The sequence below is a fragment of the Streptomyces sp. NPDC002640 genome (assembly GCF_053592575.1).
On record NZ_JBSFVZ010000017.1, the window covers coordinates 1 to 114,817 of the forward strand.

The 114,817-nt window shown below is 73.0% G+C and carries 97 protein-coding genes and 2 pseudogenes (1 of these 99 cut by a window edge); 42 read left to right on the forward strand and 57 right to left on the reverse strand.

Going from position 1 to position 114,817, the window contains the following annotated elements:
• The first annotated feature begins 462 nt into the window (after positions 1-462).
• Complete coding sequence (locus ACWD3O_RS21750; protein ID WP_451409505.1) at positions 463-1,596, forward strand: amidinotransferase; 1,134 nt, start codon at positions 463-465, stop codon at positions 1,594-1,596.
• On the opposite strand, the gene ACWD3O_RS21755 is transcribed toward ACWD3O_RS21750, so the two are convergent.
• Positions 1,587-2,603 (reverse strand): aldo/keto reductase, encoded by a 1,017-nt coding sequence (locus ACWD3O_RS21755; RefSeq protein WP_451417011.1) that lies wholly within the window; start codon positions 2,601-2,603, stop codon positions 1,587-1,589. The genes ACWD3O_RS21750 and ACWD3O_RS21755 overlap by 10 nt on opposite strands.
• A gap of 329 nt (positions 2,604-2,932) precedes the next feature.
• Between ACWD3O_RS21755 and ACWD3O_RS21760 the strand changes: the two genes are divergently transcribed.
• Both ACWD3O_RS21760 and ACWD3O_RS21765 read left to right on the forward strand, forming a co-directional pair.
• A complete protein-coding gene (locus ACWD3O_RS21760) occupies positions 2,933-3,904 on the forward strand; it encodes an AurF N-oxygenase family protein (RefSeq protein ID WP_451409503.1) in 972 nt (323 codons plus the stop codon).
• A gap of 187 nt (positions 3,905-4,091) precedes the next feature.
• A complete protein-coding gene (locus tag ACWD3O_RS21765) occupies positions 4,092-5,702 on the forward strand; it encodes an FAD-dependent oxidoreductase (RefSeq protein WP_451409502.1) in 1,611 nt (536 codons plus the stop codon).
• Between the two features lie 127 nt (positions 5,703-5,829).
• Here ACWD3O_RS21765 and ACWD3O_RS21770 read toward each other — a convergent pair whose 3' ends face one another.
• The 4 genes from ACWD3O_RS21770 to ACWD3O_RS21785 form a co-directional block, all read right to left on the reverse strand.
• The gene (locus ACWD3O_RS21770) at positions 5,830-6,519 is read right to left on the reverse strand and encodes a TetR/AcrR family transcriptional regulator (protein WP_451409501.1); all 690 of its coding nucleotides are present in this window, start codon (positions 6,517-6,519) and stop codon (positions 5,830-5,832) included.
• 77 nt (positions 6,520-6,596) lie between these two features.
• Positions 6,597-7,148, reverse strand: a complete 552-nt coding sequence (locus ACWD3O_RS21775) for a DinB family protein (RefSeq protein WP_451417012.1) — start codon at positions 7,146-7,148, stop codon at positions 6,597-6,599.
• Between the two features lie 160 nt (positions 7,149-7,308).
• Positions 7,309-7,989, reverse strand: coding sequence for a DUF429 domain-containing protein (locus ACWD3O_RS21780; protein WP_451417013.1), 681 nt, complete (start codon positions 7,987-7,989; stop codon positions 7,309-7,311).
• 311 nt (positions 7,990-8,300) lie between these two features.
• Complete coding sequence (locus tag ACWD3O_RS21785) at positions 8,301-8,738, reverse strand: DUF6892 domain-containing protein (RefSeq protein WP_451409498.1); 438 nt, start codon at positions 8,736-8,738, stop codon at positions 8,301-8,303.
• 286 nt (positions 8,739-9,024) lie between these two features.
• Here ACWD3O_RS21785 and ACWD3O_RS21790 point away from each other — a divergent pair, with 286 nt between their 5' ends.
• Positions 9,025-10,587 (forward strand): sodium:solute symporter family protein, encoded by a 1,563-nt coding sequence (locus ACWD3O_RS21790; RefSeq protein WP_451409497.1) that lies wholly within the window; start codon positions 9,025-9,027, stop codon positions 10,585-10,587.
• 361 nt (positions 10,588-10,948) lie between these two features.
• Here ACWD3O_RS21790 and ACWD3O_RS21795 read toward each other — a convergent pair whose 3' ends face one another.
• The gene (locus ACWD3O_RS21795; protein ID WP_451417014.1) at positions 10,949-12,556 is read right to left on the reverse strand and encodes an aldehyde dehydrogenase (NADP(+)); all 1,608 of its coding nucleotides are present in this window, start codon (positions 12,554-12,556) and stop codon (positions 10,949-10,951) included.
• A 143-nt stretch (positions 12,557-12,699) separates the two neighbouring features.
• Between ACWD3O_RS21795 and ACWD3O_RS21800 the strand changes: the two genes are divergently transcribed.
• On the forward strand, positions 12,700-13,470 hold the full coding sequence (locus ACWD3O_RS21800; RefSeq protein WP_451417015.1) for an IclR family transcriptional regulator: 771 nt from the start codon (positions 12,700-12,702) through the stop codon (positions 13,468-13,470).
• Positions 13,471-13,480: 10 nt separating this feature from the next.
• Here ACWD3O_RS21800 and ACWD3O_RS21805 read toward each other — a convergent pair whose 3' ends face one another.
• The 14 genes from ACWD3O_RS21805 to ACWD3O_RS21870 all read right to left on the reverse strand — a co-directional run bounded on the left by ACWD3O_RS21805 (position 13,481) and on the right by ACWD3O_RS21870 (position 30,889).
• Entirely contained in the window at positions 13,481-14,632 is a 1,152-nt protein-coding gene (locus ACWD3O_RS21805) for a pectinesterase family protein (RefSeq protein WP_451417016.1), read from the reverse strand.
• A gap of 472 nt (positions 14,633-15,104) precedes the next feature.
• Positions 15,105-16,481, reverse strand: a complete 1,377-nt coding sequence (locus tag ACWD3O_RS21810; RefSeq protein ID WP_451417017.1) for a pectate lyase family protein — start codon at positions 16,479-16,481, stop codon at positions 15,105-15,107.
• 47 nt (positions 16,482-16,528) lie between these two features.
• A complete protein-coding gene (locus ACWD3O_RS21815) occupies positions 16,529-17,359 on the reverse strand; it encodes a rhamnogalacturonan acetylesterase (RefSeq protein ID WP_451417018.1) in 831 nt (276 codons plus the stop codon).
• A gap of 200 nt (positions 17,360-17,559) precedes the next feature.
• Positions 17,560-18,894 (reverse strand): ABC transporter substrate-binding protein, encoded by a 1,335-nt coding sequence (locus ACWD3O_RS21820; RefSeq protein ID WP_451417019.1) that lies wholly within the window; start codon positions 18,892-18,894, stop codon positions 17,560-17,562.
• Between the two features lie 89 nt (positions 18,895-18,983).
• The gene (locus ACWD3O_RS21825; RefSeq protein WP_451417020.1) at positions 18,984-20,531 is read right to left on the reverse strand and encodes a family 43 glycosylhydrolase; all 1,548 of its coding nucleotides are present in this window, start codon (positions 20,529-20,531) and stop codon (positions 18,984-18,986) included.
• On the reverse strand, positions 20,528-21,481 hold the full coding sequence (locus ACWD3O_RS21830) for a DUF6807 domain-containing protein (protein WP_451417021.1): 954 nt from the start codon (positions 21,479-21,481) through the stop codon (positions 20,528-20,530). Before ACWD3O_RS21830 ends, ACWD3O_RS21825 begins: the two co-directional genes overlap by 4 nt.
• Positions 21,478-22,677, reverse strand: a complete 1,200-nt coding sequence (locus ACWD3O_RS21835) for a Gfo/Idh/MocA family protein (RefSeq protein ID WP_451417022.1) — start codon at positions 22,675-22,677, stop codon at positions 21,478-21,480. The genes ACWD3O_RS21830 and ACWD3O_RS21835 overlap by 4 nt, the downstream gene beginning before the upstream one ends.
• Positions 22,678-22,738: 61 nt before the next feature.
• The gene (locus ACWD3O_RS21840; RefSeq protein WP_451417023.1) at positions 22,739-23,650 is read right to left on the reverse strand and encodes a carbohydrate ABC transporter permease; all 912 of its coding nucleotides are present in this window, start codon (positions 23,648-23,650) and stop codon (positions 22,739-22,741) included.
• The gene (locus ACWD3O_RS21845) at positions 23,647-24,594 is read right to left on the reverse strand and encodes a carbohydrate ABC transporter permease (protein ID WP_451409486.1); all 948 of its coding nucleotides are present in this window, start codon (positions 24,592-24,594) and stop codon (positions 23,647-23,649) included. Before ACWD3O_RS21845 ends, ACWD3O_RS21840 begins: the two co-directional genes overlap by 4 nt.
• A gap of 210 nt (positions 24,595-24,804) precedes the next feature.
• Positions 24,805-26,673 (reverse strand): L-arabinonate dehydratase, encoded by a 1,869-nt coding sequence (araD, locus tag ACWD3O_RS21850; RefSeq protein ID WP_451417024.1) that lies wholly within the window; start codon positions 26,671-26,673, stop codon positions 24,805-24,807.
• Entirely contained in the window at positions 26,670-27,581 is a 912-nt protein-coding gene (locus tag ACWD3O_RS21855; RefSeq protein WP_451417025.1) for a dihydrodipicolinate synthase family protein, read from the reverse strand. Before ACWD3O_RS21855 ends, araD begins: the two co-directional genes overlap by 4 nt.
• 62 nt (positions 27,582-27,643) lie before the next feature.
• Positions 27,644-28,300 (reverse strand): GntR family transcriptional regulator, encoded by a 657-nt coding sequence (locus tag ACWD3O_RS21860; RefSeq protein ID WP_451409483.1) that lies wholly within the window; start codon positions 28,298-28,300, stop codon positions 27,644-27,646.
• 442 nt (positions 28,301-28,742) lie between these two features.
• Positions 28,743-29,933, reverse strand: a complete 1,191-nt coding sequence (locus ACWD3O_RS21865; protein WP_451417026.1) for a hypothetical protein — start codon at positions 29,931-29,933, stop codon at positions 28,743-28,745.
• The gene (locus tag ACWD3O_RS21870) at positions 29,930-30,889 is read right to left on the reverse strand and encodes a 5-dehydro-4-deoxyglucarate dehydratase (RefSeq protein WP_451409481.1); all 960 of its coding nucleotides are present in this window, start codon (positions 30,887-30,889) and stop codon (positions 29,930-29,932) included. Before ACWD3O_RS21870 ends, ACWD3O_RS21865 begins: the two co-directional genes overlap by 4 nt.
• Positions 30,890-31,135: 246 nt before the next feature.
• Here ACWD3O_RS21870 and ACWD3O_RS21875 point away from each other — a divergent pair, with 246 nt between their 5' ends.
• Positions 31,136-31,954 carry an NAD-dependent epimerase/dehydratase family protein gene (locus tag ACWD3O_RS21875; protein WP_451409480.1) on the forward strand — a complete coding sequence of 273 codons (819 nt, stop codon included), beginning with the start codon at positions 31,136-31,138 and terminating at the stop codon, positions 31,952-31,954.
• 180 nt (positions 31,955-32,134) lie between these two features.
• Here the strand turns inward: ACWD3O_RS21875 and ACWD3O_RS21880 are convergent, their stop codons facing one another.
• Complete coding sequence (locus ACWD3O_RS21880) at positions 32,135-33,220, reverse strand: LacI family DNA-binding transcriptional regulator (RefSeq protein ID WP_451417027.1); 1,086 nt, start codon at positions 33,218-33,220, stop codon at positions 32,135-32,137.
• A 331-nt stretch (positions 33,221-33,551) separates the two neighbouring features.
• Here ACWD3O_RS21880 and ACWD3O_RS21885 point away from each other — a divergent pair, with 331 nt between their 5' ends.
• The 6 genes from ACWD3O_RS21885 to ACWD3O_RS21910 all read left to right on the forward strand — a co-directional run bounded on the left by ACWD3O_RS21885 (position 33,552) and on the right by ACWD3O_RS21910 (position 40,684).
• Positions 33,552-34,715, forward strand: a complete 1,164-nt coding sequence (locus ACWD3O_RS21885; protein WP_451417028.1) for a Gfo/Idh/MocA family protein — start codon at positions 33,552-33,554, stop codon at positions 34,713-34,715.
• Positions 34,712-35,872 (forward strand): dihydrodipicolinate synthase family protein, encoded by a 1,161-nt coding sequence (locus ACWD3O_RS21890; protein ID WP_451417029.1) that lies wholly within the window; start codon positions 34,712-34,714, stop codon positions 35,870-35,872. Before ACWD3O_RS21885 ends, ACWD3O_RS21890 begins: the two co-directional genes overlap by 4 nt.
• Positions 35,869-36,723 carry a sugar phosphate isomerase/epimerase family protein gene (locus tag ACWD3O_RS21895; RefSeq protein WP_451409476.1) on the forward strand — a complete coding sequence of 285 codons (855 nt, stop codon included), beginning with the start codon at positions 35,869-35,871 and terminating at the stop codon, positions 36,721-36,723. The genes ACWD3O_RS21890 and ACWD3O_RS21895 overlap by 4 nt, the downstream gene beginning before the upstream one ends.
• A 524-nt stretch (positions 36,724-37,247) precedes the next feature.
• Positions 37,248-38,303: a glycoside hydrolase family 11 protein gene (locus ACWD3O_RS21900; protein WP_451417030.1), complete on the forward strand. Its 1,056-nt coding sequence runs from the start codon at positions 37,248-37,250 to the stop codon at positions 38,301-38,303.
• 213 nt (positions 38,304-38,516) lie between these two features.
• Complete coding sequence (locus ACWD3O_RS21905; RefSeq protein WP_451417031.1) at positions 38,517-39,728, forward strand: NAD(P)/FAD-dependent oxidoreductase; 1,212 nt, start codon at positions 38,517-38,519, stop codon at positions 39,726-39,728.
• Between the two features lie 5 nt (positions 39,729-39,733).
• Positions 39,734-40,684 carry a sigma-70 family RNA polymerase sigma factor gene (locus ACWD3O_RS21910; RefSeq protein WP_451417032.1) on the forward strand — a complete coding sequence of 317 codons (951 nt, stop codon included), beginning with the start codon at positions 39,734-39,736 and terminating at the stop codon, positions 40,682-40,684.
• A 59-nt stretch (positions 40,685-40,743) separates the two neighbouring features.
• Here ACWD3O_RS21910 and ACWD3O_RS21915 read toward each other — a convergent pair whose 3' ends face one another.
• From ACWD3O_RS21915 to ACWD3O_RS21955, 9 genes are all read right to left on the reverse strand, one after another.
• Positions 40,744-41,391 (reverse strand): response regulator, encoded by a 648-nt coding sequence (locus ACWD3O_RS21915; RefSeq protein WP_451409472.1) that lies wholly within the window; start codon positions 41,389-41,391, stop codon positions 40,744-40,746.
• Entirely contained in the window at positions 41,388-42,578 is a 1,191-nt protein-coding gene (locus ACWD3O_RS21920) for a histidine kinase (RefSeq protein ID WP_451417033.1), read from the reverse strand. The genes ACWD3O_RS21915 and ACWD3O_RS21920 overlap by 4 nt, the downstream gene beginning before the upstream one ends.
• A 56-nt stretch (positions 42,579-42,634) precedes the next feature.
• Complete coding sequence (locus ACWD3O_RS21925) at positions 42,635-44,857, reverse strand: MMPL family transporter (protein WP_451417034.1); 2,223 nt, start codon at positions 44,855-44,857, stop codon at positions 42,635-42,637.
• Between the two features lie 108 nt (positions 44,858-44,965).
• Entirely contained in the window at positions 44,966-45,418 is a 453-nt protein-coding gene (locus ACWD3O_RS21930) for a hypothetical protein (RefSeq protein ID WP_451409469.1), read from the reverse strand.
• A 29-nt stretch (positions 45,419-45,447) separates the two neighbouring features.
• Entirely contained in the window at positions 45,448-45,774 is a 327-nt protein-coding gene (locus ACWD3O_RS21935) for a hypothetical protein (RefSeq protein ID WP_451409468.1), read from the reverse strand.
• 119 nt (positions 45,775-45,893) lie between these two features.
• On the reverse strand, positions 45,894-46,301 hold the full coding sequence (msrB, locus tag ACWD3O_RS21940; RefSeq protein ID WP_451417118.1) for a peptide-methionine (R)-S-oxide reductase MsrB: 408 nt from the start codon (positions 46,299-46,301) through the stop codon (positions 45,894-45,896).
• Positions 46,302-46,330: 29 nt separating this feature from the next.
• Entirely contained in the window at positions 46,331-47,731 is a 1,401-nt protein-coding gene (gene murC, locus ACWD3O_RS21945; RefSeq protein WP_451417035.1) for a UDP-N-acetylmuramate--L-alanine ligase, read from the reverse strand.
• A gap of 117 nt (positions 47,732-47,848) precedes the next feature.
• Complete coding sequence (locus ACWD3O_RS21950) at positions 47,849-48,340, reverse strand: indole-3-glycerol phosphate synthase (protein WP_451409466.1); 492 nt, start codon at positions 48,338-48,340, stop codon at positions 47,849-47,851.
• Between the two features lie 236 nt (positions 48,341-48,576).
• Positions 48,577-49,380 carry a pyrimidine reductase family protein gene (locus tag ACWD3O_RS21955; protein WP_451417036.1) on the reverse strand — a complete coding sequence of 268 codons (804 nt, stop codon included), beginning with the start codon at positions 49,378-49,380 and terminating at the stop codon, positions 48,577-48,579.
• A gap of 37 nt (positions 49,381-49,417) precedes the next feature.
• On the opposite strand from ACWD3O_RS21955, the gene zapE reads away from it, so the two are divergent.
• Entirely contained in the window at positions 49,418-50,530 is a 1,113-nt protein-coding gene (gene zapE / locus ACWD3O_RS21960) for a cell division protein ZapE (protein WP_451417037.1), read from the forward strand.
• Between the two features lie 56 nt (positions 50,531-50,586).
• Here zapE and ACWD3O_RS21965 read toward each other — a convergent pair whose 3' ends face one another.
• Together ACWD3O_RS21965 and ACWD3O_RS21970 are read right to left on the reverse strand one after the other, a co-directional pair.
• On the reverse strand, positions 50,587-51,156 hold the full coding sequence (locus ACWD3O_RS21965; RefSeq protein ID WP_451409463.1) for a dihydrofolate reductase family protein: 570 nt from the start codon (positions 51,154-51,156) through the stop codon (positions 50,587-50,589).
• A gap of 107 nt (positions 51,157-51,263) precedes the next feature.
• Positions 51,264-52,187 (reverse strand): helix-turn-helix domain-containing protein, encoded by a 924-nt coding sequence (locus ACWD3O_RS21970; protein WP_451417038.1) that lies wholly within the window; start codon positions 52,185-52,187, stop codon positions 51,264-51,266.
• 137 nt (positions 52,188-52,324) lie between these two features.
• Here ACWD3O_RS21970 and ACWD3O_RS21975 point away from each other — a divergent pair, with 137 nt between their 5' ends.
• Together ACWD3O_RS21975 and ACWD3O_RS21980 are read left to right on the forward strand one after the other, a co-directional pair.
• A complete protein-coding gene (locus ACWD3O_RS21975; RefSeq protein ID WP_451417039.1) occupies positions 52,325-53,890 on the forward strand; it encodes an FAD-dependent oxidoreductase in 1,566 nt (521 codons plus the stop codon).
• A 74-nt stretch (positions 53,891-53,964) separates the two neighbouring features.
• On the forward strand, positions 53,965-54,660 hold the full coding sequence (locus ACWD3O_RS21980; RefSeq protein ID WP_451417040.1) for an aminoacyl-tRNA hydrolase: 696 nt from the start codon (positions 53,965-53,967) through the stop codon (positions 54,658-54,660).
• A gap of 35 nt (positions 54,661-54,695) precedes the next feature.
• On the opposite strand, the gene ACWD3O_RS21985 is transcribed toward ACWD3O_RS21980, so the two are convergent.
• The gene (locus tag ACWD3O_RS21985; RefSeq protein ID WP_451417041.1) at positions 54,696-55,337 is read right to left on the reverse strand and encodes a hypothetical protein; all 642 of its coding nucleotides are present in this window, start codon (positions 55,335-55,337) and stop codon (positions 54,696-54,698) included.
• Between the two features lie 179 nt (positions 55,338-55,516).
• Here ACWD3O_RS21985 and ACWD3O_RS21990 point away from each other — a divergent pair, with 179 nt between their 5' ends.
• The 3 genes from ACWD3O_RS21990 (at position 55,517) to ACWD3O_RS22000 (ending at position 58,700) form a co-directional block, all read left to right on the forward strand.
• A complete protein-coding gene (locus tag ACWD3O_RS21990) occupies positions 55,517-56,257 on the forward strand; it encodes an SDR family NAD(P)-dependent oxidoreductase (RefSeq protein ID WP_451417042.1) in 741 nt (246 codons plus the stop codon).
• A 182-nt stretch (positions 56,258-56,439) separates the two neighbouring features.
• Positions 56,440-57,843 carry a DUF692 domain-containing protein gene (locus ACWD3O_RS21995; RefSeq protein WP_451417043.1) on the forward strand — a complete coding sequence of 468 codons (1,404 nt, stop codon included), beginning with the start codon at positions 56,440-56,442 and terminating at the stop codon, positions 57,841-57,843.
• Between the two features lie 77 nt (positions 57,844-57,920).
• Positions 57,921-58,700, forward strand: coding sequence for a TIGR04222 domain-containing membrane protein (locus ACWD3O_RS22000; protein WP_451417044.1), 780 nt, complete (start codon positions 57,921-57,923; stop codon positions 58,698-58,700).
• 49 nt (positions 58,701-58,749) lie between these two features.
• Here ACWD3O_RS22000 and ACWD3O_RS22005 read toward each other — a convergent pair whose 3' ends face one another.
• Positions 58,750-59,334 (reverse strand): YdeI/OmpD-associated family protein, encoded by a 585-nt coding sequence (locus ACWD3O_RS22005; RefSeq protein WP_451417045.1) that lies wholly within the window; start codon positions 59,332-59,334, stop codon positions 58,750-58,752.
• Positions 59,335-59,484: 150 nt separating this feature from the next.
• On the opposite strand from ACWD3O_RS22005, the gene ACWD3O_RS22010 reads away from it, so the two are divergent.
• Positions 59,485-61,149, forward strand: coding sequence for an alpha/beta hydrolase (locus ACWD3O_RS22010; protein WP_451417046.1), 1,665 nt, complete (start codon positions 59,485-59,487; stop codon positions 61,147-61,149).
• Positions 61,150-61,258: 109 nt separating this feature from the next.
• Here ACWD3O_RS22010 and ACWD3O_RS22015 read toward each other — a convergent pair whose 3' ends face one another.
• From ACWD3O_RS22015 to hemG, 3 genes are all read right to left on the reverse strand, one after another.
• The gene (locus ACWD3O_RS22015) at positions 61,259-62,041 is read right to left on the reverse strand and encodes a maleylpyruvate isomerase N-terminal domain-containing protein (RefSeq protein ID WP_451417047.1); all 783 of its coding nucleotides are present in this window, start codon (positions 62,039-62,041) and stop codon (positions 61,259-61,261) included.
• A gap of 201 nt (positions 62,042-62,242) precedes the next feature.
• Complete coding sequence (gene hemQ / locus ACWD3O_RS22020) at positions 62,243-62,962, reverse strand: hydrogen peroxide-dependent heme synthase (RefSeq protein ID WP_451417048.1); 720 nt, start codon at positions 62,960-62,962, stop codon at positions 62,243-62,245.
• 10 nt (positions 62,963-62,972) lie between these two features.
• Positions 62,973-64,406, reverse strand: coding sequence for a protoporphyrinogen oxidase (gene hemG / locus ACWD3O_RS22025; protein WP_451417049.1), 1,434 nt, complete (start codon positions 64,404-64,406; stop codon positions 62,973-62,975).
• Positions 64,407-64,630: 224 nt separating this feature from the next.
• On the opposite strand from hemG, the gene ACWD3O_RS22030 reads away from it, so the two are divergent.
• The 3 genes from ACWD3O_RS22030 to ACWD3O_RS22040 all read left to right on the forward strand — a co-directional run bounded on the left by ACWD3O_RS22030 (position 64,631) and on the right by ACWD3O_RS22040 (position 73,459).
• The gene (locus ACWD3O_RS22030) at positions 64,631-65,644 is read left to right on the forward strand and encodes a DUF4349 domain-containing protein (RefSeq protein WP_451417050.1); all 1,014 of its coding nucleotides are present in this window, start codon (positions 64,631-64,633) and stop codon (positions 65,642-65,644) included.
• Between the two features lie 755 nt (positions 65,645-66,399).
• On the forward strand, positions 66,400-73,167 hold the full coding sequence (locus ACWD3O_RS22035; RefSeq protein ID WP_451417051.1) for an HYD1 signature containing ADP-ribosyltransferase family protein: 6,768 nt from the start codon (positions 66,400-66,402) through the stop codon (positions 73,165-73,167).
• 1 nt (position 73,168) lies between these two features.
• Entirely contained in the window at positions 73,169-73,459 is a 291-nt protein-coding gene (locus ACWD3O_RS22040) for a DUF6881 domain-containing protein (protein WP_451417052.1), read from the forward strand.
• Positions 73,460-73,618: 159 nt separating this feature from the next.
• Here ACWD3O_RS22040 and ACWD3O_RS22045 read toward each other — a convergent pair.
• The 9 genes and pseudogenes from ACWD3O_RS22045 to ACWD3O_RS22085 all read right to left on the reverse strand — a co-directional run.
• Positions 73,619-73,813: pseudogene (locus ACWD3O_RS22045) on the reverse strand (site-specific integrase); the annotation flags it as partial.
• 281 nt (positions 73,814-74,094) lie between these two features.
• Positions 74,095-74,256, reverse strand: coding sequence for a hypothetical protein (locus ACWD3O_RS22050; protein ID WP_451417053.1), 162 nt, complete (start codon positions 74,254-74,256; stop codon positions 74,095-74,097).
• An 877-nt stretch (positions 74,257-75,133) separates the two neighbouring features.
• Positions 75,134-75,606 (reverse strand): annotated as a pseudogene (locus ACWD3O_RS22055) (winged helix-turn-helix domain-containing protein); the annotation flags it as partial.
• Positions 75,607-75,685: 79 nt separating this feature from the next.
• Entirely contained in the window at positions 75,686-76,222 is a 537-nt protein-coding gene (locus ACWD3O_RS22060; RefSeq protein ID WP_451417054.1) for a hypothetical protein, read from the reverse strand.
• Between the two features lie 857 nt (positions 76,223-77,079).
• The gene (locus tag ACWD3O_RS22065) at positions 77,080-78,084 is read right to left on the reverse strand and encodes a dimethylarginine dimethylaminohydrolase family protein (RefSeq protein ID WP_451417055.1); all 1,005 of its coding nucleotides are present in this window, start codon (positions 78,082-78,084) and stop codon (positions 77,080-77,082) included.
• Positions 78,085-78,143: 59 nt separating this feature from the next.
• The gene (locus ACWD3O_RS22070) at positions 78,144-78,917 is read right to left on the reverse strand and encodes a maleate cis-trans isomerase family protein (protein ID WP_451417056.1); all 774 of its coding nucleotides are present in this window, start codon (positions 78,915-78,917) and stop codon (positions 78,144-78,146) included.
• 81 nt (positions 78,918-78,998) lie between these two features.
• A complete protein-coding gene (locus ACWD3O_RS22075) occupies positions 78,999-79,409 on the reverse strand; it encodes a hypothetical protein (RefSeq protein WP_451417057.1) in 411 nt (136 codons plus the stop codon).
• A 412-nt stretch (positions 79,410-79,821) separates the two neighbouring features.
• The gene (locus tag ACWD3O_RS22080) at positions 79,822-80,085 is read right to left on the reverse strand and encodes a hypothetical protein (protein ID WP_451417058.1); all 264 of its coding nucleotides are present in this window, start codon (positions 80,083-80,085) and stop codon (positions 79,822-79,824) included.
• A gap of 27 nt (positions 80,086-80,112) precedes the next feature.
• Positions 80,113-80,301, reverse strand: a complete 189-nt coding sequence (locus ACWD3O_RS22085; RefSeq protein ID WP_451409435.1) for a hypothetical protein — start codon at positions 80,299-80,301, stop codon at positions 80,113-80,115.
• A 336-nt stretch (positions 80,302-80,637) separates the two neighbouring features.
• Between ACWD3O_RS22085 and ACWD3O_RS22090 the strand changes: the two genes are divergently transcribed.
• From ACWD3O_RS22090 to ACWD3O_RS22100, 3 genes are all read left to right on the forward strand, one after another.
• Positions 80,638-81,183, forward strand: coding sequence for a hypothetical protein (locus ACWD3O_RS22090; protein ID WP_451417059.1), 546 nt, complete (start codon positions 80,638-80,640; stop codon positions 81,181-81,183).
• Positions 81,184-81,346: 163 nt separating this feature from the next.
• Positions 81,347-82,747 carry an FAD-dependent oxidoreductase gene (locus tag ACWD3O_RS22095; RefSeq protein WP_451417060.1) on the forward strand — a complete coding sequence of 467 codons (1,401 nt, stop codon included), beginning with the start codon at positions 81,347-81,349 and terminating at the stop codon, positions 82,745-82,747.
• 89 nt (positions 82,748-82,836) lie between these two features.
• A complete protein-coding gene (locus tag ACWD3O_RS22100; RefSeq protein WP_451409432.1) occupies positions 82,837-83,673 on the forward strand; it encodes a rhomboid family intramembrane serine protease in 837 nt (278 codons plus the stop codon).
• A gap of 24 nt (positions 83,674-83,697) precedes the next feature.
• Here ACWD3O_RS22100 and ACWD3O_RS22105 read toward each other — a convergent pair whose 3' ends face one another.
• Positions 83,698-84,780, reverse strand: coding sequence for an LLM class flavin-dependent oxidoreductase (locus ACWD3O_RS22105; RefSeq protein WP_451417061.1), 1,083 nt, complete (start codon positions 84,778-84,780; stop codon positions 83,698-83,700).
• Positions 84,777-85,748 (reverse strand): LLM class flavin-dependent oxidoreductase, encoded by a 972-nt coding sequence (locus tag ACWD3O_RS22110; protein WP_451417062.1) that lies wholly within the window; start codon positions 85,746-85,748, stop codon positions 84,777-84,779. Before ACWD3O_RS22110 ends, ACWD3O_RS22105 begins: the two co-directional genes overlap by 4 nt.
• 543 nt (positions 85,749-86,291) lie before the next feature.
• Here ACWD3O_RS22110 and ACWD3O_RS22115 point away from each other — a divergent pair.
• The 3 genes from ACWD3O_RS22115 to ACWD3O_RS22125 all read left to right on the forward strand — a co-directional run bounded on the left by ACWD3O_RS22115 (position 86,292) and on the right by ACWD3O_RS22125 (position 89,257).
• On the forward strand, positions 86,292-86,393 hold the full coding sequence (locus ACWD3O_RS22115) for a putative leader peptide (protein ID WP_451409429.1): 102 nt from the start codon (positions 86,292-86,294) through the stop codon (positions 86,391-86,393).
• A 208-nt stretch (positions 86,394-86,601) separates the two neighbouring features.
• Complete coding sequence (locus ACWD3O_RS22120) at positions 86,602-87,708, forward strand: ABC transporter substrate-binding protein (RefSeq protein ID WP_451417063.1); 1,107 nt, start codon at positions 86,602-86,604, stop codon at positions 87,706-87,708.
• A 115-nt stretch (positions 87,709-87,823) separates the two neighbouring features.
• Entirely contained in the window at positions 87,824-89,257 is a 1,434-nt protein-coding gene (locus tag ACWD3O_RS22125; protein ID WP_451417064.1) for an SMI1/KNR4 family protein, read from the forward strand.
• Positions 89,258-89,320: 63 nt separating this feature from the next.
• Here the strand turns inward: ACWD3O_RS22125 and ACWD3O_RS22130 are convergent, their stop codons facing one another.
• Positions 89,321-90,313 carry an Acg family FMN-binding oxidoreductase gene (locus ACWD3O_RS22130; RefSeq protein ID WP_451417065.1) on the reverse strand — a complete coding sequence of 331 codons (993 nt, stop codon included), beginning with the start codon at positions 90,311-90,313 and terminating at the stop codon, positions 89,321-89,323.
• 365 nt (positions 90,314-90,678) lie between these two features.
• Between ACWD3O_RS22130 and ACWD3O_RS22135 the strand changes: the two genes are divergently transcribed.
• The gene (locus ACWD3O_RS22135; protein WP_451417066.1) at positions 90,679-91,515 is read left to right on the forward strand and encodes a ribonuclease BN; all 837 of its coding nucleotides are present in this window, start codon (positions 90,679-90,681) and stop codon (positions 91,513-91,515) included.
• Positions 91,516-91,553: 38 nt separating this feature from the next.
• Complete coding sequence (locus ACWD3O_RS22140) at positions 91,554-92,018, forward strand: DUF6924 domain-containing protein (RefSeq protein ID WP_451417067.1); 465 nt, start codon at positions 91,554-91,556, stop codon at positions 92,016-92,018.
• A gap of 13 nt (positions 92,019-92,031) precedes the next feature.
• Here ACWD3O_RS22140 and ACWD3O_RS22145 read toward each other — a convergent pair whose 3' ends face one another.
• Both ACWD3O_RS22145 and ACWD3O_RS22150 read right to left on the reverse strand, forming a co-directional pair.
• Positions 92,032-92,238 (reverse strand): DUF397 domain-containing protein, encoded by a 207-nt coding sequence (locus ACWD3O_RS22145; RefSeq protein ID WP_451417068.1) that lies wholly within the window; start codon positions 92,236-92,238, stop codon positions 92,032-92,034.
• On the reverse strand, positions 92,235-93,077 hold the full coding sequence (locus ACWD3O_RS22150; protein WP_451409422.1) for a helix-turn-helix domain-containing protein: 843 nt from the start codon (positions 93,075-93,077) through the stop codon (positions 92,235-92,237). Before ACWD3O_RS22150 ends, ACWD3O_RS22145 begins: the two co-directional genes overlap by 4 nt.
• Positions 93,078-93,209: 132 nt before the next feature.
• On the opposite strand from ACWD3O_RS22150, the gene ACWD3O_RS22155 reads away from it, so the two are divergent.
• The 11 genes from ACWD3O_RS22155 (at position 93,210) to ACWD3O_RS22205 (ending at position 105,149) form a co-directional block, all read left to right on the forward strand.
• Positions 93,210-93,644, forward strand: a complete 435-nt coding sequence (locus ACWD3O_RS22155; protein WP_451409421.1) for an ATP-binding protein — start codon at positions 93,210-93,212, stop codon at positions 93,642-93,644.
• 73 nt (positions 93,645-93,717) lie between these two features.
• Positions 93,718-94,215 (forward strand): DUF2165 domain-containing protein, encoded by a 498-nt coding sequence (locus ACWD3O_RS22160; RefSeq protein ID WP_451417069.1) that lies wholly within the window; start codon positions 93,718-93,720, stop codon positions 94,213-94,215.
• Positions 94,216-94,560: 345 nt separating this feature from the next.
• Positions 94,561-95,088: a hypothetical protein gene (locus ACWD3O_RS22165; RefSeq protein WP_451409419.1), complete on the forward strand. Its 528-nt coding sequence runs from the start codon at positions 94,561-94,563 to the stop codon at positions 95,086-95,088.
• 271 nt (positions 95,089-95,359) lie between these two features.
• Positions 95,360-97,501, forward strand: a complete 2,142-nt coding sequence (locus ACWD3O_RS22170; RefSeq protein WP_451409418.1) for a hypothetical protein — start codon at positions 95,360-95,362, stop codon at positions 97,499-97,501.
• 80 nt (positions 97,502-97,581) lie between these two features.
• Positions 97,582-99,093, forward strand: a complete 1,512-nt coding sequence (pelF, locus tag ACWD3O_RS22175; protein WP_451417070.1) for a GT4 family glycosyltransferase PelF — start codon at positions 97,582-97,584, stop codon at positions 99,091-99,093.
• Positions 99,090-100,673 (forward strand): hypothetical protein, encoded by a 1,584-nt coding sequence (locus tag ACWD3O_RS22180; protein WP_451417071.1) that lies wholly within the window; start codon positions 99,090-99,092, stop codon positions 100,671-100,673. Before pelF ends, ACWD3O_RS22180 begins: the two co-directional genes overlap by 4 nt.
• A gap of 85 nt (positions 100,674-100,758) precedes the next feature.
• Positions 100,759-101,775: a GDP-mannose 4,6-dehydratase gene (locus tag ACWD3O_RS22185; RefSeq protein ID WP_451409415.1), complete on the forward strand. Its 1,017-nt coding sequence runs from the start codon at positions 100,759-100,761 to the stop codon at positions 101,773-101,775.
• Between the two features lie 36 nt (positions 101,776-101,811).
• Positions 101,812-102,525, forward strand: a complete 714-nt coding sequence (locus tag ACWD3O_RS22190) for a nucleotidyltransferase family protein (protein ID WP_451409414.1) — start codon at positions 101,812-101,814, stop codon at positions 102,523-102,525.
• Positions 102,526-102,532: 7 nt separating this feature from the next.
• On the forward strand, positions 102,533-103,552 hold the full coding sequence (locus ACWD3O_RS22195; protein WP_451417072.1) for an NAD-dependent epimerase/dehydratase family protein: 1,020 nt from the start codon (positions 102,533-102,535) through the stop codon (positions 103,550-103,552).
• On the forward strand, positions 103,549-104,211 hold the full coding sequence (locus tag ACWD3O_RS22200; protein WP_451417073.1) for a spherulation-specific family 4 protein: 663 nt from the start codon (positions 103,549-103,551) through the stop codon (positions 104,209-104,211). The genes ACWD3O_RS22195 and ACWD3O_RS22200 overlap by 4 nt, the downstream gene beginning before the upstream one ends.
• Positions 104,211-105,149 (forward strand): endo alpha-1,4 polygalactosaminidase, encoded by a 939-nt coding sequence (locus ACWD3O_RS22205; protein ID WP_451409547.1) that lies wholly within the window; start codon positions 104,211-104,213, stop codon positions 105,147-105,149. Before ACWD3O_RS22200 ends, ACWD3O_RS22205 begins: the two co-directional genes overlap by 1 nt.
• A gap of 95 nt (positions 105,150-105,244) precedes the next feature.
• Here ACWD3O_RS22205 and ACWD3O_RS22210 read toward each other — a convergent pair whose 3' ends face one another.
• Genes ACWD3O_RS22210 through ACWD3O_RS22225 form a run of 4 tightly spaced genes read right to left on the reverse strand, consistent with a single transcriptional unit; the run spans position 105,245 to position 109,849 of the window.
• Positions 105,245-106,600 carry a GH1 family beta-glucosidase gene (locus ACWD3O_RS22210; RefSeq protein ID WP_451409411.1) on the reverse strand — a complete coding sequence of 452 codons (1,356 nt, stop codon included), beginning with the start codon at positions 106,598-106,600 and terminating at the stop codon, positions 105,245-105,247.
• A gap of 57 nt (positions 106,601-106,657) precedes the next feature.
• On the reverse strand, positions 106,658-107,497 hold the full coding sequence (locus ACWD3O_RS22215) for a carbohydrate ABC transporter permease (protein WP_451409546.1): 840 nt from the start codon (positions 107,495-107,497) through the stop codon (positions 106,658-106,660).
• Between the two features lie 28 nt (positions 107,498-107,525).
• Positions 107,526-108,518 carry a carbohydrate ABC transporter permease gene (locus ACWD3O_RS22220; RefSeq protein WP_451417074.1) on the reverse strand — a complete coding sequence of 331 codons (993 nt, stop codon included), beginning with the start codon at positions 108,516-108,518 and terminating at the stop codon, positions 107,526-107,528.
• A 14-nt stretch (positions 108,519-108,532) separates the two neighbouring features.
• Positions 108,533-109,849: an ABC transporter substrate-binding protein gene (locus ACWD3O_RS22225; protein ID WP_451417075.1), complete on the reverse strand. Its 1,317-nt coding sequence runs from the start codon at positions 109,847-109,849 to the stop codon at positions 108,533-108,535.
• A gap of 193 nt (positions 109,850-110,042) precedes the next feature.
• On the opposite strand from ACWD3O_RS22225, the gene ACWD3O_RS22230 reads away from it, so the two are divergent.
• Positions 110,043-111,365 carry an ROK family protein gene (locus ACWD3O_RS22230; protein WP_356129323.1) on the forward strand — a complete coding sequence of 441 codons (1,323 nt, stop codon included), beginning with the start codon at positions 110,043-110,045 and terminating at the stop codon, positions 111,363-111,365.
• A 12-nt stretch (positions 111,366-111,377) separates the two neighbouring features.
• Here ACWD3O_RS22230 and ACWD3O_RS22235 read toward each other — a convergent pair whose 3' ends face one another.
• Together ACWD3O_RS22235 and ACWD3O_RS22240 are read right to left on the reverse strand one after the other, a co-directional pair.
• Positions 111,378-113,819 carry a glycoside hydrolase family 3 C-terminal domain-containing protein gene (locus ACWD3O_RS22235; RefSeq protein ID WP_451417076.1) on the reverse strand — a complete coding sequence of 814 codons (2,442 nt, stop codon included), beginning with the start codon at positions 113,817-113,819 and terminating at the stop codon, positions 111,378-111,380.
• 118 nt (positions 113,820-113,937) lie between these two features.
• Positions 113,938-114,817 carry the 3' portion of a DUF1996 domain-containing protein gene (locus tag ACWD3O_RS22240; protein ID WP_451417077.1) on the reverse strand. It continues 203 nt past the right edge of the window, so only the last 880 of its 1,083 coding nucleotides appear in the window; the start codon falls outside the window, past its right edge — the gene reads right to left on this strand; its stop codon occupies positions 113,938-113,940.

Genomic DNA, 114,817 nt, shown 5'->3' on the forward strand with positions numbered 1-114,817 from the left:
GCGCCCGGCACTACGAAGCCATGGTCACCATCGCCTGCCTACGACTCTGGCTCCCCTGACTTTGCGGACACGACCTAGGGCCTGTCCGGCGGATCATGCACGTGGGGCGCGGGGTCTGGCACGCACTCCCCCAAGCTCTCGGCTTCGCTCGAGCAGGGCGGTGCCCCCTTCGGCGTTGTCGTCACTCGACGACTCCCCCACGCTCGGCTGCGCTCGCGCGGGGGGACCCCCATCGCGTCGCCTCTCTCCTCCGCCTTGCAGCCGCACGCTCCCCCAAGCTCTCGGCTTCGCTCGAGCAGGGCGGGGCCCCCATGACCCCGCTCAAGCAGCGTACGAAGCGAACCCGGCGGCGAGAACGGCATGATCCGCCGGACAGGCCCTGGGCGCACGAGGGTGGCCCGGCACCGTGTGGACAAATCGGATATATTGACCGTCGACCTCCGTCCGGCGAAAGCGGTTGAGATGACGTCACTGGAGAAGACCGACACCCTGACGGCCCCCGCCGACGAGCCCGCCCCACTCCTCTCCCCCGTCAACTCGCACAACGAGTGGGATCCGCTGGAGGAGATCGTCGTCGGCCGCCTGGACGGTGCGACCATCCCCTCCCGCCACCCGGTGGTGGCGTGCAACATCCCCCCGTGGGCGGCCCGCCTCCAGGGCCTGGCCGCCGGCGTCCGCTACCCGCGGGTGCTGCTGGAGCGGGCGCAGGAGGAGCTCGACGGCTTCGTCACCCTTCTGGAGTCGCTGGGCGTCACCGTCCGCCGCCCCGAGGCGGCGGAGCACCGCAAGCGCTTCTCCACACCGGACTGGTCCTCGCGCGGCTTCTGCAACACCTGTCCACGGGACAGCATGCTCGTCATCGGTGACGAGATCATCGAGACGCCGATGGCATGGCCCAGCCGGTACTTCGAGACGCACACCTACCGGCCGATCCTCAAGGACTACTTCCGGCGCGGCGCCCGCTGGACGGCGGCCCCGCGCCCGCAGCTCACCGACGAGCTGTACGACCGGTCGTTCCGCGTCCCGCGGGCGGGCGAGCCGATGCGGTACATCCTCACCGAGTTCGAGCCGGTCTTCGACGCCGCCGACTTCGTCCGGGCCGGGCGGGACCTGTTCGTCACCCGCAGCAACGTCACCAACCTGAGCGGCATCGAGTGGCTGCGCCGCCACCTCGGCCCGCGCTACCGGATCCACGAGATCGAGAGCCGCTGCCGGACGCCCATGCACATCGACACCACCTTCATGGTGCTCGCTCCGGGCAAGGCGCTGGTCAACCCCGAGTACGTCGACGTCGACCGGCTGCCGGACGTGCTGCGCTCCTGGGACATCCTGGTCGCCCCGGAGCCCGACCCGATCCGCGACCCCCTGCTCAAGCTCACCTCGCTGTGCGGCAAGTGGCTCAGCGTGAACGTCCTGATGGTCGACGAGAAGCGCGTGATCGCCGAACGCCACCACACGGGCATGCTCCGGGCCCTGGAGCGCTGGGGCTTCGAGCCGATCCCCTGCGACCTGCTGCACTACGCCCCGTTCGGCGGCTCCTTCCACTGCGCCACCCTCGACACCCGGCGACGGGGAACGCTGGAGTCCTACTTCTGACCTCCGGCTCCCGACTCCGCCTCCGGCCCCGGGGGGACGGCGTCGCTCAGGTGTCCTTCGGCGCGCAGGTCGTCCCAGAACCGCTCCGGGATCCGCGTGCTGAACGCGGCCATGTCGGCGTGGACCTCGTCGGCGGACCGCATACCGACCACCACACCCGCGACGGCGGGGTGACGGAGCGGGAAGGCCATCGCCGCCGCCGGGAGCGTCACACCGTGCGCCTCGCAGATCTCGGCGATGCGACGCGCGCGCTCCAGCGTCCGCGCTTCGGCGGGCGCGTAGTCGAAGGTGGCCCCGTCGGCGGGCGGGTGCGCGGCGAGCACCCCGGAGTTGAACACCGAGGCCGCGAGGACGGACACGCCGCGCTCCGCACAGGCCGGCAGCAGGTCGTCGAGAGCGCTCTGGTCGAGGAGCGTGTAACGGCCGGACAGCATCACCACGTCGACGTCCGTCTCCCTGACCAGCCGGGTCAGCTTGGCGGGGTCGTGCATGCCCGCGCCGACCGCGTCGACCACGCCCGCGGCGCGGAGTTCGGCGAGGGCCGGGTACCCCTCGTGCAGGGCCTGCTCGAACCGGTCCTCCGCGTCGTGGAGGAAGAGCACGTCGACCCGGTCGACGCCCATGCGCTCCAGTGACTCCTCCACGCTCCGGCGGACGCCGTCGCGGGTGAAGTCCCACACCCGGCGGTGCGTGGCCGGCACCGCGAAGCTCTGGTCGTCCGTGCGCCCTTCGGGGTCCTGCGGGACCAGCAGTCTGCCGACCTTGGTCGACAGCGTCGCCTCTCCCCGGGGCCTGTCCCGCAGCAGGGCTCCGGTGCGGCGCTCGGAGTGTCCGATGCCGTAGTGCGGCGCGGTGTCGAAGTAGCGGATCCCACTGTCCCAGGCCGCTTCGAGGGCCGCCGCGGCGGTCGCGTCGTCCACCGGGGTGTAGAGCCCGCCGATGGGGCCGCCGCCGAACCCCAGTTCCGTGACCATGACGTCGCTCCGGCCGAGCCGGTTCTTCTTCATCTCGCGTTCCCCTCGACAGCCGGAGTGGGTGGACCCACTGCCGTACCTCCCCACCTCGCACCGGATCCAACACGGCGGCCTTCTCCGCGCGCGAGTCACCCCTCCCCATGTGAGCCACGTCACGTTACCGCCGGTATCTGAAACAGCGTGTCGCAGGTAAATTGCGGGTAACACCACAGGGGACCCCCTGCGCCCGATCCGCCGTCGCCGGCGCTCCCCGTGGCGTTGCCCCTCCGTGCCCGTCCCTGCCTGTCGATGTCCTTGCGCTGCTCCGCAGGAGCTCGTTTCCTCCCTGGCCCGGTAGCCGGGGCATCCACGAAGGAGACCTGATGACCGCGAACCTGAGCAGGAAGGCCTACGACGAGCGCCTGCGGACCCTGTCCGAGGGCTCCGTCAACGTCAACTTCAACCCGTTCACCGACATCGACTGGGACGATCCCGAGTTCGCCGTCGACACGAACGACCCCCGCTGGGTGCTCACCTCCGCGGACGCCCTGGGCGCGCACCCCTGGTACAGGGAGCAGCCGCTCGAGACGCAGATCCGCATCGGGATCTGGCGCTGGGCGGTCATCGCCAAGGTGGGCATGCAGTTCGAGAACCTGCTGATGCGCGGGGCGCTGGACTACATCTTCCACCTGGGCAACAAGAACCCGGAGTTCCGGTATCTCACCCACGAGATCACCGAGGAGACCCACCACACGCAGATGTTCCAGGAGCTGGTCAACCGCACCGGCGTGGACACCGCGGGCGGACGGCGCTGGTTCCGCGAACTCAGCCGGATCCTGCCGCTGTTCGGCTCCGTGTACCCCGAGGCGTTCTTCACCGGCATCCTGGCCGGCGAGGAGCCCATCGACCACCTGCAGAAGGGCGCACTGCGCAGCGGGGAGCCGGTGCACCCCCTTCCGCGGCGGATCATGCAGATCCACATCGCGGAGGAAGCCCGGCACATATCCTTCGCCCACGAGTTCCTGCGCCTGCGCGTCCCGCGCTTCGGGAAGGTCCGCCGCGGCGCCCTGTCCCTCCTCTTCCCGCTGATCATGCGGGTCCTGTGCGACGTCATCATGATCCCCGACAAGAAGTCCGCCGCGCTGGCGGGCATCCCGAACCGGGTGATCAAGGAGGTCTTCTGGAAGTCGCCGGCCGGCCGGAAGATGCTCCGGGAGCTCTTCTCCGACGTGCGGATGCTCGCCGACGACCTCGGCCTGATGAACAGGACCTCCCGGCTGCTGTGGCGGGCGCTGCGCATCGACGGCCGCCCGGCCCGATTCCGCGGCGAGCCCTCTCCGCTCGCCGCCGACTGACCGGAGCCGGCGCCCGGGCCGTCCGCCCGTCCGCCGGAAGGGTGAGCCGTCGCCCCCTTCCGGTCCCGACGGCGACCAACCACCGCTGCCCCGCACACCGGGCCGCGCCCGCCGAACCGCGCCCGACGGCTCCGCACCGCCTTGCCGCACCGCCTTCCCGCACCGCCCGAACGGAGACCAGTCCGCCGTGCCGTACGTCGTCACCCGATCCTGCTGCGCCGACGCCTCCTGCGTGCTGGCCTGTCCGGTCAACTGCATCCACCCCGCACCGGGCGAACCCGGCTTCGCGACCGCCGAGATGCTGTACGTCGACCCGCGCACCTGCGTGGACTGCGGCGCCTGCACGACCGCCTGCCCGGTGGACGCGCTCAAGCCGCACACCGCCCTGACGGCCGGGGAGTTGCCGTTCCTGGAGCTGAACGCCGGTTACTACCGGGATCATCCGCACGCCGACCGCGCCCCCATGTACGTCGTTCCCCGGCAACGGGACGTCCCGGCAGGCGAGTTGTCGGTCGCCGTCGTCGGCGCCGGACCCGCCGGTCTCTTCGCCGCCGACGAACTGCTGCGCCACCCGGGTGTCCGCGTCACCGTCCACGACCGGCTCCCCACCCCGTACGGTCTGGCGCGGGCCGGTGTCGCGCCGGACCACCAGGACACCAAGCAGGTCACCGAGCTCTTCCGGACCATCGAGTCCCAGCCCGGTTTCCACTACCGTCTCGGCGTCGAGGTCGGCACCGACCTCACCCACGCCGACCTGCTGCGCGAGCACCACGCGGTGATCTACGCGGTCGGCGCCGCGACCGACAGGCGCCTGGGCATCGAGGGCGAGGACCTGCCCGGCAGCGTCTCCGCCACGGACTTCGTCGCCTGGTACAACGGCCACCCCGACCGGGCCGGCGACGACCACCGCCTCGACACCGAACGCGCGGTCGTCATCGGCAACGGCAACGTCTCCCTCGACGTCGCCCGCATCCTCACCGCCGACCCCGACGCCCTGGCCCGCACCGACATCTCCGACCGGGCGCTCGCGGCGCTCCGCGACAGCCGGATCCGCGAGGTCGTCGTCCTCGGCCGGCGCGGCCCCGCCCAGGCCGCGTTCACCGTGCCCGAACTCCTCGCGCTGTCCGCCCTGGAGGACGTCGACGTGAGCGTCGAGGGCTGGCCCGACGACCTGGCGCCCGACCACGACGAGAAGACCCGTCTGCTGGCCGATCTGGCCGCCCGCACACCGGCCGGGGGCCGCCGCCGCATCGTGCTGCGGTTCCTGACCGGCCCGGTGCGGATCGTCGGCGAGGACGCCGTACGGGCGCTGGAGATCACCCCGACCACGCTGCACACCGACGACGACGGCACCGTACGGGCCCGGCCCACCGGCGAGGTCCGGACCCTGGAGACCGGCCTCGTCCTGCGCTCCGTCGGCTATCGGGCCCGGCCCGTCCCCGGCCTGCCGTTCGACGAGGCCAGTGCGACCGTCCCGCACGAGGCCGGCCGGGTCGAGCCCGGCGTCTACGTCGCCGGCTGGATCAAGCGCGGCCCGACCGGCTTCATCGGCACCAACAAGACCTGCGCCCACGAGACGGTCGCGTCCCTCCTCGACGACTTCGCCGCGGGACGCCTCACACCGCCTGAGCCGAGCGGCACGGCGGCGCCGAACGCCCTGGGCCTGGAGGCCTGGCGGGCGATCGACCGGGCGGAGCGCGCGGAGGGCGCGGCGCGGGGCCGACCGCGCGTGAAGTTCACGGACGCGGAGTCCCTGCGGCGCGCGGCGACGACCGTCCCGGCCATCACGACCGGCTGACGGCCGCCCCACGGTCCCTGCCCGTCCCCGCCCGTCCCTGCCGTCCCCTCACGTCCCGCGTGCACGCCCCGTCGTGTCCCGTCAGCCTTCCTCGTCCGCCGGCCGGGCCCCGCCCCGGCCGGCGGATTCAGCGGGCCCCTTCGAGATCCGACAGCCGCTGCTGCGGCGACAGCACCACGCCCAGGTCCCGCAGCGTCGCGTCCAGCACCGCCCAGACCGAGCGGCACAGCATGGCGCGCAACTCGTCCTCGGACTGCTCGCGCGCGGGGTCACGCATCCACTGGTTGACCGCCGTGTCCACGAACCCCACGATCCCGACCGCGACCGACCGGACCGGCGCCTGAGGCACCCCGAGCGTCTTCAGCACCTCGCCGAACCGTTCGCCCAACCTCAGCGCGATGGCGGTCTTGGCGCCCGCCACCAGGGACCCGTCGCCCATGGAGTGCTCGGCGACGCCCATGTAGGAGTACAGGCGCGGGTGCTGGAACACCCAGTCCAGGTGCGCGCCCACCACGCGGTGGACGGACTCCTCGATGGTGCCGTCGAAGGAGAGCGTGGGTTCCATGCGCTGGACGAAGGACTCCGTCACCCGCCGGCGGATCAGCTCGTCGAGCGAGGCACGGTCCTTGAAGTGGCGGTAGAGCACGGAGCGGGGCAGCCCCAGCCGCTCCGCCAGGCGCCGCATCCCGAACGCGCCCTCCTCCTCGATGAGGGCGACCGCTCCGTCCACCAGCTCGCCCTGGCGCTGCGCCCTGTGTTCGTCCCAGCGGGTGGAGCGTCCGTCGATCTGCGCCTCGCCGCCCGTTCTGTCCACCATCCCGCCAGGATATCGGCCGGCCGAACAGACGAGCGGCCCGCTCGGGAGGTGCGGGCACCGTGTCTCCCCGGCCCGCCTCACATGCCGATCGCTCCGTCTATGCGCTCGCGGAGAAGATCGGCGTGGCCGTTGTGGCGGGCGTACTCCTCGATCATGTGGATGAGGACCCAACGCAGCGACACGGTTCCGCGCCAGGAGTCCTCACCCTCGACGTCGAGGTCCGGCGCCCGGGTGACGAACTGTTCGGCGAAGGCCACCTCGGCCCGCCAGGCGTCCCAGGCCGCCTCGACGGCGCCGGGCCCGTCCGTGGCGCCGTCGAAGTCTCCGTCGGGATCGGTCGGCGAGGAGAAGAGGGCCGGCACGGCCTGCCCGGCCAGGACCCGCCGGAACCAGCGCCGTTCCACATCGGCGAGGTGCCGGATCAGCCCGAGCAGCGAGAGCGTGGACGGCTCCACGGACCGCAGGGACAACTCCGGGCCCAGACCGGAGCACTTCATGCGCAGTGTGGCCCGCTGGGCTCCCAGCACATCGACGAGAACGCTCCTTTCGTCACCCGTGGTGGGCCCGGCGAACCGCCGCGGGCCGTCGGCCCCGTGGAACAACTCGGCTCTTCTGGTGTGCTCCGCCACGGTCGTCCTCCGGTTCGTGCCGGCTGGCCGCCCGTGCCGCCGGGATCGTGTTGCCCTTGGCCGTCAGGATCGCGCATCGCGCGCACGAATTCCGGCGCTCGTGCGGTGGCGTTCGCTACCGACGACGTGGACGGCCCTCCCTCGCTCGCGACGCAGCACGTCAGTAGCGGATCTCCACCAGGCGCCCCTCCGCGTCGCGCTCGGGCGCCTCCGGCACCCTCACCGCCGTCCCCCGTGCGATCCTCTGCGCCGACCACGCCGCCACGGCCGCGTCCAGCACGTCGTCCACCGGGACGCGGTCCGCCTCGCCGAGTTCGTCGGGGAGCACGAGGCCGCCCGCCTCGGCCAGCAGGGCGCGGCGCAGGTTCTGGCCGCGCCAGGTCTTCTTGGCGTAGGGCAGCGGCTGTCCGTCCGCCAAGGTGCGGAAGGACAGTTCGGGGTGCACCTCGTGGATCCGCCCGTCCGCGATCCAGCACTCCCGCGCCTCCAGCAACTTCGGCCGCAGCGCCCACGTCTGGCGGCTGAGCCGGTTGCCGGTGAGTTCCTGGCAGCGGTCGGCCGCGGCGCCGTAGTCCTCCTCCTGCCAGGCCGCCCTCGGCGCGACCATGAAGAGGCTGCTGCGCCGCACGCCGAGCAGCGTCCTCGCTCCGAGATCCGCCGCGCGCCACCCCTCCTCCACCAGCCCCAACGGCATGTCCACCGCGATGGCGTCCGCGTCCCCGGCTCGCTGGATCAGCTTCCCGAGCCGGAGATCCACCAGACTCCCCGCGTACGCCCCGTCCACGAGCCTGATGCCCACCCACCCCTGCTTGCCGCAGGCGTCGACCCCGAGCACGTTCATCACGCCCTCCCTCCTCGCGAAAAAGATCCACTCGGAACTGGCGTGTCATACAGGGGAGTTGCGAGGATGCGGGCGGACCCGCAGCCGTCGGACGTGTGCTGCGGGTCGGTCACGCCGACAGAGAGGGTTTGGGTCATGGACGACATCTTCGGGGACTTCGTCGAGGAGATCGTGGAGGAGGCGGCCGAGGAGGTCGTCGAGGAGGTCGTCGAAGGGACGATCGAGGGTCTCTTCGGCTGAGGCCGGCACCCGGGCGAGGGGCGTGGTGACGGCCGGCGGCCTGCACCACGCCCCTCGCCGCGTCCTGCGCGTCAGTGGAGCGCGGTGACGCCCCGGGCCTCCAGGATCTGCGTGGCGCCGGGAAGCATGTGCTCCAGGGCACGGCCGCCGATGAAGGTCCTGAGGTTCGGCAGGAGGTCCAGGTCCTCGAGGGAGCGGACGTCGAAGAGGTCGTCCTCGCCGTCCCAGACCGGGGCGCACTCCATGAAGACCTGGTTCCCGCCGTCGAAGACCAGCCTGTCGACCGTGGCCAGCAGCTCCGCCGGTATGTCCAACTCCTCGAAGTACGTACGGGCCTCGTCCAGCACCGTGTACTCCAGTTCGCGCTCCTCGACGTAGGCGTCGAGGTCGTCGACCCCCCGCGCGCGCATGTGGTCGCGCAGGTGGAAGACCGGGGTGAGCGTCTCGTCGCCGTACATGAGCTTCTCGACGACGAGCAGCTTGAAGTTGAAGTCACGGAAGTCGCGCATGGCCCCACTTGTACCAGCGGCCACCGACAACCGGCCCCCTCACGGCCCTCACGGCGCCCGCTCCCCCGGCCCTCGCGCCCTCCGCCGTCGGCCGTTGCGCGCCGCACCCTCCCGGTGACAGAGCGACGTTCAGGCTGCTGAACGCGTACCGGCCGGATGAACGCACACGATCTCCTGGAACTCGCGCTGCGCATCGTATTGACGGCCCATCAACGCACTCCTACTGTGACGGAGCTCATTCAGCTACTTGTCAGACATTCACGTTCATGAACGCGAGGAGCCAGGAATGGCCTCACTGGACTGGGTCGTGCTGGGCGCTTACTTCTTCGTGATGGTCGGTATCGGCCTCTGGTCGAGGAAACGCATCCACACGATCGCCGACTTCTTCACGGCCCGTGGCCGCATACCGTGGTGGCTCTCCGGCATCTCGCACCACATGTCGGGGTACAGCGCGATCATGTTCGTCACCTTCGCGGCGGTGGCGTACGACCACGGTGTCACCGTCTACTTCTGGTGGCCGCTGACCATCGGCGTCGGCATCGGCATCGGCGCCTTCCTGTTCGCCGCGCGGTGGAACCGGCTGCGCGCCAAGCACGGCGTCAACTCGCCGCTGGCCTACCTGGCCGTCCGCTACAACCTGCCCACCCAGCAGGTCCTCGCCTACAGCGGCGCGGCCCTGAAGGTGGTGGACATCGCCGCCAAGTGGGTCGCGATCGCGCTGCTGCTGCAGGGCTTCGCGGACATCCCGCTGGTGTGGGGCATCACCCTGACCGGCATCTGCACGATGGCCTACATGGCCTTCGGCGGTCTGTGGGCCGACGTCCTCACCGACTTCGGGCAGTTCATCATCCAGGGCGTCGCCGGCTTCGCGATGCTCTTCGCCCTCTTCGCGCACCTCGACGGCGTCTCCACCCTCTGGACCATGTGGGACGACCTGCCGCAGGGGCACGGCGACCCGGTTGCCGGCCCGGTCACCTCCGGCCTGATCATGGCGTTCCTGCTGGTGAAGACCTTCGAGTACAACGGCGGCATGTGGAACCTGGCGCAGCGCTACATGGCGGCGCCGTCGGGCTCCCGGGCGAAGAGGTCGGCGCTGCTCTCCAGCTTCCTGTGGATCGTGTGGCCGTTCATCCTGTTCATCCCGATGATCGCCGCGCCGCTGGTGGTGCCGGGCATCGAGGACGGTGAGCAGTCGTACATCATGCTCGCCCAGGAGCTGCTGCCCACCGGCATCATCGGGCTGCTGCTCGCCGGGTTCTTCTCCCACACGATGGCGATGGTGGCCTCCGACTCCAACGTCATCACCGCCGTCATCACCCGTGACCTCGCGCCGGTGCTGGTGCCGAGGGTCCGGCGCTTCACGCAGGCCGGGCAGCTGCTGTTCGCCCGGATCACCACGGTCGCCTTCGTCACGGTCAGCATGGCGTTCGCGCTCTTCGCCGATCCGGACGGCTTCATCATGACGGTCGTGGTCAGCGTGGTCGCCGCGACGATGGGGCCGATCTCCATCCCGCTGATGCTGGGCCTGCTGCCCTGGTTCCGGCGTCACGGGCCGCTCGCGGCGATCACCTCCTGGGCCGGCGGCCTGCTGGTGTGGGCGTACCTGTACTGGGGTGTGGAGGACGCCACGCAGACCATGAACGTCGGTCTGCCGGTGCTGACCTCGCTGACCCTGTACCTGCTCGTCGGGTTCCTGCGGCCCGAGGCCAGCCCGGCGCGCGACGGCCTGATCGACTCGCTCGGCAGCGACCCGACGGACGCCGAACGGGCCGCGCTGGAGGCACGGTTCGAGGGCAACCCGTCGCCCTCGGACGGTGACGCCGTCGCGGAGTCGGTCGTCGCCCGCTGAACCCCGCGTAGAGCCCCGCGTACCGGCCTCGGCGCCGTCCGCCCCCTCCCGGGGGCGGGCGGCGCCGCCGCGTGCGCCACAAGGCATTCCAGGGGGCGTCACCGCCGCGTTCCCCTCACGGCGGGCGCCGACCGCCCCGTCGTGCGGGAAGCCGGCGCACGCCACGGCACAGCACGCACAGCACGGCCCTGCGGCACAGCACAGCACTGCACAGCACGGCCCTGCGGCACAGCACAGCACTGCACAGCACGGCCCTGCGGCACAGCAGCACAGCGCGGCAAGGCCAGGCAAGGCAAGGCACTGCGGCCCGGCCCGGCGGGAAGCCGGGCCGGGCCGCAGGCGCCGCGGGAGCAGGGCGGGGTCAGGCGCCGGCCGCCCCGTCCGTGTCCGCGGGCGTGTCGACGTCCGCGCCCGCGTGCGGCGCGGGACGCGAACCGCCCTGTTCCAGCAGCCCGTCGACGCGGCGCGGCACGCCGAGGGGGTTGTCGTCGTGGAGCTCCGGCGGGAGCAGGGCCTGCGGCGTGGACTGGTAGGTCACGGGCCGCAGCCAGCGCTCGATCGCCGTGCCGCCCACCGAGGTGGAGGTGGAGGTGGTGGCCGGGTAGGGACCGCCGTGGTGCTGCGCGGGGGCGACGGCGACACCGGTGGGCCAGCCGTCGACCAGGACGCGTCCGGCCAGCGGGGTGAGCCGCTCGAGCAGCGCGGCGCCCCGGCCGTCGGCGCCGGATGCCTCGTCGGAGCCGAGGTGGAGGGTGGCGGTGAGGTTGCCCGGCAGCCGCCCGAGCACGGCGGCCGCCTCTTCCTCGCTCCCGTAGCGGGCGACGACGGTGACCGGGCCGAAGCACTCCTCGAGCAGCGCCTCGTGCCCGTCCCCCGCGGCCAGCCGGTCCGCGGGGACCGTCAGGAAGCCCGGAGCCACCTGGTGGTCGCCGTCCGGGCCGGGGCGCACCGGCGCCTGCACGCCGGGCAGTTCGGCGCGCTCGGCGACGCCCGCGACGAACGCGTCGCGCATCCGGTGGTCGAGCATCACACCGGCTCCGGCGCCGGCCACCGCCTCGGCGAGCGCCTTGACGAGGCCGTCGCCCGGGGCGCCCTCGGGGACGAGCACGAACCCCGGCTTGGTGCAGAACTGCCCGGCGCCCAGGGTCATCGACGCGGCGAGCCCGGCCCCGATCTCCTCGCCCCGCTCGGCCGAGGCCGCCTCGGTGACCAGCACCGGGTTGAGGCTGCCCAGTTCGCCGTGGAACGGGATGGGCACCGGGCGGGCGGCGGCCGCGTCGTACAGCGCCCGGCCGCCGCGGACCGAGCCGGTGAACCCGGCGGCGGCGATCAGCGGGTGGCCGACCAGCGCGACGCCCGCGTCGAAGCCGTGGACCAGGACGACGACGTCCTCGGGCAGGCCCTCCGCCGCCGCGGCCCGGCGCAGCAGCGACGCGCAGAGCTCGGAGGTGGCCGGGTGGTCGGGGTGCGCCTTGACGACGACGGGGCAGCCGGCGGCGAGCGCGCTGGCCGTGTCGCCGCCGGGCACCGAGAAGGCGAGCGGGAAGTTGCTGGCGCTGTAGACGGCGACGACGCCCAGCGGCACCTTCCAGCGCCGCAGGTCGGGCCACGGCGGGGTCCGGGTGTCGTCGGCGTGGTCGATCCGGACGTCGAGGAAGCCACCCTCCTCGACGATGTCGGCGAAGGCGCGCAACTGCGCCGAGGTGCGCGCCAGTTCACCGGTCAGGCGGGGCGCGCCGAGGGCGGTCTCCGCGTCGGCCGTCTCCACCACCTCGTCGCGCGCCTCGTCCAGAAGACGGGCGGCGGTGCGCAACAGGGCGGCGCGCACGGGGCGTTCGGCCAGCGCCGGGCGGGCGTCGTGCGCGGCGCGTACGGCGCGGTCGACGTCCTCGGGCGTGGCCTCCTGGGCGACCTGGGTCCGGCGCTTCCCGGTTCGGGGATCGACGCTCCAGACTGGTGCTGCGGTCACGGTGGGGTTCCTCCGGTTCCTGCCGGTGCGCCGGGCCGCGGCAACGGCCGGAGACGACCGGGGTGCGTTCGGTATTCTGAACCGCGTTCCTGTGTATGAATCGCAGGAACTCTATTTGCGGGCGTTCGAAGGGGTCAAGGGGCATGTCGACTGCCGAGACGGGTGGGGCACAGGTCAAGTCCGCTGTGCGGACCGTGGAGTTGCTGGAGTACTTCGCCCGGAGACCGGGGATGCACAGCCTGGCCGCCGTGCAGGAGGCGGTCGGGTATCCGAAGTCCAGCCTGTACATGCTGCTGCGCACGCTGGTCGAGCTGGGCTGGGTGGAGACGGACGCGACCGGCACGCGGTACGGCATCGGTGTGCGGGCGCTGCTGGTCGGCACCTCGTACATCGACGGCGACGAGGTGGTGGCCGCGGCCCGGCCGACGCTGGACCGGCTCTCCGACGACACCACGGAGACCATCCACCTGGCCCGCCTCGACGGCACCAACGTGGTGTACCTGTCGACGCGTCAGTCGCAGCACTACCTGCGGCCCTTCACCCGGGTCGGCCGCCGTCTGCCGGCGCACTCCACCTCGCTGGGCAAGGCGCTGCTGGCCACCCGCAGCGACGAGGAGGTGCGCAAGCTGCTGCCGGAGACCCTGCCGGCGCTGACCGAGCACACCATCACCGACCGCGAGCGGCTGATCGAGGAGCTGCACCAGGTGCGCGAGCAGGGGTACGCGGTGGACCGGGAGGAGAACACGCTGGGGCTGCGCTGCTTCGGCATCGCGGTGCCCTACCGGACGCCGGCCCGGGACGCGATCAGCTGCTCGGTGCCGGTGGCGCGGCTGACGGCGGCCCACGAACAGTCCATCGTGGACGCCCTGTTCGACGCCCGCGACCGGCTGACGCTGGCCACCCGCACGCACTGACGGCCGTCCGTCACGCCTCTCCCCGCAGGGCGGCCCGCACGTCCCAGTCGCCGAGGTACGCCGCGGGCGTGTGCGCGGCGGCCTCGGCGGCGGTCAGCCGGGGGCGGTTCTCCGGCACCGGGACCCTGGCGCCGGGGCCGCGGTTGGCGTACTCGCGGAAGAGGAAGCTCTGCCACGGGTACTGCTCGCGCATGTTCGCGTACGGCTGCGCGGCGTCGATGCCGGCGTCCATGACGCTGTCGCGGACGACCAGGCGCGGCCAGGCGGTGGGGTCGCTGCTGGGCACCCAGGGCCGGGCCAGCTTGTAGGCGCCGTCCGGGGCCGCGCCGGTGAAGCGGCAGCGGACGGCGAGGAAGCCGTGGGGGGTGCCCGCGGCCGTGCTGGGCGCGAAGACGAAGCCGTAGGGGGTGAAGTCGACGGGCCGGTCGAGGGTGTGGAACTCGCCCCCGGAGTGGACGGCGGTGGCCCGGCCGAAGACGAAGTCGACGTCGCCCTCGGCGTAGCAGTGGTGGAAGTACTGCCGGGCGGCGAGGGTGCGGTGACGGGTGTCGGTGAGCAGGGTGTCCTGGTGGCCCAGGAACCGGCACCGGTCGAAGAGGCTGCGGTCGCCGAGCACACGCAGCGCGACGGCCTGCTGGGCGGTGATCTCCGGGTGGTCGGCGCGCAGGAAGTCGTTGGCGAAGGTGAGGCGCCGGGCGGTGAACCCGTCGGGGGCGGCGGTCACGGTGGCGCTGCCGGAGGTGCCGTAGGTGCCGCCGCCGTCCGGCTTGGGGGTGCCGGCGGCGTTGTCGTACACGATCACGGTGTCGCGGGGGTCGCCCGTGGCTCCGAGCAGGGTGAGGCCGGTCTTGCTCTCGGGCACGGAGACGGTCTCGCGGTACGTGCCGGGCGCGAGGAGCACCGTCCAGGGGCGGTCGGGGTGGTCGGGGGTCGCGTCGACGGCGGCCTGGACGGTGGGGGCGTCCCCGGTGCCGTCCGGGCGGACCCGGACGGTGCGGGTCCGGTCGGTGCGGGTCCGGTCGGCCGGGGGCCGGGTCGAGGCGTGGGCGTGGGGAGCGCCGAGCCCGAGCGTCGCGGCGACGGCGGCGGCACCTGTGCCGAGCAGCGCGGCACGGCGCGTGGGGGCGGCGGGACGGGATCCGGGAGCGGCCGATGCGGTCAAGGCGGTGCCTCCTGAGGTGCGGGCGCGGGTGACGGGGGTGACGGGGTGACGGGGTGACGACGGACGGGGAGGGGGCGGGGATCCGCGGCGGCGTGGGCGGGCCGGGGGGCCTCCCCACGAGCCGGGCGGAACCTCGGGCGCACGGGTTCCGGCACGCGACGGGCCCTGTGGCGACCTGCGCGGGCGGAGCCCACAGCCCGGGCAGACCGCGCAGACCGCGCGGGCTGCCGACAGGCCGAGGCGCCGACAGGGCAGGCCGGGGGTGTCTCCGCGACAGGACACCGCACCGGCCGTCGTACGGGAGGCACGGGCCCCGCGACGCACACGAGCCGGGCCGGGCCGAGTCAGCCCGGCCCGGCCCCGCGCGGAACAGCCCCCGCGGCCCGGACGAACCGGGCGGGCGGGCCGGGCAGGCCGCGGGTGAGCCCCGTGCGGCGTGCGGCGGGCCCGTGCCGCGGCGCCCGCGGGTGGGTCAGCGTTCGCGCGGCTCGGGCTCGTGGAGCTGGCCCGCTCCCGCCCAGCGGGCGACGAAGCCGGGGACGTCACCGGTCTCGTCGACCCGGGCCCGGTACTCCGGGCTCCAGCCGGCGTCGGCCTGCAGGAGGGCGGCCGGGTTGGCCGCGTTGTGCGCCGCGATCAGGTCGACCTCGGCGCCGTTGACGAAGTTGTCCTCGGCGGTGATCGGCGCCTCGCTCCACTTGTGCAGCACCTCGCTCGCGGGGACGGACGCGGGCAGGGTGAAGTGGTTCTTCTCGGCGTGGATCGCCGACTCCCGGCCCACGCCGTACGCGTAGCCGAACGCGTCCGCGTCCTTGACCACGTGGTGGTTGTCGTACACGTCGACCTGGCCGAAGCGGACCCGCGGGGCGCGCTCCCCGGCGTCCCGGAACAGGTTGTGGTGCAGGGTGACCCGCAGCTTGCCGCGGTCGGTGGCGCCCGCGCTGTCGCTGTTGCCGATCAGGATGGTCTTGCTGTGGTCGGCGAAGACGTTCCACGACAGGGTGACGAGGTCGGCGCCGCGCACCACGTCGAGCTGCCCGTCGTGCTGCTGGTAGAGCTGACCGTAGTAGCGGGGCTGGGCGTCGTCGGGGCGGCGGCCGTCGGTGAAGGTGTTGTGGTCCGCCCACACGTGGGTGGAGCCGTACACGACCAGGCTGTCGTACTCGGAGTTCCAGGCGCCCTCGTCGCCGTCGGTCGGGTCCCACTGCGGGAAGCAGTCGAAGGTGTCCTCGAAGGTGAGGTTGCGGACGATGACGTTGTCCACGCCGCGGACCTGGACGTTGGCGCCCAGCAGGCGGGCGTTCTTGCCGATGCCGACCAGGGTGGTGTTCGGCCCGAGATCGAGCCGGATCTGCGCCGCCTGCTGGCGGGCGGAGGCCACCCGCGCCTCCTCCATCGGCCCGGACGGCTCGGCGTCGCCCCAGGTGGCCGGGTCGTACGCGGCGAGGTAGCCCTCCAGGCTGTAGCCGCCGGTGGCGTAGTCGTCGCAGCTCAGCGGAGCGCCGGTGGCGTCGCTGTTGGCGTCGAGGGTGCCGGCGACACGGATGATGCGGGGGGTGCCGTCGCCGTTGCCGACGGCGGCCTTGAGCTCGGCCCAGGTGTCCACCGTGTAGACGTGGGCCGCGTCGGCGGCGGCGCCACCGGTGGTGCCTCCGTCGGCGGCGGCCCAGCCGTCGTTGTGCGGGAGGACCTGGCGGGCGGGGTCGGCGGGCGCACGGCCGGCCGGCGCACGGTGGTCGGCGGCGGCGGACGCGTGGACGGCGCCCGCCGAGGTCACGGCCAGCGCCAGCGCCGTGCAGCCGACGACGGCCGTTCTGACGAGGCGTGCTTGACCCAGCTGTCTGCGCATTGCGGCTCCTCGGGGGAACGAAGGGTGAGGGGGATGGTGCGGTGCGTTCAGAGGGCGGCGGGCGGCCAGGTGATCCGCTCGGGGGCCACCGGGTCGTCGAGCCGCCGGGTGTCGGCCGGGGCGAGCACCTGGCGTTCGCGCAGCCCGCGGGCCACCGTCCGGGCCACCTCGATCGCGCCCGCCGGGCGGAAGTGGGTGTTGTCCCGCGCGCCGTCCGGGTAGGCCGGGGCCTCGCCGGGCTCGAGCCACAGGAACAGTTCCTCGGTGCCGGCCGGGCCGAGTTCCTGCCAGCGGGCGAGGCTCACGGCCTGGACGTCGACCAGCGGCACGTCGTCCGCCGCGGCCAGCGCCCGCACGGCCGCCGGGTACTCCCCGTGGGTGGGCACGGCGGCGCCGGACGCGTCGAACCGCCGGCGTTCGACGGAGGTCAGCAGCACGGGCAGCGCGCCGTGGTCCCGGGCCGTCCTCAGGTACAGCCGGAGGTGGTCCTGGTAGGAGGTCCACGGGTCGGTGTGCCGGTCGTCGGCCTTGGCGTCGTTGTGCCCGAACTGGACGAGCAGGATGTCACCGGGGCGCAGCACGCGGGCGATCGCGTCCAGCCGCCCCTCCTCGACGAAGGAGCGTGAACTGCGCCCGTTGACCGCGTGGTTGGCGACGCCCAGGTGCGGGGTGAGGAAGAACGGCAGGGCCATGCCCCAGCCGGTCTCCGGCGCCGCGTCGGCCGTCTTCCCGGCGGCGGTCGAGTCGCCCGCGATGTGGACGACGCGGCGGCGTGGGCCGCCGTCGCCGGACCGGCCGGCGGCCAGGGCGGGGACCGGTGCGGCGGTGACCGCGAGTCCGGCGACGGCCGCCGTGAGGTGTCTGCGGGTCATCGGCATGTGCGGACCGCCTTCCTTCTCCCGGGCGCCGGAGCCCGGGAGTTCGGGAGTTCGGGAGTGCGCGAAGAGGTGGGTGCGGCCGGCGGAACGGGGCCGGCCGCGGTGCCCGGGCGCGGGCGGGTGTCCGCGCCCGGGCGGTGCCGTGGCAGGACGTGCCGCGGCGGGACGGCGGCGGGTGGTGAGGCCCGCCGCCGCGGGGGTCACTGCTGCTGCTTCCACTCCGCCTGGGCCGCGTTGAGCTTGTCGGCCAGCTTGTCGGCGAACTCCTTGGCGCTCATCTCGCCGAGCAGCAGCTTCTGGAAGTCCGGCTCGCTGTCGGCCTTGCTGATGCTGTTCCAGTCGGGCAGGTAGTACGGAAGCTGGACGACCTTGGTGGCGGGGTCGTTGAGGGACTCCACCGCCGCCTTGACCGGGTCGGCCTCGCTGATCCAGGCGTCACCGGTCGCGTCGGTGTGGGCCGGGATGGAGCCGGCCTCCTCGTTCCAGAGGCTGTTCATCTCGTGGGACGCGGCGAACTCGATGAACTTCCAGGCCGCCGTCTTGTTCTTGCTGCTCTTGAACAGGCCCAGCCCGTCGACCGGGTTGGAGACGATGGTGCGCGGGCTGCCCTCGGCGGACGGGGGCAGCGGGATGCCCTTGATCTTGTCCGCGCCGAACGCCTTCACGTGGTCGGGGTAGGAGCCCAGGTTGTGCTGGAGCATGCCGATCTTGCCCTGCCCGAACTGGGCGACCATCTTGGCGAAGTCGTTGTTCAGGTCGGCCTCGGGCGTGGCCTTCTTGTAGAGGCCGACGTACTTCTCCAGCGCCTCGACGTTCTTCGGGTCGTTGACGGTGGTCTTGTCACCGTTCCAGAAGGTGTCGATGCCGGACTGGGCGTACATCATGTCGAGCGCCTGGGCGACGGAGCCGGCGCCGCCGCGGATGGTGAAGCCGAACTCGTTGCTCTTGGCGTCGGTGAGCTTCTCGGCGGACTCGTAGAAGGCGTCCCAGGTGGTGGGCGGCTCCACGCCGGCCGCCTCGAACAGGTCGGTGCGGTACCAGAGGGTGCCCTGGTTGGCGCTGGTCGGCACGGAGTACATCTCGTCGCCCCGGCCGCCCGCCGACCGCACGCTCTCGGCCATCTGCTCGGACAGCTTGCCCTTGAGCGAGCTGCCCTCGATCCGGTCGCCGACCGGGTCCAGGGCGCCCTGCGCCACCATGTTGGCCAGGTAGGCGGTGCCGACGCCGCCGACGTCGGGCAGGCCGCCGCCGGCGATGGCGGTGTCGTACTTGGACTGGACGTCGGTGATGGGGATCGGCACGTACTTGACGTCGATGTCCGGGTTCTTCTTCTCGAACTCGGCGATGATCTTGTTCCAGACGGGGGTGCGGACACCGCCGTTGTTGTCCCAGAAGGTGATCGTGCCCTTGCCGGAGCCCTCGCCCCCGGCGCCGGCGCTGCCGTCGTCCCCGCAGGCGGTGGCCGTCAGGGCCAGCACCGCGGTCAGCGCCACGGCTGCCGTCGCTCTCCGGTTCCGGTGGATCGTCGTCCTCATGGTCGGCTCTTCTCTCGTGGGTCGGGATACTCGGTGGTGCTCCGGTGGTGCTCGGGTGGTGCTGTGGGGTCCGTGGTGCCGCCGGTGGGTCAGGCGGTGGTGCGGTAGCGGGTGAAGACTCCGGCGCCGGCCGTGCCCGTCCCGGGCGGTGCGGCGGCGAAGAGGCCGAGCAGGGCGCCCACCCAGCCCCAGGGGGCCGCGGCGAACACCTCGCCGGACGGTCGGAAGCCGTCGCCGGTGTCGGCGAGGAACCGGCAGCGGGCGCCCGGGGTGACCTCGACGCGCAGCCGGGCGCGTGCCCGCGGGGCGTCCCTCGGGTGCGCGGCGTCCCGTTCGCGGGACGCCGTGCCCTCGGCGAACCGGTGGACGAGGCGCACCTCGCCGCCGGCGGCGCGTTCCAGGCCGATCCAGGAGTAGGCGTCGCCGACGACCGCGAGCCCGGCCCTGGCGCCCTCGGCCTCGCTGTCGAGCCGCAGGTCGACCTCGGCGGTGAACGTCTCGGCGGGCATCCGCTGGGTCAGGACGTGCCCGAGGCCGCGCAGGTCGTGCGGACGGCCGGTGCGGACGCAGGTCAGGCGCAGCCCGGCGCCGTCGTGCCCGGTGGTCCAGCCGTCGCCGGGGTTGGCGGCCCACTGCCACTGGAGGCCGAACCGTCCGCCGGGGAAGTCGTCGTCGGTGGCGGGCGCGGCGGGCGGCTGGACGGGGGCCTTCGGCTTGGGGTGGACGGTGACGGGGCTGCCGTCGTCGCCCATCACCGGCCAGGGGGCGCCCTGTTCGTCGGTGGTCCAGTGCATCGGCTGGAGGTGGACGACCCGGCCGTGGGCGCCGCGCGACTGGAAGTGCAGGAACCAGTCCTCGCCCTGCTCGGTGCGCACCCAGCCGCCCTGGTGGGGGCCGTTGACCTCGGTGTCGTTCTGCCGCAGGACGATCCTCTCCTCGTACGGGCCGAAGAAGGACCGCGCGCGGAAGGCTCCCTGCCAGCCGGTCTCCACCGAGCCGGCGGGGGCGAGGATCCAGAACCAGCCGTCGTGCCGGTAGAGCTTGGGCCCTTCCAGGGTGAACCAGCCGGGCAGCAGGTCGCCGTCGACGATCACGGTGCCCTCGTCGAGCAGGGTCGTGCCGTCGGGGCTCATGCGGTGGCCGGTGAGGCGGTTCTTCACCCCGGCGCGGGACCTGGCCCAGCCGTGCACCAGGTACGCCTCGCCGGTCTCCTCGTCCCACAGCGGGCAGGCGTCGATGAGTCCCCGGCCGGGTTTCAGCAGGTGCGGTGTGGTCCAGGGGCCCTCGACGGCGGGCGCGTTGATCTGGAGGACGCCCTGGTCCGGGTCGCCCCAGAAGATCCAGAAGCGGCCCGCGTGGTGGCGCAGCGCCGGCGCCCAGACCCCGCAGTCCTGCCGGGGCACGGCGAACTCCGCCTCGGGGGTGAGCCGTTGCAGGGCGTGGCCGACGAGGGTCCAGTTGACCAGGTCGCGCGAGTGCAGCAGCGGCAGGCCGGGGGCGCGGCCGAAGCTGGAGGCCGTGAGGTAGTAGTCCTCGCCGACGCGGACGACGTCGGGGTCGGACCAGTCGGCGTTGAGCACCGGGTTGCGGTAGGTGCCGTCGCCGAGGTCGGCGGTCCAGGGGCGGTGGGCGTTCACGCGGCGGTCGCCTCCTTCACCAGGTCGGCGGCGGCGCGGCGGTCGAGCCGGCCGTCGGCGACGACGACGGCCAGGCGGCGCACCAGGGGCCGGTCGGCCGGGACGTCGAGCCGCCGCGACCAGGCGAGGGAGGAGCCGACGCCGGGGTACTCGGCGGTCCGCACGAACCAGGGGTCGCGCCGGGTGGTCCCGTCCGCGCCGGCGAGGACCAGCGTCCAGCCGTCCCCGGCGAGTGCGAGCCAGTCCGCGGTGCGGCCGTGCACGGCGTCCTCGCCCTCGGCGTCGTGGGTGAACACGGCGGGCGCGGCGGCTTCCTTGGGGGCGCGCCAGAAGAAGCCGCCGTACCCGGCGCCGGGGCGGCCGTTGGTGGCCGGGCTGCCGATGGTGACGGCGCCGTCGGCGGGGGTGAGCGTGAAGGTGAGGCCGAGCGCCCAGGCGTGGCCGGTGAGCGCGGTGGCGGTGACGGTGCGTCGCTCGCGCAGCAGCACCTTCCCGTCGGCCTCCCAGACCAGCTCCTCCTCGAACCCGTCGTCCTCCTGGCGGGCCCAGCCGGTGTGGCGCTGGGTGCCGTGGTTGTCGAGCGGGACGGGGCCCCGGTCGCGGACGAAGGTGCGGCCGCCCCAGAAGTTGTGGCCGTCGACGTCGGGGACGGCGATGCACGCGCCGAGGTGGTGGAGGTGGTCGCCGGGCATCTCCTCGGTGACCGGCACGCCGCCGAGGGTGGTCACGGGGTGCAGGAAGGGGCGGGGCGACAGGCGCGGGTCGAGGTCCGGGCGGACGCCGTAGCGGGCCACGGTCCGGCCCGCGCAGCGCAGTTCGGCGAGGACCTCCGCGGCCGACGGGGCCGACGGTTCGGCCGACGGGGCGGACTCGGCGGACGGGGCGGTCGGTGCGGACGCGGCGGCCTCCTGGTGCCCGGTCGTGGCGGTGGACGCGTGGTCGGTGGTCATGAGGCGGCCCTCGTTCCAAGGGAGGCGGAGGTGTCGGAGGGCGCCGCCCAGGGTTCGGCGCCGGTCTCGGAGAACAGCCGGAGGGTGTCGGCGCAGGCGGCGACGAGGCCGTCGACGCCGCGCACGACCCGCCGCGGCGCCGGGGTGTCGTGGGCGGTGTGCCAGGCGTCCGGCGGCAGCGGCCGGGGGTCGGGGGCGGTGCGCACCGCTTCGAGGACCCGCATGAAGGCGCCGGACCGGGCGGGCGGGGCGATCAGTTCGGTGCCGTCCGCCAGGTGGTCGAGGAGGTTCTCCAGCAGGTCGGTGCGGTCGTACACGTGCTCCTCGGGGCCGTGTCCGGCGCGCTGCACCAGCACCCGGTCCTGCTTGTACCAGAAGGTGATCCGGCCGCTCTCGCCGTGCACCAGGACGTACGGCTCGCCGGCCCGCTCGGCGCAGAGCGTCGCGGCGACGACGACGTCCACCCCGCGGTCGGTGGTGACCCGCACGCAGGAGGTGTCGTCGGCCTCGATGTCGTTGGCGCGCAGCAGTTCCGTGGTGACGCCGGTGACGTCCTCGTCCCGGTCGGTCCCGGCGAGGGCGAGGGCGGTGGATACGGCGTGGGCCAGCGGGTTGGTGAGCACGCCGTCCACCACGTCGACGCCGTTCAGGCGGCGCCTGCCGGCCCACGGGGCGCGGGCCCAGTAGGCGGTGTCGCGGACCCACGCGCCGGCGGCGGCGACGCCCCGGACCCGGCCGACGGCGCCGGAGGCGACCAGTTCCCGGATCGCGGGCAGCGCGTGGGAGCCGAGGGCCTGGAAGCCGATCTGGCAGACCGTTCCCGCCTCGCGCACCGCCTCCTCCACGCGCCGGTGGGCGGACCAGGAGGCGGCGGGCGGCTTCTCGAGCAGCAGGTGCACGCCACGGGCGGCGGCCGCGGTGGCCAGGTCGGCGTGCGTCTGCAGCGGGGTGCAGACGACGGCGACCCGGGCACCGGTGGCGTCGAGCAGGGCGGCGAAGTCGGACGACTGCCGCGGTGGCGCGGCGAAGCCCGCCAGCTCGGCCGCGTCGAGCGGGGTGAGGTCGCAGACCCCGGCCAGCCGTACCCGTCCGGCGGCCTCCAGGCGGCGGATGTTCTCCAGGTGCAGGCGGCCGTGGCCGCGCGCCCCGGCGAGCACCAGGGGCACCGGCGGCGGGGTGGGATGCGGGGCGGTCATGCGGGCCTCCTTCGACGTGAACGCGCGGACGGTGACGGACGGTTCGGGCGGTGCCAGGGGGTCAGCCCTTGACGGCGCCGGCGCTGAAGCCGGTGATCAGCCACTTCTGGATGAAGGCGAAGACCAGGACGACGGGCACCGCGGCGATCACGCCACCCGCGGCGAGCGCTCCGAGGTCCACGCTGTCGGCGCCGATGAGGGTGTTGAGGCCGACGGGGATCGTCTGCTTCTCCTGCTCGCTCAGGAACATCAGCGCGAACAGGAAGTGGTTCCAGCTGTGCACGAAGGCGAACGACCCGACGGCGATCAGTCCCGGGCGCAGCAGCGGGAGCACCACGGCGCGGAAGGCGCGGAACCGTGAGCAGCCGTCGACCCAGGCGGCCTCCTCCAGGGACACCGGCACGTTCTTGATGAAGCCGCTGATGAGGATCATCGACAGCGGCAGCTGGAACACCGTCTCGGCGATGATCACGCTCTCCAGGGAGTTGATCATCCGGAGGTTGCGGAAGATCTCGAAGAGCGGCACCAGCATCAGCGCGCCGGGGATGAACTGCGAGCACAGCAGCGCCAGCATGAAGGCGTTCTTCACCCGGAAGTTGAAGCGGGCCAGCGCGTAGCCGCCGGAGAGGGCGATCAGCGTGGTCGCGATCAGCGTGGCGACGCCGACCAGCATGCTGTTCTGGAAGAAGACGGCGAAGCTGCGCTCGTTCCAGACCTTCTCGAAGTGCTCGAAGGTCATCGGCCAGGGCACCAGCGAGGTCGATCCCGCGGGCCGCAGCGCGAAGAGCAGCATCCAGTAGAACGGCACCAGGGTGAAGAGCAGGTAGAGCCCCAGCGGCAGGTGGATCTGCCAGCGCGGCACGTCGTCGACGGCGCGGTTGCGCCGGCGGCGGCGGCCCGCGGTCGGCGGGACGACGGGGGTGTCGGACGGGGGCGCGGTGCGCGCGCCCTGCTCGGTGAGTGCGGCGGTCACCGGGAGTCGCCTCCGAACTTGCTCAGACGCAGGTAGAGGATGGAGCAGAACAGGAGGATCACGAAGGCCACGGTGGTCAGCGCGGAGGCGTAGCCGAAGTCGTGTCCCTCGATGCCCGTGTTGGCGACGTACAGCGGGAGCGTGGTGGTGACGCCCGCGGGACCGCCGCCGGTCAGGGTGTAGAGCAGGTCGACGTTGTTGAACTCCCACACGGCGCGCAGCAGCGTGGAGAGGATGATCGCGTCCTTCAGGTGCGGCAGGGTGATGTGCACGAACTGCCGCATCCGGCCCGCGCCGTCGACCGAGGCCGCCTCGTAGAGGTCCTTGGGGACGGACTGGAGGTCGGCGAGGATGAGGATCGCGAAGAAGGGGACGCCGCGCCAGAGTTCGGTGAGGACCGCGGCCCAGAAGACGGTGCCGGTGTCGGACAGCACGGAGGTGCCGTAGGTGCCGATGCCGGCGTCCGCCAGGTAGCGGCTCACCCCGGTGGACGGGTTGTAGAGCAGCATCCAGATGGTGGTCGTCAGCACTCCGGAGACGGCCCACGGGGAGAACACCAGGGCGCGGGCGATGCCGCGTCCGACGAACGTCTGGTTGACCAGCAGGGCCAGCGCCAGGCCGAGGACGAGCTGCAGCGAGACCTCGGTGACGACCCATTTGGCGCTGAACACCAGGGATTCGCGGAACAGCGGGTCGTCGGTGAAGACGCGGACGAAGTTGTCGAAGCCGGCGAAGCCGTTCCGCCAGGGCTTGGTGACGTTGTAGTGCTGGAGGCTGTAGTAGAAGACGCTGATGACCGGGTAGGCGATGAACCCCAGCATGAGCAGCCCCGCGGGGGCGATCAGCAGGTACGGCAGGTGGCGCGGTGTGCTGCTGCCGGTCCTCCGCCGCCCGGGCGCGCCCCGGGGTGTCTTCGCCACGGCTGCGGCTGCTGCTGGGGCCATGACCTCTGTCTCCGTTCTCACTGGCGGTCGTGCGTGGTGCGGGCATGCGGGCCCGGTCGGCCTGGTCGGCCGTCAGGCCTGGTCGGCCCGTGGGGGCGTGAGCGGGGAGCGCCGTAGAAAGCGCTTGCTCGACGCCGTGCGAAAAGTCCCCGGGAGGTGGGGTGGTGCGCCGCCGGCCGGGGCCCCAGGGCGCGGCCGGCCGGCGGCGGCTCAGCCGGCGTAGGGTTCGGGCACCTTCCCAGGGCGGGACAGGAAGCCGAAGTCGCAGCCGGTGTCGGCCTGGGTGATCTCCTCCTGGTACAGCGCGCCGTAGCCGCGTTCCCACCGCTTCGGCGGGGGCGTCCAGGCGGCGCGGCGGCGTTCCAGTTCGGCGTCGTCGACCTCCAGGCGCAGGGTGCGGGCCGGGACGTCGAGGGTGATCAGGTCGCCGGTGCGCACCAGGGCGAGCGGGCCGCCGACGTACGACTCGGGCGCCACGTGCAGCACGCAGGCGCCGTAACTGGTGCCGCTCATCCGGGCGTCGGAGATGCGGACCATGTCCCGCACGCCCTCCTTGAGGAGGTACTCGGGGATGGGCAGCATCCCGTACTCCGGCATTCCGGGACCGCCCTGCGGGCCCGCGTTGCGCAGCACCAGCACGTGGTCGGCGGTGATGCCGAGCGCGGGGTCGTCGATGGTGCGCTGCAGGGTGCGGTAGTCGTCGAAGACGACGGCCGGCCCGGTGTGGCGCAGCAGGTGCGGTTCGGCGGCGATGTGCTTGATCACGGCGCCGTCGGGGCAGAGGTTGCCGCGCAGGACCGCGACCCCGCCCTCGTCGGCCAGGGGCTTGCTGCGCGGGCGGATGACCTGGTCGTCGTGGACCTGGGCGCCGTCCAGCTGGGCGCGGAGCGTCACGTGGGCCGCGGTGGGCCGCTCCAGGTGGAGGACGTCGGCGATGCGGGTGAGGAAGCCGGGCAGGCCGCCCGCGAAGTGGAAGTCCTCCATCAGGTACGCCCCGCCGGGGCGCAGGTTGGCGAGGACGGGCACGGTCCGGGCGATCCGGTCGAAGTCGTCGAGGGTGAGCGTGACGCCGGAGCGGCCCGCCATGGCGATCAGGTGGATGACGGCGTTGGTCGATCCGCCGAGCGCGAGGACGGTGGCGACCGCGTCCTCGTACGCCTCCCGGGTGAGGATCGTCGACGGCTTGACGTCCTCCAGGATCATGTCGACGATGCGGGCGCCGGCGGCCGCGGCCATCCGCTCGTGGCCGGAGTCGACGGCGGGGATCGACGAGGCGCCGGGCATCGTCATGCCGAGCACCTCGGCGGCGGCGGTGAGGGTGGAGGCGGTGCCCATGGTCATGCAGTGGCCGGGCGAGCGGGCCAGTCCGTTCTCCAGCTCGCCGAGCTCGGTGTCGCCGATCTCGCCGGTGCGCCGCTGGTCCCAGTACTTCCACATGTCGGTGCCGCTGCCGAGGACCTCCTTGCGCCAGTGGCCCGGCAGCATGGGGCCGGCCGGGACGAACACGGCGGGCAGGTCGGCGCTGGCCGCGCCCATGAGCAGCGCGGGCGTGGTCTTGTCGCAGCCGCCGAGGAGCACGGCGCCGTCCACCGGGTAGGACCGCAGCAGCTCCTCCGTCTCCATGGCGAGGAGGTTCCGGTAGAGCATCGGGGTCGGCTTCTGGAACGTCTCCGACAGCGTGGCCACCGGGAACTCCAGCGGGAAGCCGCCCGCCTGCCACACCCCCCGCTTGACCGCCTGGGCGCGCTCGCGCAGGTGGACGTGGCAGGGGTTGATGTCGGACCAGGTGTTGAGGACCGCGACGACGGGCTTGCCGAGGTGCTCCTCGGGCAGGTAGCCGAGCTGGCGGGTGCGGGCGCGGTGGCTGAAGGTGCGGACGCCGCCGGAGGAGACCGAGTCGCCGTACCAGCGGTGGCTGCGGAGGTCCTCGGGGCGGACGGTCCTGGGCCGGGCCGCCTGGGGCGCGGTGTCCGTGGGCCGGTTGTCCGTGGGCCGGGGGTCCGTGGGCCGGGGGTCCGTGGGCCGGGGGTCCGTGGGCCGGGGGTCCGTGGGCCGGTTGTCCGTGGGCCGGGCGTTCATATGCCCCACCCCTGCACCAGCGCGGCGACGGCGGCGCGGCGTTCCTCGGTGATCTCGTGGCTGGGCGGGCGGACCTCGCGGCGGCACAGGCCCAGGACGGCGAGCGCCTCCTTGACGACGCTGACGTTGTCCGCGGACTGCCGGTCCGCGCGCAGCTCCTCGAAGGGGCGGATCTGCTCCCACACCTTCATGGCGCCCTGGAGGTCCCCGTCCCGCAGCGACTCCAGCATCGCCAGCGAGATGCCCGGGGCGACGTTGACCAGGCCGGAGGTGAAGCCGGTGGCCCCGCCCGCCCAGTAGGAGGGGGCGTACAGCTCGGCGAGGCCGGCGATCCACACGAAGCGGTCCAGGCCGGCGTCCCGGGCGAAGGCGGCGAAGCGCGCGGCGTCCGGCACGGCGTACTTGACGCCGATCACGTTCGGGCAGCTCGCGCCCAGTTCGGCGAGGGCCTCGCCGTCCAGGTGCGGGTTGCGGATGTACGGCACGACGCCCAGTTCGGGCACCGCCTCGGCGACGGCGCGGTGGTAGCCGATCCAGCCGTCCCGTGACACGTACGGGTGCACGGGCTGGTGCACCATCACCATGCCCGCGCCCGCCTCGCGGGCGTGGACGGCGGCGGCCACGGCGGTCGGCACGTCGTGCCCGACGCCCACCAGGACCGTCGCCCGGTCGCCCGCCTCCTCGATGGTCACCTCGGTGACGGTGCGCCGCTCCTCGGGGGTCAGCGCGTAGAACTCCCCGGTGTTGCCGTTCGGGGTGAGGGTGCGCACGCCCGCGTCGAGCAGCCGGCGCAGCAGCACCCGGTGGGCCGCGAGGTCGATCCCGCCGTCCGCCGCGAAGGGCGTCGTGGGGATCGCGACGACGTCGGCGAGTGCCGTTCTGAGGGGAGTGTGGTCCGCGTGCGCCATCGAGGCCGCCCTTTCTTCTCCGTGACGATGTCCGTGCACCTGCTCGGCCTGGCCCTTCCCTGTCACCTGCCGTCGCCCTCCTCGGGGCCGGGGAAGGCCCGGTCCACGAACGAGGCGATGTGGGCGTGCAGGGCGCGGGCCGCCCCGTCGGCGTCGCCGGCCCGGGCCAGCCGGAGGATCTCCCGGTGCTCGGCGGCCTCCCGCTCCCAGGAGGGGATGGCACCCCACACCACGGCCGACACGAGCGCGGCCTGGTCGCGGACCTCGTCGAGCATCCGCGCGAGCAGCGGGTTGCCGCACGGCAGGTAGAGCGAGCGGTGGAACTCCCGGTTGGCGAGGCTCCGTTGGGCGGTGTCCTCCGCCTCGTCGGCCCGCATCAGGGCCTCCGCGGCGGTGTCCAGGGACACCTGGCGCGTGATGGTCCGCCGCAACGCCTCGGGCTCCAGCAGCAGCCGGACGTCGTACACCTCGCGCGCCATCGCCGCGTCCACCTCGCGCACGGTGACGCCCTTGTACTGGCTCATCACCACGAGCCCGGTTCCCGCGAGCGTCTTCAGCGCCTCCCGCACGGGCGTCTTGGACACCCCGAACCGCCCGGCGAGCTCCGCCTCCACCAGCGCCTGCCCGGGCAGCAGTTGCCCGGTCAGGATGCCGTGCTTGATCGCGTCCAGCACGTACTGGGTGCGGGAGGGGATGGGACTGGGGGCGGCGAAGGCCATGGGGTCTCTTTCGTATCCGACGTATCACGTCTCATATATGACGTACGAAGTACGACGCGACGAAGCTAGGACCGTGCCTGTGTTTCGTCAATGCTTCGAACAAGGAAATTCCGCGGGGCCGCGCCGAGTTGGGCGCGGGGACCGCAGGACGAGGTGGCGCTCACGTCCGACGGACGGCGCTGATGGGCGTGCACGGCGACGCGGACGGGGTCCCTGGTCGCGACGTGTCAGGCAGGCCTGGCGGCCGGCCGACAGGGGATCGAGCGGCTCGCTGCCCTCGTGGCCGACGACGGGACGGGCCGCGGCGACCGGCCCTCGGGGGCAACGGGCGAAGCCCCTCCCCTCCCCCGCGCGGGCAGGGGAGGGGAGGGGAGGTGGGGCCACCCACAGGCCGCCCCCGGCCGACCTGTGTGAGGGTGGTGGCCCTTGCGGCCCCGGACGGTCAGTCGAGCGCGGTGAGTTGTTCCGCGACGACCCGCAGGTCCGCGTCCGAGGCGAGGCCCGCGTGGTAGAGCCGCAGCTCCGTGGCGCCCAGCGACGCCGCGTGGGCCGCGTCGGCGGCGAGCCCCGCGGGGTTGCCGCCCATCCCGGAGACGACCGTGAGGTTCGCGGCGAGCACCGCGCCCTCACCCCAGTGCGGTACGAAAGGCCGGAGAACCGCCTCCCGCGCGGCCGCACCGCCCGTGCAGGGCAGCACGACCCCGTCCGCGACGCCCAGGACGTGGCCCGGGTCCACCCCGGCATTGGCCCCGCACCGGTAGGGCGCCGGGTCCGCGTGGAGCAGCACCCGGAAGCCGGGCGGCGCGGCGGCCCGCACCGCGCCGACGGCCTCCTCCTGCGCGGCCCGCGCCACCCGCGTCCGCCAGGCGAGCGTGGCCGCGGCGGGACCGGCGCCGAGCAGTTTCTCCACCTCCGGCCACCCGGCGGCGCCGGAGCCCCCCGCCGTCCACACGGGTTCCAGCGCGCGCCGCACCAGCGCGGCCAGCTCCCCCGCGTCCAGCCCCTCCTCCGCGTACCCGTCGCGGCAGTCCGCGCAGAAGCACAGCGACATCAGGTACTGGGCGGCGTCCCCGAGCCCGACCCCGCCGACCTTGTCGTGCGCGTGCAGGTGCGCGAACCCGTACCACCCGCAGGACTCGAGCTCGGTGCCCGCGGCCCCGGGCCGTACGGCGGCCTCGGCGGCGAGGTCGGCGAGGTACGCGCGGACCGCCGGCCGGGCGATGCACGGCGCCCACGGGTAGCGGTCGCCGTAGGCGTTGACCACGCAGACGTCCGGATGCTCGGCGCCCATGCGGGAGTTGTGGGCGAGGACCACCCAACTGTGCACCTCCAGGCCCGCGTCGGCGAGTGCCGCGGCGGCCTGGCCGAAGGGGTCGTCCCCGGCCGGGGCCCAGTCGCCGGCGGGGTACGGCCTCAGTTCCCGCCCCTCCCAGCGTCCGGGTTCCGGCGGGTAGAGGACGGCCGCGTGCTCGGCGGTGACCACCCGGTGGGCCGGGTGCCGCGGGGTCAGCGCGCGGGTGGAGTGGTAGGCGGAGGCCAGGGTGACCTGGTCAACCCCCAGGGCGGCGGTCCGCCCGGCGGCCTCCGGGTCGCCGACGACGTCCCACGGGTACAGGAACGCCGAGGCCCTCACCCCTCGCTCCTCTCGTCCGGCAGCAGGGCGTACCCGCGGGTGACGATGTCGGCCAGCTCCTTGACGTGCGCGGCGGCGGGTTCGCTCAGCGGTGGCCGGACCTCCCCCACGTCCCGTCCGCGCAGCCGCACGCCCGCCTTCACCAGCGAGACGGCGTATCCGCGTCCCTGCGCGCGGAGTTCGACCAGCGGCCGGTAGAAGCCGTCGATGAGCCGGTTGACCGTGGCGTCGTCCCCACCGGTCAGCGCCCGGTGGAAGGCCACGGCGATCTCCGGGGCGAAGCAGAAGACGGCCGACGAGTAGAGCGTGACGCCCACGCCCCGGTAGGCGAGCGCGGTGAGCTCCGCCGTGGGCAGCCCGTTGAAGTAGAGGAAGTCCTCGTCGGGCCGTTCGGTGCGCACGGCGCTGACGATCCGCTGCATCAGGTCGAGGTCGCCCGCGCCGTCCTTCAGTCCGACGATCCGCGGGTGGGCCGCGAGCCGGGCCACCGTCTCGGGCGCGAGGATCGCGTTGTCGCGCTGGTAGACGATCACGTCGAGGGAGGTGGCGTCCGCCAGCGCCGTGTAGTGGGCCTCCAGCCCGCGCTGGTCGGCCACGACGAGGTACGGCGGCATGGCGAGCAGCCCGTCGGCGCCCGCCTCCTCGGCGAGGCGGGCGTACCGGATCGCCAGCGCGGTGCCGTACCCGGCGCCCGCGAGGACCGGCACCCGTCCGGCCGCCTCGGCCACCGCCGCGGCGACGCAGGCCTGGAACTCCTCGGGCGTCAGGGCGTGGAACTCGCCGGTGCCGCAGCACGCGAAGACACCGGCGGCGCCGGCGTCGATGCCGTCCCGCACATGCGCGCGGAACGCGTCGATGTCGACGGCGCCGTCCGGCCCGTACGGGGTGACGGGGAAGAACAGCACACCGTCGAACCGGGCGCTGAGAGGGGTCGAGGTCGGTGAGGCTGAGGTCACGGGACTCCCTGGACGACGGACGGTGGCGCGACAGCGACGTACATGCACCTGACCGATGTTTATATTTCTGAACGCCGGTCACGCTAGGGCAGCCGCCATTCCCGGTCAAGACAAGCGATTACGCGCACACTTGACGGCACGTCGATCCACTCCCTAGCGTGCGCACGTCCGTGAACACCGTCCATGGATGCAGACCAGCCGACCAGCCGGATCCGTCGGTTCCGTGATCCACCCGAGGAGAACGCCATGCCCGCTCCCCGCTCCCTCCTGCTCACCGGTGCCGCGGGCGGACTCGGCACCCTGATGCGGGAGTTGCTGCCGCAGTACGGGTACAGCCTGCGCCTGCTGGACGTGATGCCGGTCAAGGACGTCCGGGACACCGAGGAGGTGGTCACCGCCGACCTGGCGGACCGGGCGGCGCTGCGCGAGGCCGTGCGCGGCACGGACGCGGTCCTCCACCTCGCGGGCATCTCCCTGGAGTCGACCTTCGAGAAGATCCTGCGCGCCAACATCGAGGGCACCTACCACCTCTACGAGGCGGCCCGCGAGGAGGGCGTCTCCCGCGTCGTGTTCGCCTCCAGCAACCACGCCGTCGGCTACACGCCGGCCCCGCGCGAGGGCGCCCCGCTGATCCCCGTGAACACCCCGCGCCGCCCCGACACCTTCTACGGCCTGTCCAAGTCGTTCGGCGAGGACCTGGCGCAGCTGTACTGGGAGCGGCACGGCCTGGAGACCGTGTCCGTCCGCATCGGCTCCTGCTTCCCCGAGCCCACCACGGTGCGGATGCTGTCGGTGTGGATGAGCCCCGCCGACGGCGCGCGGCTCTTCCACGCCGCGCTGACCGCCGAGAACGTCGGCCACACCGTGGTCTACGGCAGCTCCGACAACACCCGTCTGTGGTGGGACCTCTCCTCCGCGCGGGCGCTCGGCTACGAGCCGCAGGACGACTCCGAGCGGTTTGCCGCCAAGCTGATCGCCGAGCAGGGCGAGCTCGACCGGGACAACCCCGAACAGGGGCTGCTCGGCGGGCACTTCACCACCAACCCGCCGATCTGGCCGCACTGAACCGACCACCCGGCGCGGCCCGGGCGGCGCCGGCCGCCCGGCACGACGGCCGTGACCACACCACCGCCCGGCACGGCCCCGCGCACGACGGCCGCCCGGCACGACGGCCTCGCCCGCGCCGGCCGCCCGGCGCTGCCCCGCGCACGTCGGCCCCGCCCGCGCGGCCCCGGCGGCGTCGGTTCAGCCCTTCCTCGGCGCGGCCGTCGAGGCCCGCACGACGAGTTCCGCGCCGATCCCGGCCACGCCCGAGGCGGGCGGTTCCTCCCTGCCGAGCGCCAGCCGCCCGGCCCGCGCCCCGGCCTCCTGCAGCGACAGCCGGACGGTGGTGAGCGCGGGCACGGCGTCCGCGCTGAAGGGCAGGTCGTCGAAGCCGGCCACCGAGACGTCCTCGGGGATCCGCAGCCCGGCCTCCCGCAGGGCCGCGCAGACGCCGAGCGCCACCGTGTCGTTGGCGGCCACGATCGCCGTCAGGTCCGGCTCACGGGCGAGCAGTTCACGCGCGGCCCGGTGGCCGGAGAGCCGGTCGTACGACCCGTGCACGGTGAGCCGCTCGTGGTCCTCCGCGTCGCCGAGGCCCGCGGCGGCCAGCGCCTCGCGGTGGCCCTCCAGGCGGTGACGGGTGGTGGTGCGCTCGGCGGGGCCCGCGACGTGGCCGATCCGCCGGTGGCCGAGCTCCAGCAGGTGGGCGGTGAGGGCGCGGGCCCCGCCCCGGTTGTCGAACGGGAGCGCGGCGAGCACGGCGTCCGGGTGCGCGGCGGGCGACGGGCGCCCGCACAGCACCACCCGCGTCCCGCCCTCCGCGAGCCGCGCGAGCTTCGCCGCGACCGCCGCCGAGTGGGCCGGGTCGTCGACGGTGTCGCCGGTCAGCAGGACGGCGGCGGCCCGCTGGCGCTGGAGGAGGGTCAGGTAGGTGAGTTCGCGGTCCGGCGAGCCGCCGGTGTTGCAGACGACGGCCAGTTTCTCGCCGCCGGCCCGCCCCGTCCCGTTCCCGTCCGCGTCGAGGCCCACCATCTCGGACTGCGCGGCCGAGGCCATGATCCCGAAGAAGGGGTCGGCGATGTCGTTGACCAGGATGCCGACCAGGTCGGAGGTGGCGGCGGCGAGGGAGCTGGCCGGCCCGTTGAGCACGTAGTCCAGCTCGTCGACGGCGCGCAGCACGCGTTCCCTGGTGGCGGCGGCGACGGGGTAGTTGCCGTTCAGCACGCGGGAGACCGTGGCGGGCGAGACGTTGGCGCGGTTCGCCACGTCCGACAAGGTCACAGCCATGGGGCCCTCCAGGCGTCGGCGGGTCGTGGTGGTGCGGGAGCGGGGGCGGTTCCCCCGGCCGGTGGTGCGGGAACGGGGGCGGTTCCCCCGGCCCCGGCGCTCCGGGTGATCGTCCCATCATCGCGGGCCCCGGCGAGGTCCGGCCCGGTTCCTTCTGCCGCTCCCTCTGTACGGATCCGCGACCGGTCGCTAGCGTACCCCTGTAGAAAGCGCTTTCTACGGCGCTGACCACGACCGGGTCCCCCGGTTCCGTCCGCTTCGACCCGTTGGTCCCGCCCGCTCGGCGCGCGGCCCGGCCGGAACCGTCCCGCCCCACCTCGGAAGGAAGCCCGTGACACGCAGAACTGTGCGGATCGCCATGAACGGCGTCACCGGACGGATGGGATACCGCCAGCACCTGGTCCGTTCCGTCCTGGCCCTGCGGGAGCAGGGCGGCCTCGACCTGGGCGACGGCACGGTGCTGTGGCCCGAGCCCGTCCTCGTCGGCCGCCGGGAGCACGCCCTGCGCGAGATGGCCGAACGGCACTCCCTGACCGAGTGGTCCACCGACCTGGACGCCGTCCTCGCCGACGACACCGTCGAGATCTACTTCGACGCGCAGATCACCTCCGCCCGCGTCGAGGCCGTGAAGAAGGCCATCGCCGCCGGCAAGCACCTGTACGTCGAGAAGCCCACCGCGACCTCCCTGGAGAGCGCTCTGGACCTGGCGCGGCTGGCGCGCGAGGCCGGCGTCAAGCACGGCGTCGTCCAGGACAAGATCTTCCTGCCGGGCCTGCTCAAGCTGAAGCGCCTGATCGACGGCGGTTTCTTCGGCGAGATCCTGTCGGTGCGCGGGGAGTTCGGCTACTGGGTCTTCGAGGGCGACTGGCAGGCCGCCCAGCGGCCGAGCTGGAACTACCGCGCCGAGGACGGCGGCGGCATCGTCACCGACATGTTCCCGCACTGGGAGTACGTGCTCCACGAGCTCTTCGGCCGGGTCACCTCGGTGCAGGCCCTGGCCACCACCCACGTCCCGCGCCGCTGGGACGAGCACGGCAAGCCCTACGAGGCCACCGCCGACGACGCCGCGTACGGCGTCTTCCAGCTCGAGGGCGGGGCCGTCGCCCAGATCAACTCCTCCTGGGCGGTGCGGGTCAACCGTGACGAGCTGGTCGAGTTCCAGGTGGACGGCACCAACGGCTCCGCCGTCGCGGGGCTGCGGAACTGCCGTGTCCAGCACCGCTCCGCCACCCCGAAGCCGGTGTGGAACCCGGACCTGCCGGTCACCGAGTCCTTCCGCGACCAGTGGCAGGAGGTGCCGGACAACCTGGCTCCCGGCGCCGAGTTCGACAACGGCTTCAAGGCGCAGTGGGAGCTGTTCCTGCGCCACGTGGTCCTCGACGAGCCGTACACCTGGGACCTGCTGGCCGGAGCGCGCGGCGTGCAGCTCGCCGAGCTGGGTCTGCGCTCCTCGGCCGAGGGCCGCCGCCTCGACGTTCCGGAGCTGACGCTGTGACGATCCTGCTGCCCCGCGCGGGCGGGGGCACCGTCCCCCACACCCCGCGCACGTCCCCCGCGGACCTGGCGGCGGGCGGCGCGCCGCTCGTCTCCCGCACGGTCCTGGCCGCCGCGCACGTGGTGGCCGACCCGTACGCCGACACCACCCCGGACGGCCCGGCCGCCGTCGACTGGGACGCCACCCTCGCCTTCCGCCGGCACCTGTGGTCGCACGGGCTGGGCGTCGCCGAGGCCATGGACACCGCGCAGCGCGGCATGGGCCTGGACTGGGCGGGTGCCCGGGAGCTGATCCGCCGCAGCGCCGCTGAGGCGAAGGCGGTCGGCGGGCACGTGGCCTGCGGTGTGGGCACCGACCAGCTCACCGTGCCCGGGGCGACCCTCGCCGAGGTGCGCGCCGCGTACGAGGAGCAGCTCGCCGTCGTCGAGGAGGCGGGCGCGCAGGCGGTGCTGATGGCGTCGCGGGCGCTGGCCGCCGCGGCGAAGGGCCCGGAGGACTACCTGGAGGTCTACGAGGCGCTGCTGCGGCAGGCCTCCGAGCCGGTGGTCCTGCACTGGCTGGGCCCCATGTTCGACCCGGCCCTCGAGGGTTATTGGGGCGCCGACGACCTGGACGCGGCCACCGAGGCCTTCCTGGCGGTCGTCGCCTCGCACCCGGACAAGGTCGACGGCGTCAAGGTGTCCCTGCTGGACGCCGGGCGGGAGGTGGCGCTGCGGCGGCGCCTGCCCGACGGCGTGCGCTGTTACACCGGGGACGACTTCCACTACCCGGAGCTGATCGCGGGCGACGAGCGCGGTTTCAGCCACGCGCTGCTGGGCGTCTTCGACCCGCTGGGACCGCTGGCCGCGCGGGCGGTGCGGGTCCTGGACACGGGCGACACGGCGGGCTTCCGGGAGATCCTCGACCCGACGGTGGAGCTGGCCCGCCACCTGTTCGCCGCTCCGACCCGCTTCTACAAGACGGGCGTGGTGTTCCTGGCGTGGCTCGCGGGCCATCAGGACCACTTCGCGATGGTGGGCGGCCTGCAGTCGGCCCGCTCCCTGCCGCACCTGGCGCGCGCCTACGAACTCGCCGACACCATCGGCCTGTTCCCCGACCCGGCGCTCGCCGGGTCCCGGATGCGGAACCTGCTCGCGGTGTACGGGGTGGAGCAGTGACGGCCACCGGCACCGGGCTCGCCCGGTTCAGCATCAACCAGGAGACCGTCAAGCAGTGGTCGCTGCCCGAGCTGGTGGAGGGCTGCGGCAAGGCGGGCGTCACCCAGGTCGGCCTGTGGCGCGCGCCGGTGCAGGAGTACGGCGTGGAGCGCGCCGCGCGGCTGGTGCGCGAGGCGGGCCTGACCGTCACCAGCCTGTGCCGCGGCGGTTTCCTCACCGCCTCCGAACCGGACGCCCGGGCCGCCGCCCTGGACGACAACCGGGCCGCGATCGACGAGGCGGCCGCCCTCGCCACGACCACCCTGGTCCTGGTCTCCGGCGGCCTCCCGGCGGGCGACCGCGACCTGCACGGGGCGCGGGAGCGGATCGCGGAGGCGCTGGCCGAACTCGCCCCCTACGCCAGGGAGCGCGGGGTGCGCCTGGCGATCGAGCCGCTGCACCCGATGTTCGCCTCGGACCGCTGCGTGGTCTCCACCCTGGGCCAGGCCCTGGACCTCGCCGAACGCTTCCCCGTCGAGGAGGTGGGCGTGGTGGTCGACACGTACCACATCTGGTGGGACGACACGGTGGCCTCGGGGATCGCCCGGGCCGGCGCGGCCGGCCCGGACGGCGGCCGCATCGCCGCCTTCCAGCTCGCCGACTGGATCACCCCGCTGCCCGCCGGAGTCCTCCTGGGCCGCGGCCAGCTCGGCGACGGCAGCGTGGACCTGCGCCGCTTCCGGGAACTGGTCGACGCGGCCGGGTACACCGGGCCCGTCGAGGTGGAGATCTTCAACGAGGGCCTCTGGGCACGCGACGGGGCGGAGGTGCTGGCGGAGGTCCTGGAGCGGTACACGGCGCACGCGCTCTGACCCGGCGCACACGCTCCGACGGCGCACACGCCGACGCGCCGCCACGCGTGCGACCGCGGTTCCGAGGGGCACCGGCCGAAAACCCGGTGCCCCTCGCACCCGGCGGTGCGGCATCGCCGGCTTCGAGGGGTTACCGAAGGGCCGGGCCGGACAGTCGTGCGGCCGGCTGACGGGAACTGCGGCGTCGGCCTCCGGCCCGCTCGACCCCCCAGCCCTTCCGGGAGCCCCCGAAAGTTTCGACACCGAGGGCCCGCCGGGGGTCGGACGGCTATCCTCCCCACCCCTCTCCCCACGCACCTACGCGCTGACCTGGTCAAAGCACACCACCACGTCACCGTGGAGTTTCGAAAACATTGCGCAACCATTGACATCCCCCGGGCAGCGCAAGACTGTGGTGACGCTCCCCGGCCGACCGCCGCAGGCGTGAGGCCGATCCCCCCTGTCGCCCTCGTCGCTGCCCGCGCGAGGCGCGCTCGGCGTGCCTCCGGTCACCGACGGCGCCACCCACGAGGAGGAACACCCGCATGAGCGAGACCCCCGAGAAGTCCGACTTACGTCCGGTCAGCCGCAGGAAGTTCGTCCTCGGCGGTGCCGGGGCACTGGTCGCGGCGGCCGGTTCCGGACTGCTGCTGCCCGGTACCGCGCGCGCCGACCAGGTCCTCACCAGCAACTCCACCGGCACGTACAACGGGTACTACTACTCCTTCTGGACCGACGCCCCGGGCACCGTCTCCATGACGCTGGGCGCCGCCGGCCAGTACAGCAGCCAGTGGAGCAACACCAACAACTGGGTCGGCGGCCTCGGCTGGGCCAACGGCAGCCGCCGCGCCGTGACCTACTCCGGCACCTTCAACCCCGGCAGCAACGGCTACCTGGCGCTCTACGGGTGGACCTCCAACCCGCTGGTGGAGTACTACATCGTCGAGAACCACGGTCCGTACAACCCGGGTTCGGCCGGCCAGCAGCGCGGCACGGTCACCGACGACGGCGGCACGTACACGATCTACGAGTCGACGCGGACCAACGCGCCGTCGGTGGAGGGCACCAAGACCTTCCAGCAGTACTGGAGCGTCCGGAACAGCAAGCGCAGCAGCGGCACCATCAACACCGGCGTCCACTTCGACGCCTGGCAGCGCGCCGGGATGCCGATGGGGGCGTTCAACTACTACATGATCATGGCGACCGAGGGCTACCAGAGCTCCGGCAGCTCGAACATCACGCTCGGCGGCGGTGGCGGCACCCCCACCACGCCCCCGCCGACCAGCCCCCCGCCGGGCACCGGCGCCTGCAGCGCCACGTACCGCACCACCAACGCGTGGAACAACGGCTTCAACGGCGAGGTGACGGTCAAGGCGGGCAGCAACGGCGTCACCAACTGGCGGGTGCCGGTGACGCTGGCCTCCAGCCAGACGATCACCTCGCTCTGGAACGGCACCATGAGCAGGAGCGGGAACGTGGTGACCGTGACCCCGGCCGGCCACAACCGCACCCTGGGATCCGGCCAGTCGACCTCGTTCGGCTTCACCGTGAGCGGCCCCGCCACCCCGACCCCCTCCGTCGGCAGCTGCACCGCGGGCTGACCCGCCGGCCCGCACGCCCCCGGCCAGCCCCTTCCCGCCTCGGCGCGGTGCCCCCCGGCACCGCGCCGTCGCCGTCGCCCGCCCCGCCCCGGCCCGGCCCGGCGCGACCGGACCCGCGGGGCGTGTGACCCAGTTCACACACCGTTCCTGTCAGCAATCGGCCTCCTGCTCCGCTCAATCACCGAGAGCACCGGAACCGACAGGAGCGAAACCATGAAGCACCGCATCGTCGTCCTCGGCGGCGGGTACGCCGGCACGTTCACGGCCGGCAGCCTGGCCCGTCGCCTGTCCCCGGCGGACACCGAGATCACCGTCGTCAACGCCGGGCCGGAGTTCGTCCAGCGGCTGCGGCTGCACCAGGTCGCGGCCGGGCAGCGGGTGGCGGCCCCGCGCCTCGCCGACCTCTTCGCGGGCACCGGGGTGCGCCTGCGCCTCGGCCGGGTCACCGGCGTGGACCTCGGGCGCCGGGCCGTCAGCGTGGCCGACGCCGACGGCGGGGTCGAGCTGGCCTACGACACGCTCGTCCACGCGCTCGGCAGTCACGTCGACGACCGCGGCGTGCCGGGCGTGGACGAGCACGCCTTCCACGTCACCGCCCGCCCCACCGCGCTGCGCCTGCGCGACCGTCTCGCCCACCTGGACGGGCGGGGCGGGGGCGGCGAGGTGGCGGTCGTCGGCGACGGCCTCACCGGCATCGAGACCGCCACCGAGATCGCCGAGTCCCGGCCCCGCCTGTCCGTCACGCTGATCGCCCGCGGTGAACTGGGCGCCCAGCTCTCCCCGGGAGCCCGCGCCCACCTGCGCCGGGCCTGCGAACGCCTGGGCGTCACGGTCCTGGAGCACACCACCGTCGAGGCCGTCGAGGCGGCCCGGGTGCTCTGCGCCGACGGCACCGCCCTGGCCTCGGACGCCACCGTGTGGACGGCCGGGTTCGCGGTCCCGTCCCTGGCCGCCGCCGCCGGCCTGGAGGTCACCGGGGACGGCCGGATCGCCGTCGACCGCACCATGCGCTCGGTGTCGCACCCGGACGTCTACGCCGTCGGCGACAGCGCCTACGCGGTCGGCGACAACGGCCTCGTGCTGCCGATGTCCTGCGCCACGGCCGGCGCCACCTCCCAGCAGGCCACCAACGCGATCGTCGGGCGCCTCACCGGCCGGCCGATCGCCGACGCCAAGCTGACCTACGTGGGCAACCACATCAGCCTGGGCCGCGGGGACGCCATCCTGCAGACCGTCGACGCCGAGGCCCGGCCCCGGCCCAAGTACCTCGGCGGCCGCGCGGCGGTCCGCGTCAAGGCGGGCGTCCTCAGGGTCTCGCTGTGGGCGATCGCGCATCCGACCTACGGCCTGCCCAAGCGCCGGCACCGCCTGACGGCCGCGCCGGGCGCGTTCTCCGAGACCGCCGCCGCCCAGCCACGAGGGTGACCCGCATGGACAGCACCGCCACGGACCCCTTCGACACCGGCCGGTTCGAGGCCAACCGGAACCGGCTGGCCTCCCTGGCCTACCGGCTGCTGGGCTCCGCCGCCGACGCCGAGGACGCCGTGCAGGACGCCTTCCTGCGCTGGCAGGCCGCGGACCGGCGCCGGATCCAGGTGCCGGAGGCCTGGCTGACCAAGGTGGTCACCCACCTGTGCCTCGACCGGCTCCGCTCCGCCCGGGTCCGCCGCGAACGAAGCGCCGGGGCCTGGCTGCCGGAGCCGCTGCTGGACGGCGACCCGCTGCTCGGCCCGGCCGACACGGTCGAGCAGCGGGAGTCCGTGTCCCTGGCGGTGCTGACCCTCATGGAGCAGCTGACCCCCGTGGAGCGGGCCGTCTACGTCCTGCGCGAGGCGTTCGCGCACAGCCACACCGAGATCGCCGCCGTCCTCGACATCACCGCCTCCGCCAGCCAGCAGCACCTCCACCGGGCCCGCCGACGCCTCACCGCCGCCCGCCGCCGCGACGAGGTCGACCCGGCGACCGCCCGCCGGATCGTCGAGGAGTTCCTGGCCGCCGCCTCGTCCGGCCGCACCGAACGCCTCGTGGCCCTGCTCACCGACGACGCGACGGCGGTCTCCGACGGCGCCGGCCTGGCGAAGAGGCTGCTGCGGTTCGACACCCCGCGGCGCATCGCCGCGGTCGCACGGGCCGGGTTCCGGCCCTCCCCCGCGAAACGCCGCCTGGCTGGCGGCACGCCCGCCCTGCACTTCGCCCTCGTCAACGGCTCCCCCGCCCTGCTGGCGGTGGTCGGCGACCAGGTCGTCGGCTCCGTCACCTTCGACGTCGCGCACGGCAGGATCGCCACCGTCCGCGGCATCGCCGCCCCCGCCCGCCTCACCCGCCTCACCGAGGCCTGGCGGCAGCGGGACCCGGACACCCCGCTCGTCGCCGAGTGGTGACCGCCGTCCGCCCGCGGACACGCGGGCGGACACACAGGCGGACACGTGGGCGGACGGCCTCAGGGCGCGGCGAGGAGCCCGCGCTCCATGGCGACCACCACGGCGCGGGTGCGGTCGCTGACGTCCAGCTTGGCGAAGACCCGCAGCAGGTGGGTCTTGACGGTGGCCTCGCCGATGACCAGGCGGCGGCCGATCTCGGCGTTGGACAGCCCGTCGGCGACCGCGCGCAGCACCTCCCGTTCGCGGGCGGTGAGCGCGACCTGTTCGGGGCGGCGCATCCGGGCCACCAGGCGTTCGGCGACCTTGGGCGCCAGGACGGTCTCGCCGCGTGCGGCGGAGCGGATGGCGTCGGCGAGCTGCTCGCGGGTGGTGTCCTTGAGGAGGTAGCCGACCGCGCCGGCCTCCACGGCCCGTTCGATCTCGGCGTCGGTGTCGTAGGTGGTGAGGATGAGGACCCGGGTGGGCACGGGCAGGGCGACGATCTCGGCGGTGGCGGCGACCCCGTCGAGGACCGGCATCCGCAGGTCGAGAAGGGCCACGTCGGGGGCGAGCCGTTCGACGAGGCCGACGCCCGCACGGCCGTCGCCCGCCTCGCCGACGATCTCCAGGCTCGGTTCGCCGGCCAGCAGGGCGACGACTCCGGCGCGCATCACGGTGTGGTCGTCGACCACCACCACGCGGATCCGGTCGTGCGGGACCTCGGTCATGGGCCGTCCTGACTCTGGGTGGGGAGGGTGACGAGGACGCGGGTGCCGTCCCCGAGCGAGCTGGTGACGGACAGGGCGCCGTCGAGTTCGGCGAGCCGCCGCCGCATGCCGTCGAGGCCGAAGCCGCGGGCCTCCTCGACGACGAAGCCACGGCCGTCGTCGGTGATCTCCAGCTCGACGCCTCCGGGGACCTCGGTGAGGACCACGCCGACGGTGGAGGCACCGGCGTGCTTGCGCACGTTGGCGAGGGTCTCCTGGGTGCAGCGCAGGAGGGCGACGCGGGTGCGCTGGTCGAGGTCGACGTCGGGGAGTTCGGCGGTGACGGCGAGGCCGGTGTCCTGGACGAAGCGGTCCAGGGTTCTGCGCAGGGTGGCGGCCGGAGGTCCGGCGGCGACGCCGCTCTCGGGCGCGGCGCCGACCAGGACCCGGGCCTCGGCCAGGTTCTCGCGGGCCGTCCGCTCGATGGAGGTGAGCTGCTCGACGCAGCGTGCCGGGTCGGTGGGGGCGGCCGTACGGGCGGCCTCGGCGAGGACCACGATGGAGGCGAAGCCCTGGGCGAGGGTGTCGTGGATCTCCCGGGCCAGCCGCTCGCGTTCCTCGGCGGCGCCCTGCCGCTGGTAGGCGGCCGCCAACTCGGCCTGACTGTCCGCCAGTTCCGCGGCGAGCTGCGCCTGTCGCGCCTCGCTGCGGGCGGTCAGACGGTGCGCCCACAGCCCGAGGCCGACCCCGGCGGCGTAGGCGACGACGGTGAACGCGTCGTTGCCGTCGAGCAGTTGGGGGCTCCAGCCCTGGTCCAGGACACCGCCCAGGACGGTGAGGACGGCCGCGGCCCCGCTGAGGACGATCGCCTGCCGCGGGCTGCGGCCGAGGAGCCAGAACTGCGGCAGGGACACGGTGTAGAAGGCCGCCCCGCCGTCGAGGAGGTAGGACGTCGCGCCGAGGACGAGGGCGAGGACGGCCAGGTACACGCGGGGATCCAGGGCGGGCTTGCGGGGCCGGCCGAAGGCCAGGACGTGGCAGAGCGCGATCAGGGCGAGCAGGCCGAGGAGCCAGGTGCGGCGGGCCGTCGCCGCGTCGAGCGCGGCGACGGCCGGAGGCAGGAGACCGAACAGCACCCAGCCCGCGGAGTTCCAGCGAAGGACGCGGTCCTCGCTCGTCCGGCTGTCCGCCTGCTGCCTCGGACTCACGCTGGTTCACCTCTGTCGTCGGGGAGTTGAGGATCGTCGGTGGCCGTCGGGCCCGGTCAGCCTACCGAGGTGAGGGGGTGGGCGCCCTGCTCTTCGGCGGGGTCGGCGGGGCGGCTGCGGCGGGCACGGCCGACTCCCCGGGAGGGCCACCAGTTGGCCTCGCCGAGCAGCAGCATCAAGGAGGGAAGGACCAGCATCCGGATCACGAAGGCGTCCAGGAGGACGGCGACGACGAGGCTGAACCCGATCTGCTTCATCTCGATGAGGTGCAGGGCGGCGAAGCTGGCGAAGACGGTGACCATGACCACCGCGGCGCTGGTGACCACACCGGCCGAGCTGCCGATGCCGTCGAGGACGGCCTTGCGGGTGGGGACCCCGCGCAGGGCGGCCTCCCGGATCCGGCTGATCACGAACACCTGGTAGTCCATCGACAGGCCGAACAGGATGACGAAGAGGAAGAGCGGGACGCGGGATCCGATCGATCCGGTGGAGGTGAAGTCGACCAGTCCTTCGGCCCACGTGTGCTGGAAGACCAGGACGAGGATGCCGAGGGAGGCGGCCGCGGAGAGCAGGTTGAGGACGACGCCGACCAGGCCGAGGACGACGGAGCGGAAGGCGTGGACGGTCATGGCGAAGGTGACCAGGAGCAGCGCGCCGATGATCAGGGGCAGCTTCTGTTCCTGGTGGGCCGGATAGTCGGTGTAGCGGGCGACGTCGCCGGTCACCGCGGTCTCGGCGCCCGGCACCCGGCCGACGGTCTCCGGGACGTGGGTGGTGCGGATGTCCTCGAGCGAGGTCCGGGCCTGGTCGCTGCTGACGTGGTGCGGGACCTGGATCTGGAGCATGCTGATCCGCCGGTCGGGCGAGGTGGTGAGCCGTGCGGCGCCGGCGAGGCGGGGGTCGTCCTCGAGGCCGGAGGCGAGGTCGCGCAGCGCTGCGGTCACCTCGGGGGCGCGGTCGGCGTCGGCGCGGACGACGACCTGGTGCATGGACTTGAGCTCGGGGAAGGCGGCGTTGAGCCGGTCGTAGACCTGCATGGCGACGATGGCCCGGGAGTGGGTCTCGCGGCCCATGTCGGTGAGCTTCAGGCCGAGGACCGGAGCGGCGAGCGCCAGCAGGCCGACGACGGTGACGGTGAGCGTGGCGACGGGACGCCGGGCCACGGGGCGCAGCACGGCGGCGGTCAGGCGGCCGGGGCCGGTCTTCGGGGGCTTGCGCTTCCTCGGCGCGAGCCCCCGGGCGGCCCGGCGCTCGGCCCGCCGTTCGGCACGGGCGCCCAGGACGGCGAGGAGGGCGGGGAGCACGGTGAGGGAGCTGACGACGGCGACGAGGGTGACGACGACGGCGCCGGTGGCGATGGAGGAGAAGATGACGTCGTCGGCGAGGTAGAGCGTGGCGCTGGAGACGGCGACGGCGAGACCGGAGAGGACGACGGCGCGTCCGGAGGTGGCGGCGGCGATCTCGACGACGGCCCGGGAACTCAGCCTGCCGCCCCCGCGGGCCCGTTCCTCGCGTTCGCGCTTGAGGTAGAAGAGCGTGTAGTCGACGCCGACGGCGAGGCCGATCAGCAGGATGATGTTGGTGCCCACTCCGGCGTCGGGGAAGGCGTGGGAGGCCACCATGGACAGGCCGATGGCGGCGGCGATCGAGGAGAGGGCGAGCAGCAGGGGGACGAGGGCCATCGCGAGGGAGCGGAAGACCAGCAGCAGGGTGAGCAGGGTGACCGGCAGGGCGATCATCTCGGTGCGGGAGAGGTCGTCGCCGCGGAGCTTGTCGACGCCCTTGCTGATCGAGGGTGATCCGGTCTCCTCGACGCGCACCCCGGGGTGGGCCTCCTGCACGGCGGTGGTCCGGTCGATCAGGGCGTCGACGCGCTTCTTGCCCTCGAGCTCCGGTCCGTCGAGGGTGACGGTGACCCGGACCGCGGTGCCGTCCGCGCTGTGGACGGGGTCGGCGACGGCGAGCACCTCGGGCAGGGCGCGCATCCGGGCGGCGACGTCGGCGGCGGCCGCGTCGGCGGCGGCGAGGTCCAGCTTTCCGGTGCCCGGCCCGGCGGTGATCAGGACGTGCTCGACGGGACGCTGCTGCAGTCCGCCCTCGGCGGCGATCTCCTCGCCGCGCCCTGCCGCACCGATGCGGAAGTCCTCGGTGGTGGCCGGGTTGGAGCCGGCGGCCATGCCGACGCCGAGGCACAGGACGACGAACACGAACCAGCCGACGATGCCGCGCCACGGGTGAGCGGCGCTCCAACGGGCCATACGTACGGGGAGAGTTGTCATGCCGTCCATGCTGGTCGGCGGAGGTGGGGCGCCGACAGCGGCGACCGGTTGAACCTCCCGTCCACCGACCGGTGGACGGCGGCCCGGTTCTGCCGGGGTGCCCCCGGCTCACACGGTGTGTACGTGCACGTCCGGCGGGTCGAGCACCGTCAGGTACGCCGTGATGTCCTCCGGATCGCTGGTGAAGATCACCGCGCTGCCGTGCTTGGCCGCGGCCAGCGCCACCCACGCGTCCACGGCGTCGGGTTTCTTCTTCCCCGGGAGGGCCGCCTGTCCCAGAGCCGTGCCGACCCGGCGCCAGTCGGTAAGGTCAGGACCCGCCAGGCACCCGATGCACTCGGGCCGACCGGCCCGGGTGTCGCGCATCGGTGGGGCGGAGCCACGAGCCTGCGGCACGGTGCAGTCGCCGAGGACACCCGCGAGGGCGTGCACCAGTCTCGGGGCCGGACGCCACACCTGCGCCAGCACGGGCCCCAGCACGACCGCACGGTGCGGAGTCGCCCTCATCGCTTCGTGCAGGTGCACAGCCTTGGCCTTGCGGTCCGCGAGTGCGATGAGCATCCCCGTGTCGTACACGGGCACGCGCGCGCTCAAGCCGCTTCTCCCGGCCGCGCGGCAGGCCGGTCCGCCCCGTACACCAGGTCGAGAGCCCGTTCGACCTCGTGCCGCTCCTCCTCCGTCAGGTCGGCGAGCGGCTCCTCGGGCAGCTCTCCCGCACGCGCCGCCTCGGCCTCGGCCGCGGCGATCACCGCGTCCACGCCCGCGAACTGTTCCTCTATGGCCTCGGTCTCGGCCATCTGTCGCGTCGCGGCGTGCACCAGGTAGGCCGAGACGTCCATCCCGGCACGGTCCGCGTGCCGGCGGATGCGTTCCGCCTGGTCCTGCTCGAGACTGATGCTGATCCTGGTCCTGGCCATGCGCACAAGCGTATGACGCGTATTACGGCTGGGCAAGCGGATGGCGACGCAGATGACGCACGCACCGGGCCCCGGCCGATGTACGACCGGGGCCCGGGCGGCAAGTGGAGGAGGGCGGGTCAGCCCTCCGTCGGCTCCATGCGCAGCGAGATGGAGTTGATGCAGTACCGCTGGTCCGTCGGGGTGGGGTAGCCCTCACCCTCGAAGACGTGGCCGAGGTGGGAGCCGCAGCGCGCGCAGCGGACCTCGGTGCGGATCATGCCGTGCGAGGTGTCCTGGATCAGTTCGACGGCGTCGGAGTCCTTCGGGTCGTAGAAGGACGGCCAGCCGCAGTGGGACTCGAACTTGGTGTCTGACGTGAAGAGCTCGGCCCCGCAGGCTCGGCAGGAGTACACGCCCTTGGCCTTGGTGTCCGTGTACTCGCCGGTGAAGGGGCGTTCGGTTCCGGCCTGGCGGAGGACGGCGTACTCCTCGGGGCTGAGTTCCGCGCGCCACTGCTCGTCGGGCTTCTCGACCTCGTAGGCCATGGTTGCGCCCACCCCTCTTCCTTGTGCTGTCACTTCTGCTCTGCGAGACGGTCCAGGATCAGCGGGCCGAGGTCGGTGACGTCGCCCGCTCCCATAGTGAGAACGAGATCACCGGGCTTGGCCATTCCCGCGAGGACACCGGGCGCGGCGGCCTTGTCGTGGACGGCGGTGACGTCGGCGCCGGTCTCGCGGGCGGCGTCGATGATCAGCTCGCTGGTGATGCCCGGGATCGGGTCCTCGCGGGCCGGGTAGATGTCGAGGACCACGGAGGCGTCGGCGAGGGCGAGCGCCTGGCCCATCTCGGTGCCGAGTTCCTGGGTACGGGAGAACAGGTGCGGCTGGAACAGGACCAGTATCCGGCCGCCCTCGGCGAGGCCGGCGCGCATCGCCTCCAGGTCGGCGGTCATCTCGGTGGGATGGTGCGCGTAGGAGTCGATCACCTGGACGCCGGCCGCCTCCCCCTTGAGCTGGAGCCGGCGCTTGACGCCCGTGTAGGCGGCGATCGCGGGCGCCAGTTCCTCGGCCGGGATGCCCAGGGCCACGCCCGCGGCGAGGGCGGCGACCGCGTTGTGGGCGTAGTGGCGGCCGGGCACGGAGACCGTGAAGGTGAGCGGGGCGTCGTCGATCTGGACGGTGACGTCGCTGGTCAGGCCCTTGGCGACGACGGCGCCCACGCGGACGTCGGCGTCCGGGGACTCGCCGTAGGTGACCGTGCGGATGCCGGTGTTCTCCAGGCGGCGGGTGAGCTCGCGGGCTCCCTCGTGGTCGGCGGAGATCACCAGCGTGCCGCCGGGGACGATCTTTCCGGCGAAGATCCGGAAGGAGTCGTAGATCTCCTCCATGGAGGCGTAGTTCGCGTGGTGGTCGAGTTCCACGTTGAGGACGATGGCGACCTCGGGGGCGTACTTGTGGAAGCTGCGGTCCGACTCGTCGGCCTCGGCGACGAAGATCTCGCCGGCGCCGTGGGCGGCGTTGGAGCCGGGGACGTCGAGGTCGCCGCCGATGGCGTACGACGGGTCCAGGCCGAGGGAGCTCAGGGAGACCGCCAGCATGGAGGTGGTGGTGGTCTTGCCGTGGGTCCCGGCGACGGCGATGGGCCGCAGGCCGTCCATCACGCGGGCCAGCGCGTCCGAACGGTGGACGACGGGGATGCCGAGCTCGGCGGCGCGGACCAGCTCCGGGTTGTCCTCGCGGATCGCGGAGGAGACGACGACGCAGGTGGCGTCGTCGGCGAGGTGGGCGGCGTCGTGGCCGACGTGGACCGTGACGCCCAGGGCGCGCAGCGCCTCGGCGGTCGGCGACTCCTTGGCGTCGCTGCCGGCGACCTTGGCGCCCCGCTGGGCGAGGATCTTCGCGATGCCCGACATACCGGCGCCGCCGATGCCGATGAAGTGCGGTCGGTCCATGGCGGTGGGCAGGCCGGGTGCCATGCGTGTCTCCCCTGCGGTGGTGCGGTCGTGTCCGCGCCCAGCCTAGACCGACGCCGGGCCCCGCCCCGAACGGCCGGACCCCGCCCGGCGTGCCCTTCCCCGCGCGGCCCGTGCGGGTCAGGCGGGGGGCTGGCCCTGGGTGCGGCTGTGCGAGAAGAGCTTGAGGACGGGGACGCCCACCTTGTGGCGGGCCCGGGAAGCCCAGTCGCGGTGGAAGAACTCCTCCACGTAGTGCGGGTCGGTCAGCACGATGACCTCGTCCGCGCCGACCTCCTCCACGACGGCTCTCAGCTCGTCCAGCGGGTGGTCCTCGACCAGCCGCCCCTCCGCCTCGCCGCCCGCGGCGCGCAGCGCCACCAGCGAGATGTCGAGGGCCTGGCGACCCTGCTCGGCGGCGTCCTTGCCCTCCGGCTGGGCGGCCTCCCGGGCCGCCTCGTCCAGCGCGCCGATGGCGATGTCGTCGATGGCGCGCAGCAGCCGGTCGGCCTGGTCGCCGCGGGGCTGGAGGAGGACGTGGAAGGTGACCGGCTCGTCACCGTGCAGGGTGGTGACGAACTCGACGTCGGCCGAGGTCAGGGCCTTCTCGATCATCAATACGCTCGTGAACACGTGGGCGCCCCTTCTCTCGGTTCACGGACCTGAGGGGCCCGCGGTCGGTCGTCCGTGGCCGGCGGCGGGCTTGCGGACCGCTGCTGAAACCATCCTGCCCCGTCCTCCCGGTGCGGACCTACGCTTTTCGTGCGGTCGGGTGCGGCGGGAGATCTCCATGTTCCACCGATGGGGCCGATCAATCCCGGCCGCGCGTAGCGGGGCCACCGCGCCTGACCCGGCCACGCGCGGCCGGGTCAGGCGCGGCGGTAGCGGGTGAAGAGGAAACCGTCCTCCTCCAGCAGCGAGGCCAGCGTGAAGTGGTGCGGGACGGCGACGGAGGGGCCGCCCGCGATCCGCTGGGCGTCGCCGGCCGTGAGCATCGGGGAGACGGTCAGGCACAGCTCGTCCAGCACGCCCACGGCGATCATCTGGCCCAGCAGGCGCGGCCCGCCCTCGGTGAGCAGACGGGTGTGGCCGAGCTCGGCCAGCGCGCGCACCGCCCGCGCGGGGTCCACGCCCATGCCGTCGCCCGCGACGACCACCCGCGCGCCCGCCTTCTCCGCGGCGGCGACCCGGTGCGGGTCGGCGGCGGCTCCGGTCAGGATCAGGGTGGGCACCAGGGGCGAGGTGAACAGCGGCAGCGAGAAGTCCAGCTCGAGGCCGGCCGAGACGACGGCGACGGCGGGCGCGGGCCCCTGCCCCGCGGCCTCGCGCCGTGCGGCGAACTCCTTGCGGGCGCGGGCGGGCCGGTAACCCTCCTGCCGGACCGTTTCCGCGCCGACCACCACCACGTCGGCCAGCGCCCGCAGCGTGCCGAAGATCCGCATGTCGGTGGCGCTGGAGATGGGGTGCGAGCGGCCGTCGTGCTGGGCGGCGCCGTCGAGGGTGGAGACCATGTTGGCCCGCAGCCAGGGCTCCCGGCTGCCGGGACCGCCCCGCGGATCGCCCGGCCGGGAGGGGTACGCGTAGGCGTCGGCCAGTTCGTCGAGGGTCCATTCGCGGCCCGGTTCGGCCGTTGTGATGGCTGTCTCATGGGTCACAGGGAACAGGCGTCGCATGACACGCAGTGTGACATGCCGTTTAGCATGGGGAAGCGTGTCGCCTTCCACCTCCGCCACCGGTCGCGGACCCATAGCCGAAACGGCCCCGCAGTCCCTGTGCGCCCGTGAGCCCCATGTCCCCGCCGACCGCCTGGTGGCGGAGATGGTGCCACCGCCGCGCTTCGGCGACGCCCGCTTCGGGACGTACATCCCGGACCCGAACCAGCCCAGCCAGAGCGAGGCGGTCCGGGTCCTCGAGGAGTTCGCCACCGGGCTGGACGCCTCCCCCGCCGGGGACACGGGCGGCGGCGCGATGCGCCGGCTGTTCGGCCTCAAGACCAGGCCGGCCGCCCCGTCCGGGCCGCGGGGCGTGTACCTCGACGGCGGGTACGGCGTCGGCAAGACCCACCTGCTGGCCTCGCTGTGGCACGCCACCCCGGCGGACCCCTCGCTGAAGGCGTTCGGCACGTTCGTGGAGCTCACCAACCTGGTGGGCGCGCTGGGCTTCCAGCAGACGGTCCGCACGCTGTCCGGGCACCGGCTGCTCTGCATCGACGAGTTCGAACTCGACGACCCGGGCGACACGGTGCTGGTGTCCAGTCTGCTGGGCAAGCTGGTGGAGGCGGGCGTCGCGCTGGCCGCGACCTCGAACACGCTGCCGGGCAAGCTGGGCGAGGGCCGGTTCGCCGCGGCGGACTTCCTCCGCGAGATCCAGGGCCTGTCCGCGCACTTCCGCACGCTGCGCATCGACGGCGAGGACTACCGCCACCGCGGGCTGCCCGAGGCGCCGCCGCCGTTCACCGACGACCAGGTGCGGCGGGTCGCGCACGCCACCCCGGGGGCCTCGCTGGACGACTTCCCCGCCCTGCTCGACCACCTCTCGCGGGTCCACCCCAGCCGCTACGGCGCGCTGACGGACGACCTGGCCGCGGTGTGCCTCACCGGGGTGACGGCGGTGCCCGACCAGTCCACGGCCCTGCGGCTGGTCGTCCTCGCCGACCGGCTCTACGACCGCGAGGTGCCGGTGATGGCCTCCGGGGCGCCGTTCGACGAGCTGTTCAGCGCGGAGATGCTGGCGGGCGGGTACCGGAAGAAGTACTTCCGGGCGATCTCCCGCCTCACGGCGCTGGCACGGGACGCGAAGCCGCTGGTCGGCGCGGGCGGCTGAGACACCGCCGGGCGGCGCGGGCTTCTGTGCCCGCGCCGCCCCGGAACCGTCCCCGGTCAGGGGCGCCGGTCCTCCAGCAGGGGGCCGGTGACGCGGTAGCGCGCGCAGAGCATGGCGGGCCCCATCGTCGCGCTCTCCACCAGTTCCAGGTCGAGCCGCCGCGGCAGCAGCGGCCGCCCCGCCCCGAGGGTGACCGGCGCGATCGACACGACCACCTCGTCCAGCAGTCCGGCCTCGGCGAACTGCCCGGCGAGGTCGCCGCCGCCCACCATCCAGACGTCCTTCCCGCCGGCCGACGCCACCACCTCGTCCCACACCTTCCGCACGTCACCGGAGGCGAACCGGATGTCCGCGCCCTCCACCGGGGCGAGGTCCCGGCCGGTCATCACCCAGGCGGGCATCTCGTACGGCCACGGCTTCCCGGCCGCCACCTCGTGCCGGAGGATCCACTCGTAGGTCGTCGACCCCATCACCATCGCCCCCGTGCGGGCCATCATCGTGTCCATCCCGAACGGGCCTCCGCCGAAGCCCTCGTCGCCCTCCGGCTGGCGCAGCAGCCACTCCAGCGAGTCGTCCGGGTCGGCGAGGAAGCCGTCCAGGGTGGTGGCGGTGTAGTAGATCAGCATGGGTTCCTCCAGGCGTTCAGGCAGGTCAGGGGTAGCGGGAAGGTCGGGCGGCTCGTGGCCGGGTGCCGTCGGGCGCCGTGGTCGGGCGCCGTGGGCAGGAGCCGTGGTCAGGCGTCGGCGTCGGACGTCTCGCCGCGTCGGATCCGCAGCCAGGTGATCGGGTCGCCGGCGTCGACCGGGCACCCGGCCGTCCGCATCAGGTGCCGCACCAGTTGCCGCCGGTGCGCCGCGTAGGTGAGGACGTGCGCGACCACGCCGCTGAGCAGGAAGCTCTCCGGCGGGTCGCACAGCGCGTCGATCAGCCGGTCGTCCCAGCCGCCGCGCCGGTCGATGTCCCGGACCGCCGCCAGCCAGCGCGGCGCCACCGCGTCGTGCCGCTCCAGCAGCGCCGCCGCGCCCGCCTCCGGGTCGCGGTCGGGCAGGTCCCCGCCCTCGATCGACGCCAGCCAGCTCTCCAGGGAGTGCACGTGGTGCTCCAACAGCGCCTGGACCGACTCCTCCGGGCCGAACCACTCCTGGACGGTCAGTCCGGGCAGCCGCCGGGCGCGGAACTCCTCCTCGGCCAGGCCCTTCGCCCGCTCCAGCAGGTACCGGGTGTCGTCCAGGTCGTGGGCGACGAGCTGTTCGGTCAGCGGGTTCATGGTGTGCTCCGTGGCGCTCACCCAGAGCGAGGTCGGCGGGTGGAAGTGGATGCCGTTGGGCGCGGGCAGCCAGTGCCCGGTCCCCTCCTCGACGCTGCTCGGCGGCCGGCCGAAGGCGCGCTGGAAGGCCCGGCCGAAGCCCTCGACCGACTCGTAGCCCGCCTCCCACGCCGTCTCGGTGACGCTGCGCCCCTGGGCGAGCCGCCAGGCCGCGCGTTCCATGAGCACCCGCCGGCGCATCGCCACGGGGGCCTCGCCCGCCGCCCGGGAGAGGGTGCGGGTGAAGTGGAAGGGCGAGACGAAGGCGTCCCGTGCCATCTCGCCGAGGGTGCGGTTGTCCTCGTCGAGGACGGCGTCGAGCAGTTCGCGCAGGCGGTCACGTCCGGTCATACGGACAGTCTGCGCCGCCAGGGACGGCGGCCGCCCGACCGTTCTTGCTGTCCCGCGCGCCGCCCGCGTGTCCTCCGTTCCGGCCCTGCCGGATCATCGCCGCGGTGAGCCCGGGGCGACGGGGTACCCGGCGCGGCATGAGCACTCGTTACCCTCCGCTCGGACCGTCGTACTGGATGCGGACGGCCCCCGGCGACGAGCCGTACCCTTCCCTGGCCTCCGACATGGACGTCGACGTCGCGATCGTCGGCGCGGGCATCGCCGGCCTCAGCACGGCGCACGAGCTGGTGCGGGCCGGCCGGACCGTGGCCGTGCTGGACGCGGGCCGGCTGGCCGGCGGCGTCACCGGGTACACCACCGCCAAGCTGACCGCCCTGCACGGCATGGTCTACGCCCATCTGCGCAAGACCCGCGGCCCGGACGGCGCCCGCCTGTACGCCCGGTCGCAGACCGAGGCGATCGAGCACGCCGCGGCCCTGGTCGAGGAACTCGGCATCGACTGCGACTGGGAGCCGCGCAGCGCGTACTCGTACGTCACCGACCCCGACCAGGCGGACCAGGTCCGCGCCGAGGCCGAGGCGGCCCGGGAGGCGGGGCTGCCGGCCGTCTTCACGCAGGACACCGGGCTGCCGTTCCCGGTGGCGGGAGCGGTGCGGGTGGACGGGCAGGCGCAGTTCCACCCGCGGAACTACCTGCTGGCCCTCGCCGCGGACCTGGCCGCGCAGGGCGCCCTGATCCACGAGAACACGCGGGTCACCGGGCTGACCGAGGGCGAGCCGCACACCCTGGAGACCGACACCGGGAACGTGGTGCGGGCCCGGGACGTCGTGGTCGCCACCCACTACCCGGTCTTCGACCGGTCGCTGCTGTTCTCGCGGCTCTCGCCGCGCCGGGAGTTCGCGGTGGCCGGGCAGGTGCCGGACGCCCTCGACCCGGACGGCATGTACATCACGTCCGAGGAGAACACCCGGTCGGTGCGGACCGCGCCGCTGGACGCCCCCGGGAAGCGCCTGCTGATCATCACCGGGGAGCACATCACGCCCGGCACGGGCGACCCGGAGGAGCGCTTCCGGCGGCTCACGGACTGGATGACGGCCACCTTCCCCGGCGTCGAGCCGATGTACGGCTGGGCCACCCAGGACACGGACGCCACCGACACGGTGCCGCTGGTGGGGCCGATGCCGTCCGGTTCGCCGGGGCTGTGGGTGGCGACCGGGTTCCGCGGCTGGGGCATGAGCGGCGGCATCATGGCCGGGCGGCTGCTTTCCACGCTGATCGACGGCGGCAGCAGCCCCTGGGCGGAGCTGTACGACCCGCGGCGGCTGGTGCCGGTGCTGCGGGAGGCGCCGCGGTTCCTGCAGACGCAGGCGAAGGTCGCCGGCCACTTCGTGGGCGACCGGCTCGCCGCGGCGCGGTCGGGGGCCGCGGTGGAGGACATCGAGCCGGGGGACGGCGCGGTGGTGCGGGTCGGCGGCGAGTCGGTAGCCGTCCACCGGGACGAGGCGGGGGCGCTGCACGCGGTGTCCGCGCGGTGCACGCACCTGGGCTGCCTGGTCTGCTTCAACGCGGCGGAACGGGCGTGGGAGTGCCCCTGCCACGGCTCCCGCTTCTCCCCCGACGGCTCCGTCCTCCAGGGTCCGGCGACCCGTCCCCTCCCCCGGCGGGCCCTGCGCCGCCGCGAGGACACCGACGCGGACACCTGACGGAACGGCCACCGCCCCCACCGGCCGCCGACCCCTGGCGGGTCCCGGTGGGGGCGTTTTGGCAGACTGGGCGCGTGACGACCTCGCCCTTCCACACCGCCGCGGACCCGCGGGACGACAAGCCCCAGTACGTCCTCCCCCTGGTCGTCCGGCTGGAGAAGACGGACCCTCCCGCCCGCACGGACGCCCTGGAGACCTCCGCCCGCGCCGTGCTGACCGTCATGGACGACCCCCGGTCGACCGGCGAGGGCGAGTGGGCCGCCGCGATGGACGCCTGGCAGGACGCCCGCATCCGCAAGGTCGTCCGCCGCGCCCGCGGCGGTGAGTGGCGCAAGGCGCAGACGCTGCCCGGCATCACCGTGACCGGCAAGTCGGTCGAGGTCCGCGTCTACCCGCCGATCCCGCTGGACGGCTGGCCCAAGGAGCTCGCCAAGCTGCAGGTCTCCGGGACCGACCTGGACGACCCGGAGCCGCCCCCGCCCGCCGACCTCACCGCGCCCGTCCTGTGGCTCAACCCCGAGCTGGACATGTCGGCCGGCAAGACGATGGCCCAGACCGGTCACGCCGCGCAGCTCGCCTGGTGGGAGCTGACCGACGCCGACCGCGCCGCCTGGCGGGACACCGGCTTCGCCCTCTCCGTCCGCACCGCCGCCCCGGACCGCTGGGCCGAGCTGCTGACCGCGCGCCTGCCCGTGGTCCGCGACGCCGGCTTCACCGAGATCGCCCCCGGTTCCTGCACGGTGATCGCCGACCACCCCGCCCTGCGCTGACCCCGCCGCGGCCGCGGGGGTCACGTGGCCAGGGGTCAGTCGAAGACGCGCTCGACGAGGTCCTCCTCCTCGTCGGTGAGCCGGTCGAAGCAGGAGTCCTGGGTCGCCGTGACGGAGGTCGCGGACCAGTCCCGGATCTCGGTGTGCCGGGCGTACGTGGTCCAACCCAGCTTGTGGTGCACGGCGTAGTGGAGCGTGCCGTCGTCGCCGATTTCCACGTCCTTGACGGGCCGGCGCTCCTCCCAGCCCCGCGCCTCGATGCCCGCGAGCACGGCTTCGAACTCCTCCCGCCGCTCGGCCGGGGCGCTGCCCTTCGTGCCCGTCGTCCCCCACGAGACGTGACAGGGCGACAGCTCACGGGTGAGGGCCAGGACCTTCCGCCTCTCCTCGGCGTCCAGGGCGGAGTCCGGCTCCAGCTCGGAGAGGGCCTCGGTCACCTCCCGCTCGGGGAAGCCCTCGGTCATCCCCCGCTCGGGCAGCCCGGCGGACCTGACGGCCGCCCGCACGTCCGCGAGGACGGCCTTCGATCCCGCGTCCGCGGAGGCGGTCTCCGCGGGTACCTCGGCCGAGGTCCCCGCGGCCGAGGTACCCGCGGCCGAGGTACCGCATCCGGCGAGGAGGCCCGCCGCCACCACCGCGACGGCCGTGCGTCCGGCACCGGCCCTCTTGTTGCGCATGCTCCGCTCCGCTCCCTGCGACTGCGACGAGTCCGCCGGGCGGGGCGCGACCGACGGCTTCGCACGAGTCTCACATACCCCCTGGTCACCCCGTCTGGCGGGCCGCAGCGACGACCGCGGGGAACGCGAGGTCGGATTCCCGCCAGCTATCGGTGCCGGCGGCGGCGAGGCTCTGCGCCATGAACCGACTCGAAGGAAACGTGGCTCTCGTCACGGGCGGCAGCCGGGGCATCGGTGCCGCCGTGGCGTTGCGACTGGCCGAGGAGGGCGCCGACGTCGTCCTCACCTATGAGAACAGCGCGGACCGCGCCGCCGAGGTGGTGGAGCGGATCAAGGCCGCGGGGCGCCGGGCCCTGGCCGTCCGGGCCGACAGCGCGGACCCGGAGGCGCTGGTCGCCGCGGTGGACGAGGCCGCCGCGACGTTCGGCAGGCTCGACGTCCTGGTCAACAACGCGGGCGTGTTCCTCGTCGGCCCCCTGGACGACCTGGGGGCGGAGGAGATCGAGCGCACCCTGGCGGTGAACGTCCGCGCGCCGTTCACCGCGTCCCGGGCGGCGGTGCGGCACATGGAGCGGGGCGGCCGCGTCATCAGCATCGGCAGCAACGTCGCCGAGCGCGCGGTCTTCCCCGGGCTGGCGCTGTACTCGATGAGCAAGTCGGCGCTGGTCGGGATGACGAAGGGCCTGGCGCGGGAGCTCGGTCCGCGGGGCGTCACCGTGAACCTGGTGATCCCCGGCCCCACCGACACGGAGACCAACCCGGCCGACGGGCCGAACGCCGAGGTGATCGCCGGCTTCACGGCGGTGGGCCGCTACGCGGAGGCGGCCGAGATCGCGGCGACCGTCGCCCACCTGGCGAGTGCGGACGCCTCGTACGTCACCGGAGCCTCCATCGCCGTCGACGGCGGCTTCACCGCCTGACCGGCGTCCCGGCCGACGGTCGCGTGACCGTCGGCCGTCGGCCGGGCCCCCCGGACAGGCCCTAGCTCAAATCCAGCTCTGAATACGGGCGAAGACGATTCGCCGGCCCTCCCCGTGGGCCAAGACTCCCTCACACGGGCTCACACGGGCACGTACGCGGTGACGGGCGGGGGAGGGCGACGATGGCGCACCTGGGGACGGGGATCGGCTGGCGGCCGGAGATCGCGGACGCCGTGGAGGCGATGCCCGGCATCGACTGGGTCGAGGTGGTCGCGGAGAACCTCTGCGCCTCGCACCTGCCCGACGCGCTGGTCCGGCTGCGCGGGCGCGGCGTGACGGTGGTGCCGCACGGGGTGTCGCTGGGGCTCGGCGGGGCGGAACGGCCCGACGCCGGGCGGCTGGAGGCGCTGGCCGAGCGGGCCCGGCTGCTGGACGCGCCGCTGGTGACGGAGCACATCGCCTTCGTCCGCGCGGGCGGCACCCTCACCGCCTCCCCCGCGCTGGAGGCGGGCCACCTGCTGCCCGTGCCGCGCACCCGCGACGCGCTGGACGTGCTCTGCGAGAACGTGCGGATCGCGCAGGACGCGCTGCCGGTGCCGCTCGCGGTGGAGAACATCGCGGCGCTGCTGGCCTGGCCGGGCGAGGAGCTCACCGAGGGGCAGTTCCTCTACGAGCTGGTGGAGCGCACCGGGGTGCGGCTGCTGATCGACGTCGCGAACCTGTACACCAACCAGGTCAACCGGGGCGAGGACGCCGCGAAGGCGCTGGACGAGCTGCCGGTGGAGGCGATCGCCTACGTCCACGTGGCGGGCGGCGTGCTCAAGGACGGCGTCTGGCACGACAGTCACGCGCACCCGGTTCCGGAGCCGGTGCTGGACGTCCTCGCCGACCTGTCGTCGCGGGTGTCCCCGCCCGGCGTGCTGCTGGAGCGCGACGACGACTTCCCGCGCGCCGCCGAGCTGGAGCGGGAGGTGGAGTCGATCCGGGCGGCGGTGGCCCGCGGCCGCGCGTCGGGGACGGCCGCGTCGGGGACTCCCGCTTCGGGGACCGCCGCTTCGGGAACGGCCGCTCCGGGAGCCGCCGCTTCGGGAACGGGGCCGGGAACGGGTCCGGGGACCGCGACGGCGGCGGCCGTGACCGGTGAACGCCCCGTCGTGGCGCCGGCGTCGGACCGCGCCCGGCAGCGCGTCGGCGTGGCCCAGGCCTCGCTGCTGTCCGCGCTGGTCGCCGACGGTCCGGTGCCGGAGGGCTTCGACCGGGCCCGGGTGCGCGTGCAGGCGCGGGCGCTGGCCGCCAAGCGGGCAGGGATCGTCGCCAAGGTCGCGCCCGAACTCCCGCGCATCCTGGGCGAGTCGTACCGCCCGCTGTTCGTCGCCTACGCGATCGGACGGCCGCTGACCGGTGGCCACCGCAAGGACGCGCTGGACTTCGCGGAGCACCTGCTGCTGTCCGGCCGCCCGCAGAGCGCCCGGCGCCGCAACCGGCTGCGGGCCTGGTGGCTGGAGCGCTCCGGCCCGGCGCCGCTGCCGCGGACCCCCGCCGCACGCGTCGCCCGCGCCACCCGCCGTGTGCTGCTGGGCGGTTGACCGCGGCGGTGAGGGAATGTGTCCGGATCGTGAACGACCCGTGGCGCCGCGGCGGTCCGGTGCCGTAGAAACTCCGCATGGTGTGGGTGTTCCTGCTGCTGGCGGCCTGGATTCTCGTGGGGGTGGCGTGTGTCCGCCTGTGCCGCGCGGCGGTGGTCGCGGCGGCCGTCGAACGGCGCGGCGCCGACCGCGGGTCGCTGACGCTGTACGAGGCGGCGTTCCTGGCGGGCGGCCCGGTGCGGGTCGCCGACCTGGCGCTGGTGGCGATGGCCCGGCAGCGCCGGCTGCTGCTGGCCCACACCGGCTGGGTGACGGTGGTGGACCCGCGGGGCCGGGACGAGGTCGAGGGGTCCGTGCTCGCCGCGATAGGGGCCGGCGGGCAGCGGCGGATAGCGCCGGTGCGTACGGCGGTGGCCGCGGCCGCGGAGGTCCGCGCGATGACGGAGCGGCTGGTCACGGCGGGCCTGGCGGTCCCGGAGGGGGCGTGGACCGTCGCGGACGGCGTCCGGCGGGTGCGGGCCGCCGCGGTGGCGGTGGCCGGCCTGGGCGCGGCGGCGGTCGTCCTGCCGGGCGAGGAGGGCGGGCCGTCCGCCGGGCTGACCGCCGCGTGGTTCGCCGCGCCGCTGGCCCTGGCCCTGGGCTCCCTGCTGATCACCCGCATGGAGGTCCACCCCTACACCCGGCGCGCCTCCTCCGCCGGACACCGGCTGGTGGCCGCGCTGGGGCGGGGCCTGTCCGACCTGGACGCGGAGCCGCGCCTGCTGACGACGGTGGCGCTGCACGGCGTGCCCGCGGTGGAGGAGCCGGCGCTCCGGGCGGCGTTCGCGGCCCGCACGGGCGAGGAACCTCAGCGCTGACCGAGGAGGCGGCCCTGCCGTGGGCCCCCGCGGTCATGGCCTGGGCGGCTCACCCCGTGCCCGGGCGGCTCCCCGTCGCCAGGTCGCGTACCGCGCGCTCGAGCCGCGTCCGCCGGGCCTGCGGGGTCGCCGCCTGCAGCAGCGGGAGCATGACCAGGTAGCGGGCGGTCCGGTCGAGCGCGTCGAACGCCGCACGCGCCGCCGGGTCCGCGGCAAGCGCGGCGGCGAGGTCGTCCGGCACGGTCGCCGTCGCCTGCGACGCGTAGGCACGGTCCCAGCGGCCGTCCTCCTGGGCGCGCCGGACCTCGGCCAGGCCGGGTTCCCGCATGCGGCCCTCCGCCGCGAGCACCGCGACCTTCTCGACGTTCACCCGCGACCACAGGCTCCTCGGCCGCCGCGGCCCGTACTTCTGCAGGTAGTACCGGTCGTCCAGGGCCCGGCGCTGCCCCGAGATCCAGCCCCAGCAGAGCCCGACGTCGACCAGTTCCCCGTCCGTGACCGACGCGATGCCCGAAGCCTTCTTCGCCACCTTGACCCACACCCCCTCGCGGCGGGTGTGGTGCCCGGCCAGCCAGGCGTCGAAGGCCGCCGCGTCCGGGAACGCGACGACGTCCACCCCGTCGAACTGCTCCATGCGGCCAGGCTAGTGCGGGCCGGGTCCCGGCGCGCTGCCGATCTCACGCCACCGGGCGGGGCGCGGGCCGGGACGCGGCGCGGCGCGTTGCTCCCGGGGGCCGGCGGGCGAAGCATCCCTCGAGACACCCCCTGCCCGAAGGGACACCGCATGCGCCGTCTCGCGCTCGTCGCCGCCCTCGCCGTGCTGGTCTCCCCCGGGACCGCCGCCGCGCCCCCGCTCACCCCCGCCCCCGCCGGCGCGGCCGCGAAGCGCGGGGTCGCCGCCGAGGAACGCCGGGGCGCCGAGGAGCGCGGGGTCGCCATGGCGACGGCGCGGGCCGGGCGGGAGGGGATCCAGTGGGAGCGGTGCACGGGGCGGCACGCCATGCCCGGCAAGGCCCGGTGCGGCACGGTCACCGTGCCGCTGGACTACGCCCGCCCCGGCGGGCCGTCCCTGCGGCTCACGGTCAGCCGCACCGCGGCGACCGGCGGCGCGGACGGCACGGTCGCCCGGCAGGGCGCGCTGCTGTTCGGCCCCGGCGGCCCGGGCGCCTCCGGCATGTCCTTCCCGGCCGTCGCCCTGACGCCCGCCTGGAAGCCGCTGGCCGAGGCGTACGACCTGGTCGGCTACGCCCCGCGCGGAGTGGGCGGCTCCGCGCCGTTGCGCTGCGTGGACCCGGCGGAGCGGCCCGTGGGACCGTCCCCGGCGCCGACGCGGCCCTCGCAGGCGCTGCGGCGGGAGTGGCGGGCGGAGGCCGAGCGGTACGCCGCGGCGTGCGCCCGCCGCAACGGCGCGGCGCTGCGGCACCACACCTCGCTGAACAACGCGCGCGACCTGGAGGTGGTCCGCGCCGCGCTCGGCGAGCCACGGCTGACCTATCTGGGCGTCGCGTACGGCGGCTACCTGGGCGCGCTGTACGCCGACCTGTTCCCGCGGCGCGTGCGGCGGATGGTCCTGGACTCGCCGGTGGACCCGGACCCGGCGCGCGTCTGGTACCGCGGCCACCTCGCCCGGCCCGCCGCCCTAGAGAACCGCTGGGCCGACTTCCGGGCCTGGGTGGCGCGACACGACGACGTCCACGGGCTGGGCCGTGACGCCGGTGCGGTGGCGCGCGCCTACGAACGGGCGGCAGCGCGTCTGGCGGCGCGCCCGGCCGGCGGGACGGTGGGGCCGGGGCAGTTGCACGCGGCGATGCTGACCGCGCTCCACCACGACGAGGTCTGGCCGCACCGCGCGCGGGCCCTCGCCGGGTACGTCCGCGGCGACGACCGGCAGCTGCTGGCCCAGGCGGGGCCGATGCCGGACGCCGGGGCGCGGGCCGAGCTGGCGGCGCAGGCGGAGAACACGAGGGCCGTGTACACGGCGGTGCGGTGCAACGACGCCCCCTGGCCCGCCGCGTGGGAGGTGTGGGAGGCCGACGCCACGCGTCTGGCCCGCGGCGCGCCGTTCACGGCCTGGGAACACGTCCGGACCGACCTCCCCTGCGCCTCCTGGAAGGGCCCCCGGCAGCGCCCCCGGGACGTGCGCACCGGGCCCGGCGAACTGCCGCCGGTGCTGGTCCTGGCGGCCGAGCGGGACGCGGTGGCGCCCTACCGGGGTGCCCTGGAGCTGCGGCGGCGCCTGGCCGGCGCGGCCCTGGTGACCGAGCGCGGCGCGGGCTCGCACACCCTCTCCGGCGGCCCCAACACCTGCGTCGACGGCCACCTCCGCGCCTACCTCCTCCACGGCCGCGTCCCCACCGGCGGCACATCCGACTGCGCCGCCCGGCCCGAACCCCGCCCCCGCGCCCAGGACCGCCCGCACCCCGAACCCCCTCCGGCACCCGCGCCTTAAAAAGCGTTCTGCCTGCGGGGGCGGTTGCCCCGCCCGGAACCCGGCCACCTGAAGGTGTGAGCACCGCCCCAGAACGCCGATCACCCCCACGCACTGCAGGTGCGCGGTCCTACTGCATGTCCCACGCTTCCAGCAGGTCGAAGAGGTGCCGGTCGCCTTCGAGCTTCAGGGAGTCCAGCGGGATGCGACCGTAGAAGGCCAGGACCAGGTCGCTCGCCGTACCTCGGACGGAGGCGTCGACCGTCTCCGCTTCCTCGCCGGCGGCGGGGCCGGACGCGGGCAGACGGAAGACCCGCGAGCCGTCCGTGGAGAGCGATTGGCGCCAGGAGCCGCCCCCGGTGACGTGATAGTCGACGACGGCGGGCTTGTGCGGCCAGGCGACCGTCGTGGTGCAGCAGGTGAACAGGAAGTCCTCGACACCGTCGAGCGCGACCTCCTCCGGCAGCGGCTGCGGGGCGCCCACGGTGAGCTGGGCGTCATAGGTGTGCACCGCGATCTCCTGGAGCTGGTGCCGGGCGACGGCTCCGCAGATCCGCGGCGACTGCGACGAGCCCCACCACGTCCAGCAACCGCGCTCCGGGCCGGCCTCCCGCAACGCGTCCAGCATCTGCCGCGTCGATTCGGCCAGCCAGGAGAGCAGGGCCTCGCGCTCCTGCGGTGCGGTCAGACCCTCTCCCGCCGACCTGCCCGAGGCGTCCGGCCCGGCCGCGACCGTGGCGGCCCAGGCGCGACGCCCCCCGCCCAGGTGGTGCACCAGGTCGAGCAGTGTCCACTCGGGGCAGGTCGGCACCTGCGCGTCGAGGCCGGCCGCGGAGGCGATCGCGTCCCGGAAGGCGGCCGACTGCCCGTCGATCAGGCGCAGCAGGTCAGGGAAGTCCAAGGTCTTGGGCATCCGGCTTGTCTATCACCGTTCGACGGAGACATGACAGTCATTTGTTGTGCTGAAGCAGCTCGGCCGGAGCGCCGGAACCCGACTCCCGACGCGTCATCTCGACTGGGTGCGAACGGAGACCGGCCCCGCACGGGGAGACAACAGCGGCGCCGGCGGTCCACCGACCGCCGGCGCCGACGCGCCTTCCGGCACGGGTCGTCGTCAGGCGAGGCCCTGCACCAGCTCCGCGACGCTCTTGCGGCGGCCGGTGTAGAAGGGGATCTCCTCGCGGACGTGCAGGCGGGCCTTGGAGGCGCGCAGGTGACGCATCAGGTCGACGATGCGGTGCAGCTCGTTCGCCTCGAAGGCGAGCAGCCACTCGTAGTCGCCCAGCGCGAAGGAGGCGACCGTGTTGGCGCGGACGTCCGCGAACCCGCGGGCCATCTGCCCGTGCTCGGACAGCATCGCCCGGCGCTCCTCGTCCGGCAGGACGTACCACTCGTAGGAGCGGACGAACGGGTAGACGCAGACGTAGTCGCGGGCCTCCTCGTCGGCGAGGAAGGCGGGGATGTGGGAGCGGTTGAACTCGGCGGGGCGGTGCAGCGCCATGTTCGACCAGACCGGCTCGAGCGCGCGGCCCAGCTTGGTGCGGCGGAAGAGGTTGTACGCCTCCTGCAGCTGGTCGGCGGTCTCGGCGTGCCACCAGATCATCACGTCGGCGTCGGCGCGCAGACCCGACAGGTCGTAGGTGCCGCGGATCGTGACGTCCTTGGCGGCGAGCTGGTCGAACAGCTCCTGGACCTCGTCGGCGTAGCCGGCCCGGTCCTCGGGGAGCACGTCCTTCAGCTTGAACACGGACCACAGGGTGTAGCGGATGACCTCGTTGAGGTCCTTCGCCTTCTTGCCGATGTTGGGGATCTTGGCGGGAGCTTCGTCACTCATGAACCTATTCTCACTCTCCGGTTCCGAGGCCGAGCACCGGGTCGGCACGGAGGGCGTCGACGGCGGCGTAGGCGCTGGCGATGGTGGCGGGCACTCCGACACCGTCGTAGGCGGCGCCGCACACGGCAAGGCCCGGGACGGCGGCGACGTGTTCCCGGATGCGGGCGACCCGGGTGTGGTGGCCCACCGGGTACTGCGGCAGGCCGTCGTCCCAGCGGGTGACCGTCGTCGCGATCGGCTCGGCGGTCAGCCCGGTGGCCGCACGGAGATCATGCCGTGAGACCTCGACCAGTTCCTGGTCCGAACGGCCCAGGACCGCGGTCTCCCCGTACCTGCCGACGGAGGTCCGCACGACCAGCACGCCGGGGTCCTCGTCGGCGATCCAGCCCCACTTGCGGGAGGCGAAGGTGGACGCCTTGATGGTCCGCCCGTCGACCGGCGGGACCAGGAAGCCGCTGCCCTCGGGGAGCTGCGCGTCCGCCTCCGCCCGCCGGAAGGCGAGGCTGATCAGGGCCATCGAGGCGTACTCCACGCCGTCCAGCCCGGCGGCGGCGCCGGGCGCGACCTCGCGCAGCACCGCGGCGGCGGCCGCGGCGGGGGCGGCGACCACCACGGCGTCGGCCCGCACCGGGCGGTCCCCGGCGAGGGCGTGCCAGCCGTCGGCGTCCCGGCGCAGCGCGGTGACGGGGGCGTGCAGCAGGATCTCCCCGCCGCGGGAGCGGACCGAGTCGGCGACCGCGAGCGGGAGCCGGCCGACGCCACCGGCGATGCCGGCGAAGACGGGGCCGGTGTTCGGGTTCGCCGCCGTTTTCTCCTGGAGGGCGCGCACACCTTCGGTGAGCGAGGTGTAGGTGCGGGCCACGTCGAACAGCTGGGGGACGGCGGCGCGCATCGAGATCCGGTAGGCGTCGCCCGCGTAGACGCCGCCGAGCAGGGGCTCGACCAGGCGGTCCACCACCTCACGGCCCAGCCGCTCGGCCACGTACTCCCCTACGGCGACGTCCTCGCCGACCTCGGTCCGGGGCAGCTCGGCGTCGCGTGCGACGCGGCGCAGGCCCTCGTCGGAGAGGACGCCCGCGAGCGCGTCGGCGGTGCCGGGCACGCCCATCACGTGGCCCTTGGGCATGGGCCGGAGCGCGCCGCGGCTCCACAGCGCGGCGGTGGCGGTGGCGGGCGGCTGGAGGTCGTCGGCGAGGCCGGCCTCACGGGCGAGTCCCACGGCCTCGGGGCGGCGGGCGAGCAGCGACTCGGCGCCGAGGTCGACCCGCACGCCGGCGATCTCGCCCGGCAGCAGCTTGCCGCCGACGCGGCCGGAGGCCTCGGCCACGGTCACGGTGGCGCCGCGCCGCAGCAGCCGGTGGGCGGCGGCCAGGCCGGCGACACCGGCTCCGACCACGAGGACGTGCGGGGGACGGCCGGAGCCGTGGTGGGTACCGGTTGGCATGCCTCCACTCTCTCAAACCGCCCTTTTCCCCCGCCGCCCGCCCCCGCCGTCCCCTCGCGGCCCGCCGCCCGCTCCCGGCCCGCCGCCGGGCCGCCGTTCGGTGACCGGAGCGTGACCGCATCGCGACCTGGGCCGCCGAACGCGGCCGTGGGGTTCTGCGTCGAAGAGGCACAGACGGATACGGACAGCACGCTCACACCTCGGGGGGAACCCACATGGCCCACATGGCCCGCAGAACTCTGACGGCGGTCCTCGTCGCCGCCTCGCTCGCCCTCGCCGGCTGCGGCGCGGACGGCGGGGACCTCAAGTCGGCCTCCGGTTCCGACGCCGCCTCCCAGCAGGACGCGACCTCCCGGAACGAGGGGGCCGCACCCGGCGCGGGGGGCGAGGCGGCGAAGAGCCAGGACGGCGGCGCCCGCAAGGGGGCCGACGCTCCGGCCCTGGAGAGCACCCACATCATCCGCACGGCGCGCCTCTCGGTCCGGGTGGAGGACGTCGGCGACGCGGTGGCCGAGGCGCGCGGGGTCGCCGAGGCGCTCGGCGGCTACGTCGGCAAGGAGGAGTCGCACTCCTTCGACCACGACGGCATGGACGAGACCGAACTCGTCCTGCGGGTGCCGTCGGAGAAGTACGACGAGGCGATGGAGGACCTCAAGGGCACCGGCGACGTCTACCACCAGTCCGCCGAGGCGGAGGACGTCACCGACCAGGTCGTCGACGTGGACAGCCGGGTGACGTCGCAGCGGGCCGGTGTGCAGCGGCTGCGGGAGCTGATGGACGAGGCGGAGAGCCTCACCGACGTCGTCGCCCTCGAGAGCGAACTGTCCTCGCGTGAGGCGGAGCTGGACTCGCTGCTGGCGCGTCAGAAGTCGCTGCGGGACCGCACCTCGCTGGCCACCGTCACGATGACCCTTACCGACGACGACTACTTCGAGGAGGGCGGACGGGAGGAGCCCGACCCGGGGGTCATGGACGCCCTCGCGGCCGGCTGGAAGGCCTTCGTCTCCACCCTGCACTGGATCGTCATGGCCGTCGGCGCCGCACTGCCGTTCGCCGTGGTGCTGGGCGCCGCCCTGTGGCTCTGGCTGCGCCTGCGCCGCCGCCGCGGCACGGCCCCGACCGCCCCGACGGCAGGCACGGACGCCGCTCCGGCCGCCGCGACGGACCCGACCGGCGCCACCACCCGCACGGACGCCTCCCCCACCAACGACCCCACCGAGCGGTCCGACCGCCCCTGACCGCGCCCCGCCCCGGCTGCTCCTCACGTCCCCTGGGCCGATGCGTCCCCAGGCCAGAGCACGGGACAAACGAGGACATGGTGCGGACACATGAGGGCGCTGACCGATGCGCTCACCGGACGCCAAAGATGCGGTCGATCCGCACCTTTGGGACTGATCTCCAACAGGTCGTCTCAATCAGGGCTTCAGCCCCCCTTCCAGGCGACACAGCAGGGATTGTGTCCCACATCACGTTTAGCGGAGGGAACTATTCCTCTCTGCATCTGTTCGCGAGAGCTTCACATCTAATACGTTCATCGCACACTGATCAGGCTCTGTACCCACACCTCGCACGCAACTTCGCGGGACGCCTGGAGGCCTGATGGGTCATTTCGCTTGACTGCGGCCGCCCCGGGAGTGGGCGGCCGCCTGTGCTAGGGGTTTGGGTGGCTGCTCGACGTGCGCTCAGGGCGCCGTGGATCTCGACGGGATTGGCAGGCGCCTTGCTTGCCGGTCTGCTGTCGACGGTTACGTTCATCTCTCCGCCATCGGCGGGGGCCGCGGAGGACGGCACGCCGGTCGTGCCGTCGCAATCGCTGGGTTCGGTACCGGCGCAGGATGTGGAGGAAGTCGGCAAGCCGTTGCCGGCGCCCGAGTGGCCGGCGGCGGGTGAGGCAATCGTCGACCTGTCACAGGCCGCGGTAGGAGAGGCCGGCACGGTCGGCCCGTCGCCTTCGCCTTCCTCGGGCGGTGACGCAGCCGCGGAGATCGCCGAGGTGGTCGAGATCGCTCCGGCACCGGTCACGGACGGAGCGGTCACTCCCCAGTTCGGCGCGGTCCAGCGCCTGGGAGAGAGCTCCGCGTCACCGGAGCCGAGCGCGTCGGAGTCGCCGGAGCCGTCGGCGGCCCCGGAGGACGGCACGCCCACCGGCGCTCCTTCCCCGGGCCCGGAGGAGACGGCCGGCGAAGAGCCCGGTGACGCCGGGGTGCCGGTGTCACCGGAGCAGGTGGATGTGCGGGTCCTGGACCGCCAGGACGTGGAGCCCGCCGGCGGTATCGGCCTCGGCCTGCAGGTGACGCGCACCGACGGCGCCGACGTGCCCGGCCCGGTGCAGGTGGACATCGACTACTCCGGGTTCAAGTACGCCTTCGGCGGTGACTTCGCCGACCGGCTGCAGCTGGTCAGGATGCCGGCGTGCGCGCTGACGACGCCCGAGCAGGAGGGCTGCGCGGAGCGGGAGGTGGTGCCGGCCGAGAACGACACCGCGTCGGGGACGCTGACCGCGACGGTGACGGCCGAGCCGGAGGCGGGCCTGACCGCGCAGGCGGTCTCGAGCACGAGCGGCTCGGTGTACACGCTGGCCACGGGCTCCTCGTCGGACAAGGGCGACTACCGTGCTTCGACGCTGTCGCCGACGGGTTCGTGGAGTGTGGCGACCGGTTCGGGCGCCTTCAACTACAGCCTGCCCGTGCAGCTGCCGCAGCCACCGATGGGCAAGGCTCCTCCGCTGGCGTTCTCGTACAACTCGCAGTCGGTCGACGGCCGCACCTCCGCCTCCAACAACCAGGCGTCCTGGGTCGGCATGGGCTGGAACCTGGACGTCGGCTTCATCGAGCGCCGCTACCGCAACTGCACCGATGACGGTCTGCCGACCATCGGCGACATGTGCTGGGACTCCCCCAACAGCACGAAGGAGCCCTCCGGCGCGGTCTACGTCATCAACCTCAACGGCGTCTCGTCCGAACTGATCCAGGACAACACCGGCACCGGCTCCTACCACGTCAAGGACGACCCGGGCTGGCGGGTGCAGCGGCTGTTCGGCGGCCACGGCGCCGGCCGCGACGGCGAGTACTGGGTGATCTCCTCCCAGGACGGACACCGCTACTACTTCGGCTGGGGCCGCTCCGAGCGCACCACCACCGCCACCGGCTCCGTCTTCACCATGCCCGTGGTCGGCAACGACCCGGGCGAGCCGTGCCACGCCCAGTTCCCCGAGCCGTGCACCCAGGCCTACCGGTGGAACCTCGACCGCGTCGTGGACGCCAACGAGGTCGAGTCGATCTACTTCTACGACAAGGAGTACAACCACTACCGGTCCGTCGCGAACTCGGACAAGGCCCGCAGCTACGTCTCCTCCGGCTACCTGAAGGAGATCCAGTACGGCTGGGCCTCCCAGATCGCCGACAGCAAGGTCCCGGCAAAGGTCGTGCTCACCCACGTCAACCGGTGCGTGGAACGCATGAGCGAGGCCGATCCGCTGCGCAAGGCAGCGGCGACGTGCCCGACGTTCAAGGAGTCGCCGTCGTCGTACCCGGACGTGCCGATCGACCTGATGTGTGACGGCACGTCCGCGGACTACAACTGCGCGGGCAAGACGTACTACCCGACGTTCTTCTCCACCGACATGCTCTGGGACATCACCACCTACGTCCTGGACCAGACCGGCAGCGGCTGGGACACGGTGCAGCAGTTCCAGACCAAGCACGGCCTGCCCAATCCCGAGGGCACGATCGGCAAGACGCTGTGGTTCGACTACCTGCAGCGCAAGACGTACGGCGCCGGCACGGACCTGGTCCTGCCGGTGATCAACTTCAACGGTGTCGACCTGGACAACAAGGTCGGCTCCACCGAGCTGAACTTCCGCCGCCTCAGTGAGATCCACGGCGACACCGGCGCGACCACCACGGTCACCTACGGCTCCGCCAAGCCCTGCGACGCGTCCAGCCTTCCCTCGCAGGCCTCGAACACGACCGACTGCTACTGGCAGAAGTGGACCCCGGAGGGCGAGACCGAGGCCAAGACGGGCTGGTTCCGCAAGTACCTGGTCAAGAAGGTGGAGGTCGACCCGACGGTCACCACCAACCAGGACGGCGCTCCGGTGATGACCACCACCTACGACTACCAGGACAGTCCGGGGTGGCGGTTCACCAACGACCCGCTGACGCCGGACGCGGACGAGTCCTGGTCGGACTGGCGCGGCTACCAGGAGGTCGAGGTCACCACCGGCGCCGGTGTCAACAAGCGCTCCACGAAGCACTGGCTCTACCGCGGCCTCGACGGCGACCGCACCTCCAAGACCGACGCGTCAGCGACGAAGTCGGTGACCGTCAACGACGGCTACGGCGGCACCTACACCGACTCCGACTGGCTCTCCGGCCGGACCGTCTCCACCTCCACCCGCGACGACAAGGGCACCGGCCGCGAGAACACCATCTTCTCGTACTGGACGCACAACACCGCCCAGTACGACGGGATGCCCGACGCCCGCTTCGTCCGCCAGTCCAAGTCCGTCACCCGCACCCTGCTGTCCGACAACACCTGGCGCGAGCACGTCGTCGAGCAGGAGTACGACGACTCCGAGCCCGCGTCGACCACGTTCGGTCTGCCCATGCGCACCGACGACTGGGGCCAGAGCGACGTCTCCGACAACCAGTGCACCGCCTACGGCCGCGCCTACAACACCGACGCCTACGACTCCACCGGCGCCCAGCGCTGGACCGTCCTCGAGGACCAGGTCAAGCACTACCGCGTCAGCTGCTCCAGCATCACGGACGCCTACGTCGACGCCTACACCTCCACCCTCTACGACAACGCCCCGACGGTCGCCGACAACCACCCGGCCGACGGCAACCCCACCGAGATCCGCACCTACACGGCCTCCGGCAAGTACCGGACGAAGAACGCCGGCTACGACAAGGCCGGCCGCACGGTGTGGACCGAGGACGGCAAGCACAACCGCACCACCACCACCTACAGCCCGGCCAACACCTGGCCGACCGACGGCGTCACCACCACCACACCCGACCCGGACGGAGCAGCCTCACCTCGGGGCCCGCTGACGTCGAAGGTATGGACGTCCCGCTTCTGGGGGCTGCCCTACCAGACGCAGGACGCGAACGGGAACATCACGAAGGTCACCCTGGACGCCGCCGGAAGGATCACGGAGGTCTGGAAGCCGACCGAAACAGGCGCCTCACCCTCCATGAAGTTCGCCTACACCATCCCCACGTCGACCAACGGCTCCGGCGTCCCGGACGCCGTGGACGGCTACCCGCACATCACCACCAGCGTGCTGCAGTCCGGCAGCACCTACCTCACCTCGCACTCCTACAACGACGCTCTCGGCAGGGCCCGCGAGACGCAGGTGCCGCTCCCGTCAGCGGACGGGAAGGCGTACCGGCAGGTGACGGCCACCCGCTACGACTCCGCGGGCAACGTCGCCGGCACCTCGGCCACCTTCCGCAACCAGGGCACGGCCGGCGTGGGCGGCCCGTCCAGCCCGCAGATCGCCGACCTGCCCTCCTACACCGACGTGGTCGCCGACTGGGCCGGCCGCACCACCCTCTCCCAGCTCGTCGCCATGGGTGTCGCCCAGGCCAAGGGCAAGGTGACCACCACCTACAACGGTGAGAAGACGACCGTGCAGCCCGCGGTCGGCGGTGCCACCGACACGTACACGGATGTCTACGGCAAGACGGCGAAGGTCGTCGAGCACAACGGCAGCGCCGCCTACGCGACCACCTACGGATACACCCGCAAGGGCGAACTCGCCGAGATCACCGACACCCGCGGCAACACCACCACCTACGCCTACGACTGGGCCGGCAACCGCACCCGGACCGATGACCCGGACGCCGGCGTCTCCAACACGACGTACGACGCCAACGGCAAGATCCACGCCACCACCAGCAACGCCGGCAAGAACACCGTCACCTACGCCTACGACAACCTGGGGCGTCAGACCGGCATCGTCTCCGGGAGCACCGAGCTCGCCACCTGGGTGTGGGACCTGTCTGCCGACGGCAGCAGCGTCCCGGGCGGCAAGGGTCAGATCGTCCAGACCATCAGCCGGGACACCGACGGCACCGTCTACACCACGAAGAACAACGCCTTCGACACCCGCGGCCGCGCCACCTCCACCACCGTGACGCTCCCGTCCAAGGTGACGGGGCTGGCGGGCAGCTACACCACCACGGTCGGCTACGACGCCGCCGACCACGTCACCAAGGCCAGCTACCCGGCAGCCGCAGGCCTGCCCGCCGAAACCGTCACCACCACCTACAACTCCTACGGCCAGGCCACCCGCAGCACCTCCAGCAACGGCGCCGTCTACGTCGACGGCACGACCTACGACGCCTACGACCGCGTCAAGACCCGCACCTACGGAGCCGCTGCAGGCACCAGCGCCAACGGCGTCAGCGCCACCCGCTCCTACAGCTACCACGACACCGACGCCACACGCTGGCTGCAGAGCATCTCAACCACCACGGCCCTCAACAGCCTGATCCGCGAGCACCAGAAGGACACCTACGGCTACGACCTGGCGGGCAAGCTCACGGAACTGCGTGAACAGGCCAACGGACAGACGGCCCAGTCGCAATGCTTCACCTACGACGACCAGGCCCGCCTCGAGCACGCACTGACCACCACGGCCGCTTCCTGCACCGGAGTCACCGGATCCGACTTCAAGGGCCTCGCCCCCTATCAGAGCGACTACACCTACGACCGCCTCGGCAACCTGCAGTCCGTCACCGACACCAACGCCGCCGGACAGGTCACCAAGCGCGACCACCTCTACCCCGGCTACGACGACGCCGGCACCTGGACCACCGCCAACGCCGACCAGCCCCACGGCATCCGCAAGACCAACAACATCGTCGGCAGCGCCACCGTCTCCAGCGACGCCATCACCTACAACGCCGACGGCACGATGCTCAAGCGCACCGAGCCCGGCCAAAGCACAGCCACCGCCAAAACCACCAACTACACCTGGACCCCCCTCGGCCGACTCGCGACTGTCACGACCAACAAGTCCACCGGCAGCCAACTCACCCGCTACACCTACGACGCCGACGGCAACCTCCTCGTCCGCACCAGCCCCTCGGAAACCGTCGCCTACCTCGGCGGCACCGAACTCAGGACCACCGACGGCAAGAACGCGACCGCGACCCGCTATTACACCTGCGGCACCGCAACCGTCGCCATGCGCACCACCAACTCCGACGCCGGCAAAGTCACCTACCTGATGGCCGACACCCAAGCGTCAACCCAACTCGCCGTCGACGCCGACACCGGAGAAACCACCCGCCGCCGCTACACCCCCTTCGGCGACGAACGCTCCGGAACCCTCCCCACCGGAACCGACCACGGATTCCTCGGCAAAACCGAAGACCCCTCCACCGGCCTCTCCCTCCTCGGCGCCCGCGCCTACGACCCCGCACTCGGCCGCTTCCTCAGCCCTGACCCCCTCACCCTCCCCTACCAGCCGCAGAAACTCTCCGCCTACAGCTACAGCGACAACGACCCCATCAACTTCATGGACCCCTCCGGGCTGGTGTCAGTGTGCGCCAGCTGCGGCGGTATGGGACCACTGCCTGATCCGCCCAGCACGGGTGGCGGCGGCACCGGCGGGGGTGGCGGCACCGGCGGCGGTGGCGGCACCGGCGGCGGTGGCGGTTACGGCGGCGGTGGCGGCACCGGCGGCGGAAATGACGCCAGCCTGTGGACGATCGTCTTGGGTGAGGCAGCCGGTGTAATCGAAGGCGCCGCCGATATCGTGGACTACGTATCTATAGGATGCTGGGTAGACGAAGAAAACTGCGCCCGCAATAGCGACATGCAGGGTCTGCATGAATCAATGCAAGCCCTTGGGGCAGACATCAATTCCGACCAATACGGATGGGCCGCAGATAATGGCGCAGAGGCGCCCGGGCTAGCTCTCGGCGGCGGAGGAGGAAAAGGACTTCTCGCCAAGACCTGCGGAAAGCACAGCTTCACCCCCGACACCGAAGTCAAGCTCGCCGACGGCAACACCATAGCAATCAAAGATCTCAAAACCGGCGACGAAATCCTCGCCACCGACCCGGAAACCGGAACTACCGAAGCCCGCACCGTCCTCGCCACCATCATCGGCAAGGGGAAAAAGAACCTCACCGAACTCACCCTGAACACCGGTGGAGCCACCGGGACCATCATTGCCACCGACCACCACCCCTTTTGGTCGCCCTCCGAGCACGCCTGGGTCGACGCCGCAAACCTCAGACCCGGCATGACCCTGCGCACCGACACGGCAGCCTCGGTCACCTTGCAGGCGGTACGTCACTTCCAACAGAAGCTTGAAGTCCGCAATCTCACGATTGACGGCATCCACACGTACTATGTGCTGGCGGGCGAGACTCCGGTCCTCGTTCACAATTCTGGCGGCTGCCCTCCCGCAACCCTCATTCATTACACCGACGAGGCCGGGATGAATGGGATCGTGGGAAGCAAGAAATTGAATGCCTCAACCAAGGAGGCGAGTCCGAAGGATGCGCGCTATGGTGACGGGCAGTATCTGTCTGATATCGCTCCCGGAACCAAGACCTGTGGACAGCTGTCGCGATGCTTCCTCGGGCACCCATTCTCTGGGCGACGGTTCACTAACTACGTCGAGATTGACGTCAGGGGATTGAATGTCGTCAAGGGAAGAGACAGCGTCTATGTGATCCCCAATCAAGGACCGTTGGATCTGAACGGGCGCATAATCGGTCACGGAGCGAACTGAGATGCAATACCTCAAGGTGCTGTGGAGCCACAACCTGCCTGATGAGCCGATCGAGCTATACAGCGAGATCGACGATGCGGGGTACGAGATCCGCAAGGTGGAGATCTATCGGGACGGGCGTCGGGATTTCGCGGACGGTGAGTCATCCTCGGGAACGACCACGCTCGGGGAAAGTCCGCTTCCGAGCCTGGAGGAGATTGCCGAGCAGGAAGAGTTTTCTCCGTCGCTCATTGAAGGAGTGGTCTTTGAAAGAGTCTGGCGTCAAGTCGTAGGTGACTCCAATGACTCCTGATCACGGGCGCGAGTGACCTTCGGCGCTTGCAGTCTTGATCACTCGGAACCTCGTGTCCTTGATTGCCTGGATTAGAACTCATCCCGAGATCAGGGAAAATTCTGGAAGCCCCGCCGGATTTTGATTCCGCCGGGGCTTCTTGGGTGTCTGACGGCAACGTCAGCGGACGGCAGCAGTGCCAGGTGGGTCGTCGGTGTCGTCGTCGGTCGGGCTGAGGGCGTCGTTGAGGGTTTCGATGGCTTGGCGTTGAAGTCGGAGTCGTACGCGGGCGTAGACGCCGGCGGTGACGCCGATGTGGGCGTGGCCGAGGAGTTCCTTGATCACGACGAGGTCGACGCCTTGTTCCAGGAGCAGGTCGTAGCCGACGGCCGCGACGTGCCCGGCAAGGTCGGGAGCGATGGCCGCCCACCGGTCCCGCAGCGTGGCGCCTGCGGCCGGGAGCTCCCAGGCCCGCTCGGTGACCAGCGCGCCGATCGCCGCTCCGAGGTGCAGCGGCTCGCGCCCGTCCCGGCGCACCACCCTGGTCGGGCGCTCCTGCCGGGTCTTCGCCGGACGGCCACCGTTCTTGCGGGCCTGCGCCATCGCGGCGCGCAGCGCGATGCGGGCCAGGTCGACGCCGGACTTCTCGCCGCCGCTCATGCCTGCCCCCAGATGGTGTGCTCGAGGACCAGGTGGCGCATGCCCGCCAGGCGCTGGGCTCCATCGACCAGCTTGTGGCTGAACAGCCTCCTCGCGGATGTCTCGCCGTACTGGTCGATGGAGGCGAAGACGACGCTGTGGTCCTTGATCGCCCGCACCCGTCAGGCTCTGACCTGGTCAGGGTCAGGTCCTCGAGGACGAGCCCGTGCTCCTGGTCCACGCCGTTGACAGCCGGGATCGACGCGGCGGCCGGGCGCAGCGCGGGCACGACGATCGGTGCCACGGGCTCGGCAGGGGCGGTGACCGGCGGGGCTGCGGCTTTGGCGCCTGCCTTCGCGGCGGCCTTCCGGGTGCGGACCCGCTCCAGCTCCAGCTCGTGGGCCCACGCGCGGGCGGTGACCTGCTGGTGCAGCTGCCGGTCGACTTCCGCGCGGCGCTCTGCCTCGGTGGCGTGCGGCATCGCTGCGCCGACGGCGGCCGTCCACGCGTTGCGCCGGGCCCGGCGATCGACCTGCCGGTCCTCGCACCGCGGGCATGCCTGGCCGGAGTCGAGGAGCACGCCCTCATCGCAGCGGGCGTCGCCGCACTGCTGGCGCTGGGGCAGGTCCCGGGCGATCAGCCAGCCCACCGGGTCCTGGATCGGGCGGCCGGCGAGGCGGCGGTGCCGATGGCGGACAGGCTGCAGGGGCGGACTGGAGGTCGCGGGCGGCCTGGCGGCGCTCAGCAGCTGGCGCAGAGAACTGGAATCGGTCCCCAGCTTCACCGGTCGGTCTGCAGCGCAGACCGTCTTCTTCGGCGGAGGCACGCCTTCCTACCTCTCAGCGGAACACATCATGTCGATCTGCAAGAACCTGTGAGGTGCTGTCGGAAGTCGCCCTGAAACCGAAAGCACCTGCGAACTCCACCCCTCCGTCATCGACGCGCCGGACTACGAGGAGAGACTCGATGCCTTGGCGGAGTCCGGCGTCAACGGTCGGTCTACGGCGTCCCGTCCATGGACGACCAGGTGTTGCGCCAACTCAACTACTCCACCCAAGGTCACCTCCCTCCACACGGTGACGGCCTGCTCATCGCGCTCGGCCACCCGGCGCGTGGGGACCTGCAGGCTGGAACCGAGCCGGTGCATCAGCCGCGTCGCCCCGGACACACCGGAGGAGACGTGGAGCTTCCGGCCCGTCAGCGTGGCCACCCGCGAGGCCGTCCACACCTGGTCCTCCACCCCGCCGTGCGCGGCCGGGTGGAGGACCAGGTACACGGCGAGCTTCTTCGGACAGCGCGGCGACAGGCGGCACCGCGGCCCAGCCGTGCTGCTCGATGCCGGCGCCTCGAGCCCGCCGTCGCGCCACAACTGGTGCCACCGGGCGACCGACTTCGCGTTCATCCGCAGGCGCCGCGGCCACCTCCGACGGCTTGGCGCCTCGCCCGAACAGCTCGGCCGCCTGCACCCGCACCGGCTCCCGGCGCAGCCGTCCCGCGGCGGTCAGCCCGCGCACATCTGCATATCTCACACACCATCGGACCAGCCACCGCTTCGCGTTCATCAGGCACTTCGCACAGATTCACCCTGACGCGCCAAGTCAATAGGGCTCAGAGGAGCGGGAAGGTCAGACGCTGGAACGGGCCACCGATTTGCCACGTGTCCCAGTTACGTCCCTCTTGGCGCGGGGTGAGGACGTTTCCGGACCCGTTTGCCACCGCCATGTACGTCGCGCCGTTGAGAGTGTACTGCTCCCAGCGCTGGATAGGGCTGGAAATGTCGCACGGCCGCATGGTCACGGAGCGCTCCAGGCCGCTCACCTCGGCGGTCATGCACAGGCCGAGCGTCGCAGCGCGGGCGTTGGTGACCTGCGAGGTGAGCGGATTGAAGAACCACTTCTCGGACAGGTCGGTCACCGAGCACGGGTCCATGCGGATCGTGTGCGGCGCATCGCTCTGCGGGTAGGCGCACTCGCCGTACTCGACGCTGCGGATCTGGAACGTCAGCGGCAGCGGACCGGACGACTCCGCGGCCTCCGCGGTGCCCTGCAACGCCCCCGTGAGGACAGCGCACGCCACGACCCCCTTGAAGAGCCGACGCCGCGCCAATTTCTTGAACGAACGCAATATCATTACTTCCTCCACCATCGACACCGCTGCTTGGAGACCGGCACCTCGGAAGCGGTGCCGGCCGAGAGTGGTACCGCCCGTACCCGGGCCACAGTTCACCGGACGACTTCCATCAGAACGAGGAGGTCATCCTCCATAAGACTGGCGGGAATTCGAGGGCGTGTACAGAGATGACTCAGAATATGTGCAAAATTTCTTGCGATGTCAAGAAATAAATAATCATGGAGGCGTGCCTGATGCCGAACCTGATTGTTTGATGTCGGAGCGGCTCGCCTGACGGTGACTGCTGAGCGGAATGCTTTTTTTGCGTGGCCGACTGAGGACGGCTGCCTCTCACAAGATTCTCAGCTGACCCAAAAGCCTGACGTTGGTCACCTATGTTGCCGTCCCGCGCCACACCGTCGAGTTCCTCGCCCGCCTGCCGGCCGCCCGCAGCCGCCGGATCAGCACCCGAGACGCTCTCGGGCTCGGCCCGTTCCGGCAGGCAGCCCTGGTACTGCCCTGGTTCCGCGAGCGCGGCTGCGTGCACTGCCTGGCCCGTGACGCCGACGGCTCCCAGGCCAACCGGCTACCACTACCTGCACGAAGGCAGCGACGTCCTCGCCGGCCAAGCTCTGGACCCGACCGCGGTCCGGAACCGGTGGCAGCGCTGAGGGATGTCGCACGTGCACCGAGGGCGTGGAGGCGGTCCCGCCCTGCCGACCCCACGGAACTCGGCTATCCCGAAGAGTGAGGCACTGCGGTGACCGTCCTGCGGCCGCGTCGTTGGGCAGGGCATCGCGTACATGAGCATCCGCCCCCGACGGATACGTGAACGGCCCCCGGCGGTATCGGTTCCGTGGGCTGCGGGCTGCTGGTGAAGCAGCCCGCAGCCTTCAGAGATACAGCGGACGACTCATGCAGCGCGGGCCGCCCGTGCCTTTCACCAATTCGCTGCCGTCCACCGCTATCGGCTCCACTCCAGCCTGCTTCAGTGCGTTGACCGCTGTTTCCGTCATGTCGTAGCAGACGAGCCGCCGGTTACCCAGGCACAGACAGTTGCACGCCTGCCTGTACAGCGATTCTTCCAGCGAAACAGTGATCACGTTCATTCCTGTGTCGCGCAGCATGCCGATGAGGTCGACGCGTTCGACGTTCCGCCCGTCGAAAGCGGTCGCACTGAGGATGCTGTCCGGGTGCGCGATAGCTACGTCCTCCGCCACCGGCACCAGGCCACCGTCGAGGTTGATACGCCAAGGGGCCAGCTTGACGCCGATGATCTCGTCGACGGCGGACGGGATCATCGCACCCGCAAGATACTCGAGTGTGGGCAGTTGCGTGCGCCGACCATAGCCGATCAGAAGGATCCGCCTTCCTTCCCTGTAGTAAGGGATGACGTCTCCACCCTCCAACACCAGATCATCAGGAAGGCGCAGCACGGGCTCCAGGCCCAGCTCGCGGGCTGCGGCTTCCATGGCGTCTGATTCGGGCCTTCGAATCGGGGCATGCATGTTCCCGGCCACATATTTTCCGGGCAGCCAAGGAATCGTCACGAGAGCGTCCCGGGTGTAGACCTGGTTGGGATTCGTACGCGCCTCCGTGAATACGGATTGCGTGCCCACGAGATCAGAGAGACGGTACACCCGCCCCACGTGACGTTCGACAGCTTCCACAAATGCTTGGTGCTGCCTGCTGAACAGGGCGGGTGTAGGAACTGCTCGAAAGAGATACTGTTCCTGCAGGAGCCGGGCGTCAGTTACAGTAAGCATCCGCTCGAATGCGCCGGCCGCGACGGGGTCGTGCACGATGACCGCATCAGGCGTGACGGCGAATTCGCTCATGTTGCGCGTCGCTGACGAGTGCGGCCCCTCGTTCGGGGAGTTCGGCTCGGATGACGTCACTCGTGATCCTTTCCTCGTCGTGACGACACTGCATGCAGTGTCAGCGTTGCCGTCGTGGATCAGGAGGCGCGCTGCCCGAATTCCAACAGGGATCCCCAACCGGAGGTTCGGGAGGTGATTCCTGCGAGATGTAGCGAGTGCCACAAGGTGACGGCGTTACTGGAGATCACCGGGCGCCCACATTCCTGTTCCAAGGAGGCGAGCAATGCGAGCGTCGGCAAGTTGGTACAGCTGAGGAAGACGGTGTCGGCGTCGTCGGCCTCCGCAAGAGTCTGTCGCACGAGAGCGCGGGTGTGCGCATAGGGAACAGCCGCGATGTGCGTATCGAGGGAGATGCCCATTCCGCGTAGTGCGACGACCTCGTACCCGGAATCTTCCAGGAAGCGCTTCTCCAGTTGGTCTAGGTGAGACGGATAGGGCGTGACAACCGCAAGCTTTCGGGCACCCAGCACCGAAAGGGCGGTCAGAAGAGCGGTGGCGGTCGTCGTTGCCCGCACACCGGCAGCGCGCTCCATGCGGGCAACGAGCATGCCGTCGAATCCAGGGCCGCGAAGGAGACTCCCGAGCGTGCAGGCGAAAGCGATCGTTGCGGCCCCACCATCGGCGAGTTCGCATCCGGCTTCTTCGAGGCGGTTGCTGTCCACCATGCGTCCCAGCGCACTGGCGGACACCTCGCCCGACGGGAGGCGCATGCGAGTGAACAAGGGGCCCGTGTTCGCGGGTAGCACCGCGGGAATCTCCGCACTCAGAGCCACCGAGGTGCTCAGCTCGATGAACCCGAGCCAGGTCAGCGCGGCCCACGGCGGCCCCGAGTGTCCTCCTGATGCCGGCATCTCACTCCTTCGCCTCGGCGCTGCCTTTGGCGCTGGCGTTCCGCTCCGGATCCCGCTGACTGTGCGTTCGGGGTCTGCGGATCAGACGAGCTGGATACCCACACTTCCGTGGGCGCTGACGGGCGTGTACTGCTCGGTGCCCGGGAAGACGGCGTCGTAGCCGGCGGTCAGCGCCGCGACGAGGGGGACACCGACAGGTATCCGGGTCGTGCACTGCGCGACGCCGTTGGTGTCCGTGTAGGCGGTGCAGAGCTCATAGCGTTCTCCGCTGGTCTCGAAGGTGATGAGGAGCCCTGAGACAGGAGCGTTGTCGCTGATGCGGTTGATCTGGACGCGCAGGCCGGTCACTTCCCTGCTCAGCACACTGGCAACCGCGTAGTTGGCCTCTGCCCGCAGGGGCTGGGGATCGGAGGCAGTGGAACCTGGTGGTGCAGCCGCGATTACCCCGGCCAGGGCGGTAGCTACCAGGAACATGCCGAGACTGCGCTTCATGACCACTCCTCAGCGAGCCGTCCTGTGCGGCGTGGCATGGACTGTGCGGCCAGCCGCATCCGTGTCTTCCAGCATCTACTCGGGGCTGCGAGGACCGCCATAGGCACAAAGGATGGCGTGCGCAGCCCATTGTTGGACTACCTCCGGTGGCCGTGCGCCAGCAGCGCCGACGGTGACGCGAAGCGGTTCTCGTCCTGCGTTCCGGCCCCCGGCGGCCCGGCGCGACATAGGTTCTTCGCTGGCTGCCCTCATGAGCGGAAACCGTGGTCCGGCCGGAGGGGCCCACGGCTCGTTGGTGACGACGCCGGAACGGGAGGTGAGACCGGTCGGGCTGGAGCAGGCGCCGAGGTCGGCGTTGGCGAACACGGTGACGATGAGGATGTCGTCCCCGGCGTACAGTCCGCTGGTGATGTCACCGGTGAGGGTCAGTACGGTGGTCCCCGAGGTGCCCGGGCTGAGCGCCGTCGTGTAGGTGTAGGAACTGGTCGCGTACGGGCTGCCGGACACGGTCGCCCAGTCGATGGTGGACGAGCCGGACGTCGGGGACTGCAGCAGGGCGCAGCTGAGCGTTGAACGTTCCGGTTCCCCCGCCGGTGATGGTGCCACGCAGCAGCAGGGGTGTGTCGAGGTCGGTGCTGACGCAGTCCATGGTGATGGTGCCCTGCACGGTGACCACGGCCGGAGTGTTGGTCAGGTCCGGTTGTTAGGTCGTGGTGTTGCTGCCCGTGCAGGTGGCGCCGAGCACGTCGTCCGCGGCACTCACCGGTGCGGCGGCGAGGAAGAGCAGGAGAACGCCGGTCAGGAGAGCCGACAAGCGGCGGTGAACGCTCGTCAGTGCCATGCTCTGCCTCTCGGTGTTCCGCTCCTTCGGGTCGGTTGTCGCGAGAGACACCGTGCTCGTCTCCGCCCACTCCTCGGGATGCGCAGAGTCCGCGCACTCCTGCCTTCACCAGTGAGCAGCCCATGGACCCGTCCGCAAGCGGGCGTGCCGTCACCACGCCATGCGCACCGGCACGCGCATTTCACACGGGGAGTGCACGACCGGGGGAGAGTGCGTGCCCCCCGAAGGGGTCATGTACAGGGTGCTTTCGAGGGCCAACGCTGGCTGCACACCGGAGGTGCAAGGGCTTTGCCGCGCATCCCTTCCGCTCGACCGTCGGGTGTTCCGCCGCGCAAGGTCCTGCCCACCGGACTGTTGCGTCCGCAAGTCCGGAAAGGAAGTGTCTTCATGTACATACGTCGCTGTACCGCCGTCCTGACGGCTGCTGTCCTCATGGCCCTGGGGCTGGCGACATCCAGCGCGGCCGCGGCCCCCGCCGGGCTCCTCGACGTCACCTGCGCCGGCAGCCAGACCAGCACTTACTCGCCGCCACTGACGCTGACCGCCCAGGCGTCGACGACCACCGCCTCGACCCAGTACGGCCCCTGCGTCTCCCTCACCCAGCCGAACGTCACGACGGGCTCCCGCAGCGCGTCCATCTCCTACCCCAGCCGCACCTGCCTCGACCTGCTGGACAGCCAGACCGTCACCTTCACCATCACCTGGAACACCGGACAGACCTCGACCGTCTCGGGCAACGCCACCACCACCGTCGTCGGAGCAACCCTCACCGTCACCATCACCGGCAACGTGACCTCCGGCCTCTTCGCCGGCTCCAGCCTGGTGCAGATCAACGAAGGGCCTGCCACCGACATCACGCTCTGCACCCTGGGGCTGGGTTCGGTCTCCAGCATCTACTCCCTGGTGGCCCTGGAGATCACTTCCGTCCAGTGATTCGGCATGCGTCCGCGCGCGGGCGCATGCCGGTCGCGGATGCGGTCGTCCTGTGACCGGAAGGGACGGATCACGGATACGAGGCAGGCGGGCCGGGGTCGCCGGACCGGGGTTGGGGCGTACCCGGGGGTGACGAAGGTCCGCGCGGCGCTAGCGTTGCCCCATGAGCAGCAGCACCGCGAGGCGGGACCGGGAACGACTGGTGGTCATCGGCGGCGACGCGGCGGGCATGTCCGCCGCCTCGCAGGCACGTCGGATGAAGGACCCCGGCGAGCTGGAGATCGTCGCGTTCGAGCGGGGCCACTTCTCGTCCTACTCGGCGTGCGGCATCCCGTACTGGGTCGGCGGCGAGGTGGCCGAACGCGACGCGCTGATCGCGCGCTCCCCGGAGGAGCACCGCGCCCGCGACATCGACCTGCGGATGCGGACCGAGGTCACCGAGATCGACGTCGACGGCTCCCGGGTCCGCGCCCGTGAGCTGGACGGCGGCGAGGAGTACTGGACGTCGTACGACAAGCTGGTGATCGCCACCGGCGCCACCCCGCTCCGGCCGGCGCTCCCCGGCATCGACCTGCCCGGCGTGCACGGCGTGCAGACCCTGGACGACGGCCAGGCCCTCCTCGACACCCTGGCGGGCACCACCGGCCGTCGCGCGGTGGTGGTCGGCGCCGGCTACATCGGCGTCGAGATGGCCGAGGCGATGATCAACCGCGGTTTCGAGGTCACGGTGGTCAACCGGGGCAAGGAGCCGATGTCCACCCTCGACCCGGACATGGGCCGGATGGTGCACACCGCCATGGAGGGCCTCGGCATCACCATGGTGAACGACACCGACGTCACCGCCGTCCTGGTCGGCGCCGACGGACGGGCCCGCGGAGTGGTGGCCGGCGACCGCGAGTTCCCGGCGGACGTGGTGATCCTCGGCATCGGGGTCCGGCCGGAGACAGCCCTGGCCCGGGCGGCCGGTCTCCCGCTCGGCGCGAGCGGCGGCCTGCTCACCGACCTCGCCATGCGGGTCCGCGGCCACGAGAACATCTGGGCCGGCGGCGACTGCGTGGAGGTCCTCAACCTGGTCTCCGGCCAGCAGCAGCACGTCGCCCTCGGCACCCATGCCAACAAGCACGGGCAGGTGATCGGCTCCAACGTGGGCGGCGGCTACGCCACCTTCCCCGGCGTGGTCGGCACCGCCGTGAGCAAGGTCTGCGACCTGGAGATCGCCCGCACCGGCCTGCGCGAGAAGGACGCCCGGCGGGTCGGCATGCGGTTCCGCACCGTGACCGTCGAGTCGACCAGCCGGGCCGGCTACTACCCGGGCGCCTCCCCCATGACGGTGAAGATGATGGCCGAGGAGCGCACCGGGAAGCTGCTGGGGGTGCAGATCGTGGGCCGGGAGGGCGCCGCCAAACGGGTGGACGTGGCCGCGGTGGCGCTGACCGCCGGGATGACGGTGGAGCGGATGACCGCCCTGGACCTGGGGTACGCGCCGCCGTTCTCCCCCGTGTGGGACCCGGTGCTGGTGGCGGCCCGCAAGGCGGCCGCGGCGGTGCGCCCGCACGACGCCTGACCCTGCCCCTGCCCCTGACCCTGACCCTGTCGCCCGCCCGCCGCCGCCTTCCGTGTCTGAACCGGCGGGCGGCGGGCACACCTGATCACGTGGTGATCCCGGTACACGACATCAACCCGGCGCGGCGCGTCCCCTGGGTGCTGTACGCGCTGATCGCGGCCAACGTGGTCGTCTTCCTGCTCACGCCCGGCACCACCGGGTCGCTGACCGGGAACGTCCCGCTGGGCGAGCTGTGCCGGCTGGAGGCGTTCCTGGACCGGTTCGCCGTGGTGCCCCGGGAGCTGATCCTCGACCGGATGCCGCGCCTGGTCCCGACCGGCGAGACCGGGGTGGGGCCGGAGGGCGCGGGCTGCGTGGTGGCTCCGCCGGGCTACGCGAAGTCGCCCGAGCTGAGCGTGCTGTCGGCGATGTTCCTGCACGGCGGCTGGCTGCACCTGCTGGGCAACATGCTCTTCCTGTGGATCTTCGGCGACAACGTCGAGGACCGGATGGGCCACTGGCGGTTCGCGCTTTTCTACCTGGTCTGCGGCTACGCCGCCTCGTACGGCTTCGCGCTCACCGACCCGGATTCGGCGAGCCCGCTGATCGGTGCCTCCGGCGCGGTCGCCGGCGTCCTCGGCGCGTACCTGGTCCTGTATCCCCGGGCCCGGGTCTGGGCCCTGGTCCCGTTCCTGATCTTCCTGCCGCTGCGTCTGCCGGCCTGGCTGGTGCTGGGCCTCTGGTTCGTGCTGCAGGCCGCGTACTCGGCCGGTCAGGGCGTCTCCCAGGCGGGCACGGTGGCTTACGTCGCGCACGTCATCGGCTTCGCCCTGGGCATGCTCCTGGCCTGGCCGCTCAAGGCGGGCACCGTGCCGCCGCCCGAGCCGCCGGGCCTGCTGTACGGCCGGCAGGCGCGGCACGCCCGTCGCCCGTGGACCCAGCCCTGACCTGCCGCTGCCCCTGACCTGTCGTCACCGCCCCGCCGTGGCCCGGTCGGCCTCCGCCGTGGGGCGCTCCAGGCCCAGGTGGTCCCGGAGCGTGGGGCCCTCGTACGCGGCGCGGTACACACCGCGCCGCTGGAGCAGCGGCACCACTTGGTCGACGAACTGGTCCAGCCCGTCCGGCGCGAGGAGCGGCGTCAGCACGAACCCGTCGGCGGCCCCGGCCCGCACGTACGCGTCGAGGGCGGCGGCGAGCGAGGCGGGGGTGCCGGCCAGGCAGGGGCGCGGCGCGGTCCCCCGGCCGTGCGCGGCGCGCTTCCCGCGGGCCTCGTCCTCGGTCTCCCCCAGGACGAACGCGGCCACGGCCATCACCTTCAGCGCGCCGGGCGGGCGGCCGTACCGGGTGAGACGCCGCCCGAGGTCCGTGCGCAGGGCGCGGCCCGCCTCCTCGTCCGTGTGTCCGGTGAGGACGACGTCGGCGGTGCGGGCGACGGATTCGCGGGCCGCAGCGTCGGACCCGGCGCCGCGGATGACGACCGGGTGGCCCTGGGGCGAGGACGGCAGCGCGGGCCGGGCCGTGAGGTCGAACCAGGGCCCGCTGTGCCGCACGGTGCGGGGCGCGGAACCGGGCGGCCAGGCGCGCCAGAGGGCCCGGGTGACCTCGACGCACTCGTCGGCGCGGTCCGGGCGCCCGTCGTCGGGCATGCCGGCCTCCGCGAGCGGGGTCCGGCCCACGGGTCCGGCCTCCGTCGGGGAGGGCGGGCCCACGTGCCAGGCGGCGCGTCCGCCGGAGAGGTGGTCCAGCGAGGCCAGGCAGCGGGCGAGTTCGCGCGGTTCGCCGTCCGCCGCGTCGACCGTGGCGGCCAGGCCCAGGTGGCCGGTGACGGCGGCGAGGGCGTTCAGCACGGTCAGCGACGCGCAGCCGCTCCCGTCGTCGGCCCCCGGGCGCAGGTGCTGGTCCAGCAGGAGGAAGTCGAACCGGCCGCGTTCCGCGGTGTGCGCCAGGTGCCGGACGGAGGCGAAGCCGTTGCGGCCCCCCGCGTCGGGCGCGCCGGGGAGGTAGGCGGCCAGGTGGACGCGCCGGGGTGGCGCGGCAGCACCGGGGGCGGTCACCGCACGGCTCCCGCCGTGCGAAGGGCGGGAGCAGGGGCGGGAGCAGGGGCGAGAGCGGGAGCGGGTGCTGGAGCGGGGGCGAGGGCGGGTGCTGGAGCGAGGGCGGGTGCTGGAGCGAGGGCGGGGGCGGCGGCGGGGGCCGCGCGGTCGGGCAGGCGGAGGTGGTCGCGGAGGGTGCGCCCGGCGTAGCCGGTGTAGCCGGCGCGGAACACGCCGCGGGCCCGCAGCGCCGGCACCAGGCCGTGCACCACGGCGGGCAGGTCGGTGGCGGGCGAGGCGGGGACCAGGTGGAAGCCGTCCACCTGGCTCTCGGCGCGCAGGTCGTCGAGCCGGGCGGCCAGGGCGGTGGCGGCTCCGGTGAGCCGGTGGCCCGCGGGCGGCAGGGTGCCGGTGCCGCCGTTGAGCGCCACGGCGACCCGGAGCAGGATCCGCAGCTCCTCGGGGGCCCGGCCGGCCTCCCGCGCGCCGTGCTCCAGGCGCTGCCGCGCCGACCGGGCGGTGGCGGGCCGGTCGGCGTCCAGCAGGACGACGTCGGCCTCCCGCGCGGACAGCTCCCAGCGCCCGGCGGGGTCGTCGTGGCGGAGCGCCACCACGGCGGGCGCCGGTTCCCGCGGCGTGCGGTGCCCGTCCTCCTCGGCGCGGGCCTCGACCGGGCGGCCCGCCCGGCCCTCGCTGACGAGGTCGAGTCCGGCCAGGGCGGCGAGGGCGCGGGACGGCCCGGTGGGGGCCAGGGGCACCAGACCCAGCCCGCGGGTGAGGGGGGCGACGCACGCGAGGACGGCCACCGGGTCGAGGCCGCCGGGGTCGGACGTGCGCGGTGGCGGCGGGGCGTCGCCGAGGGTGACGAAGTCGAGCGCGCCCTCCTCGGCGAGGGCGGCCAGGGCCGTCCAGTGGGCAGCGGTGAGCGAGGCGGCGGTGTGACCGCCGGTACCGTCGAGTGCGACGGACAGATGGAGTTCGCGGGGCATGGCCTCAGGTCCTCGAAGGCGTGACGGCATGGTGCGTCGGACGGGGCGGGGCTGCGGCGGCGGCGACGCGAGCACGCGGTGAGCGCACGGTGAGCACACGCTGAGGGGAACGGCCCGTGACGGGGTCACCGGAAAGAGGTCACCGGGAACGGAGCCGGGTCACCGGGAAGGGGTGGGGGCCGGTCGGACGGCCCGCTGCCGCGTCAGGCGCAACACGCCGCGGACCACACCCGACCGAAGTCGATGTGGTCACGCGTGACCAGGCGCGGCTGGGCGTTCATGCGGTTCATTCAGCAGCAGCGGCGACGGTTCGTCAAGCCGGGGACCGCATGCCGGACATCCCTCAACTCGGCCGGAAAACACGCCCGTTGACGCATCCGGTCAGGCGTCCGCCGCACCGTCGACGCCCACACGGACGCCCCCACTCCGTCCCGTCCCGTGAGACAGGCGTGTCCATCATGCGACACGCCTCTTGGTGCGGTGGCCGGTTTCTGCCACGATCCCCTCAGTCAGGCGGCATCCGACGTCGAACGAGGGGGGACCATGCGCACCTGTGACCGCGCGGCCCTGTCGTTCGTCCTGCTGACCTCGCGCCGGCACGTCGATCTCGGCCGCACCTCGAGCGCCATCTGTCGCTCCGTCTGAGCCGTCCGGGGAACTCCCTCCGCGACGGCCGCACCGCCCCGTTCCGGGCGTCCGCACCACCCGTGCCCTGTTTCCCCGCTCCCTGAGCCACCACGGCCTTCTCCGCCGTCGTCGCCCCGGCCGAGCGGGATGTCGGCGAACCCGCTTCCGGGTCCTCGCCCGGCGTTCCACGCCTTGTCGATCCACTCCTTCCCGAGAGGACACCTCCGTGTCTGCCCTCCGACCGCTCGGCGCCCTGCGCGCCCTCGCCGTCATCACCGCGCTCCCCCTCCTCCTCACCGCCTGCGGGTACGGCTCCGACTCCGCCGACGACGGCAAGAAGGAGCAGGTCGCCTCGGACGCGAAGAAGCTCTCCGTCGACGAGGTGCGGATCGGCTACTTCCCCAACCTGACCCACGCCACCGCCCTGGTGGGCGTCCAGGAGGGCCTGCTCCAGAAGGAGTTGGGCGGCACCACGATCAAGGCGTCGACCTTCAACGCCGGCCCGTCGGAGATCGAGGCGCTGAACGCCGGCTCCATCGACATCGGCTGGATCGGCCCCTCCCCCGCGATCAACGGCTACACCAAGTCCCTGGGCAAGAGCCTGCGGATCATCAGCGGTTCCGCCTCGGGCGGCGTGAAGCTGGTCGTCAACCCGGACCGGATCAAGAGCCTGAAGGACGTCAAGGGCAAGCGGATCGCGACGCCGCAGCACGGCAACACCCAGGACGTCGCCTTCCTCAACTGGGTGGCGGAGCAGGGCTGGAAGGTCGACGCGGAGAGCGGCAAGGGCGACGTGTCCGTCTTCCGCACCGACAACAAGATCACCCCGGACGCCTACAAGTCCGGCTCCATCGACGGCGCCTGGGTGCCCGAGCCGACCGCCTCCAAGCTGGTCGCCGAGGGCGCCGAGGTACTGCTCGACGAGGCCGACCTGTGGCCGGACAAGAAGTTCGTCATCACCAACATCATCGTGTCGCAGAAGTTCCTGAAGGAGCACCCGGACGTGGTCGAGGCCGTCCTGCGGGGCTCGGTCCGGACGAACGAGTGGATCAACGCCAACCCCGACGAGGCGAAGGCCTCGGCCAACACGGCGCTCAAGGAACTGACCGGCAAGGACCTGCCGGCCGAGGTCATCGACCCCGCCTGGAAGTCCATCGCCTTCCTCGACGACCCGCTGGCCGCCACGCTCGACGCCCAGGCGGAGCACGCGGTGAAGGCCGGGCTGCTCGAAGAGCCGTCGCTGGAGGGCATCTACGACCTCACCGTGCTCAACAAGGTGCTCCAGGCGGAGGGCAAGGGGAGCGTCGAGGACGCCGGACTGGGCGCCCGGTAGGGGCAGCGGTCCGCGCCACGCGTGCGTAGCCGGGCCGGGGATTCCCCGCCCTGACGCGGCGCCGACATGCCCCCGGGCCGGGAGCGTGTCGGCGCCGCGCCCTATCGTCGGCGCCATGAGTGAGCCGACCTCCGCCCCCTCGTTGCTGCCCCTGGCCTCCTTCTCCACCTGGGCGCCCCTGTTGCGCGCCTGGACGGAGGGGAGGGGCGCCGGGGCGGACCAGGTCCTGCACCTGGCCGGTGCCGTCGGCCGTGACCGGGTGCGCGCGTCCGGCGGGGTGCCGCCGCACGCACGTGACTCGGCCGCCTCGCTGGAGGCGGTCGAGCGGGTGCGTGCGGCGCTCACCGCCGCCGCGGCGGAGTCCGTCACCTTCTCCGCCCGGATCTCCCCGTCGGGCCGGACCCGGCTGCGCCTCAGCGGCCCCGACGCCTCCAGGGAGGGCACGTCGGACCACGGGGCGCTGGTCCTGGTCGAGGACGCCGTGCCCGAACCGTGGCGCCGGCTGCCCGAGGTGTACCCGGAGGCCGGACGTCCCGCCGCGGACCCGGCCGGGGTGGAACGGTGGCTGCTGGAGCGGCTGCCCGGGGCGGCCGGCGCCCGCGACGAGGAGTTCGCCGCCGCCGAGGCACGCCTCGGTCAGCCGCTCCCCGCCGAACTGCGGTCCCTGTACCGGGTGGTGGGCACCCGGCGGGAGGACTGGGACACGGCGATGTACGAGGCGGTCCCCTGGGAACTCCTCCCCCTGGACAAGGTCCACGTCGCCGACGCCGCGTTCCGGTCGGCGCGCTGGCAGGTCGCCGCCCTGCGGGCCGTCGTCACCCCGCCCGGCGCCGCCGTCCAGGGGCTCGTCGGCTCCCCCGGCTGGATCGTCTTCGGTGAGGACGGCTGCGGCGACCTCCTGGCCGTGGACCTGACTCCCGGCCCCGGCGGCCGAGCCGGGCAGATCGTGGCGCTGCCCCTCGACGAGCCCGCCGGAGCACACCTGGTCGCGGACTGTCTGCTGGACCTCCTGCGCGGCACCGAACCGCACTGCGACGAACCACGGGGCGCCGAGCAGCGCGGCGGCTCCGCCGCCGGGGACCGGGAGCGGGACCGGGTGGTGGCCCGCCTCGACGCCTGGAACCGGCGCGGTGTCGCGGACGTGGCGGGCCCCGAGCTGGAGGTGCTGTGCGTGAGCCTCCCGGACGGGCCGCCGGCCGACCTCGCGCCGCTGGCCGGACTGCCGCGCCTGCGGACGCTCAGCGCCCTGCCCGGCACCCTCGCGGACCCCCGGCAGATCGGCGCGCTCTCCGGGCTGGAGTACCTGGAGCTCGGCCCCGCGGAGTGGCGGACGCTCCTGGACGCCGGCGCCGTCCCGCGCGGTCTCGCCGCGGCCAGGATCATCACCCAGGGCCTCGACGAGCCCGGGCCGCCGGTCGCCCTCTCCAACGAGATCCTGGCCCTGTGGGGCCGCCCCCCGCTCGTCCGCGCCGTCGTCGACGGAGACCTGGGACCGCTGCCTCAGCCGGGCGTCCCCGGCGTCACCAGGCCCGACCAGCCCGACTCGTAGGCCGGGAAGACCCGTTGGGCGCGCGGGTCGGCGCGAGGACGCCCGTGACCTGGACCGGGGCCGTCAGCGGTCGAGCGTCACCGGCGCGCGCGGCGTCGGCGGGCCCTCGGGGCCGTACCCGAACCGCACCAGCAGCTGGGGCCGCTGGCCGTGCCCGATCAGGGCCGCGGCCGCCCCGCGGAGGTCGGGCCACTCCATCCCCTGGTGGAGCAGCGAGGTGCGCACGCCCAGGGCGGTGGCCACCAGCAGTACCCGCTGGAGCGCCCGGCCCACGACGACCCGGTCCCGCGGCTCGTCCCGCCGGGTGCAGATCACGGCGAGCTGGACGTGGCGTTCGAAGCGGGCCGGCGGCGGGCGCAGCGCGGTGACCGGTCCGGTGAAGTCCCGGGCGGGGATCCGCCCCGTGAGGTCGGCGGGGCCGAGGGCGGTGACCGGGACGCCGTACGGGCCGCCGCCGGGGGGCCGGATCCAGGCGCGGGCCTCGGCGGCGCGGTCCGGGTCGGCGCGGTTGCGGGCCTCGGCGACCGCGGTGAGCCGCAGCAGCCGGCGGGTCACGGCGTAGGGCGGCACCAGCAGACGGGCCCCGGCCAGCCGGGCGGCGGTCGCCATCCGGGCCACCACCGGCTCGGGCACCGGGCGTCCGGTGTAGGGCAGCCGGCTGCTGCGGCGGCGGGCGACGGCGGCGTACAGGCCGAGGTCCGCGAAGGGGTCCGGGCCGGCCGGGTGCGGGCCGCGGGCCGCCGTGTCCACGACGGCGAGGAGGGTGTCGTCGCGCGGATCGGGCAGCAGCCGCACGGCCGGCCGCAGGCCCAGGTGCGCGGCGGCGACCAGCAGGTTCTCCAGGGCGGCTCCCACGGAGATCTGCCGGGCCCGGTGGTCGGGGTCGGTGTGCGGCAGCGCGCGGTGTCCGTCCAGGCGGACCTCCAGCAGCCCGGTGAGCGGGTGCAGGCGAAAGCGCCAGGGCTGGGTGTTGTGCACGGAGGGCGCGGCGGCGGCCGCCGTGAGCATGATGTCGAGCGCCGCGGAGTCGAGTTCCGGAGCGGGGACGAGCCGCATGCCTTCCTCCTCGGAGTCGGGTGCGGTCGGGCGGTGCCGTGACCGGCCGCCATGGCCATCACCTCGCCGGACAGGGCGGGTTCGACGGCGTGGACGCGTCCTTGTCCGGGTTCCGGCAAAGCGGCCCGGGTAATCCCCCCGGCTGCCGGAAGCGGGTCCGGCCGGTGGCGGGCCGCTCGGGCGGGACCACGGCCGCGGTGTCCGCGCCCGCCGCACCTCCTGGTCGGTCAGGGGTCAGCATGCGCCCCGCGCGCCCCGGGCGCCTGTGCCGTTCGGGCCGGGGCCGGGGGCCGAACGGCCCGGACCGGTCCCCCGGCTGCCCCGGCGGGTTTGTCGCGCCGCGTCCGGTCACGGAGGGTCGTTCCATGAGGCGACGAACGACAGGGACCGCGCCCCCGGAGCCGGGGCTGCTGCACCGCGCCTGGCGCCGCCTCGCCGCGTACCACCTGGTCCGTCAGGCCCGCGACCTGGAGCTGATGCACCGGGCCCTCGGCTTCGCCACCCTCGCCCTGGTCACCCTCGCTCCCCTGCTCATCGTGATCGCCGCCGCCGATCCCCTCGGCCGCGGCGGGTTCGCCTCCTGGCTCGCCGACGGCATGGGGCTCCCGGACCGCTCCGCGCAGGTCCTCACCGACATCTTCAGCCCGCCGCCCCGGGTGGTCGGCTCCACCAGCGTGCTCGGCGGCATCACGCTCGCCCTGTTCGGCGTCGCCCTCGGCGGCAGCGTGCAGAACGGCTACGAGCGGATCTGGGGCCTGCCCGCCGGCCGCTGGCACCGCGTCTGGCGGCAGGCGGTGTGGATGGTCGCGCTGACCGCGTTCCTCTACCAGGAGGTCCTCACCCGCGAACTCCCCGGCGGGGTGCGGATCGCCCTCAGCTCGGCGCTCGGCTTCCTGTTCTTCTGGTGGGGCCAGCACTTCCTGCTCGGCGGCCAGGTCACCTGGCGCCGCCTGCTCCCCGGCGCCCTGGCCACCATCGCCGGCCTGGTCGGCCTGCGCGCCTTCTCCTACTACGTCTTCACGCCGCTGATCGTGACCAACGCGATCAGTTACGGCGCGGTCGGCATCGTCCTGGTGGTGGAGTCCTGGCTGATCGGCGTGGGCTTCGTGTTCCACGGCGGGGCGCTGTTCGGCAACTGGCTGGTCCACCACCACGGCCCCGGCCGGGAGCGGCACCGGCGGCCCGAGCGGCGGGTGCGATGATCGTCCCTTCAGCGACCACCGCCGAGGAGCACTCCCCCATGCGACGCCTGCCCGCCGTCACCGGCCTCGACCCTGACCTGCCGATCCTCGTGCGGACCGCCGCCGGTGACGTGCCGGGCTGGGACGCGGTGTCGGCCGCGTTCCGCGAGCACGCCGACGCGGGCGTGCACGTCCTGGACGACCCGGTCTGGGCGGACGCCACCGTGGCGGAGGTCGTGGCCGCCCTCCGCCAGGACGAGGAGCACGTGGTCGTCCTCCTCGCGGACGAGGCCACCCTGCGGGACCCGTCGCACCCCTTGCTCGCCGCCACCCTGGTGACCCGCGAGGACTGCGAGGACGACGAGGAGTACGCCGCGCACGTCGAGTTCGGCGCCGCCTTCCGGGTCACCCCGGCGGCGGCCCACGACGTCCACGCCAACCTCGCCATCGCCAACCTCGGCTATGAGGAGTTCGCCGCGTGGGCCGCCGACGCGGCGGACGGCGTCCTCCGCGGGACCCGCTGACCGGCGGGGCCGTTCAGTCCCGGTCCGCGGCCGTTCCCAGGACCGCGACGAAGCCGGTCCACGCGCCGCGGGTGAAGGCGAGGCGCGGGCCGCCGCGGGCCTTCGAGTCCCGGACCCGCACGACCGCGGCGTCGACGGCGACCTCGACGCAGGCCCCTCCTTCGCCGCTGCTGTAGCTGCTCTTGAACCAGTCCGTCCCTGCGAGCGGTTCGGCGTTCATCGCTCCCCCAGCATCTTCTCGATCAGCGTCGCTGATTCCTCGGGCGTCAGCGCCTGCGCCCTGATGCTGCCATAGCGCGCGGCCAGGATCCGTACCTCGTCCGGGTCCGTGATCAAGCGGCTGACGTGCTGCACCTCCAGGTACGCCATCTGGGGCCTGCCCTTGGGGGTGAGCAGGATGAACGGCCCACCCAGACTGGGGTGCTCCCTGCGCTCCGTGGGCAGCACCTGCAACTCGACGCTCCGCAGGCGCCCGAACCGCAGCAGCGCCTCCAGCTGTTTGCGGTGGACGTCCCAGCCCCCGAGCGGACGTCGCAGCAAGGACTCCTCCAGGATGAATGTCGTGAACGGCGGGGGCCACCGGTCGAAGATCTGCTGACGATGCAGGCGCGCGGCCACGCGCTGCTCCACGGTCTGCTCGTCGAGCAGAGGGCGGCGGGTCGCGAAGACCACGCGTGCGTGCGCCTCCGTCTGCAGCAGCCCGGGGACGGCGAGCGAGCTGTAGTCGTGCAGCTCCACCGCGTCCGCCTCGAGCCGCGCGTAGTCCCGGAACCACTCCGGATGCCGCACGCGCCGCCGCGCCTTCGCCCGGTCCACGTCCTCCGCCGCCGCGGCGAGCAGCCCACCGCACTCCAGCACCCGGTCCACCGCGGCCAGCAGCTCCGGCTGCGGTGTCCGCCGGGCCCGTTCGACCGACGAGATCGTCTCCTCGCCGTAGCCGATGCGCTCGCCCAGTTCCTTCTGGCTCAGGCCCGCCCGCTCCCGGGCGACCCGGATCTGCCGGCCGAGGGCCCGGAACAGGTCCGCGACCTCGTCCGTGCCGTCCGCCTCTTCGCCCATCTCCGTACCGCCTCCCCTTGGTCCACGTGGCGGCCGGACGCCGGTACGGCGCCCCGGACGCACCCGTACAGTCACCCTCCGTACCGCCCACAGCGCCCCCAACGGTAGGCGGATTCCCTCACCCTCGGTGATGTGAATCAGCAATCCGTCACCGCCCCAGGTGATCCGAACCTCGACGACACCCTCCGGTTCCGCCGGCTGTTCCCCACCACCGCGCGGGGGGCGCACGGCGTCCGGCACGCCGCCGAACGGTGGCTCGCCGCGCGGCCGGGGCAGCGCGGCGGCCCGGACGTCGCGTTTCTCCTCGTCGCCGAGCTCACCGCGAACGCGGCCCGGCACGGCCGGGTGCCCGGCAGGAGCGCGCGTCTCGCGCTCACCCTCACGCCCGGGACGCTCCACATCGAGGTCACCGACGCCCGCGGCGACCGCCTGCCGGTGCCCGCCCCGGCGGACGCGGAGGACGAGTCGGGACGCGGCCTGCTCCTCGTCACCTCGCTCGCCGACGCCTGGGGCTGGGAGCCGTACCCGCCGAGCGGGAAGACGGTGTGGGCGCGGTGCCCCTGGTAGCCCGGCGCCGGGCGGCCGCACAGTGGCGCGTTCCGAGCGCGCCACCGCGCCCCGCGGTGGGCAGAACACCGGCATGACACCTACCTCACGCGCCCTGCGGCTCACGGCGACGCTGCTCACCGGGACCGTCGCCCTCTACATGACCCTGGTCGCCTTCGGGAACATCACCGACTTCGGCACCAACCAGGCGTTCGTCCGCCATGTGCTGGCCATGGACACCACCTTCGAGGACCCGGACCTGATGTGGCGGGCGATCACCAGCGAGGGCCTCCAGGACGCGGCGTACGTCCTGATCATCGTCTGGGAGAGCGTCGCCGCGCTGGTCCTGCTGTTCGGTACCTGGCTCTGGTTCCGCCGGGACCGGTCGAGGGCCCTGCGGATCAGCACCTACGGCCTGCTGATGGTGATGCTGCTGTTCGGCGTCGGCTTCATCGGCATCGGCGGCGAGTGGTTCGCCATGTGGCAGTCCGACCAGTGGAACGGGCTGGACGCCGCGACGCGGGTCTTCACCCTGAGCGGCATCGTGCTGCTCGTCTGCCACCTGCCGTTCAGGTCGCCGGCGGACGAGTGACCGCTGGGGCGCCGGCGCAGGCCGGCGCCCCCCCCAGGAACCTGGCCGACAATCGACGGATGACCGGAAAGCAGCCGTGATGAGGCGTGCGCGGCATGTGTCCGAGGTGTTTCAGAGTGTGATGTTCACGCCAACTTTTCCGGTCCCGGACGGCGCCCCGGCCGCCCTCCGGTGCGTTGTGTGAAGGTGTCGTCACATCGGGCGGCCTGGACCTACCCAAACGGAGGCCGCCCTTCGGGGCGCCGGCGCCGGATCGTCCCGCCATGACCACTTCCGCACCCTCGACGGGCGTCGCCGCCTCCGCGGGGCAGACGGGGCGCCTCCGGCGTCCCTAGCCTCCCGGTCATGCGATCACGGAACCTGAGACGAATCGGCCTCACCGGCATCCTCGGCCTCGCCCTGGCGCTCGTGGGTCTCGCCCCCGCCGCCCAGGCCGCGTTGCCCTCGCCGGCCACGCTGACCTTCGCCACCGACACGGCCACCACGACGCCCGGCGGCACGGTGCAGCTGTCGATGACGCTCACCAACAACAAGACCTACGACCTCTGGTTCATGTACCAGACGATCGACCCGACGTGGCTCACCACCCAGCGCCCGGACCTCAAGTACAGCTTCACCGGCTGCAGTCTGGCCACGCCGAACGGCAGCGTGCCGTGTTCCGGCACCGGGCCGGCCGACCTCGGCGGCAACTACGGGGCCACCGTCCCGCCCGGCCAGAGCCGGACGGTGACGCTCACGCTGCAGATAGCCCCCGACTCCGGGTGCAACGGCAACATCGGCTTCTACTCGTACTACTACGCCGAGTTCAGCGACACCACGAACGTCAGCGGCGGCCCGGTGTACACGCCGGAGACCCGGGTGCTCTGCGCCTGACGCCCTCCTGTCCGGATCCCGCCGGTCGCCCTGGGCGGCCGGCGGGCCCACGGGCCTGCGGAAAGGCGCGGACAACAGCGATTTCCCGTCAGCTTCCACAACAAGCCCACAATCACCGTACAAAGACATCATGATCTGACATGACCAAAGCGGCGACGACGGAATCTGTGGGGGAATCCGGCGTCGCGCACCAGGGGGACGCCGGCCCCGGGCTCCATGGCGAGCCGTCGCGGGCCGCGCCCACCCGTCCCGGGGGAGGGAACCGCACCGCATGAAGCGGACCACACGTACCACCGTGCTCACGGTGGTATCACTCATCGCCGCCCTGGCACTGCCGACCACAGTCGCCCAGGCGGACACCGACCGGCACCGCGTCGACCTGCGGGTCCTGGTGGTGAGCGACGGCGGCCCGGCCACCGACGCCGTCATGGCCGAACTGGACACGGCGGGCACGCCGTACACCGAGGTCGACCTCGCCCGGTCCGACCGGCCGGTGATCGACTCCGCGTTCCTCGCGGACACCGTGGACGGCCTGCCGCGGGCCAGGTACCAGGCCGTCGTCCTGCCCAACGACAACCCGTTCCCGGCCGGCTCGGCCGAGATGACGGCGCTCGCCGACTACGAACGCGCCTACGACATCCCGCAGGTGGACGCCTACACCTACGCCCGCCCCGAGGCCGGCCTGCAGTACCCGGTGTACGGCGGCTACTCCGGCAGCCTCGACGGCGTCACCGCCACGGTCACCGCCGCCGGTAAGGCCGGGCCCTTCGGCTACCTGGAGGGGGCCGTCCCGTTCGAGGACAACTCCCCGACCGTCGGGGAGAGTTACGGCTACCTGTCGACACCCGCCGCCGGCGCCGACTTCACCACCTACGTCGACGCCCCGATCCCCGGCACCAGCCGGCGCGGCGCCCTCGTGGGCGAGTACCGGCACGACGGGCGACGCGAACTGGTCGTGACCTTCGTCTACAACCAGCACCAGCAGCAGTACCGGCTGCTGGCCCGCGGCATCGTCGACTGGATGACCGGAGGGGTGCGCCTGGGCGCCTCCCGCAACTACTTCGCCGTCCACGTCGACGACGTGCTCGCGGTCGACGACCGCTGGGACTCGGACCTCAACTGCACGCCCGGCGACGTGGACTGCCCGCCCGGCCAGGGCACGCCCGATCCGATCCGCATGGTCGCCTCGGACGTCGACCACGCCGTCGCCTGGCAGCGCGAGCACGACTTCACCCTCGACCTCGCCTTCAACGCCGCGGGCAGCATCGACCACCGCCAGGACAACGGCGGCGCGGACCCGCTCACCGACCGGCTGGTCGCCGAACGCGACGAGTTCCGGTGGATCAACCACACCTACTCGCACGCCTTCCTCGGATGCCGGCAGGACACCACCGTGGTGCCGTGGCGCTGCGCCACCGACCCGGGCGGTTCCGTGGCGTGGGTCGGCAGGACGGAGATCTCCACCGAGATCTCCCTCAACCGCTACTTCGGCCAGGTCTCCGGGTTCCCCATGGACAACGGGGAACTGGTGACCGGCGAGCACTCGGGCCTGAAGGTGCTGCCGCAGCAGCCCGCGGACAACCCCAACCTGGGCCCGGCGCTCGCCGAGAACGGCGTCACCTGGCTCGCCTCGGACAACTCCCGCGACCCCGTGCAGCGGCGGGTCGGCCCGGCCACGACCGTCTCCCGCTACCCGATGAACATCTTCTTCAACGCCGGCCGGGCGGCCGAGCAGGTCGACGAGTACAACTGGATCTACACCAGCCGCGCGCAGGGCGGCAGCGGCATCTGCGAGGACAACCCGGCCACCACCACCTGCCTGCCGGCCCCGCTCGACCCGGCCACCGGCTTCACCGGCCACATCGTGCCGCTGGAGACGCGCATCGCGCTCGGCCACGTCCTCGCCAACGACCCCAAGCCGCACTTCATCCACCAGTCCAACCTGGCCGAGGACCGCATCGCCTACCCCGTCCTGACGGCCGTGCTCGAGGGCTACGACGCCCTGTTCACCGACAGCGCGCCCGTGGTGAACCTGCGCATGAAGGACATCGGCGTCGAGCTGCAGCGGCGCGGCGCCTGGCAGGACGCCGTCCGGGCCGGCCAGGTCACCGCCCACCGGATCGGCTCCACGGTGACCGTGCGGGCCCCGGCCGGCATGGCGGTCACCGCCACCATGCCGAGCGGCACCACGCTGAACGGCGCCGGCTTCGGCGGAGCCTACGCGGGCACCGTCTCCGGCTGGACGCCGTCCGCGAACGGGGGGCTCACCCTCACCCTGCCGCCGTCCTCCCCCGCCCCGTCCGGCGGTTCCGGCACGACCGCGGACGCCGGCCGGCGTACGTCCCGCCCCGCTCCCGACACCCACGTCCCCGAGGGCGTGACCGAACCGGTGCCGTTCAGCGGCCTGCGCTGACCGACGCCTGCGGTTCCCGGCCACGACTCCCGTGGCCGGGACCGCACGACCATCTCCCGACCCGGCCGGGGAGCACCCGCATGCAGCTCCATCCAGGGGCGCGCCGCCATGCCGCGACGCACGTCACCCTGCTCACCGAAGGCACCTACCCGCACAGCCACGGAGGCGTGAGCGTCTGGTGCGACCAACTCGTCCACGGCATGCCCGACCTGCGCTTCGACGTCCTCGCCGTCACGGGCACCGGCCGTGAGGCGGTCGTCTGGGACCTCCCGCCGCACGTCTCGCGGGTCCGCTCCGTCCCGATGTGGGGCCCCGCGCCCGAGGGGCGCCCGCCGCGCGGTCGCGCCCGCCGCCGACTGGCGCAGAGCTACGAGCGGTTCCTGAGCGCGCTGCTGGACCCGCGCGCCGAGGAGGGCTTCGCGCCCTCCCTGTACGCGCTGGCCGCGGCCGCGGCGGACGGCACGCTGAGCCCCTTCCTCCGCGACGACCAGGCCATCACCGTGCTCACCTCCGTCTGGAACCGGCCCGGTGTGCCCGCGCGGGAGGCCGGGCCCACCCTGCACGACGCGCTCACCGCCACCGGTCTCCTGGAGCACGCCCTGCGCCCGCTGGCCGCGCCGCTGCCGGAGCACGGCGTGGCGCACGCGGTCAGCGGAGGCGTGGCCGCCCTCCCGGGCCTCGCCGCCCTGGAACGCCACGGGGTCCCGCTGCTGCTCACCGAACACGGCGTCTACCTGCGGGAACGCTACCTGGGATACCGGACGGCGCCGTACAGCTGGCCGGTGAAGGCGGTGGTCCTCGGCTTCTTCCGGCTGCTCGCCCAGGAGACCTACCGCCGGGCGGCCCTGATCACCCCGGGCAACCGCTACAACCGGCTGTGGGAGGAGGAGGGCGGCGCGGCCCCCGGATCCATCCGCACCGTGTACAACGGCGTCGACCCCGCCGCGTTCCCGCCCGCCGGGCCCGAGCCGGCCACCCCGACCCTGAGCTGGGCCGGACGCGTCGACCCGATCAAGGACCTGGAGACGCTGATCCGGGCCTTCGCGCGGGTCCGCGCCCGGCGGCCGGACGCCAGGCTCCGCCTGTTCGGGGGGACACCGCGCGGCGGGGAGGGCTACCGGGAACGCTGCGAGGCCCTGGCCGCCGAACTCGGCCACGCCGACGCCGTCACCTTCGAGGGCCGGGTCGAGGACATCAAGGACGCCTACGCGGCCGGCAACGTGGTGATGCTGTCCAGCATCAGCGAAGGCTTCCCCTTCACCCTGATCGAGGCCATGTCCTGCGGGCGGGCCACCGTCTCCACCGACGTGGGCGGGGTGCGGGAGGCCGTCGGCGACACCGGGCTCGTCGTGCCGCCCCGCGACCCGGAGGCGATGGCCGCGGCGGCGCTGGAGCTCTTCGACGACGCGGAGCGCCGCCGGGCCATGGGCGAGGCGGCCCGGCTGCGGGTGATCGAGCAGTTCACCCTGCGCCGCACCGTCGAGACCTTCCGCTCCATCTACCTGGAGCTGGCGGGGGACGGCGAACCGGCGAGAGACGACGGGGACCTCCGCGCCACCGGGCACGCCGGCCCGAGGAGCGTGGCCATATGAGCGGACCGATGCCCCTGGAGCCGCACGGCACCGACCAGGAGACCCTGGCGATCCGGCTGGCCGGAACCCCGCGGAAGGCCCGCAGGGCGTACACGCGCCACGACCGGACCGTCGCCCTGCGGCGGCTCGACCTCCCCGAACCGGCTGCCGACCGCGACGGGCCGCGCACCGACGGGCCGCGCCACGGCGGCCGGGGCGACGGCCGGGGCGACGACGGCACCGTCGCGCTGCGGCGGGCCGTCCCGGCCGGGAGGTCCTCCGCCACCACGCGCCACGACGGCACCATGGCCCTGCGGATCCCCCGGTACGAGCCGGACGAGGAGCAGATCGGCCTGCTCGCCGCCGAACTCGCCGACCAGATCGGCCCCGCCGTCCACCCGTACGAGGTCGCCGCGCTGCTGGAGGCCGAGGGGATGCCGGTCGAGGTGATCAGGGAGCGGTACGGGCACCCCAACCTCTTCTCCCTCGCCTCGGCGCTGTACGACCGGGTGCCGCGGGTGTTCCCCGAGCCCGGCCGGGCGGCCGACCTCTGGCGTCCGGACACCGTGCGATGCCTGCTGCGCGGTGTGCTGTTCGCGCTGCCGGGCCTTGCCTACCTGCTCGCCGCCCCGCTGTGGCCGACCACCCGGCACGCCCCCGCGCTCATCCTCGCCGCGGTGGTCTCCTGGGCGTGGGGGCAGGCCCTGGGCCACCGCGCCCACCTGCGGATGACGGCCGGCCGCGGCGAGGCCGGGCGCACCCTGCTGGCCGGGGCGTCACTCGGCGCCCTGGTGGCGACCGCCGCCGCGGTCCCGGTCGCGGGGCCGGACCCCGTACTCCTCGTGGTCGCCGCGCAGTCGGCGTACCTGGCCGCGGCGGGCGTGCTGCTGGTGCTCGCCCGGGAACGCCTGCTGCTCGCCGCGCTCAGCCCGCTGGCGGCCGGGGCCGCGGCGCTGCCCTGGTGGGAGCCGGGCTCCGCGCTCCGCCTGGGGCTTCCGCTGCTCGCGCTGGCCGCCACGCTCGCCGCCGCCGCCGGGACGCTGCGGAAGGAACTGGCCGTCGCCCCGGCCGACGGCCCCCGGCCGCGGCTCGGCGTCTCCGTGCCCTACGGGGTGTTCGGGCTGTCCGCCGCGGTGCTGGTCCTCTTCGAGGGACAGCGGGACCCGTACGCGGTGATCGCGCTGACCGTGAGCATGGGCCCGGCCGAATGGCTCCTGTACCGCTACCGCGGCTGGTCGGTGGCCGCACTGCGGGTGACCGCCACACCCGCGGCGTTCCTGCTCCGCTCGGCCGGGATCCTCACGCTGTGCCTGCTCGCCTACCTCGCCCCGCTGCTGGCCGCCGCCCTGCTCCTGGAGGCCGAACCGGTGCCGCTGCTGCTCCTCGCGGCGACGCTGTGGACCGCCCTGCTGCTCCAGGCGTTCGGTGACGCCTGGCCGTCCGCGGCCGTCTGCCTGGCGGCGGCCGGTTCGACGGGCGCGGTCGCCCTGCTGAACCCGCCGGCGCATCCGGCGGTGTTCCCGGTGTGCTGCGGCGCCGCCGCCGTGCTCCTGACGGCGTGCGCGCTGCGGCTGCTCGGCCGCCCCGCGCCGCACGCCTGACGCCAACCCCCGCCCGTTGCTCCCCGCCCGTTGCCCGTTGCCTGTTACCCGTTGCGCGACCGTAGTGCCGGAAGGAACCCCTCAGTTGACCTCGTCGACCTCCTCCTCGTCCCCGCTCGCCGCCGTCACGGGAGCCGAGGGCTTCATCGGCTCCCACCTCACCGAACTCCTGGTCGCCTCCGGGTACCGGGTCAGGGCCATGGCCCAGTACAACTCCTTCTCGTCCTACGGCTGGCTGGAGACCCTCCCGCGGGACGTCCTCGACCAGGTCGAGGTCGTCCTCGGCGACGTCCGCGACCCCGGCTCGGTACGCGGCCTCCTGGAAGGCGCCGACTGCGCCTACCACCTGGCGGCGTTGATCGCGATCCCGTACTCCTACCAGGCCCCGCACAGCTACGTCGACACGAACGTGACCGGCACCCTCAACGTGCTGGAGGCGGTGCGGGCCCTGGGCACGCCGCGCCTGGTGCACACCTCCACCAGCGAGACGTACGGCACCGCGCGGACCGTGCCGATCACCGAGGACCACCCCATCAACACCCAGTCCCCGTACGCCGCTTCGAAGGCGGGCGGGGACCGGCTGGCCGACAGCTACCACGCCAGCTTCGGCACCCCGGTGGTGACGCTGCGCCCGTTCAACACCTTCGGGCCCCGCCAGTCGATGCGGGCGGTGATCCCGACCGTCATCGGCCAGGTCGCCGCCGGAGAGCGCACCATCACCCTCGGCGACCTGCGCCCCACCCGCGACTTCACCTACGTCAAGGACACCGCCCGGGCGTTCCTCGCGGTCGGCACCGCTCCCGCCGAGCAGGTCGTCGGCCGCACCCTCAACGCCGGCACCGGCGGCGAGATCTCGGTCGGCGACCTGGTCGCCCTGATCGGCAAGGTCATGGACGCCGACCTCGACGTCCGCGAGGACGCCGCGCGCATCCGGCCCGCGAACTCCGAGGTGATGCGCCTGGTCGCCGACGCGACCCGGCTCACCGCGGCGACCGGATGGCGGCCCGCGCACAGCCTGGAGGAAGGACTCGCCCACACCGTCGAGTTCTTCCGCGACCCGGCCAACCTGGCCCGCTACAAGACCGGCATCTACAACATCTGACGTCCCACAGCCCGCCCAGCAGCAAGGAGACCCCCCATGCACGCAGTGATTCTGGCCGGTGGCAAGGGCGTCCGGCTCCGGCCGTACACGACGTCGCTGCCCAAGCCCCTCGTCCCCATCGGCGGCGAACACGCCATCCTGGAAATCGTGCTGCGCCAGCTGGCCTCGGCCGGCTTCCGCAGCTGCACCATCGCCATCGGGCATCTGGGCGAGATCATCCGGGCGTTCGTCGGCGACGGCTCCCGGTGGGGCATCGAGGTCACCTACTCCACGGAGGACAACCCGCTGGGCACCATGGGCCCGCTGCTCACCATGCGGGACCGCCTGCCGGAGACGTTCCTGGTGATGAACGGCGACGTCCTCACCGACCTCGACTACGCCGACGTCCTGCGCGACCACGAGGTCTCCGGCGCCGCGCTCACCATCGCCACCTACGCCCGCAAGGTGAACATCGACTTCGGGGTGCTCACCACCGACGACGGCAGAGTCGTCGGCTTCTCCGAGAAACCCAGCCTGGACTACCGCGTGTCCATGGGCGTCTACGGCCTCTCCCGTTCCGTCCTCGACTCCTACACCCCCGGTCTGCCGCTCGGCTTCGACGAACTGGTCCTCGACCTGCTCGCCGCGGACCGCCCGCCGCACGCCTACGAGTTCGACGGCTACTGGCTGGACATCGGCCGGCCCGACGACTACGACCGGGCCAACGCCGAGTTCACCAGCCGCAAGCAGATGCTCCTCAAGGGGGCATGACGTCTTCATGCGCGTTCTCGTCATCGGCTCCACCGGCTACCTCGGCCGGCATGTCGCCGGGCACCTGCGGGCGGCCCTGCCCGCCGCGCGGGTGCTCGACGCCGGCCGCTCACCCGGTGCGGCCGTCCGGATCGACCTGGCGCACGACCATCCGGACCAGGTCGCCGACACCCTCGCCGGGGTGGCACCGGACGCGGTGGTCAACTGCGCCGGCGCCACCGGCGGTGACGCCGTCACCCTCGCCGAGACCAACGCCCGCGGCCCGGCCGTGCTCTGCGCGGCCCTGCGCCGGGCCGCGCCGGCGGCCCGTCTCGTGCATCTCGGGTCGGCCGCGGAGTACGGACCGGGCGACCCGGGCAGCCGGGTCACCGAGTCCGCGGCGACCCGGCCGGTGAGCCCCTACGGCGCGACCAAGCTGGCCGGGACGGTCGCGGTCACCGCCTCCGGCCTGGACGCGGTGGTCCTGCGGATCGGCAACCCGGTGGGTGCCGGGGCGCCGCCCGGCGGGCTGCCCGGCCGTGTCGCCGCCCTGCTCCGTGAGGCGGGGCGGGCGCCGGGGGCGGTGCTGCGGCTCGGCGACCTCTCGGCCCACCGCGACTTCGTCGACGCGCGGGACGTCGCCCGCGCCGTCGTGCTCGCCACCACGGCCGAGGGCCCGCTGCCCCCGGTCCTCAACATCGGCGGCGGCGACGCGGCCCCCGTGCGTGCGATGGTGCGCGGGCTGGCCCGCGCGGCCGGGTTCGCGGGACGGATCGAGGAGGACGCGGGGGAAGCCGCGCACTCGGCCCGCTCCCGGGAGGTGTCCTGGCAGTGCTCGTCCATCGACGAGGCCGCCCGGGCCCTCGGCTGGCGGCCGCGGTACTCCCTCGACGACGCGGTTACCGCGCTCTGGGCCGCCACACCACCGTCGGACGCGGCGGACACGGCGGGTCGCGTGGACACGCCGGGTGGCGCGGGCACGGCGGGCGCGGCCGCCTCGCGGCCGGTCGAGGCGGGCGGCGTCGCCGCGGGAGGGCCGGTGCCGTGAGTCTGCTGATCCCGCTCTACGTCCACCCGGCCGAGGACCCCGGCGCCTGGCACCGTCTGATCGCCTCCGCCGACCGCGCCTACGGGGTCGTGCTCAACCCGGCGAGCGGCCCGGGCCCCGCGCCCGACCCGGCGTTCACCACCGCCGCCGAGGCGCTGCGCGCGGCCGGTGTCCGGCTGCTCGGCTACGTGGACACCGACTACGGCACCCGCGACCGGGCCGACGCCGTCGACGACATGCGCCGGTACCGCGAGTGGTACGGCGCCGACGGCTGCTTCCTCGACCAGGTGACCACGGCCCCGGAGGGCCTCGCCGACTGCCGGAGGCTGGTCAGGGCCGTCCGCCGCTGCGGCGCCCGCACGGTCGTCCTCAACCCCGGCGCCCACCCGGCGCCCGGTTACGTCCGGCTCGCCGACCTCACGGTCACCTTCGAGGGGCCCTGGTCGACCTACGTGTCGGCGTTCAGCCGCCCCTCGTGGGCGGCCGGGCGGTCACCCGGACCCCTCTGCCACCTGGTCTACGGGGTGCCGGAGGCGCTGGTCCCGCTCGCGGTGCGCACCGCCCGCCGGCGCGGGGCCGCCGTCTGCGGCCCCGTGACGGGTGAACCACCCAATCCCTGGGCTGAATTGACCCCCGCCTTGACCGGGACGCAGCGGTGATCCGCGACCGGACGACCCGGCGCCCGGCGACCGCCGCCCTCGTCCTCGTCCTCGCCGCATGCCTCGCCGTCACCTCCTGCTCCGCCCCCGGCGACGACGCCGCCCGGGCCCCGCGGCCCTCCGCCGCACCCGACTCCACGGTGGGCGCACCCACCTCCCGCGCCCCCGGGGCCACCGCCTCCGGCACGCCCTCCCCCGCACCCCCGTCCCGTCGTCCGGACGGCGTGCCGCCGGGCCCGCGCTGGACACCCCGCCCCGGCACTCCGTGGCAGTGGCAGCTGGACGGGCCCGTCGACCCCACCGCCGCGGACGTGCCCGTCTACGACATCGACGGCTTCGAGAACACCGCGGCGGACGTCGCCCGCCTGCACCGCGACGGCCGGAAGGTGATCTGCTACATCAACGTCGGCGCCTGGGAGGAGTACCGCCCCGACCAGGCGGACTTCCCCCGCTCGGTGCTCGGGCGGCCCAACGGCTGGCAGGGCGAACGCTGGCTGGACATCCGGCGGCTCTCCGTCCTCCGGCCGATCATGGAGCGCCGCTTCGAGATGTGCCGCGCCAAGGGCTTCGACGCCGTGGAACCGGACCTCGTCGAGGGCTACGCCCACCGGACCGGTTTCCCGCTGACCGCCGGCGACCAGCTCCGCTACAACCGCATGATCGCCGAGATCGCCCACGCCCGCGGCCTCTCCGTCGGCCTGAAGAACGACCTCGACCAGATCCCGCAGCTCCTCCCCCACTTCGACTTCGCCGTCAACGAGGAGTGCGCCCAGTACGACGAGTGCGACCGGCTGTCGGCCTTCGTCGAGGCCGGGAAGGCGGTCTTCCACGTGGAGTACGAGGGACCGGCCGGCGACTTCTGCGCCGAGTCCCGCCGTCTGCGCCTGTCCTCGATGCTGAAGGAGCCCGAACTCGGGACGTGGCGCAGGGCGTGCTGAGCCACGGCAGCGGACCCGCTCCCCGCCGCGGAGGGGGTCCTGCCGGTGCCCGTGCGAGCACCGTCAGGGCCCCCTCCGGCCTTCCGGGCTCCGGGTCAGGCCTGGGCCTGTCGGTGGGCGCGGATGATGTCCGCGTACCGGCGGCCGCTCGTCTTGACGGTCCGCGCCTGTGTCGCGTAGTCGACGTGGACGAGGCCGAAGCGCTTGTCGTAGCCGTAGGCCCACTCGAAGTTGTCGAGCAGCGACCAGGCGTAGTAGCCGGCGAGGGGGGCGCCCTTGCGTACGGCGCGGGCGCAGGCGGCGATGTGCTGTTCCAGGTAGCGGGCACGCTCCGGGTCGTCGACGGCGCCGTCGGGGCCGACGGTGTCGGGGAAGGCGGAGCCGTTCTCGGTGACGTACAGCCGGCGGACACCGTAGTCGTCGGTGAGCCGCAGCAGGAACGCCTCCAGGCCGCCGGCGTCGATCTGCCAGTCCATTCCGGTGCGGGGCACGTCGGGCAGGCGGACCTCGCGGGCGTGGGGGACGGGACCGTCAGGGTCGTCGGCGACCGTGACCGGGAAGTAGTAGTTGAGACCGTGCCAGTCGAGCGGGGCGGCCATCGTCTCCAGGTCGCCGGCGCGTTCCGGCAGTTCGACGCCGTACAGCTCGCGCATGTCGGCGGGGAAACCGCGGCCGTGGACGGGGTCGAGCCACCAGCGGTTGGTGTGGCCGTCCATCCGGGTGGCGGCCGCGACGTCCTCGGGGCGGGTCGAGGCGGCCTCCACGGTGGAGTGGTTGGTCACGAGTCCGATCCGCGCGTCCGGCACGGCCGCGCGGAGCGCCTGCGTGGCCAGTCCGTGGCCGAGGAGCAGGTGGTACGAGGCGTGCACGGCGGCGGTGAGGTCGGTGAGTCCGGGAGCCATCCGGCCTTCGAGGTGACCGATCCACCCGGAGCACAGCGGTTCGTTCAGGGTGGCCCAGCGGGTGACCCGGTCGCCCAGCCGCCCGGCGACCACGGAGGTGTAGGCGGCGAGGTGCTCGGCGGTCTCGCGGACGGTCCACCCGCCCCGGTCCTGGAGGCTCTGCGGGAGATCCCAGTGGTAGAGGGTGATGTTGGGCGTGATGCCGGCGTCGAGGAGGCCGTCGACGAGACGGTCGTAGAAGTCGAGACCGGCCGCGTTGACGGGGCCGTCGCCGCCGGGGACGACGCGGGGCCAGGCGATGGAAAGGCGGTAGGCGCCGGCGCCCAGCTCCTTCATGAGGGCGACGTCCTCGGGCCACCGGTGGTAGTGGTCGCAGGCCACGTCTGCGTGGTCGTCGTTGTCGATCTTCCCCGGGGTGTGGGAGAAGGTGTCCCAGATCGACGGGGCCCGGCCGTCCTCGGCGACGGCGCCCTCGATCTGGTAGGCGGAGGTTGCCGTGCCCCACACGAAGTCAGGGGGAAAGGCGGCGAGGTCTATCGCTTCGGACACAGGGGGCCTTTCTGGGGTGGGCGCGGTGGTGCGGTGACGGAAGGGCGCGTGCGGCCGCTACTTGACGGCGCCGGCGGTGAGGCCGGTGACGAGGTAGCGCTGGAGGAGCAGGAAGCCGGCGACGACGGGCACGCTCACGACCAGGGAGGCCGCCATGATCTGGTTCCAGTACACGTCGTTCTGGGTCGAGTAGCCCTGGAGGCCGACGGCGAGGGTGCGGGTGGTGTCGTTGGTCATGACGGAGGCGAAGAGGACCTCGCCCCAGGCGGTCATGAAGGCGTAGACGGCGACGGCGACGATTCCCGGGATCGCGGCGGGCACGATGACGCGGAACAGGGCGCCGAGCGGTCCGCAGCCGTCCACCTTGGCCGCCTCGTCGAGGTCCTTGGGCACCGAGTCGAAGTAGCCGATCAGCATCCAGATGGAGAACGGCAGCGAGAAGGTGAGGTAGGTGAGGATCAGGCCGCCGCGCGAGCCGAAGAGCGCGATGCCGGTGGCGTTGCCGATGTTGACGTAGATGAGGAACAGCGGCAGCAGGAACAGGATGCCGGGGAACATCTGGGTGGACAGCACGGTGACCGTGAAGACGCGCTTGCCGCGGAAGGAGTAACGGCTCACCGCGTAGGCCGCGAACACCGCGATGGTGACGGAGCAGACGGTCGCCGCGCCCGCCACGATCAGCGAGTTCACGAAGTAGTCGGCGAGCGGAACCGTCTCCCAGATGTCGAAGTACGGGCGGACGGTGAGGCCCGAGGGGATCCAGGAGAACTTCCCCGAGACGTCCTCCAGCGGCTTCAGCGAGCTGGAGATCATCACGTACACCGGCAGCAGCACGAAGCCGGAGAGGAGGGTCAGGAAGATCCGCCGGCTCCACAGGAAGGACTGCGGGGCGGCCATCGGGGAGCGGACCTGACTCCGGAACTGGTCAGACATCGCCGGCCTTCCTTCCCCGGGACGTGAACATGAGGTAGGCGCCGGTCACCACGAGCAGGAACAGCAGCAGCAGGACCGACATGGCGGAGCCCGTGCCGAAGTTCCAGGTCTGGAACGACGACTGGTAGATGTGCAGGGAGATCAGGTCCGCGGACTCCGGCGCCGCCTCTCCGAAGAGGACGAAGGGGGTGTTGAAGTCGTTGAACGTCCACAGGAACAGCACCAGGACGAGGACCTGGTTGACCGGGCGCAGCGCCGGCAGCGTGATGCGGCGGATCTGCTGCCACACGCCCGCGCCGTCGAGGGCCGCCGCCTCGTAGATCTCCCGGGGGATGTTCTGCAGTCCCGCCATGACGATGAGGAAGGCGAAGGGCCAGCCCTTCCACACCGAGACCACGAGCAGCGCGACGAAGCTGTTCTCGCCGATCAGCCAGAACGGCGGGGTGTCGGTGAGCCCCAGCTGTTCGTGCAGGACGTGGTTGATCAGGCCGTTGTCGCGCTGGAACATGAACGACCAGGTGATGACGGCGGCGTAGACGGGCAGCGCGTACGGGACGAGGAAGAGCGTGCGCAGGAAGCCGCGGCCGCGGAAGCCCTCCTGCAGGAAGATGGCGGCGGCCGCCCCGAGCAGCCAGCACAGCCCGACCGACAGCACGGTGAACAGGCAGGTGACGAGGAAGGAGTTGAGCAGTGCCTCGCCCACGGGGGCGTCGAGGTCGACCGCGAGGGAGAAGTTGTCGAGGCCGGCCCAGGGAGCGGTGGTCCAGTCCCGGATGTAGAACTGGGTGAGCTCCTTGAAGCTGACGGCGATGCCGATCACCATCGGCACCAGGTGGACCAGGAGTTCGAGCACGAGCGCGGGGAGCAGCAGGAGGTACGGCAGGCCGATGCGGCGCAGCCGCCCGGAGCGGCGCTTGCGCGGCGCTCCGGGGGCTTCCTCGCGTGCCTTCCGCTCGCCTGTGCCAGGGGCAGCGGTGAGAGTCATGGAGGAGTCCGTACTCACTTGGTGGGCATCTGCTGCTGGGCCTTCTCGAGCTTGGCCCGCACCGACTCGGTGGTCACCGGCCGTCCCGCGGCGGCGTCGGCGAAGAGTTCCTTCACCGCGGTGCCGACGACGGTCTCGAACTGGGACTCCTCGGGCACCTGCGGGAGGGCGGCGGCGCTGGTCGCCAGGGTCTCGCGCAGGACCGTGAGCGAGGGTGTGTCGAAGGCGGGGTCCTGCTGGGCGGCCTTGACCGGCGGGATGGAGCCGTAGGCCTTGTTGAGGATGACCTGCTCCTCGTCGCTGGTCATGAAGCCGACGAACTTCTTGGCGCCGTCGATGTTCTTGGTGTTCTTGAAGACGGCCAGGTTGATGCCGGCGACCATGGAGTTGGTGGCGGTGCCCTGGCCGGGCTCGCCGGACTGCACGGGAGCGGGGGCCACGCCCCAGTCGTCCTCGTTCATGCCGTGGGACGCGAAGGTGGCCGAGGCGGTCTGCCACAGCACCATGCCGGTCTTGTCCTTGGCGAAGTCGCTCAGGGACTGGTTCTGGGCGTACTCGGCGTTGCCCGGGGCGATGATCTTGTGCTCGGCCATCAGGTCGACGTACTGCTTGACCGCGGCCACCGCGCCGTCGGAGGTGAAGTCGGGCTTGCCGTCGGGGGTGAAGAAGTCGGCGCCGTGCTGCTTACCGAGGACGAACACCTGGTGGATGTTGTTGGAGAGGTTGGAGCCCTCGGCGCCGAGGCCGTTCTTGCCCTGGGCGGTGAGCTTCTCGCCGGCGTCGACCACTTCGTCCCAGGTGGCCGGCGGCTTCTCTATCCCGGCCTCGGCGAACAGCTTCTTGTTGTAGTAGAGCGCGTAGGCCATGGAGTACAGCGGCACGGCGGCGGGGTCCTGGCCCTGGGCGCCGGTGGAGCCGAGGGCCGATTCCACGAAGCGGTCCTTGCCGCCGATCGCCTCCATGTTCCCGGCGTCCCAGGGCAGCAGGGCGCCGGTGGCCTGGAGGGAGGTGGACCAGGTGTTGCCGATGTTGAGGACGTCGGGGCCCTGGCCGGAGGTGGTGGCGGTGAGGATCCGGTTGAGCAGGTCGGACCAGGGCACGACCTCCAGCTTCACCTTGATGCCGGTCTGCTTCTCGAACTTGTCGAGTTCGGGCTGGAGGACCTTCTTGTCGACCTCAAGGTTGGCGCCCTGGTTCGAAGCCCAGTACGTGAGCGTCTTCGGCTGTTCGTTGGAGCCTTCCGAGCTGGTGGAGCCCCCGCCGCAGGCGGCCGCGGTGAGAACGAGGGAGAGTGTGACGGCGCCGACGGCCGCGGCTCTGATTCTGCGCATGACTTCGGAGGCCCTTCCGGAAGGTTGACGGACTTCGTCTGCGGGGAGGGTGCGACACACATGGCGTCCCGCGTTCGAGCCCTGAAGCGCCCCCCGCTTAATTCACGGTGTGAGTTAAACCTCAAGCGAAGGTCGCGTCAAGGCCTTGGCCCGAGGTAAGTTGCGTGCAGGACATCGAAGACGAGGGGGCACGGTGAAGATGCGCAGCGGCCGTACGGTGCGTGACCTGCGGCGGGAAAATCGCACAGCGGTGCTCGAACGGCTGTACTTCGACGGGCCCCTCAGCCGTTTCTCCCTGGGTCCGGTGACCGGGCTCAGTTCGGGCTCGGTGAGCAATGTGGTGTCCGAGCTGGTCGCCGAGGGACTGGTGGAGGAGGCCGGCAGCGTGGACTCGGCCGGCGGCCGCCCCCGTACGCTGCTGCGCATCAGCGCGGACAGCGGCTACATGATCGGCGTGGACATCGGCGAGACGCGGGTTCGGATCGAGCTGTTCGACCTGGCCCTCACCGAACTCGCGCGCGTGGAACGCCCGTTGGAGACCGACGCGCTGCGGCGCGTGGACCGCTACGACGTCGGGGTCGTGGTCGGTCACCTCCGCGAAGGCATCCCCGAGGTCCTGGAGCAGGCGGGCATCCCGGCGGAGCGGCTGATGGGCGTCGGTATCGGCGTGCCGGGCATCGTCGCCAGGAGCGCGCAGGACGGAGCCGTGGTGCACGGCCAGACCATCGGCTGGGACGCCGTTCCCCTGGAGCGGTTGCTGCGGGAGTCCCGGCTGCTGCCCGAGACCGTGCCGTACTACATCGACAACGGCGCCAAGACGCTCGGCCAGGCGGAGATGTGGTTCGGGGCCGGCCGGGGCGCGCAGAACGCGGTGGTGGTCCTCTTCGGCTCCGGTGTCGGCGCCTGCGTCGTCACCGACGACATGCGGTCCGGCGTGGCCCTGGAGTGGGGGCATCTGACCGTACGGGTGAGGGGCCGCAACTGCCGCTGCGGCGCGACCGGTTGCCTGGAGGCGTACGCCGGCGCCGAAGCCCTCCTGCAGCGTTGGGCGGAGGCCGGCGGGCGGCCGCCGGCCGGCGTGGACGAGGAGACCGCGCTGACCGCTATGCTCGCCGCCGCCTACCCCGTCCCCGGTGCGGAGGGAACCACCGCGCCGGCCGACACGACCGCTCTGGCCGTCCTGGAGGAGACCGCCGAGTACCTCGGCGCGGGCTTCTCCGACCTGATCAATCTGTTCCAGCCCGAACGCATCCTGGTCGGCGGCTGGGCCGGTCTCCAACTCGGCCGGCGTTTCCTCGACACGGTGCGGACGTACGCCGCCGCGTACTCGCTCAAGTACCCGGGCGGGCGCGTCGAGATCGACCTGGGCACCCTCGGACCGGACGCCGTCACCGTCGGGGCGGCGATACTGCCGCTCGCCGACTTCTTCGCCCGCGGCGGCCGCAGGGCCGAGGAGGACCCGGAGCGGCAGAGCCCTGTGTGGCAGACCAGCCTGCGCGAGCGGGCGGCGCAGTGAGGAACCCGGCCCTCAGCCGGTGACCTCCCGCCGCTCGACCGTCACCTCGCCCTCCCACCGCGGGTCCCCCGCCGACCTGCCCACCATCAGTCGGTAGGGCCCGGGCTCCGTGACCCAGGCGCGCTCCTCCTGCGACCAGTGGCGCAGGGCACGGGGCGCCACCTCGACCTCGGCGGTCACCGTCCGGCCGGCCTCCGCGCGGACCGCGGCGTACCCGGCGAACCAGCGTACGGGCCGTTCCACGGCCGACTCCGGCCGTGCCGCGTAGACCTGGACGACCTCCCGCCCGGCGCGGGCTCCCGTGTTGCGCAGGCGCACCCGCAGGGTGAACGCCTCACCCGCCGTGGCCTTCGCCGGCGCCTCGACCTCCTCGTACTCCCAGGTGGTGTAGCCGAGTCCGTGGCCGAACCAGTAGGCCGGCGCGCGGCCGGCCCGCAGCCAGGCCCGGTGGCCGATGTGGAGACCTTCGGCGTAGTCGAGGCCGCCCTCCACGGGCCGCGTGCGCGTCACGGGCGTGTCCGCGAGGCGGGCGCCCCAGGTCGTCGGAAGCCGGCCGCCGGGTTCCCGCAGTCCGAACAGCACGTCGGCGAGTCCGGCGCCCGCCTCCTGCCCCGGGAACCAGGCGAGCAGCAGGGCGCCGGCCTCCTCCCGCCACGGCATCTCGACCGGGCCGCCGCTGTTGACGACCACCACCGTGCGCGGATTGACCGCCGCCACCGCCCGCACCAGGTCGTCCTGGCACCCGGCGAGGGACAGGTCCCGCCGGTCGTGGCCTTCGGTCTCGTCGTGCTCCGTGGTGCCGACGAACACGATCGCGGCGTCCGCCTCCCGGGCCGCCCGCACCGCGGCGGCCACCGCGTCCCGCGCGGCGGGCTGCGGGGGCGCCGCGGTGACCACGGTGGCGCGACCGCTGTCCTCGACCAGTTCCCGTCGTGCCACCACGTGCACGGGCCGCTTCGAGGACAGTTCCGTGGAGGCCTCGCGCACGGGCGGGTTGACGTGCACCACCGCCGGGTCGTCGGTCTCGCGGGGGAACACACCGTCCAGGAGCGTGCGTCCGTCGACGGTGAGGGACATCCGGCCGAAACCCCCGACGCCGAAGGTCCAGGTGCCCCGCTGCCGGGGCCGCAGCAGTGCGCTGATCTCCACCGTGTGGGCGCCCGGCGGGAGTTCCGGCTCCAGCTGACGGGCCGAGAGGCGGTGCTCGGCGTGCAGTTCCCGCCCCTGGGCGTCCAGGACGCGCAGCAGTACCCCGGGAGCGCCCGACCTCGGGTCGTCGCACCGGTCGGTGTCGAGCGGGGCCGCGGCGTCCGGGAGGGGCACGGGGACGTGCACCACCCGGACGCGGCCGCGCAGCCGGGCCCGGACGGCGGCCAGGGGGGTCACCACGCCGGAGGGAAAGACACCGGCGCTGCCGCCGCCCTGTGCGCGGGGTGACGTGGCGTGCGCGCCGATGACGGCGACGGTGGAGAGTTCCGCCGGGTCGAGCGGCAGCACTCCCCGGTTGCCTAGCAGGACGCAGCCGGCCGCGGCCGCCCGGCGCAGCAGCGTCCTGGTCCCCTGCGAGCGGCCCACCGGTACGAGGCGCCGGCGGTACGGGGTGAGGGCGCCCACCCGGCCGGCGAGCCGGAGCAGCCGCCTGACCTTGTCGTCGACGGCTGCCTCCGGGACCCGTCCGTCCTTCACCGCCTGGACCAGGAGGGCGCCCCAGGGGCTCTGCGGGCCGGGCATCGCCAGGTCGAGGGCGGCGCGGGCCGGCTCCTCGGTCGACCGCAGGGCGCCCCAGTCGGACACGACGACTCCGTCGAAGCCCCACTCGCCCGCGAGGGGTTCCGCGAGAAGGGGATGGGCGGTCATGGTCGTGCCGTTGACGGAGTTGTAGCCCGCCATGACGAGCCACACGCCCGCCTCGACGGCCTGCTCGAAAGGCGCGAGGTAGACCTCGCGCAGCGCCCGCTCGGACACGCGGACGTCCACGGTCAGCCGGTCGGTCTCGGAGTCGTTGGCGACGTAGTGCTTGGCCGTGGCCGCCACCCCGCGGGCCTGGATGCCGCGGATCAGTGCGGCGCCCGTACGGCCGGTCAGCTCCGGGTCCTCGGAGAAGCACTCGAAGTGCCGGCCGCCGAGCGGGGACCGGTGGAGGTTGAGCGTCGGGGCCAGCACCACGTCGACGCCCTTGCGCACGGCCTCCGCGGCCAGCAGTCCGCCGAGTTCCTCCACCAGTGCCTCGTCCCACAGGGCTCCCAGGGCGGAGGCGGAGGGCAGCAGCACGGAGGTACGGCGCTCGTCCCACGCCTCGCCCCGGACGCCGGCCGGGCCGTCCGACAGCACGATCTCCCGCAGTCCGATGCCTGCCTCGCCCGTAGTGCGCCACGTCGTCGCGCCGGTGAGAAGGCGCACCTTCTGCTCCAGGGTCAGCTTGCCGAGGTACCCGTCCGGCGTCCTGTCGTCCATGTCCCGCCCTCTCTGACAGCTGAATCGGTCAAGGCCCTGCCGATGCCCGCCGGGCAGGGCGGAGGGCCCGGCCGCTCTCGCGTGTGCGGGAGCGGCCGGGCCCCGGTGCACCGGCCGGTCAGGGCAGTCGGTAGTCCGCGTTCAGGACCGCGGGGCGCTCCGGGTGGTACAGGTCGTAGCCGCGCGCGTCGCACTGGAAGCCGCCGACGATGCACCGGTCGACCAGCGCCTGGAGGGTCCGCTCCTCCCACGCGTTGAAGAAGTCGTAGTGGAAGGAGTAGCCGCGTCCGCTGGCCAGCCGGACGTCGCTCATGTCGCCGTTGACCGGCCAGGCCATCTTGAACTCGATCATCGGCAGGGCGACCGGGTGGGAGGCGGGGCACATGTTGTCGTTGGTGCCGGGCTTGACCACCGGGTAGGCCATGTGGCTCTTGTGGTCCGGGGTGTCGAGGTACCTTCCGTCCCAGCAGCTGGGGGCCTGCATACGGAGGTTGAGCTGGACGTCGGGCCGGCTCGGGCAGGTCGCCGGGATGTCGGTGTTGAAGAAGCTGTCACCGCACTCCCAGCCCTCGACGAAGCCCTTGTGGCCGCGGAACTGCTGGGCGCTCTGCATCGGATCGCCCACCACGAACCGCAGCCCCTTGGGGAAGGGACGCACGCTCGTGTAGTCGGTGACACCGGCCTTGTAGTAGATGACCTGCGGGCCGACGGGGGAGATCTTCCGGTCCCCCTTGTACAGGGAGGGCATCCAGTACGCGGAGGCGTCGGCCGGCGCGAGACAGGTGGTGTCACGCCCGTAGAGGCTCGCCGTCGTGCTGCCGGCGTGCGTGGTCCTGTTGCCCATGAAGGTGTGGTCGTGGGACTTGCCCGGCTGGCCCGGGTACACGATCGGGTCGTCCGGCGCGGTGTGCGTGACGGCGCAGTTGGCCTGGAACTCCTTGTGGTAGCGCGGCGGCGGGGTGGCCTGGGACGGGGTCACGCCGGTGACCGGGGGGACG

Bases quoted from the DNA above. Each gene is read 5' to 3' on its own strand.
- ACWD3O_RS21750 (WP_451409505.1), top strand. From the start codon at position 463: ATGACGTCACTGGAGAAGACCGACACCCTGACGGCCCCCGCCGACGAG.
- ACWD3O_RS21755 (WP_451417011.1), bottom strand. From the start codon at position 2,603: ATGAAGAAGAACCGGCTCGGCCGGAGCGACGTCATGGTCACGGAACTG.
- ACWD3O_RS21760 (WP_451409503.1), top strand. From the start codon at position 2,933: ATGACCGCGAACCTGAGCAGGAAGGCCTACGACGAGCGCCTGCGGACC.
- ACWD3O_RS21770 (WP_451409501.1), bottom strand. From the start codon at position 6,519: ATGGTGGACAGAACGGGCGGCGAGGCGCAGATCGACGGACGCTCCACC.
- ACWD3O_RS21780 (WP_451417013.1), bottom strand. From the start codon at position 7,989: ATGAACGTGCTCGGGGTCGACGCCTGCGGCAAGCAGGGGTGGGTGGGC.
- ACWD3O_RS21785 (WP_451409498.1), bottom strand. From the start codon at position 8,738: ATGCGCGACTTCCGTGACTTCAACTTCAAGCTGCTCGTCGTCGAGAAG.
- ACWD3O_RS21790 (WP_451409497.1), top strand. From the start codon at position 9,025: ATGGCCTCACTGGACTGGGTCGTGCTGGGCGCTTACTTCTTCGTGATG.
- ACWD3O_RS21800 (WP_451417015.1), top strand. From the start codon at position 12,700: ATGTCGACTGCCGAGACGGGTGGGGCACAGGTCAAGTCCGCTGTGCGG.
- ACWD3O_RS21810 (WP_451417017.1), bottom strand. From the start codon at position 16,481: ATGCGCAGACAGCTGGGTCAAGCACGCCTCGTCAGAACGGCCGTCGTC.
- ACWD3O_RS21815 (WP_451417018.1), bottom strand. From the start codon at position 17,359: ATGCCGATGACCCGCAGACACCTCACGGCGGCCGTCGCCGGACTCGCG.
- ACWD3O_RS21820 (WP_451417019.1), bottom strand. From the start codon at position 18,894: ATGAGGACGACGATCCACCGGAACCGGAGAGCGACGGCAGCCGTGGCG.
- ACWD3O_RS21830 (WP_451417021.1), bottom strand. From the start codon at position 21,481: ATGACCACCGACCACGCGTCCACCGCCACGACCGGGCACCAGGAGGCC.
- ACWD3O_RS21835 (WP_451417022.1), bottom strand. From the start codon at position 22,677: ATGACCGCCCCGCATCCCACCCCGCCGCCGGTGCCCCTGGTGCTCGCC.
- ACWD3O_RS21845 (WP_451409486.1), bottom strand. From the start codon at position 24,594: ATGGCCCCAGCAGCAGCCGCAGCCGTGGCGAAGACACCCCGGGGCGCG.
- araD (WP_451417024.1), bottom strand. From the start codon at position 26,673: ATGAACGCCCGGCCCACGGACAACCGGCCCACGGACCCCCGGCCCACG.
- ACWD3O_RS21855 (WP_451417025.1), bottom strand. From the start codon at position 27,581: ATGGCGCACGCGGACCACACTCCCCTCAGAACGGCACTCGCCGACGTC.
- ACWD3O_RS21860 (WP_451409483.1), bottom strand. From the start codon at position 28,300: ATGGCCTTCGCCGCCCCCAGTCCCATCCCCTCCCGCACCCAGTACGTG.
- ACWD3O_RS21875 (WP_451409480.1), top strand. From the start codon at position 31,136: ATGCCCGCTCCCCGCTCCCTCCTGCTCACCGGTGCCGCGGGCGGACTC.
- ACWD3O_RS21880 (WP_451417027.1), bottom strand. From the start codon at position 33,220: ATGGCTGTGACCTTGTCGGACGTGGCGAACCGCGCCAACGTCTCGCCC.
- ACWD3O_RS21900 (WP_451417030.1), top strand. From the start codon at position 37,248: ATGAGCGAGACCCCCGAGAAGTCCGACTTACGTCCGGTCAGCCGCAGG.
- ACWD3O_RS21905 (WP_451417031.1), top strand. From the start codon at position 38,517: ATGAAGCACCGCATCGTCGTCCTCGGCGGCGGGTACGCCGGCACGTTC.
- ACWD3O_RS21910 (WP_451417032.1), top strand. From the start codon at position 39,734: ATGGACAGCACCGCCACGGACCCCTTCGACACCGGCCGGTTCGAGGCC.
- ACWD3O_RS21915 (WP_451409472.1), bottom strand. From the start codon at position 41,391: ATGACCGAGGTCCCGCACGACCGGATCCGCGTGGTGGTGGTCGACGAC.
- ACWD3O_RS21925 (WP_451417034.1), bottom strand. From the start codon at position 44,857: ATGACAACTCTCCCCGTACGTATGGCCCGTTGGAGCGCCGCTCACCCG.
- ACWD3O_RS21930 (WP_451409469.1), bottom strand. From the start codon at position 45,418: ATGCTCATCGCACTCGCGGACCGCAAGGCCAAGGCTGTGCACCTGCAC.
- ACWD3O_RS21935 (WP_451409468.1), bottom strand. From the start codon at position 45,774: ATGGCCAGGACCAGGATCAGCATCAGTCTCGAGCAGGACCAGGCGGAA.
- msrB (WP_451417118.1), bottom strand. From the start codon at position 46,301: ATGGCCTACGAGGTCGAGAAGCCCGACGAGCAGTGGCGCGCGGAACTC.
- murC (WP_451417035.1), bottom strand. From the start codon at position 47,731: ATGGCACCCGGCCTGCCCACCGCCATGGACCGACCGCACTTCATCGGC.
- ACWD3O_RS21955 (WP_451417036.1), bottom strand. From the start codon at position 49,380: ATGCGACGCCTGTTCCCTGTGACCCATGAGACAGCCATCACAACGGCC.
- ACWD3O_RS21965 (WP_451409463.1), bottom strand. From the start codon at position 51,156: ATGCTGATCTACTACACCGCCACCACCCTGGACGGCTTCCTCGCCGAC.
- ACWD3O_RS21970 (WP_451417038.1), bottom strand. From the start codon at position 52,187: ATGACCGGACGTGACCGCCTGCGCGAACTGCTCGACGCCGTCCTCGAC.
- ACWD3O_RS21975 (WP_451417039.1), top strand. From the start codon at position 52,325: ATGAGCACTCGTTACCCTCCGCTCGGACCGTCGTACTGGATGCGGACG.
- ACWD3O_RS21985 (WP_451417041.1), bottom strand. From the start codon at position 55,337: ATGCGCAACAAGAGGGCCGGTGCCGGACGCACGGCCGTCGCGGTGGTG.
- ACWD3O_RS21990 (WP_451417042.1), top strand. From the start codon at position 55,517: ATGAACCGACTCGAAGGAAACGTGGCTCTCGTCACGGGCGGCAGCCGG.
- ACWD3O_RS21995 (WP_451417043.1), top strand. From the start codon at position 56,440: ATGGCGCACCTGGGGACGGGGATCGGCTGGCGGCCGGAGATCGCGGAC.
- ACWD3O_RS22000 (WP_451417044.1), top strand. From the start codon at position 57,921: ATGGTGTGGGTGTTCCTGCTGCTGGCGGCCTGGATTCTCGTGGGGGTG.
- ACWD3O_RS22005 (WP_451417045.1), bottom strand. From the start codon at position 59,334: ATGGAGCAGTTCGACGGGGTGGACGTCGTCGCGTTCCCGGACGCGGCG.
- ACWD3O_RS22010 (WP_451417046.1), top strand. From the start codon at position 59,485: ATGCGCCGTCTCGCGCTCGTCGCCGCCCTCGCCGTGCTGGTCTCCCCC.
- ACWD3O_RS22015 (WP_451417047.1), bottom strand. From the start codon at position 62,041: ATGCCCAAGACCTTGGACTTCCCTGACCTGCTGCGCCTGATCGACGGG.
- hemQ (WP_451417048.1), bottom strand. From the start codon at position 62,962: ATGAGTGACGAAGCTCCCGCCAAGATCCCCAACATCGGCAAGAAGGCG.
- hemG (WP_451417049.1), bottom strand. From the start codon at position 64,406: ATGCCAACCGGTACCCACCACGGCTCCGGCCGTCCCCCGCACGTCCTC.
- ACWD3O_RS22030 (WP_451417050.1), top strand. From the start codon at position 64,631: ATGGCCCGCAGAACTCTGACGGCGGTCCTCGTCGCCGCCTCGCTCGCC.
- ACWD3O_RS22040 (WP_451417052.1), top strand. From the start codon at position 73,169: ATGCAATACCTCAAGGTGCTGTGGAGCCACAACCTGCCTGATGAGCCG.
- ACWD3O_RS22060 (WP_451417054.1), bottom strand. From the start codon at position 76,222: ATGGTGGAGGAAGTAATGATATTGCGTTCGTTCAAGAAATTGGCGCGG.
- ACWD3O_RS22070 (WP_451417056.1), bottom strand. From the start codon at position 78,917: ATGCCGGCATCAGGAGGACACTCGGGGCCGCCGTGGGCCGCGCTGACC.
- ACWD3O_RS22075 (WP_451417057.1), bottom strand. From the start codon at position 79,409: ATGAAGCGCAGTCTCGGCATGTTCCTGGTAGCTACCGCCCTGGCCGGG.
- ACWD3O_RS22090 (WP_451417059.1), top strand. From the start codon at position 80,638: ATGTACATACGTCGCTGTACCGCCGTCCTGACGGCTGCTGTCCTCATG.
- ACWD3O_RS22095 (WP_451417060.1), top strand. From the start codon at position 81,347: ATGAGCAGCAGCACCGCGAGGCGGGACCGGGAACGACTGGTGGTCATC.
- ACWD3O_RS22110 (WP_451417062.1), bottom strand. From the start codon at position 85,748: ATGCCCCGCGAACTCCATCTGTCCGTCGCACTCGACGGTACCGGCGGT.
- ACWD3O_RS22115 (WP_451409429.1), top strand. From the start codon at position 86,292: ATGCGCACCTGTGACCGCGCGGCCCTGTCGTTCGTCCTGCTGACCTCG.
- ACWD3O_RS22125 (WP_451417064.1), top strand. From the start codon at position 87,824: ATGAGTGAGCCGACCTCCGCCCCCTCGTTGCTGCCCCTGGCCTCCTTC.
- ACWD3O_RS22130 (WP_451417065.1), bottom strand. From the start codon at position 90,313: ATGCGGCTCGTCCCCGCTCCGGAACTCGACTCCGCGGCGCTCGACATC.
- ACWD3O_RS22135 (WP_451417066.1), top strand. From the start codon at position 90,679: ATGAGGCGACGAACGACAGGGACCGCGCCCCCGGAGCCGGGGCTGCTG.
- ACWD3O_RS22140 (WP_451417067.1), top strand. From the start codon at position 91,554: ATGCGACGCCTGCCCGCCGTCACCGGCCTCGACCCTGACCTGCCGATC.
- ACWD3O_RS22145 (WP_451417068.1), bottom strand. From the start codon at position 92,238: ATGAACGCCGAACCGCTCGCAGGGACGGACTGGTTCAAGAGCAGCTAC.
- ACWD3O_RS22150 (WP_451409422.1), bottom strand. From the start codon at position 93,077: ATGGGCGAAGAGGCGGACGGCACGGACGAGGTCGCGGACCTGTTCCGG.
- ACWD3O_RS22160 (WP_451417069.1), top strand. From the start codon at position 93,718: ATGACACCTACCTCACGCGCCCTGCGGCTCACGGCGACGCTGCTCACC.
- ACWD3O_RS22165 (WP_451409419.1), top strand. From the start codon at position 94,561: ATGCGATCACGGAACCTGAGACGAATCGGCCTCACCGGCATCCTCGGC.
- ACWD3O_RS22170 (WP_451409418.1), top strand. From the start codon at position 95,360: ATGAAGCGGACCACACGTACCACCGTGCTCACGGTGGTATCACTCATC.
- pelF (WP_451417070.1), top strand. From the start codon at position 97,582: ATGCAGCTCCATCCAGGGGCGCGCCGCCATGCCGCGACGCACGTCACC.
- ACWD3O_RS22180 (WP_451417071.1), top strand. From the start codon at position 99,090: ATGAGCGGACCGATGCCCCTGGAGCCGCACGGCACCGACCAGGAGACC.
- ACWD3O_RS22190 (WP_451409414.1), top strand. From the start codon at position 101,812: ATGCACGCAGTGATTCTGGCCGGTGGCAAGGGCGTCCGGCTCCGGCCG.
- ACWD3O_RS22195 (WP_451417072.1), top strand. From the start codon at position 102,533: ATGCGCGTTCTCGTCATCGGCTCCACCGGCTACCTCGGCCGGCATGTC.
- ACWD3O_RS22215 (WP_451409546.1), bottom strand. From the start codon at position 107,497: ATGGCCGCCCCGCAGTCCTTCCTGTGGAGCCGGCGGATCTTCCTGACC.
- ACWD3O_RS22220 (WP_451417074.1), bottom strand. From the start codon at position 108,518: ATGACTCTCACCGCTGCCCCTGGCACAGGCGAGCGGAAGGCACGCGAG.
- ACWD3O_RS22225 (WP_451417075.1), bottom strand. From the start codon at position 109,849: ATGCGCAGAATCAGAGCCGCGGCCGTCGGCGCCGTCACACTCTCCCTC.
- ACWD3O_RS22235 (WP_451417076.1), bottom strand. From the start codon at position 113,819: ATGGACGACAGGACGCCGGACGGGTACCTCGGCAAGCTGACCCTGGAG.